General features: G+C 35.0%; 106 protein-coding genes and 1 other RNA gene (1 of these 107 only partly in view). 55 read left to right on the top strand and 52 right to left on the bottom strand.

The features are described from left to right. Positions 1-206: 206 nt before the first annotated feature. Positions 207-662 carry a 2-dehydro-3-deoxyphosphooctonate aldolase gene (locus NAT50_RS06065; protein ID WP_250592321.1) on the bottom strand — a complete coding sequence of 152 codons (456 nt, stop codon included), beginning with the start codon at positions 660-662 and terminating at the stop codon, positions 207-209. A gap of 81 nt (positions 663-743) precedes the next feature. Here NAT50_RS06065 and NAT50_RS06060 point away from each other — a divergent pair, with 81 nt between their 5' ends. Both NAT50_RS06060 and NAT50_RS06055 read left to right on the top strand, forming a co-directional pair. After that, the gene (locus tag NAT50_RS06060; protein WP_250592320.1) at positions 744-1301 is read left to right on the top strand and encodes a YeeE/YedE family protein; all 558 of its coding nucleotides are present in this window, start codon (positions 744-746) and stop codon (positions 1299-1301) included. Positions 1302-1305: 4 nt separating this feature from the next. Further along, a complete protein-coding gene (locus NAT50_RS06055; RefSeq protein WP_250592319.1) occupies positions 1306-1719 on the top strand; it encodes a DUF6691 family protein in 414 nt (137 codons plus the stop codon). A gap of 53 nt (positions 1720-1772) precedes the next feature. On the opposite strand, the gene NAT50_RS06050 is transcribed toward NAT50_RS06055, so the two are convergent. Genes NAT50_RS06050 through NAT50_RS06030 form a run of 5 tightly spaced genes read right to left on the bottom strand, consistent with a single transcriptional unit; the run spans position 1773 to position 5464 of the window. Further along, positions 1773-2441, bottom strand: a complete 669-nt coding sequence (locus NAT50_RS06050) for a lysoplasmalogenase (RefSeq protein ID WP_250592318.1) — start codon at positions 2439-2441, stop codon at positions 1773-1775. Continuing rightward, entirely contained in the window at positions 2434-3708 is a 1275-nt protein-coding gene (locus tag NAT50_RS06045) for a sterol desaturase family protein (protein WP_250592317.1), read from the bottom strand. The genes NAT50_RS06050 and NAT50_RS06045 overlap by 8 nt, the downstream gene beginning before the upstream one ends. A gap of 58 nt (positions 3709-3766) precedes the next feature. Then, positions 3767-4042 carry an ATP-dependent Clp protease adaptor ClpS gene (locus tag NAT50_RS06040; RefSeq protein ID WP_250592316.1) on the bottom strand — a complete coding sequence of 92 codons (276 nt, stop codon included), beginning with the start codon at positions 4040-4042 and terminating at the stop codon, positions 3767-3769. 43 nt (positions 4043-4085) lie between these two features. Next, complete coding sequence (gene prmA / locus NAT50_RS06035; RefSeq protein WP_250592315.1) at positions 4086-4922, bottom strand: 50S ribosomal protein L11 methyltransferase; 837 nt, start codon at positions 4920-4922, stop codon at positions 4086-4088. Positions 4923-4966: 44 nt separating this feature from the next. Next, the gene (locus NAT50_RS06030) at positions 4967-5464 is read right to left on the bottom strand and encodes a GNAT family N-acetyltransferase (RefSeq protein ID WP_250592314.1); all 498 of its coding nucleotides are present in this window, start codon (positions 5462-5464) and stop codon (positions 4967-4969) included. Between the two features lie 38 nt (positions 5465-5502). Between NAT50_RS06030 and NAT50_RS06025 the strand changes: the two genes are divergently transcribed. From NAT50_RS06025 to NAT50_RS05985, 9 genes are all read left to right on the top strand, one after another. Then, a complete protein-coding gene (locus NAT50_RS06025; RefSeq protein WP_250592313.1) occupies positions 5503-6195 on the top strand; it encodes a hypothetical protein in 693 nt (230 codons plus the stop codon). Positions 6196-6220: 25 nt separating this feature from the next. Continuing rightward, positions 6221-7873 (top strand): 2-succinyl-5-enolpyruvyl-6-hydroxy-3-cyclohexene-1-carboxylic-acid synthase, encoded by a 1653-nt coding sequence (gene menD, locus NAT50_RS06020; RefSeq protein ID WP_250592312.1) that lies wholly within the window; start codon positions 6221-6223, stop codon positions 7871-7873. A 112-nt stretch (positions 7874-7985) separates the two neighbouring features. After that, positions 7986-8819, top strand: coding sequence for a CvfB family protein (locus NAT50_RS06015; protein ID WP_250592311.1), 834 nt, complete (start codon positions 7986-7988; stop codon positions 8817-8819). 784 nt (positions 8820-9603) lie between these two features. Continuing rightward, a complete protein-coding gene (locus NAT50_RS06010) occupies positions 9604-10443 on the top strand; it encodes a 1,4-dihydroxy-2-naphthoyl-CoA synthase (protein ID WP_250592310.1) in 840 nt (279 codons plus the stop codon). A 69-nt stretch (positions 10444-10512) separates the two neighbouring features. After that, the gene (gene menA / locus NAT50_RS06005) at positions 10513-11442 is read left to right on the top strand and encodes a 1,4-dihydroxy-2-naphthoate octaprenyltransferase (protein WP_250592309.1); all 930 of its coding nucleotides are present in this window, start codon (positions 10513-10515) and stop codon (positions 11440-11442) included. Positions 11443-11454: 12 nt separating this feature from the next. Then, entirely contained in the window at positions 11455-12132 is a 678-nt protein-coding gene (locus NAT50_RS06000) for a metal-dependent hydrolase (protein ID WP_250592308.1), read from the top strand. A 113-nt stretch (positions 12133-12245) separates the two neighbouring features. Further along, on the top strand, positions 12246-13460 hold the full coding sequence (locus NAT50_RS05995) for a tetratricopeptide repeat protein (RefSeq protein ID WP_250592307.1): 1215 nt from the start codon (positions 12246-12248) through the stop codon (positions 13458-13460). A 72-nt stretch (positions 13461-13532) separates the two neighbouring features. Then, on the top strand, positions 13533-14567 hold the full coding sequence (locus NAT50_RS05990) for an o-succinylbenzoate synthase (RefSeq protein ID WP_250592306.1): 1035 nt from the start codon (positions 13533-13535) through the stop codon (positions 14565-14567). Between the two features lie 207 nt (positions 14568-14774). Beyond that, a complete protein-coding gene (locus tag NAT50_RS05985) occupies positions 14775-17765 on the top strand; it encodes a M4 family metallopeptidase (protein ID WP_250592305.1) in 2991 nt (996 codons plus the stop codon). 233 nt (positions 17766-17998) lie between these two features. Here NAT50_RS05985 and NAT50_RS05980 read toward each other — a convergent pair whose 3' ends face one another. Then, entirely contained in the window at positions 17999-18889 is an 891-nt protein-coding gene (locus NAT50_RS05980; RefSeq protein ID WP_250592304.1) for an alpha/beta hydrolase, read from the bottom strand. A gap of 194 nt (positions 18890-19083) precedes the next feature. On the opposite strand from NAT50_RS05980, the gene NAT50_RS05975 reads away from it, so the two are divergent. The 8 genes from NAT50_RS05975 to NAT50_RS05940 are packed head-to-tail and all read left to right on the top strand — an operon-like array spanning position 19084 to position 26161. Continuing rightward, complete coding sequence (locus tag NAT50_RS05975; protein ID WP_250592303.1) at positions 19084-19677, top strand: TetR/AcrR family transcriptional regulator; 594 nt, start codon at positions 19084-19086, stop codon at positions 19675-19677. After that, complete coding sequence (locus tag NAT50_RS05970) at positions 19677-20930, top strand: TolC family protein (protein WP_250592302.1); 1254 nt, start codon at positions 19677-19679, stop codon at positions 20928-20930. Before NAT50_RS05975 ends, NAT50_RS05970 begins: the two co-directional genes overlap by 1 nt. A 10-nt stretch (positions 20931-20940) precedes the next feature. Beyond that, on the top strand, positions 20941-21819 hold the full coding sequence (locus NAT50_RS05965) for an HlyD family secretion protein (RefSeq protein WP_250592301.1): 879 nt from the start codon (positions 20941-20943) through the stop codon (positions 21817-21819). A 7-nt stretch (positions 21820-21826) separates the two neighbouring features. After that, the gene (locus NAT50_RS05960) at positions 21827-22195 is read left to right on the top strand and encodes a cupin domain-containing protein (protein WP_250592300.1); all 369 of its coding nucleotides are present in this window, start codon (positions 21827-21829) and stop codon (positions 22193-22195) included. 42 nt (positions 22196-22237) lie between these two features. Continuing rightward, on the top strand, positions 22238-23134 hold the full coding sequence (locus NAT50_RS05955) for an ABC transporter ATP-binding protein (RefSeq protein WP_250592299.1): 897 nt from the start codon (positions 22238-22240) through the stop codon (positions 23132-23134). 12 nt (positions 23135-23146) lie between these two features. Continuing rightward, complete coding sequence (locus tag NAT50_RS05950) at positions 23147-23887, top strand: ABC transporter ATP-binding protein (RefSeq protein ID WP_250592298.1); 741 nt, start codon at positions 23147-23149, stop codon at positions 23885-23887. A gap of 38 nt (positions 23888-23925) precedes the next feature. Further along, positions 23926-25029: an ABC transporter permease gene (locus NAT50_RS05945; protein ID WP_250592297.1), complete on the top strand. Its 1104-nt coding sequence runs from the start codon at positions 23926-23928 to the stop codon at positions 25027-25029. A gap of 10 nt (positions 25030-25039) precedes the next feature. Next, positions 25040-26161 (top strand): ABC transporter permease, encoded by a 1122-nt coding sequence (locus NAT50_RS05940; protein WP_250592296.1) that lies wholly within the window; start codon positions 25040-25042, stop codon positions 26159-26161. Positions 26162-26255: 94 nt separating this feature from the next. Here NAT50_RS05940 and NAT50_RS05935 read toward each other — a convergent pair whose 3' ends face one another. From NAT50_RS05935 to NAT50_RS05925, 3 genes are all read right to left on the bottom strand, one after another. Then, positions 26256-27251, bottom strand: a complete 996-nt coding sequence (locus NAT50_RS05935) for a metal-dependent hydrolase (RefSeq protein ID WP_250592295.1) — start codon at positions 27249-27251, stop codon at positions 26256-26258. A gap of 118 nt (positions 27252-27369) precedes the next feature. Continuing rightward, positions 27370-28866, bottom strand: coding sequence for a T9SS type A sorting domain-containing protein (locus NAT50_RS05930; RefSeq protein ID WP_250592294.1), 1497 nt, complete (start codon positions 28864-28866; stop codon positions 27370-27372). An 859-nt stretch (positions 28867-29725) separates the two neighbouring features. Beyond that, on the bottom strand, positions 29726-31180 hold the full coding sequence (locus NAT50_RS05925; RefSeq protein ID WP_250592293.1) for a T9SS type A sorting domain-containing protein: 1455 nt from the start codon (positions 31178-31180) through the stop codon (positions 29726-29728). An 878-nt stretch (positions 31181-32058) separates the two neighbouring features. On the opposite strand from NAT50_RS05925, the gene NAT50_RS05920 reads away from it, so the two are divergent. From NAT50_RS05920 to NAT50_RS12340, 6 genes are all read left to right on the top strand, one after another. Then, complete coding sequence (locus NAT50_RS05920; RefSeq protein ID WP_250592292.1) at positions 32059-33039, top strand: c-type heme family protein; 981 nt, start codon at positions 32059-32061, stop codon at positions 33037-33039. A 424-nt stretch (positions 33040-33463) separates the two neighbouring features. Further along, positions 33464-34066, top strand: coding sequence for a DUF2202 domain-containing protein (locus tag NAT50_RS05915; protein ID WP_250592291.1), 603 nt, complete (start codon positions 33464-33466; stop codon positions 34064-34066). After that, positions 34050-34544, top strand: a complete 495-nt coding sequence (locus NAT50_RS05910; RefSeq protein WP_250592290.1) for a DUF2202 domain-containing protein — start codon at positions 34050-34052, stop codon at positions 34542-34544. The genes NAT50_RS05915 and NAT50_RS05910 overlap by 17 nt, the downstream gene beginning before the upstream one ends. Before the next feature lie 77 nt (positions 34545-34621). Then, the gene (locus tag NAT50_RS12370) at positions 34622-35182 is read left to right on the top strand and encodes an FAD/NAD(P)-binding oxidoreductase (RefSeq protein WP_317236673.1); all 561 of its coding nucleotides are present in this window, start codon (positions 34622-34624) and stop codon (positions 35180-35182) included. 25 nt (positions 35183-35207) lie between these two features. Then, the gene (locus tag NAT50_RS12365; RefSeq protein WP_317236672.1) at positions 35208-36083 is read left to right on the top strand and encodes an NAD(P)/FAD-dependent oxidoreductase; all 876 of its coding nucleotides are present in this window, start codon (positions 35208-35210) and stop codon (positions 36081-36083) included. Positions 36084-36123: 40 nt separating this feature from the next. Beyond that, positions 36124-36252, top strand: a complete 129-nt coding sequence (locus NAT50_RS12340) for a hypothetical protein (protein ID WP_262918607.1) — start codon at positions 36124-36126, stop codon at positions 36250-36252. A gap of 307 nt (positions 36253-36559) precedes the next feature. On the opposite strand, the gene ssrA is transcribed toward NAT50_RS12340, so the two are convergent. Both ssrA and NAT50_RS05895 read right to left on the bottom strand, forming a co-directional pair. Beyond that, positions 36560-36956: a transfer-messenger RNA gene (gene ssrA, locus NAT50_RS05900) on the bottom strand. A 37-nt stretch (positions 36957-36993) separates the two neighbouring features. Next, complete coding sequence (locus NAT50_RS05895; protein WP_250592289.1) at positions 36994-38121, bottom strand: serine hydrolase domain-containing protein; 1128 nt, start codon at positions 38119-38121, stop codon at positions 36994-36996. Positions 38122-38373: 252 nt separating this feature from the next. Here NAT50_RS05895 and NAT50_RS05890 point away from each other — a divergent pair, with 252 nt between their 5' ends. Beyond that, positions 38374-39576, top strand: a complete 1203-nt coding sequence (locus NAT50_RS05890) for an NAD(P)-dependent oxidoreductase (protein WP_250592288.1) — start codon at positions 38374-38376, stop codon at positions 39574-39576. Positions 39577-39641: 65 nt separating this feature from the next. After that, on the top strand, positions 39642-41006 hold the full coding sequence (locus NAT50_RS05885; protein ID WP_250592287.1) for a M28 family peptidase: 1365 nt from the start codon (positions 39642-39644) through the stop codon (positions 41004-41006). A gap of 37 nt (positions 41007-41043) precedes the next feature. Here NAT50_RS05885 and creD read toward each other — a convergent pair whose 3' ends face one another. From creD to NAT50_RS05795, 18 genes are all read right to left on the bottom strand, one after another. Beyond that, a complete protein-coding gene (gene creD, locus NAT50_RS05880) occupies positions 41044-42387 on the bottom strand; it encodes a cell envelope integrity protein CreD (RefSeq protein ID WP_250592286.1) in 1344 nt (447 codons plus the stop codon). A gap of 11 nt (positions 42388-42398) precedes the next feature. Then, positions 42399-42707: a hypothetical protein gene (locus tag NAT50_RS05875; protein ID WP_250592285.1), complete on the bottom strand. Its 309-nt coding sequence runs from the start codon at positions 42705-42707 to the stop codon at positions 42399-42401. A 46-nt stretch (positions 42708-42753) separates the two neighbouring features. Next, positions 42754-43050, bottom strand: coding sequence for a winged helix-turn-helix domain-containing protein (locus NAT50_RS05870; protein WP_250592284.1), 297 nt, complete (start codon positions 43048-43050; stop codon positions 42754-42756). Continuing rightward, the gene (locus NAT50_RS05865; protein WP_250592283.1) at positions 43013-43417 is read right to left on the bottom strand and encodes a hypothetical protein; all 405 of its coding nucleotides are present in this window, start codon (positions 43415-43417) and stop codon (positions 43013-43015) included. Before NAT50_RS05865 ends, NAT50_RS05870 begins: the two co-directional genes overlap by 38 nt. Beyond that, positions 43417-44031, bottom strand: a complete 615-nt coding sequence (locus NAT50_RS05860) for a hypothetical protein (RefSeq protein ID WP_250592282.1) — start codon at positions 44029-44031, stop codon at positions 43417-43419. Before NAT50_RS05860 ends, NAT50_RS05865 begins: the two co-directional genes overlap by 1 nt. Before the next feature lie 31 nt (positions 44032-44062). Continuing rightward, positions 44063-44347 carry a hypothetical protein gene (locus NAT50_RS05855; RefSeq protein WP_250592281.1) on the bottom strand — a complete coding sequence of 95 codons (285 nt, stop codon included), beginning with the start codon at positions 44345-44347 and terminating at the stop codon, positions 44063-44065. A 189-nt stretch (positions 44348-44536) separates the two neighbouring features. Next, a complete protein-coding gene (locus NAT50_RS05850; protein ID WP_250592280.1) occupies positions 44537-45385 on the bottom strand; it encodes a hypothetical protein in 849 nt (282 codons plus the stop codon). A gap of 32 nt (positions 45386-45417) precedes the next feature. Further along, a complete protein-coding gene (gene kdsA / locus NAT50_RS05845) occupies positions 45418-46236 on the bottom strand; it encodes a 3-deoxy-8-phosphooctulonate synthase (RefSeq protein WP_250592279.1) in 819 nt (272 codons plus the stop codon). A 44-nt stretch (positions 46237-46280) separates the two neighbouring features. Continuing rightward, positions 46281-47045 carry a tryptophan synthase subunit alpha gene (gene trpA / locus NAT50_RS05840; protein ID WP_250592278.1) on the bottom strand — a complete coding sequence of 255 codons (765 nt, stop codon included), beginning with the start codon at positions 47043-47045 and terminating at the stop codon, positions 46281-46283. Positions 47046-47166: 121 nt separating this feature from the next. Further along, positions 47167-48348: a tryptophan synthase subunit beta gene (trpB, locus tag NAT50_RS05835; RefSeq protein ID WP_250592277.1), complete on the bottom strand. Its 1182-nt coding sequence runs from the start codon at positions 48346-48348 to the stop codon at positions 47167-47169. Beyond that, a complete protein-coding gene (locus tag NAT50_RS05830; RefSeq protein WP_250592276.1) occupies positions 48332-48958 on the bottom strand; it encodes a phosphoribosylanthranilate isomerase in 627 nt (208 codons plus the stop codon). Before NAT50_RS05830 ends, trpB begins: the two co-directional genes overlap by 17 nt. Further along, a complete protein-coding gene (gene trpC / locus NAT50_RS05825) occupies positions 48955-49746 on the bottom strand; it encodes an indole-3-glycerol phosphate synthase TrpC (RefSeq protein WP_250592275.1) in 792 nt (263 codons plus the stop codon). Before trpC ends, NAT50_RS05830 begins: the two co-directional genes overlap by 4 nt. A 2-nt stretch (positions 49747-49748) precedes the next feature. After that, entirely contained in the window at positions 49749-50741 is a 993-nt protein-coding gene (gene trpD, locus NAT50_RS05820; protein ID WP_250592274.1) for an anthranilate phosphoribosyltransferase, read from the bottom strand. 120 nt (positions 50742-50861) lie between these two features. After that, positions 50862-51431, bottom strand: a complete 570-nt coding sequence (locus NAT50_RS05815; protein ID WP_250592273.1) for an anthranilate synthase component II — start codon at positions 51429-51431, stop codon at positions 50862-50864. Between the two features lie 15 nt (positions 51432-51446). Further along, positions 51447-52847: an anthranilate synthase component I family protein gene (locus NAT50_RS05810; RefSeq protein ID WP_250592272.1), complete on the bottom strand. Its 1401-nt coding sequence runs from the start codon at positions 52845-52847 to the stop codon at positions 51447-51449. A gap of 268 nt (positions 52848-53115) precedes the next feature. After that, the gene (locus tag NAT50_RS05805) at positions 53116-53682 is read right to left on the bottom strand and encodes a YceI family protein (protein ID WP_250592271.1); all 567 of its coding nucleotides are present in this window, start codon (positions 53680-53682) and stop codon (positions 53116-53118) included. A gap of 28 nt (positions 53683-53710) precedes the next feature. Then, positions 53711-54343, bottom strand: coding sequence for an NAD(P)H-dependent oxidoreductase (locus NAT50_RS05800; protein ID WP_250592270.1), 633 nt, complete (start codon positions 54341-54343; stop codon positions 53711-53713). Between the two features lies 1 nt (position 54344). After that, the gene (locus NAT50_RS05795) at positions 54345-54797 is read right to left on the bottom strand and encodes a MarR family winged helix-turn-helix transcriptional regulator (protein ID WP_250592269.1); all 453 of its coding nucleotides are present in this window, start codon (positions 54795-54797) and stop codon (positions 54345-54347) included. 270 nt (positions 54798-55067) lie between these two features. Between NAT50_RS05795 and NAT50_RS05790 the strand changes: the two genes are divergently transcribed. Next, positions 55068-55379 carry a rhodanese-like domain-containing protein gene (locus NAT50_RS05790; protein WP_250592268.1) on the top strand — a complete coding sequence of 104 codons (312 nt, stop codon included), beginning with the start codon at positions 55068-55070 and terminating at the stop codon, positions 55377-55379. An 86-nt stretch (positions 55380-55465) separates the two neighbouring features. On the opposite strand, the gene NAT50_RS05785 is transcribed toward NAT50_RS05790, so the two are convergent. Continuing rightward, positions 55466-56146 (bottom strand): Crp/Fnr family transcriptional regulator, encoded by a 681-nt coding sequence (locus NAT50_RS05785; protein WP_250592406.1) that lies wholly within the window; start codon positions 56144-56146, stop codon positions 55466-55468. A gap of 107 nt (positions 56147-56253) precedes the next feature. Between NAT50_RS05785 and NAT50_RS05780 the strand changes: the two genes are divergently transcribed. The 9 genes from NAT50_RS05780 (at position 56254) to NAT50_RS05740 (ending at position 65339) form a co-directional block, all read left to right on the top strand. After that, on the top strand, positions 56254-58626 hold the full coding sequence (locus tag NAT50_RS05780) for a heavy metal translocating P-type ATPase (RefSeq protein ID WP_250592267.1): 2373 nt from the start codon (positions 56254-56256) through the stop codon (positions 58624-58626). A 108-nt stretch (positions 58627-58734) separates the two neighbouring features. After that, entirely contained in the window at positions 58735-58929 is a 195-nt protein-coding gene (gene ccoS, locus NAT50_RS05775) for a cbb3-type cytochrome oxidase assembly protein CcoS (RefSeq protein ID WP_250592266.1), read from the top strand. A gap of 2 nt (positions 58930-58931) precedes the next feature. Next, positions 58932-61118, top strand: coding sequence for a cytochrome-c oxidase, cbb3-type subunit I (gene ccoN, locus NAT50_RS05770; RefSeq protein ID WP_250592265.1), 2187 nt, complete (start codon positions 58932-58934; stop codon positions 61116-61118). 7 nt (positions 61119-61125) lie between these two features. Next, positions 61126-61293 (top strand): CcoQ/FixQ family Cbb3-type cytochrome c oxidase assembly chaperone, encoded by a 168-nt coding sequence (locus tag NAT50_RS05765; RefSeq protein ID WP_250592264.1) that lies wholly within the window; start codon positions 61126-61128, stop codon positions 61291-61293. Between the two features lie 20 nt (positions 61294-61313). Further along, positions 61314-62252: a cbb3-type cytochrome c oxidase N-terminal domain-containing protein gene (locus NAT50_RS05760; RefSeq protein ID WP_250592263.1), complete on the top strand. Its 939-nt coding sequence runs from the start codon at positions 61314-61316 to the stop codon at positions 62250-62252. 54 nt (positions 62253-62306) lie between these two features. Then, positions 62307-63728, top strand: coding sequence for a cytochrome c oxidase accessory protein CcoG (ccoG, locus tag NAT50_RS05755; protein WP_250592262.1), 1422 nt, complete (start codon positions 62307-62309; stop codon positions 63726-63728). A gap of 101 nt (positions 63729-63829) precedes the next feature. Then, on the top strand, positions 63830-64276 hold the full coding sequence (locus NAT50_RS05750) for a FixH family protein (RefSeq protein ID WP_250592261.1): 447 nt from the start codon (positions 63830-63832) through the stop codon (positions 64274-64276). A gap of 81 nt (positions 64277-64357) precedes the next feature. Then, complete coding sequence (locus NAT50_RS05745) at positions 64358-65065, top strand: sulfite exporter TauE/SafE family protein (protein WP_250592260.1); 708 nt, start codon at positions 64358-64360, stop codon at positions 65063-65065. A 43-nt stretch (positions 65066-65108) separates the two neighbouring features. After that, positions 65109-65339 (top strand): YdcH family protein, encoded by a 231-nt coding sequence (locus NAT50_RS05740; protein WP_250592259.1) that lies wholly within the window; start codon positions 65109-65111, stop codon positions 65337-65339. Between the two features lie 212 nt (positions 65340-65551). On the opposite strand, the gene hemN is transcribed toward NAT50_RS05740, so the two are convergent. After that, positions 65552-66916, bottom strand: coding sequence for an oxygen-independent coproporphyrinogen III oxidase (gene hemN, locus NAT50_RS05735; RefSeq protein ID WP_250592258.1), 1365 nt, complete (start codon positions 66914-66916; stop codon positions 65552-65554). Positions 66917-67022: 106 nt separating this feature from the next. Continuing rightward, positions 67023-67706 carry a cell division ATP-binding protein FtsE gene (locus NAT50_RS05730; protein WP_250592257.1) on the bottom strand — a complete coding sequence of 228 codons (684 nt, stop codon included), beginning with the start codon at positions 67704-67706 and terminating at the stop codon, positions 67023-67025. Between the two features lie 149 nt (positions 67707-67855). Between NAT50_RS05730 and NAT50_RS05725 the strand changes: the two genes are divergently transcribed. From NAT50_RS05725 to NAT50_RS05685, 9 genes are all read left to right on the top strand, one after another. Continuing rightward, complete coding sequence (locus tag NAT50_RS05725) at positions 67856-70867, top strand: tetratricopeptide repeat protein (RefSeq protein WP_250592256.1); 3012 nt, start codon at positions 67856-67858, stop codon at positions 70865-70867. Between the two features lie 53 nt (positions 70868-70920). Further along, positions 70921-72696 carry a TonB-dependent receptor gene (locus tag NAT50_RS05720; protein WP_250592255.1) on the top strand — a complete coding sequence of 592 codons (1776 nt, stop codon included), beginning with the start codon at positions 70921-70923 and terminating at the stop codon, positions 72694-72696. Between the two features lie 66 nt (positions 72697-72762). After that, positions 72763-73212: a GreA/GreB family elongation factor gene (locus NAT50_RS05715; RefSeq protein WP_250592254.1), complete on the top strand. Its 450-nt coding sequence runs from the start codon at positions 72763-72765 to the stop codon at positions 73210-73212. Position 73213: 1 nt separating this feature from the next. Next, the gene (locus NAT50_RS05710) at positions 73214-74836 is read left to right on the top strand and encodes an amidohydrolase (protein ID WP_250592253.1); all 1623 of its coding nucleotides are present in this window, start codon (positions 73214-73216) and stop codon (positions 74834-74836) included. Between the two features lie 247 nt (positions 74837-75083). Continuing rightward, positions 75084-76697: an asparagine synthase B gene (gene asnB / locus NAT50_RS05705; RefSeq protein ID WP_250592252.1), complete on the top strand. Its 1614-nt coding sequence runs from the start codon at positions 75084-75086 to the stop codon at positions 76695-76697. A gap of 202 nt (positions 76698-76899) precedes the next feature. Further along, a complete protein-coding gene (gene gyrB / locus NAT50_RS05700; protein WP_250592251.1) occupies positions 76900-78840 on the top strand; it encodes a DNA topoisomerase (ATP-hydrolyzing) subunit B in 1941 nt (646 codons plus the stop codon). Positions 78841-78923: 83 nt separating this feature from the next. Beyond that, positions 78924-79859, top strand: a complete 936-nt coding sequence (gene mdh / locus NAT50_RS05695; RefSeq protein WP_250592249.1) for a malate dehydrogenase — start codon at positions 78924-78926, stop codon at positions 79857-79859. Between the two features lie 193 nt (positions 79860-80052). Beyond that, entirely contained in the window at positions 80053-83007 is a 2955-nt protein-coding gene (secDF, locus tag NAT50_RS05690; protein WP_250592247.1) for a protein translocase subunit SecDF, read from the top strand. A 65-nt stretch (positions 83008-83072) separates the two neighbouring features. Further along, positions 83073-83411 (top strand): tRNA-binding protein, encoded by a 339-nt coding sequence (locus tag NAT50_RS05685; protein WP_250592245.1) that lies wholly within the window; start codon positions 83073-83075, stop codon positions 83409-83411. Positions 83412-83463: 52 nt separating this feature from the next. Here the strand turns inward: NAT50_RS05685 and NAT50_RS05680 are convergent, their stop codons facing one another. Further along, complete coding sequence (locus NAT50_RS05680) at positions 83464-83841, bottom strand: PUR family DNA/RNA-binding protein (protein ID WP_250592243.1); 378 nt, start codon at positions 83839-83841, stop codon at positions 83464-83466. Between the two features lie 71 nt (positions 83842-83912). Beyond that, the gene (locus NAT50_RS05675; RefSeq protein WP_250592241.1) at positions 83913-85670 is read right to left on the bottom strand and encodes an ABC transporter ATP-binding protein; all 1758 of its coding nucleotides are present in this window, start codon (positions 85668-85670) and stop codon (positions 83913-83915) included. A 195-nt stretch (positions 85671-85865) separates the two neighbouring features. Here NAT50_RS05675 and NAT50_RS05670 point away from each other — a divergent pair, with 195 nt between their 5' ends. From NAT50_RS05670 to yajC, 4 genes are all read left to right on the top strand, one after another. After that, positions 85866-86969 carry a Glu/Leu/Phe/Val family dehydrogenase gene (locus tag NAT50_RS05670; RefSeq protein ID WP_250592239.1) on the top strand — a complete coding sequence of 368 codons (1104 nt, stop codon included), beginning with the start codon at positions 85866-85868 and terminating at the stop codon, positions 86967-86969. 179 nt (positions 86970-87148) lie between these two features. Beyond that, positions 87149-88060 (top strand): transcription antitermination factor NusB, encoded by a 912-nt coding sequence (gene nusB, locus NAT50_RS05665; RefSeq protein ID WP_250592405.1) that lies wholly within the window; start codon positions 87149-87151, stop codon positions 88058-88060. Positions 88061-88071: 11 nt separating this feature from the next. Continuing rightward, positions 88072-88572, top strand: a complete 501-nt coding sequence (locus NAT50_RS05660; RefSeq protein ID WP_250592237.1) for a DUF1573 domain-containing protein — start codon at positions 88072-88074, stop codon at positions 88570-88572. Positions 88573-88574: 2 nt separating this feature from the next. Further along, a complete protein-coding gene (gene yajC / locus NAT50_RS05655; RefSeq protein ID WP_250592236.1) occupies positions 88575-88838 on the top strand; it encodes a preprotein translocase subunit YajC in 264 nt (87 codons plus the stop codon). A 48-nt stretch (positions 88839-88886) separates the two neighbouring features. On the opposite strand, the gene NAT50_RS05650 is transcribed toward yajC, so the two are convergent. The 3 genes from NAT50_RS05650 to NAT50_RS05640 all read right to left on the bottom strand — a co-directional run bounded on the left by NAT50_RS05650 (position 88887) and on the right by NAT50_RS05640 (position 91268). Continuing rightward, positions 88887-89462: a YdeI/OmpD-associated family protein gene (locus NAT50_RS05650; RefSeq protein ID WP_250592235.1), complete on the bottom strand. Its 576-nt coding sequence runs from the start codon at positions 89460-89462 to the stop codon at positions 88887-88889. 134 nt (positions 89463-89596) lie between these two features. Next, positions 89597-90841, bottom strand: a complete 1245-nt coding sequence (gene pepT, locus NAT50_RS05645; protein ID WP_250592234.1) for a peptidase T — start codon at positions 90839-90841, stop codon at positions 89597-89599. 109 nt (positions 90842-90950) lie between these two features. After that, complete coding sequence (locus tag NAT50_RS05640; RefSeq protein WP_250592233.1) at positions 90951-91268, bottom strand: hypothetical protein; 318 nt, start codon at positions 91266-91268, stop codon at positions 90951-90953. Positions 91269-91376: 108 nt separating this feature from the next. Between NAT50_RS05640 and NAT50_RS05635 the strand changes: the two genes are divergently transcribed. Both NAT50_RS05635 and NAT50_RS05630 read left to right on the top strand, forming a co-directional pair. After that, positions 91377-92396: a quinone-dependent dihydroorotate dehydrogenase gene (locus tag NAT50_RS05635; protein ID WP_250592232.1), complete on the top strand. Its 1020-nt coding sequence runs from the start codon at positions 91377-91379 to the stop codon at positions 92394-92396. 21 nt (positions 92397-92417) lie between these two features. After that, positions 92418-93287: a hydroxymethylglutaryl-CoA lyase gene (locus NAT50_RS05630; protein ID WP_250592231.1), complete on the top strand. Its 870-nt coding sequence runs from the start codon at positions 92418-92420 to the stop codon at positions 93285-93287. Positions 93288-93358: 71 nt separating this feature from the next. Here NAT50_RS05630 and NAT50_RS05625 read toward each other — a convergent pair whose 3' ends face one another. Continuing rightward, on the bottom strand, positions 93359-95578 hold the full coding sequence (locus NAT50_RS05625) for a TonB-dependent receptor family protein (RefSeq protein ID WP_250592230.1): 2220 nt from the start codon (positions 95576-95578) through the stop codon (positions 93359-93361). Positions 95579-95698: 120 nt separating this feature from the next. Then, positions 95699-96454, bottom strand: a complete 756-nt coding sequence (locus NAT50_RS05620; protein WP_250592228.1) for a hypothetical protein — start codon at positions 96452-96454, stop codon at positions 95699-95701. Between the two features lie 91 nt (positions 96455-96545). Here NAT50_RS05620 and guaB point away from each other — a divergent pair, with 91 nt between their 5' ends. Beyond that, positions 96546-98018, top strand: a complete 1473-nt coding sequence (gene guaB, locus NAT50_RS05615; protein WP_250592226.1) for an IMP dehydrogenase — start codon at positions 96546-96548, stop codon at positions 98016-98018. A gap of 78 nt (positions 98019-98096) precedes the next feature. Here the strand turns inward: guaB and NAT50_RS05610 are convergent, their stop codons facing one another. From NAT50_RS05610 to NAT50_RS05590, 5 genes are all read right to left on the bottom strand, one after another. Beyond that, positions 98097-100337, bottom strand: coding sequence for a cation:proton antiporter domain-containing protein (locus NAT50_RS05610; RefSeq protein ID WP_250592224.1), 2241 nt, complete (start codon positions 100335-100337; stop codon positions 98097-98099). 212 nt (positions 100338-100549) lie between these two features. Further along, positions 100550-101893, bottom strand: a complete 1344-nt coding sequence (gene purB / locus NAT50_RS05605) for an adenylosuccinate lyase (protein ID WP_250592221.1) — start codon at positions 101891-101893, stop codon at positions 100550-100552. A gap of 83 nt (positions 101894-101976) precedes the next feature. After that, positions 101977-102525: a DinB family protein gene (locus NAT50_RS05600; RefSeq protein WP_250592219.1), complete on the bottom strand. Its 549-nt coding sequence runs from the start codon at positions 102523-102525 to the stop codon at positions 101977-101979. Positions 102526-102548: 23 nt separating this feature from the next. Then, entirely contained in the window at positions 102549-103112 is a 564-nt protein-coding gene (locus NAT50_RS05595) for a Crp/Fnr family transcriptional regulator (RefSeq protein ID WP_250592217.1), read from the bottom strand. 3 nt (positions 103113-103115) lie between these two features. Further along, on the bottom strand, positions 103116-103796 hold the full coding sequence (locus tag NAT50_RS05590) for an SIR2 family NAD-dependent protein deacylase (protein ID WP_250592215.1): 681 nt from the start codon (positions 103794-103796) through the stop codon (positions 103116-103118). Between the two features lie 81 nt (positions 103797-103877). Between NAT50_RS05590 and NAT50_RS05585 the strand changes: the two genes are divergently transcribed. Then, positions 103878-104555 carry a TrmH family RNA methyltransferase gene (locus NAT50_RS05585; RefSeq protein WP_250592214.1) on the top strand — a complete coding sequence of 226 codons (678 nt, stop codon included), beginning with the start codon at positions 103878-103880 and terminating at the stop codon, positions 104553-104555. Here NAT50_RS05585 and NAT50_RS05580 read toward each other — a convergent pair. The 6 genes from NAT50_RS05580 to NAT50_RS05555 all read right to left on the bottom strand — a co-directional run bounded on the left by NAT50_RS05580 (position 104548) and on the right by NAT50_RS05555 (position 111174). After that, positions 104548-105543 carry an alpha/beta fold hydrolase gene (locus tag NAT50_RS05580; protein WP_250592213.1) on the bottom strand — a complete coding sequence of 332 codons (996 nt, stop codon included), beginning with the start codon at positions 105541-105543 and terminating at the stop codon, positions 104548-104550. The two genes, NAT50_RS05585 and NAT50_RS05580, sit on opposite strands and share 8 nt — an antisense overlap. A 39-nt stretch (positions 105544-105582) precedes the next feature. After that, on the bottom strand, positions 105583-106338 hold the full coding sequence (locus NAT50_RS05575; protein ID WP_250592212.1) for a carboxypeptidase-like regulatory domain-containing protein: 756 nt from the start codon (positions 106336-106338) through the stop codon (positions 105583-105585). Positions 106339-106424: 86 nt separating this feature from the next. Further along, the gene (locus NAT50_RS05570; RefSeq protein ID WP_250592211.1) at positions 106425-108287 is read right to left on the bottom strand and encodes a DEAD/DEAH box helicase; all 1863 of its coding nucleotides are present in this window, start codon (positions 108285-108287) and stop codon (positions 106425-106427) included. Between the two features lie 162 nt (positions 108288-108449). Continuing rightward, entirely contained in the window at positions 108450-109022 is a 573-nt protein-coding gene (locus NAT50_RS05565; RefSeq protein WP_250592210.1) for a non-canonical purine NTP diphosphatase, read from the bottom strand. Positions 109023-109328: 306 nt separating this feature from the next. Beyond that, complete coding sequence (locus NAT50_RS05560; protein WP_250592209.1) at positions 109329-109901, bottom strand: GDYXXLXY domain-containing protein; 573 nt, start codon at positions 109899-109901, stop codon at positions 109329-109331. Next, entirely contained in the window at positions 109891-111174 is a 1284-nt protein-coding gene (locus NAT50_RS05555; protein ID WP_250592208.1) for a DUF2157 domain-containing protein, read from the bottom strand. Before NAT50_RS05555 ends, NAT50_RS05560 begins: the two co-directional genes overlap by 11 nt. Before the next feature lie 120 nt (positions 111175-111294). Here NAT50_RS05555 and NAT50_RS05550 point away from each other — a divergent pair, with 120 nt between their 5' ends. Next, positions 111295-112554, top strand: coding sequence for an aminotransferase class I/II-fold pyridoxal phosphate-dependent enzyme (locus tag NAT50_RS05550; protein ID WP_250592207.1), 1260 nt, complete (start codon positions 111295-111297; stop codon positions 112552-112554). 212 nt (positions 112555-112766) lie between these two features. On the opposite strand, the gene NAT50_RS05545 is transcribed toward NAT50_RS05550, so the two are convergent. Then, positions 112767-115343: the 3' portion of a TonB-dependent receptor gene (locus NAT50_RS05545; RefSeq protein WP_250592206.1), read on the bottom strand. 21 nt of this gene lie beyond the right edge of the window; only the last 2577 of its 2598 coding nucleotides appear in the window; the start codon falls outside the window, past its right edge; its stop codon occupies positions 112767-112769.

The following is a 115343-nucleotide window of genomic DNA, read 5'->3' as shown; positions in this document are numbered from 1 at the left end:
GCGGTGTTGATTAGGATACCACAAAATTACTCAAAAAAAGAATAGGATAGTGGCGTCTAACACCAAATCAAGTCAATAATAAGAACAGTTTTAAGATTTAAAATATGTGACAATATTTGTACTAAGACAATATAAAGCAAACAGCCTCTTCTGGTATAAAGGACGTATTAAATCTAAGCGAAACTTTGGAAAGGATTTATCGAAAACTATAAGCGTGCTGTAAATCCCATGGGAATCATTAAAACACCTTTTTCAAATTTGTTTAAATACAAAATAACCGGTTTAGGGTTGCCTTCCCAAGTGATTTCATACACATCAAGCGTGCCGGCTCCCATTTCACTCTTCTTCGTGGGAAAAGGACAACAGGATTCCTTTTTTTCGTACGTGATTTTTTCACCTTTGGGTCCAGCCAAAGCATTTAAAAAACGAATTTCGTTTTGCGTACCATCTGCTAAAGAGGTAAACCCAACATTCACGGGATAATCCTCATCATAACCGTACTTCTTATTCGTGGCTTTTTGAGTGATAATAAAGCTGTTGTATTTTTCATTCAATGCGGGGCCTACCACACTGTCATCAATATTTTTGATGGTAGATTTGGTACTGATGCAAGAACTAACCGCAAGAGAAAATGCAAGTAGGGGTACAATGATCGTTTTCATACAAATTTTGTTTATTACTTTTTCCATAGAAGTAGAACAAATATAGTGACAAACTTATATTTTTGTAAAAAATATTTTTAAATGGAGTTTATTACAAATACATGGCATTGGTCAATTGCAGGTTTATTGATCGGTGTCGTAATGTTATTATTGACATATTTTGGGAAAACCTTCGGAATGTCTTCTAATCTGAGAACCATTTGTTCTATGTCCGGAGGCAATAAATGTGCTTCGTATTTCGATTTCGATTGGAAAGAACAAAAATGGAATCTAGCGATTGTTTTGGGCTCTATCGTTGGCGGCTTCATTGCGTATCACTTTCTATGGAATCCTGAAAATGTGACGTTAAACCCTAAAACAATTAAACAATTGGAAGTCATTGGAATAGACGCTCCTAACGGGAAATTAGTGCCGGATGCTATTTTTGGAGCAGAAGCGATGAGTAGTGCAAAAGGGTTGCTACTATTACTTTTGGGTGGTTTCTTAATTGGTTTTGGAACACCTTATGCCGGTGGCTGTACTTCTGGACACGCTATCACTGGATTAAGTAATTTGCAGGTACCTTCGTTAATTGCCGTAATCGGTTTTTTCTTAGGTGGATTGGTAATGGCACATTTTTTAATACCCCTAATTTTTTAAGAAAATGAAATTATTTCGATTTTTTGCAGTAGGAGTTTTGTTTGGGATTACCCTAACCAAAGCAGAAGCACTTTCTTGGTATCGTGTGTACGAAATGTTTATGTTCCAATCGTTTCACATGTACGGTATGATTGGGGTGGCTATTTTGGTAGGAGTTTGTGGAATCAAAATCATCAAGAAAAAGGAAATCAAAGACTACAAAGGTCAGCCTATTGAAATCGTAGACAAAGAGAAAAAGTTTGTACGTTATATTGTTGGAGGTTTTATGTTCGGATTAGGTTGGGCGCTTGTAGGCGCTTGTCCTGGACCTGTTTTTATTTTATTGGGGACAGGAATACCGGCCGCAGTAGTGGTGCTTTTCGGAGCTCTTCTGGGAACTTTCAGTTATGGCTTATTGAAAGACAAATTGCCGCATTAAGACAAGACATAAAAAAAATAAAAAAACTCTCGATTTGTCGAGAGTTTTTTTTATTAACGTTGATTCAATCGCTGTATGCCAAAGCAAATCAGATATTGTGCAATCAGATACGTAGCCATAATCAATAAACTGCTATTGGGTAAAGGCGCATAGAATTTATCGATAGCCAGTAGGCTGTCAGAAACAATAAAAGCAACAGCACCATTAAGAATCAGAAGGTTAAGAGGAGCTTTCCAAGTTAAATAACCACGAATAGCCATAATTAACATAAAGGAAATGACAAAGGCATAAACCGAAACCGGGATAAGCAGTCCTCCTACAGAAGGCAATAAGAGCGTAAGCATGGCATATAAGTAACCTGAAACCAGAAGTATGCCAATAATAAACCAAAACAACTTCGGAGATTTGACGGTAGATTGCTTCGTAAACAGTACAATATACAAAAGATGGGCTATAAGAAAAGCAACCAATCCAAACACAAAGAATAGTTCGTGATAAGGTGAAAACATCAGAATCACATCCCCCAACCAAGAAAACACTAAGGCAAAAAGCAACCATTTTTTAGTGGGAAATTCCAGAGATTCATTCGTAGCCAAAATCAGACCGGGTAGTAATAAAGGTTTGAAAAACCAGGCGATTTCTTCTTTTTTTATAATTATCAATAAAAGATAAAACAGACTGATGGCTACAAATAGGTTGAGGTATTTGGATGATTTAGACATTGAGAGTGATAGGATTAAGATTTTTTTTAAATGAAATAAAAGAAAAGTAAAGACTTACCGCGAACGATAGGCTCAAATAGCCCAAGACAATATACGTCCCGTTAGGAATCTGTTCGTCTAGACCAAACCAATTTCCATGGATAACAATCAGCGAAGTCGCATAAAAAAAACGGATCGCTTCCCAAACAAAGGCGAATTGGTTTTTATCCATGAGTTCGGTATAACTGTAGACGGTTACAAAAACAAAAATGCCATAGAGGATGAGCTCCGTAAAAGTCAGTGCGCCGATATTGTCAAAGAAATAAGTGATGAACAATAAAGTAATTAGTAATTGTGCAACGGACCAGCCAATAAGGGCTTTTGGATTTTCGGTGCCGTATTTTTGAAAATCATAAACAGCATCAATTTTTCGTAACGGATACTTTTCGTCAAAACCTTCTGGACGCCATCCAGTAGGCATAAACCATATTTTTAATTTATCGATGAAGTGCTCAGCATGCCAAGCATCTCGGATAAGTACTCCCAAGTGCTGAAAATTGATTTTGATGGGATTCCAAGTGGCAGCGGGGCGGGTAATGCCAAAAACAGGAGGGACATCCGGTAATTCTTCTTGAAAAGTGCCAAATAGTTTATCCCAAATGATAAAAATTTGGGAATGATTTTTATCTAAATATTCCGGATTAATGGCATGATGTACTCGATGATGCGAGGGAGTAACAATAATTTTTTCTAAAATTCCAAGCTTGTTAATATAACGGGTATGGTACCAAAATTGTAAAAAGAAATGCAACGGAAGGGTGATACTAATCACCGTAGCGGGTACACCCAAGAGAGCGGCAGGGAGCAATAGGAACGTGAACAAATTCACAAATGAGGAAACCGATTGTCGAAGCGCGCACGACAAATTAAACTCCTCGCTACTGTGGTGTATCGCATGTTTGTTCCAGAAAAGATTGATTTGGTGAGACCATCGGTGTGTCCAATAGCCCTGAAAATCAATTACAATAAAAGCAATACAATAGGCTAAAACAGAGGCTTGCACATGAAATACAGCCATGTGGGAAACCATCCATTCATAGCTCAAAATGGAAAAACTGATTCCTAAAATGTCTTTTGTAGCATTCGTAATCCCAGAGCTGATACTGGAAACACTATCCATAAGCGGGGCGTAGTGAACCCCTTTGAAATAACCATACAGCTTTTCTATGATAATCAAAAGTAAAAAGCAAGGCATGGCAATAAGTAATATCTTTCCGTAATTTTCCATTAAAACAATAGGTTTAAAACGGAAAGATAAAAATATTTAACTATTTAAGCAAAAAATGTTAAATTAATTCAGCACTTAATCCTGCTTCCAACAAAGCGGTGCATTGTGGTTTTAATTCGTCTAAAGCGCCTGTTTTTACTGTGCATTTACCGGCATAATGAACTAAAATAGCGCATTGCTCAGCCTGTAAATCATCATGATCACAAACACGAATTAAGGTTTCAATAACGTGATCAAAAGTATTGACATCGTCATTGTATAAAATAATTTCATGGTTAGGAGCGACCAATTCCAAAACATCTAATTTTTCTTGAATTTTTTCAATTGTTGCCATTGGTGTTATAGACTTGAACGTTAAACGATTAATGCAATGATTCTTATGATTTTTGATACTTCAAAGATACCCAATTGTTGCGTTGAATTTTAGAAAGAAATGTTAAACCTTTCTCCGTACAAGAAGCATCGATATGAGGAATGTCTTGTTCGTAAAAACCACTGAATAAAATAATACCTCCAGGGTTCAGACACTCCACATAGGTTGCCATATCATTTAGCAATATGTTTCGGTTAATATTAGCAATAATCAGGTCGTATTTTTTACCTTCCAATATCGAAGCGTCTCCTTCGTAAACGCTAATGTGCTGACAGTGATTTCTTTCAGCGTTTTCAATGGAATTCAGGTAGCACCAATTGTCAATATCGATAGCATCAATAGGTTTTGCGCCTTTCATTTCAGCCAAAATGGCCAAAATTGCAGTCCCGCATCCCATATCTAGCGTTTTCATTCCTTCCACATTCATGTCCAACAAATATTGAATCATCATGTGGGTAGTTTCGTGATGCCCTGTACCAAAACTCATCTTAGGTTCAATAACGATGTCATAAGGAGCATCGGTCTTTGGGTGAAAAGGAGCACGAACATGACACAAACCATCGACATCAATAGGGTCGAAATTTTTTTCCCAAACCTCGTTCCAGTTTTGTTGCTCGATTTCTTCGGTCGTATAACTAATAGAAAAGTCGGGGTTGTTTAAAAGGTAAATATCTTCAAGAAGATCCTCTGACCATAGCGACTTAGGGATAAAGGCAGAGAATCCGTCTTCAGTTTCAATGAAACTATCAAAAGGTTTTTCGCCTAATTCAGCAATTAAAATTTCAGTTCCCAATTCTTTAGGGCTAACCGTAAAATGATAACCGATATAGATGTTTGACATGTTTGATTTTTTTGCAAAGGTACAAATTACAAGAAGAAAAGAAACTAGTCTAAAAGCAACTGCATGAAAATAGAATCCAGCCATCGGTCAAACTTGTAACCGGTTTCTTTTAAATGCCCTGCTTTCTGGAAACCTAATTTCTCGTGAAAGGTAATACTTCCAAGATTTTCAGAGTCAATAACTCCTATCATCGTGTGTAGTTGCTGTTCTTTGGCAATAAGAATTAACTCTTTCATCAATAAAGCACCGATGCCCAAACCTTGAAACCCTTGGCGGACATATACAGAATGTTCTACAGTGAATCGATAGCCTACTTTGAATCGAAAGGTTCCGTAAGTCCCAAAACCGACAATCATACCGTCTTTTTCAGCCACGAGAAAAGGTTGGTTTTTTTCTTCTTTTTCTTTGAAAATGGCAGTTTGTTGCGATAGGCTTCGAACGTCATAATCCCAAATAGCAGTGCTGCTTAGAATTTCATGATTTACAATTTCTAGTACAAAAGGTAGGTCGTCTTCGTTTGCTTTTCGGATAATAATCGACATAGTCATTGTGTTTCTGTAAAAATAAGTATATTTAACGTATGAGTTTGCAAAATTTTTCAAAAGTAGTCGTTTGGCTGTACTTCCTAAATCTGGGAATGTATAGTGTGACTTCCTTGTTCAATATAGAGGAGCCAGAAACATACTTTTGGTTTGTTAGAATTCCCATTTTAATGTTTTTGTATTACAAGACTTCAGTGACGCGAAGTTCCCTATATTTTGTTGGATTGTTGTTGTATCAAATAGCTTCGGTACTTTTTTTTACGGGAGATTCGGTTTTGTTCATTATGGGAAGTGTTTCTTCGGTCTTATTTAAATTTTGTTTGACTCTTTTGATCATCAACGATATTGAAAAACAAAACAGAGGAGCAGTGCTCATGGCCATGATTCCTTTTTTTGTATTGTACCTTTACATCATTAATTTTGTATTGCTTGCTCTAGGAGACGCGTATTGGATATGGATTATCAATGCTTTGCTTACTTCGTTCATGGGTGGGGTAGCCATCATTAATTATTTGAACAATGCCGATGCAAAAGGGTATTGGCTACTGATTAGCGCCATTTTATTTATTGTACAGATTGCCGCTTTCTTTATCAATAAATTTTACATCAAAAGCGAAGCAATTTATCAGATAGTTATTTTGTCCTATGGTTTTGCACATTTTACATTTTACCGCTTTTTAATTTTAAAAGAGAAGGAAGAAATCGGTCTAAAAGATATTTCAACTTCGTAACTTTGTGGTATCGAAAATTTGTAAAATGATCTACCCAAAAATACCCTTAGCACAAAGTGTCATTGAAATTTGTAAAGCGAAAGGGCTCCAACATATAGTGATTTCTCCAGGCTCCCGTAACGCTCCTCTAACCATTGGTTTTACAAATCATGAGGCGTTTACTTGTTACAGTGTGGCAGACGAGCGCAGTGCGGCTTTTTTTGCCTTGGGAATAGCCCAGCAAATTCAAAAACCGGTAGCCGTGGTTTGTACTTCGGGTTCTGCTTTGTTGAATTATTATCCTGCGGTGGCAGAAGCTTTCTACAGTCAGATTCCATTAGTAGTAATATCTGCCGATAGACCGCATGATAAAATAGATATTGGTGACGGACAAACTATACGTCAAGCCAATGTATATGCCAATCACAGTTTGTTCAACGCTAATTTGACCGAAGAAGCTTCTGAAGCGAATGACCTAAAAATACAAGAAGCGTTGTTCATTGCGGCCAGTCAAAAAGGACCGGTACACATTAACGTGCCTTTCGAAGAACCACTTTATGAAACAGTGTCCAGTCCTTCGGTAAAGCCAGTGATGGTCGAATTATACGAAGACCCAAAACCCGAATTAGAGTTGACGGAATACAGTACCATTTGGAACGAATCACCTAAAAAAATAATCCTTTTAGGAGCCAATGATCCAGGCGCTATCGCACAGGAATACTTAGACCATTTGGGAAATGACGCTGCTGTGGTAGTAATGACAGAAGTGACTTCGAATGTGTATCATCCCAATTTTATTACCAATATCGATACCATCATTACGCCTTTTACGGAAGAGGATTTTATAAATTTTCAACCCGATATTTTGGTGACGACTGGTGGAATGATAGTGTCCAAAAGAATCAAAGCTTTTTTACGCAAATACAAACCCAAACACCATTGGCATATCGATGAGTTAAGGGCTTACGATACCTTTAAGGCATTGACAAAACATTTTGAAACCAATCCGAATACCTTCTTTAGTGCTTTTTTACCGCAAACGAAGGAAGTCAATAGTAGCTACCAACGCCAAATTTTAGAAATTAGAGAAAACCGATTGCATAAACATCAAGAATACGCAAAAGGAATTCCTTTTTCAGATTTTAAAGTGTTTGAAACCGTGTTGACCCATTTGCCTCAGGATTGCCAGTTACAAATCAGTAACAGTTCAGCCATTCGTTACGCACAGTTGTTTCCGATACATCCTAGTATAGAAGTGTTTTGTAATCGAGGAACCAGTGGTATCGATGGAAGTACGTCTACAGCGGTTGGAGCGGCAGTGGTGAATCATAAAAAGACGTTTTGCATTACCGGAGATATTAGTTTCTTTTATGATAGCAACGCACTTTGGAACAACTACATTCCCAATGATTTTAAAATTATTCTAATCAATAACAGAGGGGGCGGTATTTTTAGAATCCTTCCTGGTCATCAGGAAACAGAAACCTTTAATACGTTTTTTGAAACCTCGCACCAGTTAACGGCAGAGCATTTGGCTAAAATGTATGGTTTCGATTATAGGATGGCCACTTCGGAAGAAGAAATTAAACAACAATGGGATGATTTCGAAAAAAATACAAAACCGGTGATTTTAGAGATTTTTACCCCGGAAAAATTGAACAATAAAATTTTGTTAGAGTATTTTAAAAAATTGACATAAAACGCAAAATTTGGTTAAGAACCAGATAGACAACTATACCTTGGATAGACAATACAGGCAATAGTCGTTTTTTTACTTAAACTTTGTACATTTGCACTTTGATACTGACAAGATGATTCAAATAGGAAAATTCAATACCCTTACTATAGCACGCGATACCAAGATTGGCTTATATCTTACCGATGGTGAAAAAGATATTTTACTGCCGAACAAATACGTTCCCGAACATTTCGAAATAGGAGAGGAAATAGAAGTATTTGTATACCTTGATCAGGAAGAGCGTCCGGTCGCGACGACTTTGGAACCCTACATTTATTGTTATGAATTTGCGTTATTACGCGTGAATTATATCAATCAATTTGGGGCTTTCATGGATATGGGGCTAGAAAAGGATCTTTTTGTGCCCTTCAAGGAGCAGGCTCGTCCTATGGAACAAGGAAAACGCTATCTAATCTACATGTACTTAGATGAAAAAACCAATCGTTTAGTAGGTTCTAGTAAAACGAATCAGTTTTTAGACAACAAAGAAATCACAGTGGAGAAAGGAGAAGAAGTCGATTTGATCGTTTCTCATATTACGGATGCAGGAATTAATGTAATCATTAATGAAAAGCACAAAGGATTATTGTATAAAAATGAAGTTTTTGAAGATTTGCGTACCGGTGACCGAATCATTGGATACATAAAAAACATTCGTCCTGATGGAAAAATTGATGTTTCCCGTCAACCCTTTGGTTTAGAACGAATAGATGCTTCAGGACAGGTAATCCTTGACGAATTAAAAGCCAGTCGTGGTTTTTTACGATTAAATGATAATTCGCATCCAGAGGATATTAAGACCGTACTTAAAATGAGCAAAAAGACTTTTAAGAAGGCTATAGGAACATTGTACAAACAAAAACGTATAGAAATCAAAGAAGACGGAATTTATTTGATCCAAGAATAGTTTTTTAATCACATATTATCTGTTTTAAAAATAAAAAATGCCAATCGGTGAGGATTGGCATTTTTCTCAATGGATCTCGAAGTACTCCGTCGGAATCGATGTCAAACTTCGAGACAATCGAAAGCACGTAAAGCAAATCAAGGCTTTACGGTCAAAAAAAGAAATAAACTTTCAGAAATAATTTGGTCCAACCAAGGTTGCAAAAAAAATCATACGTTTTATTGCAGTCATTTTGGTTTCTTTCTTGTTAAATCAATAGAAAAGTCCTTGTCCAAATTCCCATATTCACTTTATAGCCTGTAGATTCGTTATTGCGTATACAGAGTGTAACGTAATAATTCGCTAACCGTCTCTGTCAGTTCATCCACAGGGGCTACTCATGGGGTTAGGCTTTAGGTGTTTCAAAAACAGTACGTCTAAAGGCATTGCTTTACAGATAAACGATGACCGTTTTTAAGCATTTAACTAAAGAAAGAGCAACAAATTAACAATTTCTGGAAAGATTATCTTAAATCAATAACGTAATGAACTATTCTTTTTTTTGAATGATAATGTATTATTTTTCAATAGATTAAATTTAGTAAAAAATAAAATATAATGGACTAAAAAATTTAATTTTTTTAAAATTAAAAAAGAAGCTATAGGAATGTAAGATTTCTTTTCATAACACCTTTTTCAGTTTGCTGGAAATGGAGTATTTTTACCAGAATAAAATAAAAAAAGCGAGTGCCTGCAGGAAAAAGAAATCCTAAAGCACAGGTGAACAATACAAATAATAAAAAAGATGAGTAAAATAGAGTGGAAAACGGTACGTGAGTTCGAAGACATTACCTATAAAAAATGCAATGGGGTGGCGAGAATTGCGTTCAATCGTCCGGACGTGCGAAACGCATTTCGTCCTAAAACAACAGCCGAATTATTACAGGCATTTCATGATGCCCAAGAAGATACTTCTATCGGAGTAGTATTGCTATCTGCCGAAGGCCCTTCATCAAAAGATGGTGTATGGTCTTTTTGTAGCGGTGGAGATCAGAAAGCTCGTGGACACCAAGGATATGTAGGAGACGATGGATACCATCGATTGAATATCTTGGAGGTACAGCGTTTAATTCGTTTCATGCCTAAAGCGGTAATCTGTGTGGTGCCGGGTTGGGCAGTAGGGGGTGGACATTCTTTACACGTGGTTTGCGATATGACCTTGGCCAGCAAGGAACATGCTATTTTCAAACAAACAGATGCTGATGTAACGAGCTTCGACGGAGGTTACGGTTCAGCCTATCTCGCTAAAATGGTGGGACAGAAAAAAGCCCGCGAAATATTCTTCTTGGGAAGAAACTACTCGGCTCAAGAGGCTTTCGATATGGGAATGGTCAATGCAGTGGTTCCGCATGACGAGTTAGAAGATACAGCCTACGAATGGGCACAAGAAATTTTGGCAAAATCGCCAACCTCCATCAAAATGCTAAAATTCGCAATGAATTTAACCGACGACGGAATGGTAGGACAACAAGTTTTTGCCGGAGAAGCCACACGCTTGGCTTACATGACCGAAGAAGCTAAAGAAGGTCGCGATGCCTTTCTAGAAAAACGCAAGCCTAACTTTGAGAAAAAATGGTTGCCATAATAGGGTATCCAATACTTTTTCAGAAATTTTGAACAAAAATAAACGGTATAATATTTTAAATTCTCAAGGATGAAACATTGGATTGAAGCAGCTCGCTTAAGAACTTTGCCGCTCTCGGTTTCCGGAATTTTAGTTGGAAGTGTTTATGCGCTCAATAATCCAACCAGTACAGTCTACACTCCTACAGAGGTATTCAACTGGGAGATCTTAGCCTTGGCACTACTGACCACTATTGGTTTTCAGGTGCTGTCTAATTTCGCGAACGATTATGGAGATGGAGTCAAAGGAACGGATAATGAAGACAGAGTGGGACCGGAACGAGCCATTCAAAGTGGGGTAATCACACCTCAGGCAATGAAAAAAGCAATGATCATCACAGGATTATTAACTTTTCTATGCGCTGTTCTATTGATATATGTTTCTTTTCATGATGAATATTTGTGGTATTCCTTATTCTTCTTGCTCTTAGGGATAGCCGCAATAGCTGCTGCCGTTAAATATACAGTGGGGAAATCGGCCTACGGATATAGAGGCTTGGGCGATGTGTTTGTCTTTGTGTTCTTTGGGTTGGTAAGCACGCTCGGCGTTAATTTCTTATACTCCAAAGAGTTTTCATGGCAACTAGTCTTACCGGCTTGCGCCATAGGAATGTTGAGCGTTGGTGTGTTGAACCTGAACAACATGCGCGATGAATTGTCCGACAGGAAATCTGGAAAAAATACGTTGGTAGTGCTCATCGGAGGTCAAAAGGCCAAAATATACCATTATTTTTTGGTCGGTGGAGCAATGCTATTGGTTTTACTTTTTGCATTCAACTACAACGGTTACGGTTTCCGAATCGATCAGTATGCTTTTTTGGTGGCCTATTTTCCACTACTAAGTCATTTAAGAACGGTATATCGCTGTGAAGATAACCGAAGATTGGATCCTCAATTAAAAAAATTAGCAATCAGTACATTTTTACTATCATTAATCTTAGCAATGGTACTAATATTTTAAAAAAATTATAGTATGAAAATTACATTTTATGGACATGCATGTCTAGGAATAGAAATAGACGGAAAACATATTTTAGTAGATCCTTTTATAACAGGAAATCCTAAAGCGGCGCATATTGACATCAACACGATAAAAGCGGATTATATTTTAGTGACTCATGCACACAACGATCATACCCTTGATGTTGAAGCCGTGGCTAAAAGAACGGGTGCAGTGGTGGTCTCTAATTATGAAATTGCAGTGCACTATGCTGGCAAAGGGCTTCAATACCATCCAATGAATCACGGAGGAAGTTGGAAATTCGATTTTGGAACGGTGAAATACGTGAACGCGATACATACCAGTTCATTCGAAGATGGAAAATATGGTGGGCAACCAGGAGGTTTTGTCATCCAAGGAGAGCATAAAAATATTTACATCGCAGGAGATACGGCTCTAACTACCGATATGAAACTGATTCCGATGCGAACAAAATTAGATTTGGCTGTTTTGCCAATAGGAAGTAATTTCACAATGGACGTGGAAGATGCTGTCATTGCCTCTGATTTTTTAGAGTGTAACAAGATCTTAGGGTACCACTATGATACGTTTGGGTTTATTGAAATCAACCACGAACAAGCCAAAAACAAGTTTGTCGAAGCGAATAAAGAGTTATTGTTATTAGAAATAGGGGCAAGTATCGAACTGTAAACCCTCGAATAGACCCAAAGAAATAGCCGATGCTCTCAGAAGTGAAGCAAGTTTCTTTGGGTTTTTTAATGATGAAAAAAATCTTGGATAGGAGTAATAGTCAAAACGAAATAATGAAATCGATCATCGTATCACTGCTGTTGTGGTTCAGTACAATGGGGTTACAGGCACAGGGAACAAATGGGTATTGGGACAACCAACGAATGACCAATAAAGAAATTAAACTGGCTGCAGGAGAAAAAATAATAGTAAAATCGGAAGATTTCCCTGTGGGGACTACCGAATTTGTCTACCGAATCACATTATTAGATGAAAATCAGAAAATGGTCAACGATTTGGCTTCCGTGCTAAAAGCCATTCCCGATCCCTACTACATTGGAAAAGGGGCTGGAAGTGCGATTTCATTGGTTTCAAATATTTCGGGAAATGATAAATGTACTTATGCTATTTTTCAGAATCAAACCAACGCAATAACCTTTGTAGGGGATGAAAAGTTTGAAAAAGCATGTGTGTACCAAAAAAATCCGGTAAGTAAAGACGCAAAAGTAATTTCATTGTCTAAAAATATTTGTCTGGAAGATGACGCCACCAATATTTGGTTTGTATTTAAAAATACCAATTGGATGATGAAAGCAAAAATCGTTCTAGAAATTGTTCCTTGGGTCGATGCAAAAGCCAGTCGAGGATGGAATGCTAATACAACTAAAAAACTAACCGAAGAGTTAACGACACTATTTCCTTTGGATTTTCTTAAAGAGAATGAAATCAGAAAAAAGTTTTACGTAAAACTGGCTGAAAAAATGAAAGAAGAATATCGTTTTAACGATTATCAGTTCTTGACTTCAGAGGAAAAAATGCTTTTTGTTGAAAAACATCAGGAAAATACTTTTGTAGAAATTGGTTTGCCAAACGGCTATGGTGATGCCATGACGATAAAAGCCAAGCAACTGTTTCAAAAGGGAAATCCGGAGGCTGCCATTACGCTGATGAAAGGCAAGGTGGTTTCCAAATCCAAAGCAACTGCACTGCAATGGAATGTCTTGGGAGAAATGTACCTAAACACCAAACAGTTTGAAAAAGCATTGCAAACGTTCAAGACGGCAGAAAAAATAGATGCTGGAGAGTTAAACGTTCAAATGAATCTGGCACACGTCTACATGTTTTTGGATGAGTTTTCCAAAGCAAAGGAAATTCACAAGCGCTATAAAGACCAAAATATTTCAGCCACTCAATCTTGGAAAGACAAAGCCATGCTTGATTTAGAGAACTTTTTAAATACAACACTTCCTCAAGAAAATATTGAAAAAGTGAAGAAACTTTTGGAGTAAAATACAATTGGATTCGAACACATTGAAGGGATAGCATACAGCAAAAACCTCGGATATTAATGCGGTAAAATAATGAAAGCAACTTATAAGAAATACCTTCTCGATTTTAAACAACCTTCGGGAACTTCTAGAGGAATTTTAACCCAAAAAGAAACTTGGTTTTTACAAGTTGAAGATAATGGCAAAATAGGCATAGGGGAATGTGGTCTTTTGAGAGGATTATCGGCGGACGATAGACCGGATTATGAAGAAAAGTTGCAATGGGTTTGCCAAAATATCCATTTAGGAAAAGAGGCACTTTGGGAAGCTCTTTCGGAGTTTCCGTCCATTCAAATGGGAGTAGAAATGGCTTTCTTATCGTTAGCTTCCAAAAATCCGTATGACTTATTTCCGTCAGAATTCACTCGTGGAGAAAAATCAATACCCATCAATGGACTCATTTGGATGGGGGATGAGGGGTTTATGAAACAACAAATCGAAGAAAAAATCGAGCAAGGTTTCACCTGTATAAAATTAAAAATTGGAGCAATCGATTTTGAAAAAGAATTGCAATTGCTGCATTTAATCAGACAACATTTTACCCCAGAACAAATAGAAATTAGGGTCGATGCCAATGGTGCTTTTACTCCCGAGGAAGCAGAACAAAAATTGAAACGGTTGGCCGAATTTTCTTTACAAAGCATTGAACAACCCATCCGACAAGGGCAAGCGGAAGTCATGGCCCAATTGTGTCAAAATACCTCCTTGCCAATCGCCTTGGATGAAGAACTCATTGGTGTTTTCGATAAAAAGGAAAAAGAAAAGGTGTTGATAAAGATTCAACCGCAATACATTATTTTAAAACCTAGTTTTATAGGTGGATTTCGAGGTACAGACGAATGGATAGCCTTAGCAGAAAAATACCAGATAGGATGGTGGATTACCTCGGCACTAGAATCCAATATAGGATTAAATGCAATTGCACAATATACCTATACCAAACAAAATACGATGCCTCAGGGACTAGGAACGGGTGGACTTTATGTGAATAATTTTCCCGCGCCGCTAGAAGTCCGAAAAGGGCAATTGTTTTACAATCCTCATGAGCGATGGGAAGTGAATTTTTAAAAAGAAGTACACAGAGCATAGGGGATAATAGTAGATTCAAACTATTGTACGATCGAGTACTTGTAGAGAGATAATTTAGATTACTCAATATTTAGACACCAATAATAGTATAAATATTTTTTGTTTTTAAAGGTATATTTGTTTTTAAAGGTATATTTGTTTTTTTAACACTTTATTTGGTATTTTTGAAAAATCTAAAATAATCTTATGAGGAAAAAATACCTTTTATGTTTGTCTACTATCGTTTTGGTGTCTTTCGGGATAAGGGCTCAGGACAATAGAATCTACAATCCAAAAGAAGCGTACCAAAGAAGTATGCGATTAGAAACTCCTTCCTCAAGAGAGTCAGTGCTAAAACAATTTGGTAAGGCGTATGGATTAGATGCTAAAAATACTTTTGAACTTCAATCGGAAACTTCCGATTTTTCAGGGCTTTCACATCAGAAACATCAACAATTTTACAAGGGATTGAAAGTGGAATTTGCGACAGTAATTACGCATGCCCGAAATGGAAATGTGGAGATGGTTAATGGAGAGTTGTACAATCCTCAAAATTTAAATCTTACTCCTAAGTTGTCCAAACAAGAAGCATTTGCCATTGCAGAAAAGTCTGTAGAAGCTAAAAAATATTTATGGGAAGATTTTACTGCTTCTCAGGCAATGGATTACCAAAAGCCTAAGGGTGAATTGTTGATATTTCCTTTAGTAAAAACAGCTGAGGTGCGTTTAGCCTATAAATATGATATTTATGCGGTGGAGCCAATTTCTAGAATGGAAATTTATGTAGATGCACATTCAGGTGAGATATTATACCAAAATCCAGTCATTAAACACGCCAATCGTATAATTTCGAACGAAGAAATTAAAAGTAATGCAAAAAAAGTTGAAGAGGCAGTTCTTGGACCTTTATTTGCGACTGGAACAGCGGCAACGCGATACAGTGGGACAAGAAATATAGAGACTTCTTATGATATTAGTCTAGGAAAATATGTTTTAAATGATGCTACTAGAGGAGATGGAATAGTAACCTATAATTCTAATTATGCTCCTTCTTATAATTTGATCCATTTTACGGATACAGATAATGTTTGGAATGATGGTAATTATGCTTCAACTTCTTCAACGAAAGACAACGCAGCCTTAGATGCACACTGGGGAGCAATGAAAACCTACGATTTTTTTAAAGATATTTTCAATAGAAATAGCTACGATGACAAGGGGGCGCAAATCAAGAGTTTTGTTCATTATGATGATAGTACGACTCCACCTAACAGAGGTTATGATAATGCGTTTTGGAATGGAAGTGTGATGACCTATGGGGATGGATATACTGTTTTTAAAGGCCCATTGACTTCAGTGGATGTTTGTGGCCATGAAATTGGTCATGCGGTGTGTACGTACACGGCGAATTTGGCCTATCAAAATCAATCGGGAGCTTTGAATGAAGGCTTTTCGGATATTTGGGGAGCTTGTATAGAACAATACGCGAAGTTTGGTAATTTAAATGCTCCGGCAGATACTGCATCGCCGGGAACAGCTGCAGTGTGGAAAATTGGGGAAGAAATTACGAGTGCTGCTTACGGGGGGTACTTGCGTTCTATGAGTTATCCTAAGTCAGCTTCTCAACCCGATACTTTTCTAGGTGCTAACTATATTACAACTGCTGATGATGGGGCTTGTACACCAACAAAAGCAAATGATTGGTGTGGGGTACATACTAATAGTGGAGTCCTTAACCACTGGTTTTACATTGTAACAGCAGGCAAATCAGGAACGAATGATGCGCCGGTTCCAGATACGTATAATGTGACTGGTATTGGTATGACAAAGTCATCTCAAATTGCCTATTTGGCAGAAAGAGATTATTTAACCCCTAATGCGACTTTCATGGATGCTAGAAATGCAACGATAGCGGTGGCAAGTGCCTTATATTGTACAACAAGTCCTGAAGTAGAAGCGGTAACTAATGCGTGGTATGCGGTTAACGTTGGGGATGCTTTTACTAGTCCGACAATCGATGTTGCACTTAAGGCAATATCGGGAGGAAATGCTGATGTTTCGTGTAATGCGGTATTTAGCCCTACTATCGTTATTGAAAACGGAGGAACTTCACCGTTGACGGCTGTGACGATTAGCTATAATGTAGATGGCGGTGCTAATACAACAATAAATTGGACTGGAAATTTGAGTAATTGTTCACAAGTAGTGCAAAATATTCCGGTTTCAGGATTGACTCGCGGCATTCATACGTTGAATGTTTCGACCACCACAACTAGTGATGCGAATGCGTCAAATAATTCAAAATCAGTAGTGTTAGTGGTTAATGATAATGGTACTATAGGAACGGTGAGTACTTTTGAAACACCGGCTGATGTTTTGGTAGCCATTGATTCCAACGGTAAATCAAACACAGTTTGGGAAAGAGGAGCTATTAATAAAACAAAAATAACCGCTGCAGTAACGGGTAATTCTTCGGGGTATGCAACGAAATTAGTCGGAGATTATCCGAATAAGACAACTTCTTATCTGGTGTCCCAATGTTATAATTTGGCTACGGTGTCAAATCCTACGGTAAGTTTTGATATGGCTTTTGACTTGGAGTCTAACTGGGATCTTATGTATTTTGAGTATTCAACAGATTCAGGAGCTACATGGAAAGTTTTAGGTACAATGAATGACCCTAATTGGTACAATAGTTCTAGACTGCCAGATGGAAACGATTGTTTCAATTGTATAGGAAAACAATGGACCGGTGATTATGCTACGGCCCCAACGGAAGGAAACGGAATGAATGGAGAAAAAAGAAAATACACCCATTCTTTAACAGAATTAGGAGCACCATCTAATGCTATTTTTAGATTTACCTTTGTGTCTGATGATGCAGTAGGGGGTAATGGTGTATTCATCGATAATTTTGTGATTCAAGGTACCCTAAGCCAAAAAGAAAATGCTTTTGAAAAGTTTGCAGTGTATCCTAATCCTTCCAACGGTACTTTCAATGTGGTGCTATCGTCTTCGGATGAAGTGACTATTAAGGTATTTGATTTGAGAGGTCGTTCAGTATACAATCAAGTTTTCGCTGGTCAAGGATCAATTTTTAACAAAGAAATCAATCTGAACGCACTAGGCTCAGGAGTTTATATCTTGAACGTTGAAAGCGATGGGAAAAGAGAAGCAAAACGAATAATGGTAGAATAATCTTCATACTAATGTGCTTCAAGTACAGAAAATTAAAAAGAGCCTGATCGACCATCAGGCTCTTTTTTTTAGGTTGGTGTGAAGGAATTCATGGATCCATAAAGTAGGAGTGAAAGAAAGGGTAAATGCCTACGATTTAGAATAGAAAGTAAAAAAATCCAGTCATGCCTTATGTATAAAGAAAAAAGGCAAGGCAACAGAATTTCTCCCTGTGTGGGTTTTATGAGGAGATATTAGGTATTGATAATACTAATGATTTGTTGAAGTGCTTGTTTAGCTTCCTTCATAACAGGTAATAAAGGCCAAATATGAGGCATTTCTTTTCCGGTGATAACCGTATGCCTAACACCGGCACGTTCAAGTTTTTCACAGAATAAAAGCTGATCCGGATAAGTGATATCATGGGTTGCGATAAATAAATAGGTAGTAGGAAAGCCTTCGAAAAGTCCATGTATTGGTGACAGGGCAAGTGTTGCAAGAGTGTCACCATCATTAAGGCACATTTCTTTAGCGCTTACAACCCCTTTTTTGCTGAGCATAGGATCTTTTGGATCAATTGCTTCTATAGCTTGGTTTTCAAAAGAAGAATTCAAAACGGGAGAAAGTAAGATCAGTTTTGATGGTAAACGATGGGTTTGTGACACCAATCGTTGGGTTAGTCCTATCGCCAAGGTTCCACCTGCCGAATCTCCCATAATAGTAATGTTCTCCGGGGCATAGTGCTCAAGGGCAGAGTGGTAAACAGCGTCAATATTGTCAGAGATTTGATGTATTTTATACTCAGGTGCTTTCGGGTACGTACACATCCAAACTGTGTGATTAGTGTGTTGGATTATTTTTTCTAAACTATCCCAATGATGTTGTGAAGGTCCAGATATAAAAGCACCTCCGTGAATATACAGCAGGAGTTTTTGGGAGGAGGGCTCTTTTTTTATTTCGGTAATCTTGGTTTCACCAATCGTATAGGTTTTGGGAGCTAAAGATTGGAAATAGGAGCTCTGAGGATCGTGAACATCGTTCTTACGTATGGAGATATAATCAATCGGATCTTGACGGAAAGCTTTTTTTATTCCCTTCATTCGGATGACGAATAGCGTGAGATAGTAAGTAATACTTTTTGACATACTTTTTAAAGGCTTTAGAACTAATAGTTATTTTTTTTAAAGATAGTATTTTATTTTTTGCTGGGTAATACGATTCAATAAGAGTTTTTAGGTAAATTTATTATTGAAAATCAATTTTTTATATAAAATAATCGAAATTGTAAATAATATAATTATCTTTGTTAACCAAATGGTTAAACTTAATAGTTAGTATAATGTCCACCGAAGAAAAAATATTTGAAGCCGCCTTTAAAGTCTTTCAAAGTAAAGGTTTTACTGGAGCTAGAATGCAAGAAATAGCTGATGAAGCCGGAATCAATAAAGCGATGTTGCATTACTTTTTCAGAAGTAAGGAGAAACTATTTGAAGCGGTGTTCATGAATGCTTTTGGGAAATTAGCGCCACAAATCAATCAAATTTTCAACTCTGATGACGTTTTGTTTGAAAAAATAGAAAAGTTTATTCACAGCTATATTTCTTTTGTGATGGAGTATCCTTTTCTTCCACAGTTCATTATTCAGGAAATGAACAACAATCCTGAATTTGTGGCAAAGTTTCTAAAAGACAAAAAACGTCCCAATCCCGAGAAATTATTGAAACAAATTGAAAAGGAAATCGAATTAGGTAGTATCAAACCGATTCCCCCTAAACAATTGGTATTGGATATTTTTTCGATGACAGCCTTTCCTTTTGCAGCTCAAACATTAGTAAAAGGAATTATTAATATTTCCAATGAAGAGTTTTTTCGATTGATGGAAGAGCGAAAAAAACACATTGCAACGCAAATTATCAACGCAATTAAGAAATAATGAAAAAGTTTGTTTACATAGCGTTATGCTTCGCTTCCAATGCTTTTTGGGCCCAAGAAAAACTAACGCTCGAAAAATGTTATGAGTTGGTGGAAAAGAATTATCCTTTGGCCAAACAAAACAATCTGTTACAAAGTCAAGCCGAATTGCAAACCAAAATTCTGGAAAAGGATAAATTACCAAAAATTGCATTAAACGCCCAAGCCACATACCAATCGGAAGTAACGCAAGTGCCTTTTTCCATCCCCAATGCCACGATTGAACCTCTAAGCAAAGACCAATATAGAGCCACTTTAGATGTCAATCAGTTGATTTATAGCGGAGGTGCCATCAAAGCACAAACCCAACTCAAATCGTCTCAAATAAAGGCGCAACAACAAGTGGTGGAAGTCAATTTGTATCAATTGAAAAGCCAAATTAATCAATATTTTTTCGGACTTTTATTGGGACAAGAAAAACAGGAATTGTTATTGGCGAAACGAACGTTACTATTAGAGAAAAGTAAAGAAATTCAAGCTGCAGTTAAATTTGGAGCGGTTTTACCGGCATCGGAACAAGTGATTGAAGCAGAAATCATCAAAATCAACCAACAATTAAATGAGGTAAAATACGACCAACTGAAACTTTGGCAACATTTGGAAGCACTTTCAGGAACTACCTTCAATACCAATGCAAAACTAGCCATTCCGAAGCATTTCACTTCAGAAGCGAATGCCATTCGGCCTGAATTAGAACTATTTGCATTGCAAAACCAACAAATTGAAGCGTCTCAGAAAGTAATCGCTACTACCAATGCACCCAAACTAAACGCTTTTTTACAAGGCGGTTACGGAAATCCTGCTTTGAACATGTTAAATAATTCTTTTGAGACTTTTTACATGACAGGAATCCGATTGAATTGGACGCTTTTCGATTGGAATAAAACTAAAAAGGAAAAAGAAGTTCTGGAAATTTCTAAACAACTCATTGCCTCCGAAAAGGAAACGTTTGAAGTGAATCAAAAAAGACAATTACAAGAAATCAATTTTGAAATTGGAAAAATAGAAGACCAACTGAAATCGGATGCAGAAATTATTCAATTACGAGAAAAAATTGTACGCTCAGCAGATGCTCAAATGAAAAACGGCGTTATAACTTCTTCCGAGTATTTAAACGAAGTGACCCAACTTTTCGAGTCGAAAATTACCGAACAAACCCATCGCATTCAGTTGTTTTTAGCCAAAGCGAATCATCAAATTATCAAAGGAATTTAAAGTATACGTTATGAAAAAAATATTGATTCTTCTTACCGCATCTATTATAATATTCAGTTGCAATAAAAACAACGAAAAAGCCGATGCTTACGGAAACTTTGAAGCCACAGAAATCACCGTTTCCTCCGAATCCAACGGAAAAATTGAGTTTTTGAATGTGGAAGAAGGCGCGCAAATCAAAAAAGGAACATTAGTAGGTTTGATTGACACGTTGCAATTGCATTATAACAGAGAACAACTCAAAGCCTCGATTGAAACGGTTCAGTCAAAATCGGCATCGGTATTGTCGCAAATTCAGGTTTTAAACGAACAATTGAAAACGGCCAAAATTGAGCAAAATCGTATCAAAAATATGTTTGCTGAAAATGCAGCTACGAAACGACAAGTGGATGAAATTGAGGGAAAAGTAAAAGTCATCGAAAAACAAATCAGTAGTGTGCAAACGCAAAATGCACCGATTTTAAACGAAATCAAATCGATTGCCGTTCAAATTGAAAAGTTAAACGATCAGATAAAAAAATCGAAAATCACGAACCCAATGGACGGAACCGTTTTAATCAAATACGCTGAACCTTCTGAAATAACCGCTTTTGGAAAACCTTTGTACAAAATTGCCAATTTGAACGAAATGGAATTACGTGTGTACGTAACCGAAACGCAATTGGCTCAAATTAAAATCGGACAAAAAGTTACGGTGGCGATTGATTCGGAAAACGATACTAAAAAATACGAAGGCCACATCACTTGGATTAGTGCGCAAGCGGAATTTACCCCAAAAGTCATCCAAACCAAAGAAGAAAGAGCCAATTTGGTGTACGCCGTTAAAGTGGCAGTGAAAAACGAAGGAAGCTTAAAAATAGGAATGCCGGCAGAAGTTTGGCTAAAATAAGAATAGAATGAAAAAAAGTATAGGAATTGCCGTCTTGATGATGGTAGCAGGTTGTAAATCGTTGTCTAACTCACAAAATTCTAAAACAATGAACTTAGAAAATCTTCACACTGAACAAAAAGCGGTTCAAACGCAATTGCTATTTGAACCCACAGCAGCTAAAGTAGTGGCGCTACGAATTGCTAAAAATGAACAATTGAAAGAGCACGTTACCAAGGTGCCGGCACTCTTAGTGTGCGTTACGGGCGAGGCTACGTATAACGATGAGAAAGGTGAAAAAATCCATCTAAAATCAGGAGATTATGTAAAAATTCCAGTTGATGTAAAACATTGGGTAGACGCACATGAAACCAGTAATTTTCTATTAATCAAATAAGAATTCGGTTTATCATTCACCATTCACCATTCACCAGCACAGATGAGTATTTCGGTTCAAAATATTTCTAAAAAATATAAAAACGTCCAGGCACTTCAAAACATTACGTTTGAAGTGCAGGAAGGCGAACTTTTTGGCTTAATTGGTCCTGATGGTGCTGGTAAAACTACGCTTTTTCGTTTGTTAACCACTTTATTACTTCCTAACGAAGGAAGCGCCTCAGTAGCGAATTATGACATAGTAAAACAAGTGAAAGAAATACGAAATTCCGTGGGTTATATGCCGGGGAAATTCTCGTTATATCAGGATTTGACGATTGAAGAAAACTTAACGTTTTTCGCGACTATTTTCGGAACAACCATTGAAGAAAATTACGATTTGATTGAAGACATTTACGTCCAAATCGAACCATTTAAAAACCGAAGAGCCGGTGCTTTATCGGGTGGAATGAAGCAAAAATTAGCTTTGTGTTGCGCTTTAATTCACAAACCGAAAGTATTGTTTTTAGACGAACCAACCACAGGTGTTGATCCAGTTTCGAGAAAAGAATTTTGGGAAATGCTGAAACGCTTGAAACAGAAAGGCATTACCATTTTGGTTTCCACGCCGTATATGGACGAAGCGAGTTTGTGCGACCGAATTGCGCTCATTCAAAAAGGAAAAATTCTCAAAATTGATACGCCTGATACTATTGTAAAGGCTTACGATAAAACCATTTACGAAGTAGCTTCAAATCAAATGCACCAATTGATTTTGGATTTAAAACATTTTTCATCTCAGTATAGTGTGTTTGCTTTTGGCGAATTTATACACTACATCGACAAAAACGATACTTTTGATACAGCAGCTTTGCGAACGTATTTGCAAGAAAAAGGACATCAAAACATAAGCATTCAAAAAACGACCGCAACCATAGAGGATGTTTTCATGGATTTATAAAAGGAAAGGCAAATGGAAAGTGTACAAGAGAAAATCATCATCGTAGAGAATTTAACCAAACAGTTTGGCGACTTCACTGCTGTAAAAGGCATTAGTTTTGACGTGCATAAAGGTGAAATCTTCGGATTCTTAGGCGCAAACGGTGCTGGAAAAACGACGGCAATGAAAATGTTGATTGGAATTTCCCATCCTACCAGCGGTCAAGCAAATGTGGCTGGTTTTGATGTGCAGAACCAAAGCGAAGAAGTCAAACGCAACATTGGCTACATGAGTCAGAAATTTTCCATGTATGATGATTTAACGGTGGAGGAAAACATTACTTTTTTTGGTGGGATTTACGGTTTATCGCGAAAGCAAATTAAGATAAAAACCAATCAACTGATTGAAGAATTGCAATTGGGCAACATTGCCAAAACAAAAGTGGGTGATTTACCTTTGGGTTGGAAACAAAAATTGGCTTTTTCAGTAGCCTTATTACACGAACCTAAAATTGTTTTTTTAGACGAACCTACTGGTGGTGTCGACCCCATAACCCGAAGACAATTTTGGGAATTAATTTATGCCGAAGCCCACAAAGGTACTACGATTTTTGTCACCACGCATTACATGGACGAAGCCGAATATTGCAACCGTGTTTCGATTATGGTCGACGGTGTAATTGAAGCTTTGGATACCCCAAAAAAATTAAAAGAACAATTTCAGGTCAATTCTATGAATGAAGTCTTTCTGAAATTGGCTCGAAATATTGAGTAACAATAACTTGAAACCTGAAACTTGAAACAAAAAAATAAATGAAACGATTTATAGGTTTTATCCGAAAGGAGTTCTATCATATTTTTAGAGATAAACGCTCGTTGTTTATCCTTTTCGGTATGCCTATTGCCCAAATTTTGCTGTTCGGATTTGCAATTACCAATGAAATTAACAACGTAGAAATTGCGATTTTAGATTATGCAAAAGATAGTGAATCGCAAAAAATCATTCAAAAGATAAAAGCATCACCGTATTTTCATATAGAGAATGAAATTTTTAGTGATAAAGCCATTGAAAGCGAATTCAAAAAAGGAAAAGTAAAAGCCGTTCTATTGTTTGAAAAAGATTTCGCCAAGAAATTACAAACAGAAAGAAAAGCTACCGTTCAAGTAATCACCGATGCTACCGAACCCAACGTTGCTAATACAATTTCGAATTACACCCAATCGATCATTCAAAACTACCAAAACCAAAAAAATACAGTTCAAAAAAGCAATGGTGTTGTCATTCAAAGTCGCATGTTGTACAATCCGGAATTAAAAAGCGTTTTCAATTTTGTTCCGGGTGTAATGACTGTAATTTTAATGTTGGTTTCTGCGATGATGACCTCAATTTCAATCACCAGAGAAAAAGAATTGGGTACAATGGAAATCTTACTAGTCTCACCTTTAAAACCGTTTCAGGTGATTTTAGGAAAAGTATTTCCTTATGTTTTTCTGTCGATTATTAATGCGATAGTGATAGTTTCCATGGGGTATTTCATCTTCGGAATGCCGATAAATGGTAGTATTTTCTTGTTGGCCTTCGAAAGTATTTTATTCATTATTACCGCACTTTCATTGGGAATTTTGATTTCCACGGTTTCCAATACGCAACAAACCGCCATGATGATTTCGTTAATGGGATTAATGCTTCCGGTAATTATCCTTTCGGGTTTTATTTTTCCGATTGCTTCCATGCCGTTGCCGATGCAGGTGATTAGTAACATCATTCCGGCCAAGTGGTTTATCATCATTGTAAAATCGATTATGCTGAAAGGCGTTGGATTGGAATATATTTTCAAAGAAACCTTGATTTTATTGGGGATGACACTTCTTTTTATTGGGTTGAGCATCAAAAAATATAAAACCCGTTTGGAATAAATTAGCACACATGAAAACGATTTTATTCATCATACAAAAGGAGTTCAAGCAAATTTTTAGAGATAAAAGCATGCTTCGCTTAATTTTTATTTTGCCTATCATTCAGCTTTTAGTACTTTCCAACGCGGCTACTTTTGATGTTAAAAACATCAGAGTTACCATTGCCGATTACAACAATTCCTCCTCATCAAGGGCTCTTATCGAAAAATTTAAGGCCAATCCTTATTTTTCAGAAGTTGAAAACGTATCGCACACTCAGGAAGGTATCGAACGATTGAACAAAGGGAAAACAGATGTAGTCATCGAAATTCCGAACCAATTTGAAAAGCAATTGCAAAACGATACTACCACACAAATTCAAGTCTTAATTAATGCCATTGATGGCGCCACGGCGGGTGTTCAAAATGTGTACATAACTCAAATTGTGCAATTGTTCAATCAGAACATTCGGGTAGAAAATCAACAAGTGAGCAATGAGCAACTCGTTCCAAATCGGATTGAAACCATTCCGTCATTTTGGTATAACAATACACTCAATTACAAAACGTTTATGGTACCTGGAATTTTAGTGTTATTGGTTACCATGTTGACATTATTTCTTTCGGCTATGAACATCGTAAGGGAGAAGGAATTGGGCACTTTAGAGCAAATTAATGTGACTCCCATCAAAAAACATCAATTTATCATTGGAAAATTATTTCCTTTTTGGGTTCTGGGATTGGTAATTTTAACTGTGGGATTGTTCATTGCAAAAGTCGTTTTTAGTGTTCCGATGTTGGGTAATATTGCTTTGGTTTACCTTTTCACTTCCGTTTATCTTTTACTGATTTTAGGTTTTGGATTGTTTATTTCCAATCATACCGAAACGCAACAACAAGCGATGTTTATTGCGTGGTTTTTCATGGTTATCTTCCTCTTAATGAGCGGCTTATTTACCCCAATTGAAAGCATGCCGAAATGGGCACAGAACATTACGCTATTGAATCCGATTCGCTATTTTGTGGAATTCATTCGCATGGTTTTACTCAAAGGCGCCGGACTTCAGGAAGTGTTACCTAATTTGGGCATTATTGCTTTTTTTGCTTTTGTTGTTAACGGATTGTCGGTTTGGAGTTATAAGAAAACGAATTAACTAAATATTACAAATTTAATAATCCAACTTTCCCTTCTTCCAAGAGGGGTGCCCGCAGGGCGGGGTGTTTTTCTACAGAAGAATCTCTTTAAAATCAATTACCTTGTAAACGTGTAAAAATCTTTTGAAGTAAAGCCTTACCATCCCTTTTAGCTTTAGGGACTTCTATCGCTTTCAATCCTTGTGGTGTGGTAACAAATTGGTAGCTAAATGCAAATTGTGGGTTTTTAGAATCATCGTTCAGAAGGCCAAATCGGAGATCATTACAATACAATTTTCCGGATTTTTGACTAAGCAAGTACCAGCCCTCACTGATAATCTGAAGCTTTTTAAAATCGGGATTGTGTTGCAAACGTTTGGCTAAAGTTTCATTCTTAGGGTAAGTAGTAAAGCGAATAGGTTGCGTATCGAAAAGCGAATAATCCCCCAATAGATAGCCTTTTTCGGTAGCCACATTGGCATTCCAAAGAATGAGATTAAAAGCAGTAGGTTTAACAATAAGCTTTTCATAAAGAACTTTCTGAGCAGTTAAAGCCTTTTCAAATTGTGCGACAGCATATAATTTAATCCCACAAGACAGCAGTAGATACAAACTACTGAAATACAAACTGCGACGGGCATATTGGGCTCTTAAGATAGCGTTTGGGGTACGCCAAATCATGACCAAACCAATCAGTAGCGGAAGGGTATACAGCGGATCTATAACAAAGATGGTCTTTAAAGCCAAACGATCGGGAAACGGCCAAAAAAGCTGTGTACCCCAGGAAGTAAACAGATCCAACAACACATGAGTAAACAAACACCAAAAAACCACAAGAGAAGCGGCTCGGAAACCAATAACTCCTTTCTCGATACGGCTGATACACCAACCTAAAATAGGAGAGAGCAGTAGGAAAAGGAGTAAAGAATGACTGATGCCTCGGTGAAGTAGTACACCGTCGACAGGGTCAAAAAATTTCCCAATGAGAACATCAAGATCTGGGAGAGTACCCAATACTGCCCCATAGAGAAAAACACGTTGTCGTAGTGCTTTTCCAGCACTAACTTCGGCAACAACAATTCCTAAAACGATTTGGGTCAATGAATCCATTACACAAAAGTAATAGGAAATCAGATATTTTACTACTCTTTATAAAACCAAAAAAACAAAAATTATAGAGGCGGTCTCCTCAAGAAACCGCCTCTATATAATAGGATACTGTAAATTCTTATTTCACGACAGCACGAGTCGCTTTTCCTTGATTGGTATGCACCTCAAAATAATACGTTCCTTTGGCCAAAGTCGAAATATTGATAGTATGTTGAGAATCGGTTTTTACCAATTGTCCTAAAGAATTATAAATGTTAACACGTTCTAAGGTCAAATTGTCTTGTAATTGAATCGTCACAAAATCGATAGCCGGATTAGGGTAAACAGCAAAGCGTTCCAGTACAAAATCATCCGAACCCAAAGCAGTAGTCAGATCATAAACGCGTACAAGTCCGTTATTCGATGTACTGGTATCATAAATAGGAGAACCGATAGCAATTGTATTAGCATCTCCGGAGAGGGAAACACTAAAACCACAACGTGAATCATTAGCTCCATAGATATCTTTTCCTATTTGGCTCCAAGTCCCTGCAATGTTTTTATATAATCGAACTTTTCCAGAATCAGATCCTTTATCATCGTTGCCATAAGCTCCAATAGCGACGATATTGGCATCATCGGAGAGAGAAAGACTGTAACCAAAACCATCAAGATCTTTTTCTCCTTTAATATCACTTCCAATTTGTGTCCAGCTTCCCAATTGATCTTCAAAGATACGTACACGGCCTGGTTTTATTCCATTTGTTACGTAATTACTAGCTCCAATGGCTAGGGTCTTACCATCAGCAGATAAAGAAATACTCACGCCGTTAGCCTCATCACCCGCAGCTCCATTGATAGCTTCTCCTATTGGTTTCCAAATACCTGATTGGTTTTCATATACTACTACATAACCAGATTTTTTTCCATCAATACCAGCACCGGTAGCTCCAATGGCGATTCTATTTTCGTTTGAAGAGAATGAAAGACTATTACCAAAAATAGCACTTGCATAAGCTCCTTCAATCCTATTAACAAATTTCCAACGATTAACCAAAGTCGCATTGTATTCATATATGTCGACATAACCTTTATAATCTGTACTATTTGGTATGTTATAAGTTGCAACAGGAGCACCTACGGCAAGAAATTTTCCACTAGCGGAGAGGGCTACTTTTCCACCGAATCTATTTCCCATGTATCCACCATAAATTACACCTCTAGGCAACCAATTAGTTGGGTTAGCGGGATCTCTTTCGTAGGTGACTACCATACCATTATCTGTAAAACCGGAATCGATATTTTGAACTCCAATTGCGACAATATTCCCATCGGCTGATAGCGATACGGTTTGACCATAATTATCATTTTTAAAGCCTGAATTAAAATCTCCAATTTTAACCCAATTACCGGATTGGTTCTCATATATGCGCACATTTCCACAATTTGTCATTGATGAGTTACAATCATAAAAAGGGGTTCCAATCGCGACTACTTTTCCATTGTTAGATAAAGCGACAGTATAACCTAATTGGTCCCCCCCTTGATCTCCAATAATATCATTTCCAATTTGAACTTGTCCGTAGGTGAGTAACGAAACAAAAAACAGAAAGAATAAAAAATAATTTTTTTTCATAAGGATTAATTTTAAGTATGTTAATAGTAATTAATATTCCATTTTTTAATCAGAACAAAGAGTAAGAGAGAGGGCACAAACAACCTCCAATAATATAATAGGTGAATACGATTTTTATAAACCCCAAGGCTTTACAATAAGAGTAAAGGACTACCTATAATTGTTGTTCTTTAGGTCTCAAAATTAAAGGGGAAATCTAAAAAAATCATAGGGGATAGGGGGGACAAATTAGAGTAAAAAGGGGACAAATTAAAAGGAGTTATAGTGTTGTTTTTCATGGTTTTAGTTTTGAAATAACAGAAAAATCTTAAAAAAACATCCAAAGACTACGTCAATTTTTCCTCCTGAAATAACAATTCATAATCCGCAATCCTTCCCCTCTTTTCAAGAGGGGTGCCCGTAGGGCGGGGTGTTTATTAAATAGTTCCTCATGATAATAATAATCCAATTGATCAAGAACCATTTGTCTTTTGTCTATTAGATTATTTCTCGTTAGAGACTATATCGCAAACATGAAAAATGAACATTCAACCGAGCCTCAAAACCTAATTAATTTTATTATTCAAGAAACAATCAAATTGACATTGTCGATAAGGGCATGATAAAGAGGGTTTAAAAAGTTTTTTCTTCCGAAAAAAAAGAAAATTCTGAAAGATGGATTAGATTATGGTATTTTCTTAGGAGTCGAATTTTTTCAGATTAACTTTAAGTAAAAAATGAAGTGTATTTTTAAGTGATTGAAATATTATGTTTTACTTTATTGAAGTCCTATTCACTAATTTTTTGCAAAGCCAAAACACAAAAATAAAAGAGGTGGTCTCCTCAAGAAACCGCCTCTATAATAGGATATTGTAAATTTTTATTTCACGACAGCACGAGTCGCTTTTCCTTGATTGGTATGCACCTCAAAATAATATGTTCCTTTGGCCAAAGCAGAAATATTGATAGTATGTTGAGAATCGGTTTTAACCAATTGTCCTAAAGAATTATAAATATTAACACGTTCTAAGGTTAAATTGTCTTGTAATTGAATAGTCACAAAATCGATAGCTGGATTCGGGTAAACAGCAAAACGTTCTAGCACAAAATCATCTGAACCCAAAGTAGCAAGATCATAGACACGTACATGTCCAGCGGCATTACCTGGAGCACCAACAGCAATTGTATTAGCATCTCCTGAGAGAGCAACATGACCGCTAAAGTCATTAGATACTTTTCCTTTAATATCTACACCAATTTTGGTCCAAACACCACCCTTATTCTGATAGATGCGTACGTGACCGGAATCCGTTCCATTTCCATCGTTGCCTTCGGCTCCAATAGCAACCGTGGTACCGTCATTGGAGAGTGATACGCTATAGCCAAATTGATCTCCTGCTGCTTCTCCAATAATATCAGATCCAATCTTAGTCCAAACATTCGAAACGTTTTGATACACGCTTACTTTCCCATTAGAAGAACTGTCATTTGTAGCCCCAATAGCAACAGTGTTTCCATCGGCTGATAGAGAAACACTAGTGCCGAAACTCTCATTTGGTTGTCCAGTTATTTGACTATTAACTAGAGTCCATGCACTATTTATGTATTTGTAGACTTTTACAGCATTATTGGTACCGAAGGACGTCGGGTTTCCTGGGTACCCGACAGCAACTGTACTTCCATCAGCAGATAGTGAAACACTATAACCTGTGAAATCAGATTGATTTACACCATTAATACTGCTTCCCATTTTAACCCAAGATTTCCTAATGGCGCTTTGTGTTTTGTATTTGTATTCGTAAATATCTACGTAACCTTGTTGAATGAATTGGGAATTAGCAAAAGGGGCTCCGATCGCAATTTTGTCACCATTATCAGATAATGAAACACTCCAGCCAAAATAATTACCGGCATTACCACCTATAATATCAGTGCTCATTTGTGTCCAAGTACCTAATTTATTTTCATAAACACGCACAATACCTGTATTACTACCTCTTGCAGGAGTTTGAGTTGCTCCAATGGCAAGTATGTTACCATCTTTAGATAGCGAAACACTAAAACCAAAAGATATGTCGCTAGTTGTCGCTATAATATCTGCTCCAATTTGAGTCCATGTACCTGAAGTGTTTTTATATACTCGCACAACACCTTTACCAGTATCAATGTTATATGGAGAACCAATTGCGACTATTTTACCGTCATCGGATAAAGAAACGCTATAGCCACTTCTTTCACCGTTAATTTTTCCATTAATATCGCTTCCAATTTGAACTTGTCCGAACGAGAGTAACGAAACAAAAAACAGAAAGAATAAAAAATAATTTTTTTTCATAAAGATTAATTTTAAGTATGTTAATTATAATTAATATTCCATTTTTTTATCAGAACAAAGAGTAAGAGAGTAGAGCACAAACAACCTCCAATTGATACAATCGGAGAATACAATTTTTATAAACCCACAACTTTACAATAAGCTTAAAGAACTATCTATAATCTTTATTCTTCAAACCTTCAAAATTAAAAGGGAAAACCAAAAAAATCCAAGGGGACAAGGGGGACAAATTAGAGTAAAAAGGGGACAAATGAAAAGGGGTTATAGTGTTGTTTTTTAGTGTTTTAGGTTTAAGATGACAGAAAAATCGTAAAAAAAACCTAAAGACTAGGTCAATTTTTCCTCCTGAAATTACAATTCATAATCCGTTATTCTTCCCTGCTTTCCAAGAGAGGTGCCTGCAGGGCGGGGTGTTTTTTTTTTCAACTCCAACAAACCCCGATAAATTCATGTCTTACAGCACGAATAACAAATGACATTTGGAATTGGTAGATGTACCAAACAGCACCTATATTTTGTTACATCCTGCCAATTATGCTCAAAAAAGAATTGGGAGGCTAAATTACTTCTGTTACGAAACTTTCTGGTTCTTGATATGGGGTTTATGTCTTGAAAGGCTTTTAAGAGGTTGAAAGGCTTGGTTTATAAAGCTTTGGACAACCATGAAGTGTAGAATTGATGGTAGAATCCTAATTTTTGTAAAGATGAATGTAGTAGAACGTGGTAAGGCACCCACTCCATACATATTTAAATTGTAACATGAATTACAACTGATGTTTCCTTCTTTTGATTATTCTTTCATAGGGATAATTAATGTGTGATAATTGTTACAATTTTTCATTCGAACTTTCGTTATTTTTGATTAAAAATCATAATTTATGAAAAATATCTTTATATTATTTTCATTTTTAGGACTTGTAGGTTGCAAAAATGATAAAAATGAAATTCAGCCTATACCTATTGCGGAAACTACTAATGAGGTAAAAAATGAACACGAAGGTAAAAAACTAATGGAAACCCATTGTTATTTGTGTCATAGTCCTAATGCTGGAGAAAATGAAGGAAGAATTGCTCCACCAATGGTAGCCATTAAAGCTCGATATATAGATAAAGAGGGCTTTAACAAGGAGGAATTTATAGCTGCTATGACATCCTTTGTGAAAAATCCAACGGAAGATAAAGCGTTGATGTATGGAGCGGTTAAAAAGCATGGATTAATGCCCAAACAAGTATTTCCTGAAGGAAGCGTAGAAAAAATAGCTGATTTTATGTATGAGTACCAAATTGAAGCTCCAGAATGGTTTGCCGAACATTGGAAAGGCCATGGAAATAAAAATTGGAAACAATCTGGTAAACCTTATGAAGTGACTGAGAAAGAAAAAACCTATGCTGATATAGGTTTAGAATATGCCTTAGGAACTAAAAAAGTATTGGGCAAAAATTTAATGGAATCGATTCAAAAAAAAGAAACTTTGGAAGCTTTAGCTTTTTGCAATCATCAAGCAATCCCTTTAACAGATAGTATGTCAACTAAATATAACGCCACCATAAAGCGTGTTTCTGACAAAAATAGAAATCCAAAGAATAAAGCCAATAGTGAAGAATTAGAATACATCGCTCAATTTAAAAAGGAATTGGCAGAAAAAAAAGAAATCAAACCCGTTGTAATAGAAAAAGAAAATCAAGTCCAATTTTATTACCCGATTGAAACCAATACGATGTGTTTGCAATGTCATGGAACACAAATTAAACCTGAAGTACAAAAACAAATTAAGAAATTATATCCCAAAGATTTAGCGGTTGGGTATAAAGAGAATGAAGTACGCGGTATTTGGAGTATCACTTTTAATAAAAAATAATATGACTAGAGGAGCATACCCTCTACCGAAAGAAATTTCTAATGTTTTGTGATTTGGTAAATAGAATTAATTTTTTTAACTTAGATATGCCTCATTTTGAAGTTGTTATAAAATAATTTAAACTTAAATCTTATTTTTTTTAGGCTTTACTTACCACTGTAATTTACAAAAATTTAGCCGTATCGTCTAAAGATGAGTTGATACAAATGCTAAATACACGGAATGAAAAGCAATATAAATTAAATTACAATAGTAGCCGATAACTTTTTATTTCTTTATAAAACATTCAACGGAAAAGTGAAACTTGAAACACAAGTTATACATGACCTGATTGATATGTGTGATGGAAACCATTGTAACAAATGTAAATTGTTTGTTCAATTATAAGAGGTATTATTTAATAGTTTTATTTAAAAGTATACAAATGAAAATTAAATTTTTTATTATAAAAGCTATCATGATTGTGTTATTTACAGTTTCCTGTAGTGACAATGAAGATAATACAAAAAATGTAGTATTAACGCCAAAAGAAAAAGAGGGGGTATTGTTCATGCTTGAAGAAGAAAAATTAGCAAGGGATACTTACAACTACATGAATAATTTATGGGGCTTAAGCCTGTTTAATAATATTAAAAATAGTGAGCAAAGTCATATGGATGCTATTGTTACTATTTTAGAGCAACATAATATAGAATATACAATTCTTCCTGAAGGGCAATTTTCGAATCAAAATTTACAAAATTTCTACAATCAATTCATTATTGATGGTCAGGTAAGTAGTGTTGAAGCATTAAAAATAGGAGCAACGATAGAAGATTTAGATATTGTTGATTTAGAAAACTATATTAATGAATCGACTAACAAATCACTAATATTAGCATATCAAAACTTACAATGTGGTTCAAGAAATCATTTGAGAAGTTTTGTTTCAACTTTAGATAATTTAGGAGTTACCTATAATCCTCAATTTTTAACAACAGTAGTGTTTAATTCAATTATAACTTCAAGTCATGAACAATGTAATTAAAATAGTATTGATAGTGGTACTTTTTGGTACACAAATGAGTAAAGCACAAGAAAATTCTACCATTGATTATCGTTATTTGTGGGAAGAAGAAAAATTAGCACATGATATTTACGATACTTTAGGAAAAAAATGGGATTTACGTGTCTTTCATAACATTAAACAAAGCGAAAGGCGTCACATGGAAAGTGTAGAAATTATAATTAAAGAAAAAGCAATTTCGTTTGAATTATTTGCAGAAAAAGGAAAATTTCATAGTGTAGTACTCCAAAACTTATACAATAAACTTTTAGCAAAAGGTTTACAATCGCCTAAAAGTGCTCTTGAAGTGGGACGTATAATAGAAAAAACGGATATTTCAGATTTAGAAATAGTATTAACGAAAAAGATACCTCTAAGCGAAAAGCAAATTTTAGAATCGCTTCTTTTTGCATCTAAAAGACATTTAGCTGCATTTGAACGAAAAATGAGCCAGCTTTAATTTAGTTCTCAATCTAACAAAAGCGACTGAATTACAGGTTCTTAATTTATAGATTTGAATTATTAAACGAATCAAACATGGCAAAAATAGTTGTTTTAGGTGCAGGTATTGCAGGACATACGGCAGCCGCACATTTAAGAAGAAAACTTTCTAAAGATCACGAAGTATTAGTCGTTTCACCTAATAGAAATTACCAATGGGTGCCTTCCAATATTTGGGTGGGAATTGGAAGAATGCAACCTAAAGACGTGATCTTCCCATTGGAACCTTTATATAAAAGAAAGGGTATTGGTTACAAACAAGCCAAAGCCGTATCTTTTCATCCAGAAGGCGATAGTTCTGAAGCAAAACCCTATATTTTAGTAGAAGGTGTTTTTGGAGATAACATAGGAAAACAAGAAAAAGTGACCTACGATTATCTAATTAATGCTACTGGTCCAAAACTTGCTTTTGATATGACTGAAGGCTTAGTGCCTGAAAGGAACAAAGTATATTCCGTTTGTACTTATGATCATGCTGAAAAAGCTTCAGAGGCACTTCATAAATTAATTGACCAACTAAAAAAATCCGATAAAAAAAGCGAAAATTTTAATTGGAACCGGACATGCAAAAGCGACTTGTCAGGGTGCTGCATTTGAATATATTTTAAATGTTGAAAACGAATTGCAAAAATTTGGTGTTCGTGACAAAGCAGAAATTACTTGGATTTCCAATGAATACGAATTAGGTGATTTTGGAATGGGCGGTATGCTTTTGGATTACAATGGATTTAATATGAAATCCAAAGACATGCTTGAAATGATTTTTGAAGACAGAGGCATCAAATGGATTTTAGGAGCGGGTGTTACAAAAGTTGAAGATGGATTAGTACACTATGAAAATTTAGAGGGTGAATTTAAAACAGAAACTTTCGATTTTGGGATGCTGATTCCTGCTTTCTCGGGTCACGGCTTTCAAGCGTATGACAAAGAAGGGCAAAATATAACCGAAAAATTATTTAGAGGTTTCATGGTGGTAGATGCTGATTATACCCCAAAACCATACGAAGAATGGAAGGTTCAAGATTGGCCCGAAACCTATCAGAATCCAAGTTATAAAAATATATTTGCTCCAGGGATTGCATTTGCTCCTCCTCACCCTATTTCAAAACCACGAAAAAGTAAAAACGGAACCGAAATTTTTCCATCACCACCACGAACTGGTATGCCATCTGGAATTACTGCCAAATTAGTAGCTGACAATATTATAGATTCTATAAAAGCAGGAAAAGAATCGTTACATCACAAAGGCTCATTACGTAACATGGGGGCAGCTTGTATTGCATCTGCAGGTTATGGTTTGACTCACGGAAGCGGTGTTAGTTTTACCACTTTTCCTATTGTACCTGATTATAAAAAATATCCTGACACTGGAGGAAGAGACATCAAAAAAACTTTTGGTGATATAGGGTTAGCTGGGCATTGGGTAAAATTAGCGTTGCATTATGCTTTTATCTACAAAGCCAAAATGAAACCTTTTTGGTGGTTAATTCCGGAATAATTTAGTGATAAGTGCTTAGTAACGAGTAAAAATTAAAGACATGACACAAAGAATATCAAATTCTCAAAAGAGAAAAATGCAAAACCTTATCATTCAATTATTTAAATTCTTCTATTTAAACATCAGGATTTTAAAAATTGTTGCTGGAGGACATGGGGGAACTCGATAATGATTTCCTTCCTATTAAAAGAAATTGGTATATCCTAATTACCAATCAATTTCCATAATCTTATAGTTTTAGTTAATTTGGTAAAAGAGATTTTGTCTTAATGATAAAGTCTCTTTTTTAGTTAATGGATTACTTTTATTAAGTTCAAAAAATACAAAACATTCAAATAATTATATTTTTCCAAATATATATTGATTGGAAAATACAAAGAATAGGAATGAAAAAAGTGATATTGAATAAGAGAGAAAAACAAAAAAGCCTGTAAATCATACGATTTACAGGCTTTTGCTTCAAAATGAAATTGTTTTAGTGGAGTCGCCGAGAATCGAACTCGGGTCCAAACAAGCAATCAAAAAGCTTTCTACATGTTTAGTTCTTGCTTAGTTTTTCGACTTAAAGCGACGCCAAGAACAGCAACTTTAAGCTTAGCTTGATCAGTGTCAGGAAGGATTTAAAGCATTACCTTCCCTAGGTTTATTTTTACGGTTCCCCTTATCCAACCGCCACAAACCAAGGCTTTTGAGGAGAATCTAGCTTTCCCACCTTGTGAGAACTAGGCAAATCGTACTAAACTTCGGATTAAGCAGCTAAAGCGTAATTATTTTCGCCGTGTAAAAGTTCGAGACATTATATTAATGAGCAACACCTCAATGCTCAACATGCTTACTGATTAATTCCACTCGCTGTCAAAACCAGTCGACCCCTTAATCTTTTGCAAAAATACTAAATTAATATCAAATATCATTCCAAAATTTCGTCCCCTTTCTTTTTGATATGAAAGGGATAATCGCCAAATAATCCGGTGGCTAATTTTAAATAGTAGGTTTTTCGAGTATACTTATTCGATAAACAAAGTAAAGTGGCTTTTTCTTTTCGTAAATGAATGTAAGCCGAAGTATTGCCGTGCCACCAACCGTTATGATAAAAGAGTTGTTTGCCGTCTTTCCATTCTAACAAGCGGATTCCTAGACCGTAGTTTCGAATTCCTTTACTTTCATAACTGTACCCTTTGTAGATTTCTTGTCGTAATTTCTCATTCAAATAGGACGAATGATAAGTTGCCATGTCAAATTTTAATAAATCTCTGACAGTAGAATAAATATTTTTGTCCCCGTAGATGTCATCCAAATGATTCAGCGGGTATTGAATTTTGTTTCCTTTGTAAGAATGACTCGTCGTATCGCCATGTTTTTTCATGTCAAAAACATAGGTATCTTTCATTTTTAAAGGCTCGAAAATCAGTTTTTTCATCGCTGTACGATAATCCATTTGCGTCTCTTTTTCGATAATCAGTGCTAATAGAGCATAATTGGTATTGCAATAACTAAAACGAGAATCGGGTCTAAATTCCAAATCGATATTGTGCTTTCGGATTAATGGAATGATATCACTGTTTCGTAACGTATCTCTTTTGTTCCAAACCTCTTTTTTGTCGGTAAAATAACTGTAATTCCTTAAACCACTTCGGTGATTTAACAACAAACGCAGCGTAATGTCTTCGTAAGGAAAATCCTTTAAAATAGTATTGACTTTTTGGTCTAGACTTATTTTTTTAGAATCAACCAACAACATCGTGGCGGTCGCTGTAAGCACTTTACTCACAGAAGCAATATGCAGTGGAGTATTCGATGTAATAGGTTGTTGCTTCTTGAAATCTCGCATGCCACTGTAGTGTTCATAAAGGATTTCTCCGTTTTGAGCCACTAAGAGACTACCTGAAAAATCATTGGTAAAGAACTCTTTATTGTATAAATATTGAAGGCTGTCTCGTATTTGTTGCTTTCTTTCTGGACTCAGGTTTGAGTTGTTTTCGGTGTAAGGCTGTAGCGTATAAACTCCGTTAATCTTAGTTTCTTCTTTTGTAATCACCGGTTTCTTTTTTTCTGATTTACAAGAGAATAAAAGCAAAGAACTTAAAGCAAGCGTAATATATTTAGTATGAAATAGACGAATCATTGGTATTAAAAATAGGAAAGCAAATATAACCAAAGATATCTTTTTAGCCGAATGGTTTTTATAGATTAATTCTACTTGATTTCTATTTGATAAAAGTTATATTTGCAACAAAATCATTCGTAAAAGTGATTATTTGTTTAGTTATTCAATTGAAATACCCAATAAATGAAATTCGGAATTATTAAAGAAAGAAAAAATCCGCCAGACAGACGTGTGGTTTTTTCACCAGATGAATTGGTGCAGTTAAAAGAAAAGTTCCCACAGGCAAATATTAAAGTTGAGTCTTCAGATATTAGAGTATTCCCAGACGAGGCCTACGCAAAGTTAGGTTTCGAAGTGAGTCAGGATCTTACCGATTGTGATGTTCTTATTGGAGTTAAAGAAGTACCTGTAGAACATTTGATTCCCAACAAAAAGTATTTCTTTTTTTCCCATACGATAAAAAAGCAGCCCCACAACCAAAAGTTATTGGTGGCTTGTCTAGAAAAAAACATCCAGCTTATAGATCATGAAACGATTGTCAATGCGGCTAATAATCGGTTGATTGGTTTTGGACGTTATGCGGGAATTGTAGGGGCTTACAATGCTTTTAGAGCGTTTGGTATTAAATACGATTTATTCAATTTGCCTAAAGCAGAGACCTTAGCCGATAAAGAAGCTTTAGTAGAACGTTTACGTCGCCCGATGTTACCGCCGGTGAAGATTGTACTGACAGGACACGGTAAAGTGGGTATGGGAGCCAAAGAGATCCTAGATGCAATGAAGATCAAACAAGTGACTCCAGAGGATTTTTTAACAAAAACCTATACACAACCCGTTTATACTCAAATTGATGTGTTAGACTATAACAGACGCAAAGACGGACAAATTCTAAATAATTCAGATTTTTATAATAATCCTCAGGATTATGTTTCCGATTTCGAGCGTTTTACGAAAGTGTCCGACATTTACATTGCCGGTCATTTTTACGGAAATGGAGCGCCGGTAATTCTAACCCGTGAAATGTTGAATGCTCCTGATAATAAAATTAAAGTGGTTGCAGATGTTTCCTGCGATGTAGACGGTCCAGTGGCTTGTACTCTAAGAGCATCTACCATTGCAGATCCTATTTATGGTTATTATCCAAGAGAGCACAAAGAGGTTCATTACGATCATCCGGGAGCCATTGTGGTAATGGCAGTGGATAATTTACCTTGTGAGTTGCCTAAAGATGCTAGTGAAGGCTTCGGGGAAATGTTTTTACAGCATGTCATTCCGGCTTTCTATAATGATGATGCCGATGGAATTCTAGAAAGAGCGACCATTTGTAAAGATGGAAAATTAACAAAACGATTCCATTATCTGCAGGACTACGTAGATGGAAAATAAATTAAGATCCCGATTTTGTCGGGATTTTTTTATTTCGTTAATTTATATTCCCAAATACTTATAAAATGAAAAAATGGATACTATTATTGGCTTTTGCTACTGGATTTGCTCAAAAGTCAGATGAAGAACAACTCAAAGCAATTTATCATCAAGCTTTGACTAATTCCAAAAGTTATACTTGGTTAGAATATCTGTCTAATTCGATAGGCCCTCGATTGTCAGGATCAGAAGGAGCTCAAAAAGCAGTTGAATACACTAAAGCACAGATGGAAGCTTTGGGAGTGTTTGATAAAGTGTATTTGCAGGAAGTTATGGTGCCCAAATGGGTGAGAGGAGAAAAAGAAGAAGCATACTTCAAAGATGGAAATAAAAAAGTAAGCGTTCCTATTTGTGCTTTAGGAGGTTCTGTAGCAACATCCAAAAAAGGAATTAGCGCAGAAGTAGTAGAAGTTCAATCCTTAAAAGAATTGGAAGTTTTAGGTGTTGAAAAATTGAAAGGAAAAATAGTCTTTTTCAACCGTTCGATGGATCACAGTCAGATTGAAGCTTTCAGAGCTTATTCGGGAGCTGGAGATCAGCGTAGAGCCGGAGCTAAAGAGGCTTCAAAATATGGAGCTATTGGTGTAATTGTACGTTCTTTAAACTTCAGATTAGACGACCTTCCTCATGCTGGGAACACTAGTTATGGAGATTTACCGGTAGAACAACGCATTCCTGCTTGTGCCATTAGTACAAATGGTGCGGAATTGTTGAGTAAAAAACTAAAAGCCAATCCTAAACTTATGTTTTATTTCAAACAGTCTTGTTTTCAAGAGGAAGATGTATTGTCTTATAATGTAGTAGGGGAAATTAAAGGGAGTGAAACACCCGAAAACATAATGGTAGTAGGCGGTCATCTCGATTCATGGGATTTGGCAGACGGTTCTCATGACGATGGTGCGGGTTGCGTACAAAGTATGGATGTAGCGTATATTTTTAAAAATTTAGGATACAAACCAAAAAATACGTTACGTGTGGTTTTGTTCATGAATGAGGAAAATGGAGGCCGTGGCGGTGATAAATATGAAGAGTTGTCTTTGAAAAACAAAGAAAATCACATTTTTGCCATGGAGAGCGATTCGGGAGGCTTTACCCCGAGAGGTTTTTCTTTCGAAGCCGATGATGCTAGTTTTGAAAAAATTGTGCAGTGGAAATCGCTTTTTGAGCCTTATTTGATTCACTATTTTACTAGAGGATACAGTGGAGCCGATATTCAGGATCTAACGTCCAAACGTATTGTAAAAGCGGGCTTGCGACCAGATTCACAACGTTATTTTGATCATCATCATGCTTCTAATGATACTTTTGAAGCGATTAATAAACGCGAATTAGAATTGGGTGCAGCCACAATGACCTCTTTAATTTATTTAATTGATAAATATGGGATATAAGAAAAGCGCCATTTGGCGCTTTTCTTTTTTATGAAAATTATTTCCATTCAATTTTTCGAGAGAAATACATTACTGCTCCAAGAATTGCGAATAATCCAATGCTTCCAACTAATAATGCATAGCTTTCTAATTGAATAATGACATAAATAAACGTATACAAGCCTGTTAAAGCTACCGCGATAAATCCAGCAAATTTTTTATTCAGTATCGATTTTGAATATAAGCTAATCATCGTTACTACTGATATACCTGCAATTAAATAAGCTAGTTTAAAACTCGAATGCTCAGTAATAGAAATCAATAAAGTATAAAACATAATTAGTGCTAAACCTATCATACTGTATTGGAAGATATGAATAGTAATTTTGCTAATTGATTGGATGAGAAAGAACACCAAGAAAGTTAATCCAATTACTAAGAAACCATATTTTGATGCACGTTCGTTTTGTTGATATTCATCTACAGTTTCGATTAATTTAGCTCCAAAAGCATAATCGTTCAGGTTCGGAATTTTTTCTATGTGTTGTTGCGAAAAAGATCTGTTGATATCAAGAATTTTCCAATCGGCGTGAAAGCCTTTTTTGTTTATTTTTTTTGTCGTGTCGTTTGCTGCAAAAGCTCCTTCAAAACTCGGCGATTCCCAATCAGAATCTAAACTCACAATACTTTTTTTACCAATAGGTATAAACTTAATACTGTTGCTTCCGTTGTATTCCATATTAAATTTGAAATCTATTCTTTGGCTTTTTGCCAAAGTTGAATAATCAAACTTGTCTGATTTTAAAGTGCCATAGAAATTATCTTCATCCGATTTTGATTCGAAATTCAGTTTTTGATTGTTCAAAGCAATATTTAAATCACTTTTTATGCTCTTTAGATTTGTTGTTTTGACCACTATTGAAGCTTGATTCCATAATAAATCTTCTGATTTTATACCTAACTTTTCAAAATTAAGTTTACCAAAATTCCCTTGAAAATCCATGTTTGCTGTAAATACCACATTGTTATAAATACCACGTTTTAATGAAGTATTCTTTTTAGCATCTGTTTTACTATTAAAGTTTTCAGGAAAGAAAAAAGCATTTTTTATTGTGACTTTCTTCTCAATAGTTATTGCTCCAGTTCTAGGATTAGTGATGTTGTATTCTTCATATGATTTATAGGGAATTTTTAGAATTGGCCCATAAAAATAAATGTCTTTTCCCCAAAGATTTGATACTTCCTCTACAACTTCCTTTTTGCGATTTGAACGTTCAGAAATCAAATCTTTTACAAATTCTAGAGGTATAAGTAGGATTAAGGTTAAAAAACCCACCATGGCCATTTTTACTGTTGTTGATTGAAAAAAGCTGTTTTTTGGTTGATTGAATTGTGTTTCCATTGTTATTTGATTTAAAAGGGTTGTAAACTGTTGAATTTATTCTCGACTATTATAAAATAGAAGTAAGCGATAGGTATGTTACTAATTAGAATTAGTATTCTGATTACAGTATCTTCTTTATTTGTCTTTGCAAAAAGTTGGTATATTAGATAAAGAAGTACAAAAGAATTTAGAATTACTGCCAGGTAAGTGTAGAAGAATCCTATCAAAACTAATTCTCGATTGGAAGTAATCATATAAGAAAGAAATAATAATGTGCCAATGCCAAAGCTTACTAAGGCAATGGCTGTTGAAATGGGAATTTTTTTAAGTGTTTTCATTTTTAAAAGAACTTTGAAATTCAAAGTTAATATGTAAAAAAATAGATTATGTTTTAGATAATAGTTTTTCAAGTGCTTCAATATGCTCTTGAAATGCTTTGCGTCCTTCTTTTGTAACTTTATAGCTCGTGTTTGGTTTTTTTCCAATAAATTGTTTTTCAACAACAATATAATTTTCACCTTCCAATGCTTTTGCATGGCTGGCTAAATTTCCATCAGTAACACCTAGTAATTCTTTTAAGGTAGTAAAGTCGGCACTTTCGTTAACCATAAGTACAGACATGATTCCTAAACGAATTCGGTGATCAAAGGCTTTGTTGATATTTTGAATTATGTTTTTCAATGATTGTTTTTATTGTAATATAAAAATATTGACCTATCAAAAGGAATATAAAATAGATTATACTATAGAATATTCCAGTAATTGGAGCGAGATTTCTTCCTAAATCAGAAGTTACTTCTCTCATTAGTCTTTGTTGTTCAATTGTTTGTTCTACAGGAGAAAAAAATCCATCATGATCTAAATCTAAAGCATCCAACTCATTTTTAAGATAAATATTTGTTCCAAATGCCCAAATTACTGCTAAGACATAAAATACTAAAGAACATATGACTGATTGATTAAATGTTGAATATTTATTTCCGTAATAATACTTAACAAGTGTAAATACAACAATATTAATTGTTAAGAAAAGAATAAATGATATCATTATTTTCTATCGTATTTAAAATGCATCATTCCACCATATACAATATGACATAATCCAAATCCAATGGCCCAAAAGTACAAACCAAATCCTGAAAATTCAACAGCTAATAAGCCTAAAATAATTTCGGTAATTCCTAAATATCTAACATCACGTAAAGTATACTTACTAGCGTTCAAGCAAGCCAAACCATAAAACAACAAAGTTATTGGAGCAACTAAACCATAATAGCCATGACGAAGTAGGAGCAAAGCGAAAATTCCTCCAGTTACTAATGGAATTAAAAAATTAATTAATAGTCTTCTTGAAGATGGATTCCAAACGTTTTCCTCCATTTTCTTAGCTTTTCTAACAGTCATTACATAAGCAGTCATTAGTGATGCCACTAGAACAACTAATGCTGTAATTATTATTTTCTTAAAGGTTTCGCTTTCAAGAGTCATGTAGGTTTTCTCATAACTTAAATTTAGAATCAAGCTATTTGCATAAATTGCACCTATAATGGCATAAATACCCGCTAAAACTCCCGATAAACCACTTAGAGAGATAAATTGTGACGATTGTGACATCATTTGTTTAATGTCCTTTATGTCTTGTAAATAATTGTTAGAATCCATTTTAAAGAAATTTATTTCCAGATTATTTAGCTTACGAACCAGCAAATGGTGAGTTAAAAACACCTACAGCCAGTTCAATCCAAATTAGCAAAAATACAATTACTAGTGATGCAATTAGAGTTAATTTATAAGCTTTGTTGGAAATTCTTCTAAAAACAAATTCACAAATAAATCCTAATCCTGATAGTAAGATACCCATAACGATAAAGTCACCAAGACTCCAGTTAATTTCACTTGTAAATAGCATTCCAATTAATGGAATAAGTAATAAGAGACATGTGCCTCCTAAAACAAATAGTTGATTTTTGTTTAACATAGTTTTAATTTTAAAAGAACTTTGAAAAACAAAGTAAAATAAAAAAAAGGAAACTCACAAATAAATTGTAATGATTTAAATGAAGAAAACGAAGAACTGATGAAATCTTTTAGTTTATACGTAATATTTTGAACAATAAATAATTACGCGATTAACATAAAAAAAGCCCTGCAATTGCAGGGCTTAAGCTTATAATTTGAAAATTCCTCCAACAGCAATAACGCTCTGAGCAAACCAAAAATCTTGACTCGCTCTGTCAGCAGGATCGTGAGTGGTTCTGATATCGTTCATGTTGATGTAACCACCTTTTAATTCCGTTTGGATGAAATAATGTTTGAAGAAAGTGAAGTTCAATCCAACTTTGGCAGATAATCCGTAACCGGCAATATGAAAATCATCATGTCTTTGTTTACCTAATAATTTTGAATTGGTTTTTGGGTATAAAAATCCAACACCGATTCCTTCGGTCACATTAATTTGGAATTTATCACTATTCCATGTTTTAAACAGTTTAGAAGAAATATCGTCTACTCTTGAAAATTCGGTATTGATGTAATTCAAACCATCGGTATGTTCAAAAGTCAAGAAATCTTCTGTTAATAAAACTTGTCCGTTAGCAACCGCTTCACCATAAATACCACGGTCAGGATAATTTCCTGTATAGTTTACAACTTTGTCTTGAAGCATCACATACTTCATGTGATCTACACCAATAGAGATGTTGTATTTGTCTGTAATGAAATAACCGATTCTAAAATTAGTTTGAGGAATCGTCATTCGTGAAGGGTTAAAGTAGTCAAGATGCCAGCCTTTTGGTTTGTCTACGGCTTGAACATTATGCAGTGTGAAATTATAATCGGCTCCTCTAAATTCAATATCAGAGTCAGAATATTTTTCACGGTTTCCTCCCCAGTAAATGTAAAATTTACCTTTGTTACTAGAGGTGTATTTACCATTAGTTTGAGCATCGATTTCTTGAGCAAAACTTTTTGAACCTAAGGCACAAAAAGATAATGCTACAATAAGTAGGCTTCTCATTTTTAAATTAAGATTTGGGGTTATTATTGTAGTTAAAAGTTATTTACAGTCTGTCTTATAGCAACTAATTTTTTCATTAATCCTTCAAAATGATCTAAATGAAGCATATTGGCACCGTCGCTTTTTGCGTTAGCAGGGTCAAAATGCGTTTCAATAAAGATTCCGTCTACACCAACAGCAATACCTGCTTTGGCAATAGTTTCAATCATGTCCGGACGACCACCAGTTACACCAACCGTTTGGTTTGGTTGTTGTAGTGAATGAGTCACGTCTAAAACCGTTGTGGCATATTGTTGCATGGTTGGAATACCACGAAAATCAACAATCATATCCTGATAGCCAAACATTGTACCACGATCGGTTACCATTACATTTTCGTTTTGGCAATCCAATACTTTTTGTACGGCATGTTTCATACTTTCTGGACTCATGAATTGTCCTTTTTTTAGGTTTACCGTTTTTCCAGTGTTGGCAGCAGCAACTACTAAATCTGTTTGACGAACTAAAAATGCTGGAATTTGCAATACATCTACATATTCTGCAGCCATTGGAGCGTCTTCGTTAGTATGTATATCGGTTACAGTAGGCACTCCGAATTCCTTTGCTACTTTTTGTAATATTTTTAAAGCTTTTTCATCACCAATGCCAGAAAAACTATCAATTCTTGAACGGTTGGCTTTTTTGAATGATCCTTTAAAAACGTAAGGAATTTTTAGATTGTCAGTAATGCCAACCAACTTTTCGGCGATGCGCATGGCCATTTCTTCACCTTCAATGGCACAAGGGCCTGCTAGTATAAAAAAGTTCCCGCTATCTAAATGCTTGATGTTAGGAATGTTGTGTAAGTTCATGTGCTTTTAATTTTTTGCAAATATACTACAAAACAATGCCAAAATTAACATAAAATTTTCGCTACGAAGTCTGGAATGGTCTCGATTTTATTTTGATTTAAATGTTGAATGAATGCACTTCCTATAATTCCTCCTTTTTGTTGTTTGGTGGCTTGAGAAAAGGTTTCCTGATTAGAAATACCAAATCCTATGATTTGAGGGTTTTTTAATTGCATTTGAGTAATTCTATTGAAATAGTTTTGTTGCGATTCACCAAAAGAACTTTGCCCTCCAGTGGTACTAGAACTACTTACCATATAAATAAAACTGTCCGATAAGGCATCTATTTTTCGGATACGCTCCTCTGAAGTCTGTGGTGTGATTAAGCGAATGTTTTTGAGATTGTATTTTTCAAAGAGCGATTGGTATTGCTGTTCGAAAATTTCCAATGGAAGATCTGGGATGATTAGCCCATCGATGCCAATTTGTGCGCACTGTTCACAAAATTTTTCCATTCCAAACTGAAGAATAGGGTTGAAATAGCCCATAATGATTAAAGGAATTTGAACAGTTTCACGGATGTGTGCTAGTTGTTCAAAAAGTAATTTTGTGGTCATTCCATTTTCTAAAGCTTTGGAGGAACTTTCCTGAATGGTGGGACCGTCTGCTAGTGGATCACTAAATGGCAGTCCAATTTCGATCATGTCTACACCACTTTTCTCAAGTTTTTGAATAATAGAAACAGTATCGTTCAAATTTGGATATCCTGCGGTGAAGTAGATGGATAGAATTTTTTTGTCTTCTTGTAATTTTATATTGATTCGGTTCATTTTTTATGTTTTATTTTTGCGTTAGGGATGGAAGTGGCATCCTTTTCATGCTCGTTGACTTTGTCGAAAGACTATGAAAAGATATAGCGTACAGCCTGTTCGCCGTGGTGAAAACGCTCTGTTAAAAATTAAAATAATCGATGTATGTATTTAAATCTTTGTCGCCACGACCTGAAAGATTGATGACCACAATATCGTTACGATCAAACTGTTTTTGATCTAAAACAGCTAAAGCATGCGCACTTTCGATAGCCGGAATAATACCCTCCATTTTGCATAATTGTAAACCAGCTTTCATGGCTTCTTCATCCGTAATAGCAATGAATTCGGCTCTTTTGGATGCAAATAAATGGGCATGTAGTGGACCAATTCCAGGATAATCTAAACCGGCAGAAATTGAATAAGGTTCTGTAATTTGACCATCCTCCGACTGCATTAAAAGAGTTTTACTTCCGTGAATAACACCTGTTTTTCCCAATATAGAGGTAGCGGCACTTTCACCAGAATATATTCCTTTTCCTGCTGCTTCCGCCGCGATAAGAGCAACGTTTTCGTTTTCTAGGAAATGATAAAATGCTCCGGCAGCATTACTTCCACCACCTACACAAGCAATAACATAATCTGGATTTTCTTTGCCTTCTTTTTCTAATAGTTGCGATTGAATCTCTTTAGAAATGACACTTTGAAATTGAGCTACTAAATCGGGATAAGGATGAGGTCCGACTACTGATCCGATGATGTAAAACGTATCTATTGGATTGTTGATCCAATCTCTAATAGCTTCGTTTGTAGCGTCTTTCAAGGTTTTAGAACCCGATGTGGCTGGGCGTACTTCAGCACCTAACATTTTCATACGGGCTACATTGGGAGCTTGACGTTGAATATCGATTTCGCCCATGTAAACAATACATTGTAATCCCATTAAAGCACAAACGGTTGCCGTTGCCACGCCGTGTTGTCCCGCACCGGTTTCCGCAATAATTCTGGTTTTTCCCAATTCTTTGGCTAGTAATATTTGACCAATAGTATTGTTGATTTTATGAGCACCAGTATGACATAAATCTTCTCTTTTCAGGTAGATTTTTGTTTGATATTTATCGGAAAGTCTTTCGGCAAAATAGAGTGGAGTAGGACGACCTACATAGTCTTTCAAGAGTTGTTGAAATTCGTTTTGAAAACTCTCCGTTGCAATGATTTTACCATAGATTTGGCGTAATTCTTCTACATTTGGGTATAGCATTTCAGGGATAAAGGCACCTCCGAAATCGCCATAGAATCCTTGTTCGTTAACGTGATAGTTCATGTTGTAATTTTTTTAAAAGTTGTATGTTTTTATTTCCTGGTTTTGTTTCGAATTTGCTATTAACATCGATGGCATATATAGGTAATTTGAGTTGTTTTAAAGATTCTGTTTTATCCAATCCAATGCCGCCACTCAGAAAAAAGGGCTTTGTTAAAGAATAATCTTTTAAAACCTGCCAGTCGAAACTAGTTCCGTTGCCACCGGGATTTTCTCCTTTGGTATCAAATAAGAAAAAGTCGCAGGTTGTTTCGTAAGGCTTACAGTTGTTGAAATCAAAGAAATCATTAACCGGAAATGCTTTAATGATTTTTACCGTTTCTTTTTTTTGATGGTCAAGTTCTGTTTTTAAGTCCGTGCAAAATTGTGGAGTTTCATTACCGTGAAGTTGCACCAAATCTAATTCATACTGTAACGTTTTGGTTATGATTTCTTCGAGAGTTGCATTAACAAATACGCCTACTTTTTGAATGGAATTCGGTATTGTTGGGATTTCTCCATTAAAAAAACGGGGCGATTTTTTATAGAAAATAAATCCCATATAATCGGGAAGTATTGCTGCTACTTCCTGAATGTTTTCAGGATATTTCATGCCACAAATTTTTAATTTCATGATTTTACTAGTAAAGAGTTAAGAAATGAAGCAGCGGCAGCGCCAGGATTATCGGTCTTCATGAAATGTTCTCCAATTAAAAAACCTTGATATCCTTGTGGTTGTAGTTTTTGGATCGCTTCAACCGAACTGATGCCGCTTTCGGATACTTTTATAAACTCATTCGGAATATGTTGCGCTAGTTCAGTGCTATATTCCAAGCTGACTTCGAAGTTTTTTAGATTGCGATTGTTCACACCAATCATATCTAAACTAGGTAAGATGGATTTTTCGAGTTCTTCGAGATTGTGAACTTCTAGAAGTACTTCTAAGCCTAAAGATTGTGCGAATTCGGAGAGATTTTTGATTTCATTTCGAGTTAAAACTGCAGCAATCAATAAGATGGCATCGGCTCCATGCGCTTTCGCTTCTAGTATTTGGTACTCATCAATAATGAACTCCTTGCGTAACAAAGGAATGTTTACGGATGCTTTGGCTAAAAGAAGATCCTCTAACGATCCTCCGAAATATTGACCGTCGGTTAATACAGAAATCCCACAAGCTCCTGCATTTTGGTAACCTATAACTACTTCTTCTACCGGAAAACTGTGATTGATTACCGATTTAGAAGGAGATCTTCTTTTGTGTTCTGCGATAATTCCTACTGGAGCATTGCGAAGCATTTTGCTCAGAGAATAGGTTTTGGTATTAAACAAAACGGAATATTCCAGTTGCGCAGCGGGAATAAGCTGCTTTTTGAGTGTTACTTCTCTTTTCTTACTAGCTATGATTTGATCTAAAATGGTCATGATTATCGACTTAGTTGTTGTAGTTTTTTTAATTTTTCTAATGCTTTTCCACTAAATAAGCTTTCTTTGGCTAACTCGAAGGCTTCTTTGGGGTCTATATTTTTGACCGTTGCAATGGCCATACCTGCATTGGCACATACGACGTTGTTTTGAGCTTCAGTACCATTTCCTGATAAGATATTTAGGAATATTTCGGCTGATTTTTCGACAGTGGTACCGCCCTGAATTTCAATTTCTTGTAATTTTTTTAATTGAAAATCTTCAGGTTTTAAAATCTGTTCGTAGTTTTTAGAAATAATTTTGGTATTTCCGGTGAGCGAGATTTCATCGTAACCATCTAAACTATGTAAAATGGTAAAATTAATCTCGGTGTTTTGATACAAATAGGCATACATTCGAGCTAATTCTAAATTAAAAACACCTACCAATTGATGTTTTGGAGCACTCGGATTTACCATAGGACCTAACACATTGAAAAAAGTTTTTACTGCCAAATCTTTTCGAATGGCCGCCACGTTTTTCATAGCAGGGTGGAAGAGCGGGGCGTGTAAGATACAAATACCCGCTTCTTCGATAGATTTTTTTAAGAAAGCTTCTTCATTACTGAACTTTATGCCTAGAGTTTCCATGACATTACTAGAACCAGAGATAGAAGAGACTCCATAGTTTCCGTGTTTAGCCACTTGAATTCCGGCTCCTGCTGCTATAAAAGAGGCGAGAGTGGAAATATTGAAAGTGTTTTTTCCGTCACCTCCGGTTCCGCATAAATCAATGGTGTTGTAATCAGACAAATCAACGGGTAAACAAAGTTCTAGCAAAGCTTCTCTGAAACCAGCCAATTCATCTACTGTAATGCTTCGCATCATGTAGACAGTCAAGAAACTGGCAATTTGTGTTGTATTGTAACTTCCTTCAGAGATGTTTTTGAGTACTGTTTTTGCTTCTTCTTTACCCAATGTTTCGTGTTGTATGAGTCGGTTTAATATTGTTTTCATTTTGATGATTTTGAGTTTTATTGTATTTAAATCTGGAAATAGAATCTCTTGGGTTAGTAAAACTTACTATCCTAAATTCAGGTTTTAAAATGTTGATTTTTATGTTTTTACCTCTAGTTTTTAGTTGTTTACCCAGTTTTCTAGAATTTTTTTTCCGTTGGGTGTTAATACACTTTCAGGATGATATTGGACACCGCGTACATCGAAGGTTTTATGGCGCAACGACATGATTTCTCCTTTTTCATCAATAGAAGTAATATCTAAAACCTCAGGGAAATTATTTTTGGATACTACCCAAGAGTGGTAACGCCCGACTTCAATTTCATCCTCTAAATCTTTAAAAAGTATTTCGTCGGTTACGGTGATTTTAACAAGGGTAGCCACTCCATGATAGACTTTTTCAAGATTCGTCAGTGTTCCACCAAAAACTTCTCCGATAGCTTGCTGTCCTAAACAAACGCCAAGAATACTTTTTGTAGACGCATAGGTTTTGATGACTTCTTTCAATAAACCGGCTTCGTCAGGAACTCCAGGACCTGGAGAAAGTAGAATTTTATTGAAGGGTTTTAATTCGTCCAAATGGAATTCATCGTTTCTGAAAACGGTTACTTCGCAATTCAAATCTTCTAAATAGTGCACTAAATTATAAGTGAAGCTATCATAATTGTCTATAACTACTATTTTTTTCATGGTATTCGGTTTATTTTAGATAGATTCTGCTAAATCTAAAGCGTTGTGTAAAGCTCTTAATTTGTTGTATACTTCCTGCATTTCATTTTCTTCGTCAGATCCTGCTACAATTCCGGCGCCTGCTTGATAATGGAGTTGATGATTTTTACTGAAAAAAGTTCTAATCATGATCGCGTGGTTAAAATTTCCTTCAAAATCCATAAAACCTATGGCACCGCCGTAGAAATTTCGATTGGTATTTTCGATACTTTCGATAAGTTGTAAGGCTTTGTGTTTTGGAGCTCCTGAAAGTGTTCCTGCAGGAAAAGTATCGGCAACGACTTGCATCGTTGAAGCAGTTTCATGTAATCGTCCGCTTACTTTTGAAACTAGATGAATGACATGAGAGAAAAATTGTACTTCGCGATATTTTTCAACGGTTACTTCTGAGCAATTACGGCTTAAATCGTTTCGTGCTAAATCAACTAACATTACGTGTTCACTATTTTCCTTTGGATCTTCGGAAAGTTTTTTCGCTAAAATCGCGTCTTCTTCATCATTACCGGTACGTTTGAATGTACCTGCAATCGGATGAATTTCTGCTTTTTTATCTTTGATGATCAATTGTGCTTCAGGCGAAGAACCCATGATTTTGAAATTTCCATAATCGAAAAAGAATAGGTAAGGCGATGGGTTGATACTTCGTAACGCTCTGTACACATTAAATTCGTCTCCTTTGAAACTTTGTGTAAATCTTCGAGATAGAACCAACTGAAAAACATCTCCTCTATGGCAATGTTTTTTAGCTAATGCCACATGGTTTTTGAATTCGCTGTCTGATAAATTAGATATCGTATCACCTTCTTTGGTGAAGGAGTAAGAGGCGAAATTTTTAGTTTGAATTAACTGCTCTATTTCGCTTACATTGTTCGTATCAGTAATGCTATGGCAGAAAATATAAGCTTCATTTTTAAAGTGATTGATAGCAATGATGTTTTGATAAACCGCATAATAAATATCTGGAATTTGCAAGTCCGTCACTCTTTTTTGAATCGTAATTTTTTCGAAATAGCGAACAGCATCATAACTCGTAAAACCGAATAATCCGTTGGTAATGAATTTAAAATTAGAATTTTCAGATTCAAATCGTGAAGCAAAATGTTGAATGGCTCCTATTACTTGATTGGGCTTTTCGATGGATTGATTGGTAACGCTACCGTCAGGAAAGGTTGTGCTTATGATTTCATTTTCTACCTTAATGTTGGCGATCGGGTTGCAACAGATGTAAGAAAAACTATTGTCATTACTGTGATAATCGTTACTTTCTAGTAAAATACTATTAGGAAATTTATCTCGAATTTTCAGGTAAATACTCACCGGAGTAATGGTATCGGCTAGGATTTTTTTGTAGTTAGTATGTAGTTTATATTTTATCATGGTATAGGTTGTTGGATTTTGACAATAAAAAAAGGCTTGTCGTGATTGACAAGCCTTGATATCTAATTTTTAAAAATACAGATAGGAGGATTCGCTCACGACGTTCGACGTAAGTTACTCCACCACCAAGTATTATTTAAAATGTTGTTCATTTTCTAAATTTTGAATAGTACAAATGTATAGAATTTTATTTTACAAAAACAAATTTTTTAAAATAAAAAAACTCCGATTATCTCGGAGTTTCATTTTTTTTGAAATGTAAGTTTAATTAGTATTTTAATTGAACTTTTAATTCGAACTCATCATCAATAGCTTTGTCAGCTAAAGCACCAAAGTTTTTAGAACCGTATTTTACATCATATTTAGTTCTGTCTACTAATAATTTAGCGTTAGCTACACCTTTGTTTACAACGATGTCAAAAGTTACTGGAGCAGTGATTCCTTTGATAGTTAAGTCAGCAGTTACTGTGTAAGTGTTAGCTGATTTTACACCGATTTGTTTGAAAACTAAAGTAGCAGTTTGGAATTTTTCAACAGAAAAGAAGTCTTCACTTTTTAAGTGACCGTCTAATTTTCCTTTGTATTCACCTTGTAAATCTGTAGTGTTGATTGTAGTCATATCAACTGTAAAGTTACCACCAGCTAATTTTTTTCCTTTGAAAACTAAGTTTCCATCTTTAAGAGCTACATCACCATTGTGTTGTCCACCTACTTTTTTAGCTAACCAAAGTACTTTACTTTTTGCTGCATCTACTTTTTTAGTAGTTTGAGCCGTAGCTGATAATGTTCCTAAAGCAATTACTAATGCTAAAGCGATTGATTTTAAATTTCTCATGATTTTAAATTGGATTAAATAATTATAGTTATAAATTGATAAATAATTCGTTTTTCGGTTTTCTAACTTTTTTCAAATGTTGTGATGGATCCTCTTGATGACGATAACCTATTGTTGCTACTAATGAAGCATTTAAGTTAAGATCTTTAAGATTCAATATTTCGTTATATTTTTCCGGTTCGAAACCTTCCATAGGAGTTGCGTCTATTTTTAGTTCAGCCGCAGCATTTAAAAGATTTCCTAACGCTAGATAGGTTTGTTTTGAAGTCCAAGTAGCTTGTTTTTCTTCTGATAAAGCAAATATTTTAGATTTCATGAAATCTTTATATCCTTGTAAGTCTGCAATATCTAAATTTCTAGTTTCAGCAATGTTAGCAAAAAAATCATCGATTACTCGATCGTCAATTTTTGTATAATTTGCAAAAACGATTACATGTGATGCATCAACAATTTGAGATTGATTCCAGCTTGCCGGTAACAATTGTTCTTTAATTGCTTGATCTTCGATAATCAACACTTTGTAAGGCTGCAAACCGTAAGAAGAAGTGCTTAATTGAATAGCTTCTTTTAAGGTTTCTAAATCTTCAGCACTTACTTTTTTTGCAGGATCAAATTTTTTGGTTGCGTAACGCCAGTTTTGGTTTTGAATAAATGGGGCCATTTTAATTTCTGTATTTTTCTAATAGGTTATTTAATATTCCTAGTTCTTCACTAGTTAGTTTTTGGGCAAAATTATTTTCGTGATCATCAATTTTAGGATCTAAATCTTCTAAAATTTTTAATCCTTTTTCGGTTATTGTCACTTCTATTTTTCTTCTGTTTTCAGGGCAAACATTTCGAGTTACAAATTCTTTCAGTAATAATTTATCAACCAATCGGGTAGTATTACTAGTCTTTGCAATCATTCGTTCTTGAATGATACACATATTGGCAGGTTTCCCTTTTTGTCCTCGAAGAATTCGTAATACATTATATTGTTCTGGTGAAAGGTCATAAGGTTTCAGTACTTCGTTTAAGTTTTCGTTAATAAGCATTTCGGTATGTATTATATTTAATACCACTTTCTTTGCGTCACTTAACGAGACTGTTGATTTTATTACCTCTTCAATTTTCATATTTGTAAGTACAAAATTTGTATGTACAAATGTATGAATGTTTTTTATTTGTATATACAAATGTGTATTAAATCTTTGTTAATTTTTTTTAATGCTTGTGTTCCAACAATGATGCAGAGAAAGTATTTAATTTCGAATATTTATTTCAATTATTCAGATAATTCAGCGGAAAATTGAGGTGTTGATGATTAAAAGCGCAATTAAAATCAATAAATAGTATTGGATGTTCGATTAAATCATAGTATTTTTGATAGATAAAACAAAATCACAATGAATTTAATACAAGAAGATTGGTGGGCTCAGGCTCAGGCTGATGATAATGCAGTTATTCTTGATGTAAGAACCGAAGAGGAGTGTTTAGACGGAATTATTCCGGGAGCTTTGAATATTGATATATATAAAGGTCAAGGTTTTATTTATCAAGTAGACGAATTGGATAAATCTAAAAATTATTATGTGTATTGCAAAGCAGGCGGAAGAAGCGCCCAAGCTTGCCATATTATGAATCAGATGGGATTTGCCCATACGTATAATTTAATGGGTGGTTTTTCAGAATGGGAGGGACCTATTGAGGAAAAATAAAGAAGCAAACTTGCTTATTTATTTGTATTTGATACTTATCAATATTACTTAGGTTTGGATTATTCGTAAATAAAAACAAGAAAGAATTATTCGGAGAGTTTCCTTAATTCTTTCTTGTTTTTAATAATTATCTTTTTACCGCTTATAGCAATCAGTTCCGATTTATTAAAGTCGGACAACAAACGAATACAGCTTTCCGTGGCTGTACCAATAATTCCTGCCAGTTCTTCTCTGGATAATTGTATGCGTAAACTTCCGTCTTCATTGTTTCCAAAAGTGTCTTCCAAATAGATCAAGGTTTGGGCTAAACGTTCTTTAACGCTTTTTTGAGCCATTGAAACCATCTGATCATCCGCCTCTTTTAAATCGCCACAAATTGTTCTCATGATGTTCAAGGAAAATTGGTTATTTTGATTAAAAAACTGCATGATTTCAGCCTTCGGTACAAAACAAACTTCCATGTCCTCTAGCGCAATAGCACTAAGATTGGCAGGTTCTTCGCTAATCATAGAGCGTTGGCCTAACATTTCTCCAGATTTAACCAATTTTACAATTTGGTCTTTACCGTTGGCGCTTAATTTGGTCATTTTGCAAACCCCTTCTTTAATACAATAAACACCATTGGTAACTTCTCCTTCTTCAAAAATAGGCTCTCCTTTTTTAATGGTGTAAGAAGTTTTGCAATTCGCCATGCGTAAAAGTTCATCCTTTGTTAAAGCCTTTAACGAACTAAATTGTCTCACAATACATTGTTCACATTTACTAATACTCATGGTCAACTTTTTTAGAACCACAAATATATTTAAAGTATGATAAAAATCATATTCTAAATAAGCTTATATTTAGAATTTTGCATAAGGTAAATGAGCAAATTATGAATGTACAAAATTGTTTCCATTGTGGTAATGATATTGTAAAGCAGGAAGAGATAATTTTCGACGAAAAATCGTTTTGTTGTGTAGGATGCAAAACGGTTTACGAAATATTTAGTCAGAATGATTTAACCTGTTATTACGATTTTGAAAACGCACCAGGTGCTACACCACAGGATATAAAAGGTAAATATGATTTTTTAGAAAATGAAGACATTGTCACCAAATTACTCGATTTCCAAGAAGATTCAACACATATCGTTTCATTGTATATACCTCATATACATTGTAGCTCGTGCATTTGGATTTTGGAAAATCTACAAAAACTCCAATCAGGGGTAAGTACTTCTCAGGTAAATTTTCACGAAAAAAAGGTTAGGATTACGTATGATCCCAAAAAGACCAATCTAAAAGAAATGGTTCTTCTTTTAAGTGCTATTGGCTATGAACCTTATATTAGTTTAGAAAATTACGAAAATAAAAAGCAAGAGGTAGACCGAACCTTATTCTATAAAATTGGGGTTGCTTTCTTTTCCTTTGGAAATATTATGTTGCTTTCTTTTCCCGAATATTTTGAAGTAGGGGAATTTTGGATTGAACAGTACAAAGTTTTTTTCCGTTGGTTAATTTTTGCTTTGTCATTACCGCCTTTCTTTTACTCGGCTTCAGGATATTATGTTTCGGCTTGGAAAAGTATTAAATCGGGTTTATTAAATATCGATATTCCTATTGCTCTAGGGATTGTTGTGATGTTTGTTAGAAGTACTATTGACATAGTTTTTGACTATGGACAGGGCTTTTTCGATAGTATGTGTGGACTGATTTTCTTCATGTTATTAGGAAAATTATTTCAGCAGAAAACTTATAACTTCTTGTCTTTCGAACGCGATTACAAATCGTACTTTCCTATAGCGATTACTAAAATTTTAGCCAACGGAACCGAAGAACCTGTTCAGGTTTATGATATTGAAAAAGGGGATCGATTGTTAATCAGAAACCAAGAATTAATCCCAGTAGATGGAATTTTAATTTCGCCTGAAGCTTCTATAGACTATAGTTTTGTTACCGGAGAGGCGGTTCCTATAATTAAAAAATCAGGTGATAAAGTCTATGCCGGAGGAAAACAGATAGGGAAAGTAATCGAAATGGAGGTACTGCATTCGGTTTCTCAAAGTTACCTGACGCAGTTGTGGAGTAATGATGTTTTTCAGAAAAAAGTGGATCAGAAGTACAAAACAATTACCGATACTATTAGCCGTTATTTCACTCCCGCTTTATTGTTGTTGGCTTTTGTCTCCTTCGGATTTTGGGTGTTTAGAGATGTTAGTACAGCCTTTAATGTTTTCACTGCGATTTTAATTGTGGCCTGCCCTTGTGCACTAGCTTTAACGGCCCCGTTTACGTTGGGAAATGTGCTTCGTATTATGGGAAATCGAAAATTATATTTAAAAAATGCGACGGTAATTGAACAATTAGCCAAAGTAGATACTATCGTTTTTGATAAAACAGGCACCATCACCACCAACAAAAAGACTTCCATTACTTATGAAGGAGAACCGTTGAATGAATCGGAATTAAAACTGTTGAAAAATGCTTTAAGAGGATCCAACCACCCTTTAAGTAGAAGATTGTATGATTTTATTCCACATCAAGAGAAAATAGAAACAACCGCTTTTGAAGAAATTATAGGAAAAGGAATTTTCGCAACCTTTGGAGAACAAAAAGTAAAGTTAGGCTCTTCGCAGTTTTTACAGCACATGAGCGAAAACACACACAAGAAAACAAAAGTTCATGTGGAAATTAATGGTATTTACAAAGGAAGTTATGTTTTTAACAATCAATACCGAGAAGGGTTGGAACAATTGTTCGAAAATCTGGAGAAACAATATAATTTGGTGGTGCTTTCAGGAGATAATGATGGGGAAAGAAAAATTTTAGAAAAAATGCTGCCAGACAGCACTACTTTAGTTTTCAATCAAAAACCGGAGCAAAAACTACAATACATAGAACAGCTTCAAAAACAAGGACGTAACGTTATGATGGTTGGTGATGGTTTAAACGATGCTGGAGCATTGGCGCAAAGTAATGTAGGGATTTCTATTTCAGAAAATGTAAATGTTTTCTCACCGGCCTGTGACGGAATCTTGGATGCCGTACAGTTTTCTAAGATCAATTACTTTATGCGACTTTCAAAAAATGCAATGAAAACCATTATGATGAGTTTCGGATTATCGCTTTTATATAATTTAATTGGATTGAGTTATGCGGTTACCGGAAACCTGCTTCCTATTGTTGCTGCTATCATTATGCCGCTAAGTACTATAACCATAGTGAGTTTTGTAACACTGATGAGTAATTTTTACGCAAGAAAATAATTGTTAGTCCAAAAAATAATCGTAATTTTTTAACGTTTTTTTTAGATATGATAAAAGTCATGTTTTAAGACTTGGGTTAACGGTAACTTTGAAATATAAAATTTAGGTATGAGTGTCATTTATTTATTAATCTGCATTAGTATCGTCTTAGCTGCTACTTTCCTGTATATTTTTATAAGGGCAGTACGAAGTGGTCAGTTTGATGATGACTATACGCCATCCGTTCGAATGTTGTTCGAAGATGAGCTAAAGAAAAAAGGGAATAATCCAAAAACAAAAATAAAAACAGAAAATCAAGACTAATTATGGAAATGCAACAATTTTATTACGACAACAAAATTGTAAACAAGTTCCTCTATGCCACAATCATTTTTGGTGTAGTAGGAATGTTGGTCGGGCTCTTGTTAGCCACTATGTATCTGTTTCCTAACCTTACTGATGGTATATCGTGGTTAAGTTACGGACGTTTAAGACCTTTACATACCAATGCCGTTATTTTCGCTTTTGTGGGTAACGCTTTTTTTGCTGGATATTATTATTCTATTCAGCGTTTATTAAAAACCAGAATGTTTAGCGATGCGCTCAGTAACTTTAATTTCTGGGGATGGCAGTTAGTTATAGTAGCTGCTGCTATTTCATTGCCATTAGGATATACTACTTCAAAAGAATATGCAGAACTAGAATGGCCTATAGATATTGCAATTGCTGTGGTTTGGGTAGTATTTGGAGTGAACATGATTATGACTATTCTAAGAAGAAGAGAGCGTCATTTGTATGTTGCTATCTGGTTCTACATTGCTACTTTTGTAACCGTAGCGGTATTACATATTTTCAACAGTTTGGCATTGCCGGTTAATGGATTGAAATCATATTCTGTGTATGCAGGAGTTCAAGATGCATTAGTGCAATGGTGGTATGGTCACAATGCTGTAGCCTTTTTCTTGACTACACCATTTTTAGGTTTAATGTACTATTATATGCCAAAAGCAGCTAATCGTCCTGTATATTCATATCGATTATCAATCATTCACTTTTGGTCATTAATTTTCTTATATATCTGGGCTGGACCTCACCACTTATTATATTCGGCTTTACCGGATTGGGCACAAAATTTAGGAGTTGTATTCTCTGTAATGTTAATTGCACCTTCTTGGGGAGGTATGATTAATGGATTGTTGACTTTACGCGGTGTATGGGATAAAGTTAGAACAGATGTGGTATTAAAATTCTTTGTGGTGGCTATTACAGGTTATGGTATGGCTACGTTTGAAGGACCAATGCTTTCTTTGAAAAATGTTAATGCTATCGCACACTTTACCGATTGGATTGTAGCGCACGTTCACGTTGGTGCTTTAGCTTGGAATGGTTTCATGACTTTTGGTATTATCTATTGGTTATTACCTAGATTGACTAAAACAGAATTATATTCTCAAAAATTAGCCAACTTCCACTTTTGGATTGCAACGTTAGGAATCATTTTATATGCATTACCTATGTATGTAGCTGGTTTTGTTCAGGCTCAAATGTGGAAACAGTTCAACCCTGATGGTTCTTTGGTGTACGGAAATTTCTTAGAAACAGTAACCCAAATTATGCCGATGTATGCTATGCGTGCGATTGGAGGTACCTTGTATTTGGTTGGATTATTAATCTTGGTATACAACGTGGTGAAAACGATCCAAATAGGATCAGCAGTAGAAGACGAATTAGCAGAAGCTCCTGCTTTGGCTAAAATTGCTCCTTATCGTTTGAAAAATGAAAAATTCCATGGATGGTTAGAAAGAAAACCTATTCAGTTGACAATCTTAGCTACTATTGCTATTCTGATCGGTGGAATTGTTCAAATAGTTCCTACGCTAGTAGTAAAATCTAATATTCCAACAATTTCTAGTGTAAAACCTTATACACCACTAGAATTAGAAGGTCGTGATTTATACATCCGTGAAGGTTGTGTGGGATGTCACTCTCAAATGATTCGTCCGTTCCGTTCTGAAGTTGCTCGTTATGGGGAATATTCAAAATCAGGAGAATATGTATATGACCATCCTTTCTTATGGGGTTCAAAACGTACTGGACCGGATTTAATGAGAGTTGGTGGTAAATACAACGATAACTGGCATTTCAATCACATGTGGGATCCACAAAGTACTTCTGCAGGATCAATCATGCCAGCTTACAAATGGTTATTCGATAATGAACCAATGGATTATTCTCAAATAGAGAAGAAAATGAGTGTGATGCAAACTTTAGGTGTTCCTTATACAGAAGAAGATATCAAAAATGCGAAAGCTTCAATTGCTGCTCAATCGGCTAAAATTGAAGAAAATCTTAAGCAAGATCCTGACTTCGTGAAGAGTTACACTGAAAGTGAGAAAAATGCTAAAATACGTGGAGAGAAATTCGTCCCTATGAAAGACAGAGAAATCGTTGCATTAATTGCTTATTTACAGCGTTTAGGTACCGATATTAAAGTAAAAGAAACTCAAAACTAATTAAGTCATGTTAAAGTTTATTAAACACAATATGGAAACCATCTCAGGAATAGAGATTTATCCAGTGATATCATTACTGATTTTTTTCCTATTCTTCGTAGGATTGTATGTTTGGGTTTTTACCTATAAAAAAGAGAAAATTACAGAAATGAGTAATATTCCCTTTAACGAATAAGTAATTTAAATGCTTTAAAAATGAAAAAGATTTTTCCAATATATGTTAGAATTCCCGTTTTGTTTGCTTTGTTTTTCTTGGCAATGGAATTCTTTATCGACTCAGGGGATAGACCTGCTTTTATTAAGTATCCCATATTAAATGTAGTATTATTGATTTTCTTATTAATTCTAGTGGCTATGGAATTAATATTAAACGCTACAGATAATATTTTAGATACTTTGTTAACAGAAGAACAACGTAAAGAAAAAGAAATCGAAGAAAATCTTCCTTTCACAGAATCAAAGTTCTACAAAGGGTTAATGCAAAAATTAACACGTTCAAGAAAAGTAGAGGAAGAAGGAGAACTGATTTTGCATCACAATTATGATGGAATCCAGGAATTAGACAACGTATTACCGCCATGGTGGGTGTATTTGTTCTACATTACAATTATTTTTTCTGGAATTTATTTAGTTCGTTTCCATATTCTAGGTCATGATGACCAAACAGCCGAATATGAAAAAGCAATGGCTGAAGCTAGAATTCAGGTAGAAGAATACAAAAAAACGGCACCTGATTTAATGGATAAAGAAAAAGTAACTTTATTAACAGATGCCTCTAGTCTTGAAGCGGGAAAAGCATTATTCCAGACTAATTGTGTGGCGTGTCATAAAGCAGATGGTGGAGGATCAATTGGTCCTAACTTAACCGATAATCACTGGATTTTAGGTGGAGGTATCAAAAATGTTTTCAACACGATCATGGAAGGTGGACGTTCAGGAAAAGGTATGGTGCCTTGGAAAGAAACAATCAAGCCATCTGATATTCAGAAAATTGCAAGTTATGTTTTGAGCTTACAAGGCTCTAATCCTAAAGATGGAAAAGCACCTGAAGGAGATATTTGGGTAGAAGAAGGAGCTGCAAGTCCAGCAGCAACTGCAACAGATTCAACTAAAGTAGCTGCACCAGCAAAATAATAATAAATACTGCGAGATACCTAGTTATCTCGCAGTATTAAAAAAAACTAAATTATGGCTTCTAATTTACCGGATGAAAGTTTTAGAGATAGTATCGCAACTATCGATAAAGAAGGGAAAAGAGCTTGGATATTTCCAAAAATTCCCAAAGGGAAGTTATATGAAAAACGAAAATTGTTAAGTTACTTTTTGTTAGCTTTCTTATTTTCGGCTCCGTTTGTTAAAATCAACGGAAATCAATTTTTATTGTTTAACATCTTAGAACGTAAATTTTCAATTTTCGGAAATCCGTTTTGGCCTCAAGACTTTCACTTAGTCGTGATCACTATGATTATTGGAGTGGTAGGCTTGGCATTATTTACCGTTGCTTTCGGTCGTATTTTTTGCGGATGGTTTTGTCCTCAGACGATATTTATGGAGATGGTTTTTCGTCGAATAGAGTTTTGGATTGAAGGGGATCGTGGTGCACAAATCAAACTGTCTAAACAAGAATGGAATGCGGAAAAAATCAGAAAAAAAGTGACTAAATGGGTAATCTTTTTTATCATTTCTTTTCTAATTGCTAATGTATTCCTCGCATATTTAGTGGGTAGTGATCATGTGTTGGATATGGTTCGTCAAGGTCCTTTTCACAACACCAGCACCCTGATTGCTTTAATCATTTTTACCTGTGTCTTTTATTTTATCTATGCATGGTTTCGTGAACAAGTTTGTATCATCGCTTGTCCTTATGGAAGAATGCAGGGAGTTTTATTAGACAATAAATCAATCAATGTGGCGTACGATCACGTGAGAGGTGAGGGAACACAAGGAAGAGCTAAATTCAAAAAAGGAGAAGATCGAGTTGCAGCCGGAAAAGGCGATTGTATCGATTGTCATCAATGTGTGAATGTATGTCCAACGGGAATCGATATTCGTAACGGAACTCAGTTAGAATGTGTCAATTGTACGGCTTGTATCGATGAATGTAATTCAATCATGCAAAGCGTTAATTTACCGATAAATCTAATTCGTTACGCTAGTGAAGATGAAATTGTAAAGAAAGAAAAATTCGTTTTTACTACTCGTATGAAGGGGTATGCGACAGTATTGGTTATCTTAACTGGGGTGTTCTTTGGAATGTTGTTTTTGCGAAATGATGTCGAAGCCACTGTTTTACGTTTGCCTGGACAATTATACGAGCACAAAGGGGATAACATCAGTAATGTATTTACATACAAAATTGTAAATAAAACGATGGAAGATTTTGATCATATTCACTTTAAGTTAGTAGAACCTAAGGGAACCATTACACTGGTAGGAAATCAAGAAGTTAAGGTGAAAAAAGATAGTTTAACGCAAGGAACACTATTTATAGAAATTCATCCTGCTTTTCTTACAGGTGATAAAACTGAATTAAAGTTAGAAATCTATAATAAACATCAGTTGTTAGAAACCACTACGACTAATTTTTTAGGTCCAAGAAGTTTTAATTAGTTACAATAAATAATAGTTAATAATCAGACTCAAATTTGTCTCTGGGCACTCTTTAAAATATTAGAAGAGGAGATAAATAGAGTCATCAAAAAAATAGAAAAATGAGAGCAAATTGGGGTACCGGAATAGTGATTGCATTCGCATTGTTTATCACTTTCATTTTATACTTTGTTTTTAAAGTTCAAGGAGATTCTAGATATGACCATGAAATGGTTACAGAAGAATATTATAAAAAAGAAATGGGTTATCAAGAACAATTGGATAAGCAACAAAATGCTCAGGATTTACCCCAAAAAGTAATTGTAGATATAAAAAGTGAAGGATTAGTGATTCGTTTTCCAGAATCTTTCGACTATACTAAAATAAATGGAAAAGTGTCCCTGTACAGACCGTCTAACCAGAAATTAGATTTCGATATGCCCATATCGTTATCTTCTTCCAATTTGCTCATACCTAAAACAAAGTTGGTAGGCGGTCGTTGGGACATTATTATTGATTGGAATTACGAAGGTAAAGGTTTTTTAAATAATGAAAAAGTGAATTTGTAGTTTTACTATAGCCTTAATTGTTTCACTTATCTTCAATTTAAAAGTTTATTTTCCATTTATTTCCATTATAAGCTAAAAGAAATGTTATTCTCAGGTTTTATATTCGGTTTGATCAGTAGTTTGCATTGCGTAGGAATGTGCGGTCCTATTGCGATGATGTTGCCTGTCGATCGAAATAATCCTGCAAAAAAAGTAATGCAAATAATGCTTTACCATTTAGGTAGGCTTACCGCATATTCCTTGTTAGGGTTGGTTTTTGGTATATTGGGTAAAGGACTTTTTCTGGCCGGATTTCAACAAAAATTATCGGTTGTTTTAGGACTTATGATGATTATAGTTGTCCTGGTTCCAGAAAGAGTTTTTGCTCAATATAATTTCTCGAAACCGGTTTATAGCTTGATTGCTAAAGTTAAATCGAAGCTAGGAGCACAATTCAAAAAGAAAAGCTTTGGTTCTTTGTTTACCATTGGATTTTTAAATGGTTTTTTGCCTTGCGGATTAGTATATGTAGCGCTTTTTGGTGCTATAGCAATGCAAAATTTATCATTGAGTGTTCTTTACATGGCCTTGTATGGTATAGGAACTATTCCCATGATGAGCGCGGTAGTTTATGTCTCTAATTTATTAACCTTACCAGTGCGTCATAAAATTCAAAAAGTCATTCCTATTGTTGCAGTAGGTATAGGTGTACTTTTTATCCTACGCGGATTAGGATTAGATATTCCGTTCGTATCGCCTAGTACAATGCAATTATTTGTACAAAGCACCCCTAACTGCAAAGTGCATTAGGATAAAATAATGAAACAAAAACAAATTAAATTATAAAGTTATTATGGAAAGACACGATTTATTACATGAGTTCCCAGAGTTTAGAGATAAAATTCATGATTTAAAAACGACCGACAATCATTTTAGAAAATTATTCGATGAATATCACGAAGTAGAACACGAAATTCACAAGTACAATTCAGGTACTGAAAATACTACTGACGAACATATGCATGAATTAAAAGGAAAGTTATTGTTTTTGAAAGATGAGATTTTCGCAATGCTTAAGAACTAATTCAAAGAGGAAGTTATAAAAAAAGCTGTTTCAAAAAATGAAACAGCTTTTTTTGTGATAGTAATTTTGTTTTCTGCTATCTGAATTTTACTAAAACAGAATAAAAAACACCTACAAATGAAGAAATAAATACTATCATCTGTAGGTGTGGGCAAACAACGTGTCAATTAAAAAAAAATGGTAAGAACCCTTTTTATGAGTTTAAATAGGTTTTATACGGTCATAGAAAATAGTTGCGTTTGAGGAGCTTTACGTTGTAAGCGTAAATCAAAAGCCATACAAATATTACGAACAAAAGGTTTTCCTTTTTCTGTTACAATGATGGCATTATCCTGAATTACTAAAAGGCCATCATTTTCCATCTCACGAAGTTCCTCGATGACTTTCGGTAATTCTTGAAAATATAAATCGTTTTCATCCCAAGAAGTAGCAAATTGACACATAATATTCAAGATGTGACGTCGGATAATCAGGTCTTCTTCGCTTAACAAGTGTCCTTTGAAAACAGGTAGTTCGTTTTGTTCTAATCGGGCATAATAATCCTCAATACTTTTTTCGTTTTGAGCAAAACTATACCAACTATCGCTAATAGAGGAGGCTCCCAAACCGATCATCAACTGTGTTTTGGATGCAGTATAGCCCATGAAATTTCGATGTAAATTTCCTTCTTCAAAAGCAGTGTACATACTGTCTTTTTTTAAAGCAAAGTGATCCATTCCAATCTCGTGGTATCCTTTTTTAGCTAATAAATTTTTTCCTATTTCGTACAATTTACGCTTTTCGTCATCTTTTGGAACATCTTCATCTCTAAAACCGCGTTGTCCGTTACCTTTAATCCAAGGCACATGCGCGTAACTATAAAAAGCCAATCGATCCGGAGAAAGAGACTTGGTTTTTTCGATTGTGTCAATGATGTTTTCAATCCCTTGAAATGGTAAACCAAAAACCAAGTCATGAGAAATCGAGGTATAACCAATTTCTCTCGCCCAAAAAGTTACTTTGGCCACATTGTGAAAAGGTTGGATACGGTGAATGGCTTTTTGTACTTTTTCACTGTAATCTTGAACGCCAAAACTCACACGACGGAAACCTAAATCAAATAGTGTTTGTAGATGATCTCGGGTTGTATTATTGGGGTGGCCTTCAAAACTAAATTCATGTTCAGAAGCTATTTCAGCTTTAGATAGAATTCCATTGATTAAGCATGTTAAGTTTTCTGTAGAAAAGAAAGTGGGCGTTCCTCCGCCTAAGTGAATTTCCTTGATTATTGGTTTTTCTGGAAATAACTCGCAATACAATTGCCATTCTTTCAAAACCGCCTCTATGTAAGGATGTTCAACGTCATGGCGTTTAGTGATTCGCTTATGGCAGCCACAAAAGGTGCATAAACTTTCACAAAAAGGCAAGTGGATATAAAGACTGATGCCTTCTTTTTGGTTACTTTCTTGAAATGATTTGATAAAAGTCTGTTTCCAGATATCGTTAGTAAATCCTTCTTCTTCCCAATAAGGAACGGTTGGATAACTCGTATATCTTGGCCCTGGAACGTTATACTTTTGAATTAATGAAATTGTCATACCTAATAACTTTTACAATATCAAAAGTAAAACAGGAAGTTGTAGTACCAAATGATAATTGTCATAAAACAAAAAAAAGAAGCTGTAAGCCTCTTTTCTTTCATTTTTATACTACTTTTTGAACAACTTCAAAAAGTGCACCATCTTCACATTTCAATGTTTTAGAAGGGTATTTCATTAATAAAGCATAATCGTGTGTCGCCATAATCACGGTTTTACCGTTTTGGTTTACTTTACGCAATACTTCCATTACTTCTATACTCGTTTGCGGATCAAGATTTCCGGTAGGCTCATCGGCAAGAATTAGCTCAGGATCATTTAACATAGCACGAGCAATGGCTACGCGTTGTTGTTCTCCTCCAGATAATTGGTGAGGCATTTTTCCGGCTTTACCCGCCATGCCTACTTTCTCTAATACTTCATCTATTTTTTCTTGCATTTCAGTTTCATTCTCCCATCCAGTAGCTCTTAAAACAAAAAGCATATTGGCATTCACGGTACGATCGGGTAACAATTTAAAATCCTGAAACACAATTCCAATTTTTCTTCTCAAAAAAGGAATATTATCATCCACCAAACCGTTTAAATCGTAATCTACAATAGTTCCTTCTCCGTGTGTTAACGGTAAATCAGCATAAAGCGTTTTCATAAAACTACTTTTCCCAGAGCCGGTTTTACCAATTATATAAATGAATTCTCCTTTTTCAACTTTAAGGTTAACGTCAGATAAAATAGCATTGTTTTCTTGGTATATGGTAACGTTTCGTAACGATAAAATGGTTTGTGACATAATAGCTTGTAATTTATTTCGTAAAAGTAATAAGTAAACGTTCTAATGCAAAATAAATTTTGGTATTATGAATAATTTAAGATACTAAACATTTTTTTTAGACGTTAAAAACATAGGAATATTTTATATTTGGTAACAAATTAGATCTTATGAAGAAATTATTCAGTACAGTTGTCTTCACTTTTATATTAAGTTGCGGAACTACTTTTGCACAACAATCAGAAATTTACACTAATAATACTTTAGAATACAATCGAGCATTGACTTTGTATAAAAACAAACAATATCAATCGGCTCAAATCATTTTCGATGCTATCAAGCAAAATGGAAACACTGACTTGGAAGCGGATTGTACTTATTATAGTGCAAATTGTGCCTTAAAACTGAATCAGGCAAATGCAGATGAGAAAATAGAAGGATTTATTAGAGATTATCCAACGAGTACAAAGCAGAATTTGGCTTATGTAGATGCTGCTACATATTATTTTGAACAGGGAAATTATACCAAATCGTTAGAAATGTTCGATCAGGTAGATGAAAATAGTCTTACGCAAGAAGAGTTGGACCGTTATCGTTTTTACAAAGCGTATAGTTTTTTTAATTCGGGGAAGAGAAAAGAAGCTGCGAATTATTTCTATAAAGTGGTTAACTCTCTCGAATTTGGTTCTCAAGCCAAATATTATTTAGGATTCATAGCTTACGAAGGAGACAAATACGAAGAAGCTAACCAATATTTTGATGCCGTTTCCGAAGAAGAAAAATACAAAGAAAAACTATCGTATTTTCAAGCAGATATGAGTTTTAAATCTGGAAAATTCGAAAAAGCCATTCAATTAGGGCAAGCCGCCATGCCGAAATCTTCACCGGCTGAGAAATCAGAATTAAACAAAATTATTGGAGAAAGTTACTTCAATCTGAAACAATACGACAAAGCAATTCCTTTTTTAAAACAATATCAAGGGAAAAAAGGAAAATGGAGTAATACTGATTATTATCAGTTAGGTTATGCTTATTACAAACAAAATGATTTTGAAAATGCTATAGCGCAGTTCAATAAAATTATTGATGGTAACGATAAAGTAGCGCAAAACGCATATTATCATTTAGGAGAAAGTTATTTGAAAACCGATAAAAAGCAACAATCTTTGAATGCTTTTAAAAATGCTTCGGAAATGGATTTCGATCTTAAAATTCAAGAAGATGCGGCTTTAAATTATGCGAGATTGAGTTATGATATTGGTAACTCTTACCAAAGTGTTCCTCAAGTGCTCAATGGATTCATAACAAAATATCCGAATAACCCAAATAATCCTGAAATAGAGAGATTGTTGGTGAATTCTTATATAACTTCTAAAAATTACAAAGAAGCCATAGTGCTGTTAGAAAAAAACAAAACTCTTGGGGCTAAAGGAGCGTATCAGAAAGTAACGTTTTACAGAGGGTTGGAACTATTCACCGATGGAGCTTACGCTGAAGCTTTGAAGATGTTCAAAAAATCGATAGCGGAACAAAAAGAACCCAAATTTTCTGCTCGGGCAACGTTTTGGAAAGCAGAAACCGAATATGTTCTAGAAGATTTTCAAAACGCATTAATTACTTTCAAACAATTTATTGCATATCCGGAGGCAAAAGAGGTACCGGAGTTCAAAAATGCAAACTATAATATAGCTTATGCTCATTTTAAATTAAAAGAATACGAGCAAGCTGCCACATTTTTTGCAAAATATACGGATACTCCTCAAGAGGACAAAAATCGATTAGTAGATGCATACTTACGTTTGGCCGATTGCCGTTTTGTAACAACAAAATATACTGGAGCTATTGAAGCTTATGACAAAGCAATTGCTTTAAAAGGTGTTGATACTGATTATGCCGCTTTTCAAAAAGCACTGTCGTATGGTTTGGCAGGCAAAAACGATAAAAAAGTGATTGAGTTAACCACTTTTGTTAAGACTTATAAGGATTCCCAACTCAGAGACGATGCTTTGTTTGAGTTAGCGAATACTTATACTTCCATGAATGAAACTGCTTCTGCCATCAAAACCTATGACCAGTTGATTAGCGAATACAAGAATGGAAGTTACTCGGCTAGAGCTATTTTGCGTCAAGGATTGATCTATTATAACGGAGACAAAGACGATTTGGCTTTAGCTAAATTTAAAAAAGTGGCTACCGAATACCCAAGAACCGAAGAAGCTCTAGAAGCGGTAAAAACGGCTCGATTGATTTATGTTGACAAAGGAAGAGTGGAAGAATATGCGGTATGGGTTAGAACCTTAGATTATGTAGAAGTAACCGATATAGAATTGGATAACGATTCATGGGAAGCTGCCGAAAAGCAGTACATGGAAGGAAATTCTGCAAAAGCTATTGAAAATTTGTCGGGATATATCAAAAATTTTCCAAACGGACTGCATGCTCTCAAAGCTAATTTTTATCTAGCAGAATCGTTATACAAAACAGGGGCTACAGAAAAATCAATTGTGAATTACGAACGCGTAATCGCTTTGCCCCGCAATGAGTTTACGGAACAGTCATTGTCGCGTCTTAGTGAAATTTTTGTGAAGAAATCGGATTATACAAAAGCAATTCCGGTATTGGAACGTCTAGAAAATGAAGCTGATTTTCCTCAGAATAAAACGTATGCGCAAGCTAATTTGATGAAAGCTTTTTATGATACGAAAGACTATAGCAAGGCAGTGGTTTATGCTGAAAAAGTACTTTCGAATCCAAAATCAGATAATAGAATCAAAAGTGATGCGCAAATCATTGTAGCCCGTTCGGCTATAAAAGTTGGTGACGAAGCAAAAGCAAAAGAGGCTTACGCTAAATTGCAAAAAATAGCCAAAGGAGAACTGGCAGCGGAAGCATTGTTTTATGATGCTTATTTTAAAAACAAAGAAGCAAAATACGAACTTTCCAACACAGTCGTTCAAAAGTTAGCCAAGGAATATTCAGGTTATAAATATTTTGGTGCGAAAGGATTGGTGGTAATGGCTAAGAATTTTTATGGATTGAAAGATAGTTTCCAGGCTACTTATATTTTAGAAAGCGTTATTAAAAATTTTCAGGAATATGAAGATGTGATTGCTGAAGCGCAGTCGGAATTAACGAAAATTAAAACAGAAGAAGCAAAAACAAATTCTTCCATAGGAAAATAAATCTAGCCCATACACAAGAAAGAAGTAAAACTCTGGTTTAAGAAAATTGTAATATGAATAAGATTAAAATATACAGCTATTTACTATTGGTTTTAGGTACAATTCAATTTGTAAATGCTCAAAAAAAAGATGAAAACATTGGAACGGAAGTTGTAAATGTGGTTAAACCCTACACACCAACTATTTCCGATGCTTATAAAGTAAAAGAAACGCCAAACATCGAAGATTCCGAAACCACCCAAAAGGAAGAGGTTAAATATCAAATTTTTTCTTTTCCGGTAGCTTCCACTTTTGTTCCGGCAAAAGGAAAAGCAGCGGCAGTGGATAAGGCGAAGCAAGAAAAACTGTATCAAAATTATGTGACCCTTGGTTTTGGAAATTACAAAACCGCTTTGGGAGAATTGTTCGTAACACATGAATTGGATAAGTATCAATATGCAGGTGGGATGTTCCGTCATCAATCTTCTCAAGGAGGTATTGATGGTGTAGCTCTCGATGATGCTTTTGGAGAAACTTCAATTCAGGCATTATACGGTTACAATCGTAATGAAACCAGTTTTAAAGTTGATTTAGGATATAAAAATGAAGCCTACAATTGGTATGGACTGCCTTTGGAGAATCCCAATTACAATCCAATCAATGCATCGGGTATCAATCCTAAACATCAGTACAATACTTTTACCGTAGGTTCAGAATTGGCTATTTCTAAAAGTTTTTTCGATAAATTAAACTTCAATTATGTAGGTTTTTCAGATAATTATGGTTCCAAAGAAAATCGTTTCATAATCCGACCGGCTTTTAATCTTGAATTGGGCGACACATCTGTAAAAACCAAATTGGGTGTCGATTATATGAATTCTAGCTTTGAAACTATTTATAATCTCCAAACTCCAGATCCAGCGGTTGCCACAAACATCGAAAAGTCAAATTTGATTTTTTCAGCGAATCCTAGTTTCATGATTTTAAAAGATGATTTGTCAGTAGAAGTGGGAGCAGAAGTAGCTTATTTTTCAAGAATGAAAGATATTTATAATGGAGTGAAAACGGATTTAGACAATGAATTTTTTATTTTCCCAAAAGTTAAAGCTTCCTATAATGTTGTCAGAGAAATCATGATCTTGTTTGCTGGTGCCGAAGGAGGATTAAAGCAAAATTCTTATAGAGATTTTGTAAGTCAAAATAAGTTTTTGTCGCCAACTTTATTCCTCGAACCCACGAACAATCAATTTAACATCTATGCCGGATTGAAAGGAAAATTAATGAATACTTTGGCATATAACTTAAAAGCAGGTTATGATGTTTCGGAAAACGTACCACTTTTCAAATCGAATCCGTATTTGTCTGATCCATCCGAAAATTATAGTTATGGCAATTCGTATGCGGTGGTTTATGATAACGTGAAAACGCTTTCGTTCTTCGCAGAATTAAAAGCAGATGTGAATAAGGATATTGCTTTAGGGGTTAATGTTCAAGCCAATAGCTTTAATACAAAATACCAAGAAGAAGCATGGAATTTACCAACCTTAAAAGCAGGATTTACATCAGATTTTAATATTGGCAAGAAATGGTACGCAGGAACACAATTGTTTTATGTTGGAGAACGTTTCGATGCGTATAACAATTATCAAGGATTTGCTAATCCGGATGCTAAAATTAAATTGGAAAGTTATTTTGATATTAATGCACACATCGGATACAAATACAATGAGAGACTTACAGCATTTATCAAAGGAAATAATCTAGCCAATCAGAATTATCAAAGATGGTTAAATTATCCTGTACAAGGTGCTCAGGTAATTTTGGGAGCCAGCTATAAGTTTGATTTTTAAATGAAGTTACAGATTTATTAGAAATTTAGGTACCTTTGGATGGTCTGAGAAGTCTAAAAATCAAATATGTCACTTAAAAAAAATATACACCAATTATATCTTCAAATTCTTCAAGATAAGATAGATGTTTTTCAAGATATGATTACTTCTCTCGCCGAAGATTCCTTGAATGATGCTAAAGGTTCCGCTGGAGATAAGCACGAAACGGCATTATCTATGATGCACTTGGAGCAAGAAAAATTATCGGCAAAATTGAGAGAAACTTTAGAATACAAAACTGTTTTAGATCAAATAGATACTTCCGTGATTCATACGAAAGTAACTTTAGGCAGTTTGGTAAAAACGAATCATCTTACAGTGTATATTGCTGCGGCCTTACCCAAAATTGATGTAGAAGGGCAAAATGTTTTTGGAATTTCCGCGCAATCTCCTTTAGGAATAAGTTTATTGGGAAAAGAAACAGGATATTCTTTTCAATTAAATAATGTTAATTATCAAATACTATCGGTTGAATAATATGAAAAAAAGGCTACTTTTAGGTTTATTAATGTCTGTGCAATTCATGTTTGCACAAAAAACCTCCGCAGATTTACTCATAACGAATGCTACTATTTATACGGTAAATCAGAATTTTGATACTGCCGAAGCTATGGCGGTTAAATCAGGAAAAATCATTGCTGTAGGAAAAACTGCTGATCTGGTTAAGAAATACAAAGCTACCAAAACGATTAACGCCGAAGGTAAATTCGTTTATCCGGGATTTTACGATGCTCATGCCCATTTTTATAGTTATGGAATGAACTTACAAACGGTGAATTTGAGAGGAACACAAAGTTATCAGGAAGTTTTAGATAAGGTAGTTGCTTTTCAAAAAGAAAAAAAATCGAATTTCATACAAGGTCGCGGTTGGGATCAAAATGATTGGGAAGTTAAAGAGTTTCCCACAAGAAAAGAGTTAGACAACTTATTTCCGGACACACCGGTGGTTTTAACTCGAATAGACGGACACGCACTATTAGCCAATAGCAAAGCTTTAGCATTGGCAGGTATTACCAAAGATACCAAAGTTGAAGGGGGTCAGATAGAAGTTAAAAATGGAGAACTTACAGGTATTTTGGTAGATAATCCGATGGAATTAGTGTATCAAATTATTCCGAAGCCAACAAAAGAAATTCAAACTCAAGCGTTGAAAGATGCTCAAAAAGTGATGTTCGATTATGGTTTAACAACTATTAACGAAGCTGGATTAGATAGAGATATTATAGAGTTGATAGATACTTTACAACAAAGAAATGAGCTTGATATCAATATCTATGCGATGGTTACTGCTACTCAAGATAATGTTGATTTGTTTACACAATTAGGCGTTTACTCGACTGATAAACTTAACGTTCGTTCATTTAAATTTATGGGAGATGGAGCTTTAGGATCTAGAGGAGCTTGTCTTCACAAAGAATATTCCGATATGCCAAAACATTTCGGAGCGTTGTTATCGCCTATTGCTGATATAAAAAAATTAGCCAAACAAATTGCCGATTCTGATTACCAAATGAATGCCCATGCTATTGGAGATTCTACTAACACGGTTTTATTGAATATTTACAAAGAAGTTTTAAAAGATAAACCTAATCGTCGTTGGAAAATAGAACATGCTCAAATTATGCAAGAACAAGATTTTGACGCCTTCAGTTCTAATATTATTCCTTCTGTTCAACCTACTCATGCTACTTCGGATATGTATTGGGCTGAACAACGCGTGGGTAAAGAGCGTATTAAAAATTCGTATGCCTATAAAAAGATGCTGGATAAAGCAGGAATAATAGCTCTAGGAACCGATTTTCCTATAGAAGAAGTAAATCCTATGTATACTTTTTATGCGGCTGTAGCCCGAAAAGATTTGAAAAATTTTCCAGAAGGTGGTTTTCAGTCTGAAAATGCCTTAACGAGAGAGCAAGCGCTGAAAGGAATGACTATTTGGGCAGCTTATTCAAATTTTGAGGAAAACGAAAAAGGAAGTTTAGAAGTAGGGAAATGGGCCGATTTTACCATTTTCGACAATGACTTACTAACGGAAGATATTGATGCAATTCCTTATGTTAAAGCGGCCAATACCTTTATAAAAGGAAAACAAGTGAAATAAATTTTTATCAATAATTTTAAAAAGCCTGATAGTGTAAAAACAATCAGGCTTTTTTTATGATACGTATCAAAATTACATTCTTTAACTTTTCTTAGTAAATCTACAGGTGTTTTGTTTCAATTTTATTGTTTTTAAATCTTAAATGTGTTATTTTGTAATTAAAAAGTGTTTTTTAATTTAAAAATTAAACTTTAATACTCAATTTTGTTTCAGAAATAAAGTATAATTTAATAGAAACAAAAATAGTATGTGTGGGATTTTAGCCATTATAGGAAAAGGAAAAGAGGTAGAGTTGGTAAAAACTATTTCTAAGCGAATGTCGCATCGTGGTCCAGATGAAAGTGATATCTACGTTACTGATAAAGGACATATTTTAAGTCACGAACGATTGTCTATTATAGATTTACATTCAGGTCGTCAGCCTATTCAAGGAACTTCTTCGGCGTATATGGTCCATAATGGAGAAATATACAACCATCAAGAATTAAGAGAGACGATTCTAAAAGAGCACAATTTCAGAACTAAATCAGATTCGGAAGTCATAGTACATTTGTATGAAGAATTGGGCTACGATTTTGTACATTTATTAGATGGCGATTTTGCTTTCGTGGTTGTGGATGGAGATGATTTTATTGCAGGTCGTGACCCACTAGGTGTAAAACCATTATACTATGGAATTGATGATAGAGGAAGATATTTTTTTGCTTCAGAAATGAAAACAATTGCCGACCAATGTAAAACATTCTCCACTTTTCCACCGGGACATTACTACACACCACAAACTGGATTTGTTAAATATTATTCCCCGGCATACGAAGACCACACAAAAGCTGATCAAGAGTTAGAGTTAGCTTTAATCAGGGAGTCGCTAACCGAAGCTACCCGCAAACGATTAATGAGCGATGTACCAATTGGCGTTTTATTATCAGGAGGCTTAGATTCTTCTTTAACTTCTGCTATAGCAGCTAGATTGTTGGAAGGTATCGGAAAAAAATTACATTCCTTTTCGATTGGGTTAGATGCTGAAGCTCCAGATGCCGTAGCAGCAAGAAAAGTGGCTGAATTTTTAGGTACGGAACATCACGAAGTTCATTTTACAATCGAACAAGGTATAGAAGTATTAGAAAAATTGATTTGGCATTTAGAAACGTACGATGTGACCTCGGTAAGAGCAAGTACGCCTATGTATTTCTTATCAAAAGCCATTGCAGATATGGGAATCAAAGTGGTGCTGTCTGGTGAAGGTTCTGATGAGGTTTTTGGTGGCTATTTGTACTTCAGAAATGCACCTTCTGTGACCGATTTTCAAAAAGAATGTATCGAAAGAGTTCAGAAATTATTTACGGCCGATTTGCTTCGTGCGGATAAATCAACTATGGCTCACGGATTGGAAGCGCGTGTCCCGTTTTTAGACAAAGATTTTCTAGATGTGGCTATGCGAATCAAAGCAGAAGAGAAGCTTCCTAAAACTTATGAGGGCATCGAAAAATATATTCTCAGAAAGGCCTTCGATACTCCAGAACAACCGTATTTACCTCAGGAAGTTTTATGGCGTCAAAAAGAACAGTTTTCAGATGGAGTAGGCTACAGTTGGATTGATACACTTATAGATTATTGTGCCTCTCAGGTAACAGATGAGCAGTTGCAGAAAGCGGTAGATCTTTTTCCTTACAACACTCCAACAACCAAAGAAGCGTATTATTACCGCTCTATATTTCATAAGTTTTATCCGCAGGAAAGTGCTGCGCAAACTGTTCGTAAATGGATTCCAAAATGGCAAGCCAATACTGATCCTAGTGGAAGAGCCAATGCAGCGCATGTTCAAGCCGCTACGGAAATAGCAAAGGAAGAGGCGATTTAGATTTCAAATGAATTTTTAAATCATCTATATTGAAATTATTTAGCCTCAGTTATAATCTGTAATTGAGGCTTTTTATTTCTATAATTTGTTTACATTTTGTTGATAACTTCGACCGTTTTTAGGCTTATTTTGTGATAAAACTACCTCTATTTTTATATATTTGCGTGTTATACAAAAAAAATACAATTTCGAAAAAGATATTATGAGTGAAGAATTAAAAAAGGGTAGTTACTCGGCCGATAGTATTCAGGCGCTTGAAGGAATGGAGCACGTTCGTATGCGTCCATCGATGTATATTGGAGATACTGGTGTTAGAGGTTTACATCACTTGGTTTACGAGGTAGTTGATAACTCTATTGATGAGGCTTTAGCGGGTCATTGTGATACTATTTTTGTAACAATTAATGAAGATAATTCGATCACGGTTGAAGATAATGGTCGTGGTATTCCTGTAGATATTCACAAGAAAGAAGGAGTTTCGGCTTTAGAAGTTGTAATGACTAAAATTGGAGCTGGAGGTAAATTCGATAAAGATTCTTACAAAGTTTCCGGTGGTCTTCACGGGGTTGGAGTTTCTTGTGTTAATGCCTTATCAGATCATTTGCGTGCTACGGTTCATCGCGAAGGTAAAATTTACGAGCAAGAATACGAAAGAGGAAAAGCTTTGTATCCTGTAAAGCAAATCGGTACAACGGAGAAAAGAGGTACTATTGTAACTTTTAAACCGGATGGAACTATTTTCCAACAAACTCTAGAGTATTCTTATGATACTTTGGCGGCTCGTATGCGTGAGTTGTCTTTCTTGAATAAAGGAATTACAATTACCCTTACTGATGCAAGAGATATTGATGATAAAGGGCAAGTTAGAAAGGAAACGTTCCATTCTAAAGAAGGATTAAAAGAGTTTGTAAAATTTTTGGATGGAAACCGAATTCCAATCATTGGGCATGTTATTTCCATGGAAAATGACAAAGGTGAAATTCCTGTAGAAGTAGCCTTAATTTACAACGAAAGTTATTCTGAAAATATTTTTTCTTACGTAAATAATATCAATACACACGAAGGAGGTACTCATTTGCAAGGGTTCCGTATGGGGTTAACTCGTACGCTTAAAAAGTATGCAGATGCCTCTGGGTTGTTAGATAAATTAAAATTTGAAATTTCCGGAGATGATTTCCGTGAAGGTTTAACAGCTATTATTTCGGTAAAAGTTGCAGAACCTCAATTTGAAGGTCAGACCAAAACTAAATTAGGAAATAGAGAAGTGGTTTCTCCTGTATCTCAAGCGGTTGCAGAGATGTTGGAGAATTATTTGGAAGAAAATCCTAATGATGCCAAAATTATTGTTCAAAAAGTAATTTTAGCAGCTCAAGCGCGTCACGCAGCTAAAAAAGCGCGTGAAATGGTGCAACGTAAAACCGTAATGGGAGGCGGAGGATTGCCAGGTAAATTATCAGATTGTTCTGAACAAGATCCTGAAAAATGTGAAATTTTCTTCGTAGAGGGAGACTCGGCGGGTGGAACAGCTAAACAAGGTCGTGATCGAAATTTCCAAGCGATTATGCCTTTGCGTGGTAAGATTCTAAACGTGGAAAAAGCCATGAATCACAAGGTTTTTGAAAATGAGGAAATCCGAAATATTTTTACAGCACTAGGAGTAACTGTGGGTACGGCCGAGGACAGTAAAGCGCTTAACCTTGAAAAATTGCGTTACCACAAAGTAGTAATCATGTGTGATGCTGATATTGATGGTTCTCACATTGCTACACTTATTTTAACGTTCTTCTTCCGTTATATGCGTGAATTGATTGAGAACGGATATGTTTACATTGCTACGCCACCATTATATTTAGTGAAAAAAGGTAACAAAAAGGAATATGCTTGGGATGACAAGCAGCGCGATGAAATTGTCGAGAAAATGGGTGGAGGCGCTACAATCCAACGCTATAAAGGTCTTGGAGAAATGAACGCGGAACAATTATGGGAAACCACATTGAATCCGGAATTTAGAACCTTGCGTAAAATCAATATTGATAGTTTGACAGAGGCAGATAGAATTTTTTCTATGTTAATGGGTGATGAGGTGCCACCTCGTAGAGAATTTATCGAAAAGAACGCGGTTTACGCTAACATTGATGCTTAATTTTCTTTGATTTTTATATAACTAATCAGGAATTTTAAAGCATAGCTGATCAAAATATTTTAAATAACCTAAAACTATAAAAAATGAAAGTTACAATAGTTGGAGCTGGAAATGTTGGTGCTACATGCGCGGACGTTATGGCTTACAGAGGAATTGCAAGTGAAATCGTTTTACTTGATATTAGAGAAGGTTTCGCAGAAGGTAAAGCATTAGATATTACTCAATGTGCCACTAATACAGGTTTCAATACAAAAGTAACGGGTGTAACTAACGATTATGCCAAAACCGCGGGAAGTAACGTAGTGGTTATTACTTCTGGTATTCCTAGAAAACCGGGAATGACTAGAGAAGAATTAATTGGTATTAATGCAGGTATCGTGAAATCTGTAGCCGAAAACTTATTGAAACATTCACCAGAAGCTATATTTGTGATCGTATCTAATCCTATGGATACTATGACTTATTTAGCATATAAATCATTAGGCTTACCTAAAAATAGAATTATAGGTATGGGAGGAGCTTTAGATAGTTCTCGTTTCAGAACTTATTTGTCTTTGGCTTTAGATAAACCAGCTAATGATATTTCTGCTATGGTAATTGGAGGTCATGGTGATACAACTATGATTCCGTTAACACGTTTAGCTTCTTACAATGGTATTCCGGTATCTCAGTTTTTATCACAAGAACAATTAGATAAGGTTGCCGCTGATACAATGGTTGGAGGAGCAACTCTTACCGCTTTATTAGGAACTTCCGCTTGGTATGCTCCAGGAGCTTCTGTGGCTTATTTAGTAGATTCAATACTTAACGATCAAAAGAAAATGATTGCTTGTTCAGTATATCTAGAAGGAGAATATGGTCAAAATGATATTTGTGTAGGAGTACCTTGTATCATAGGAAAAAATGGAGTAGAAGAAATCATCGATATCCAACTTAATGAAGCTGAAAAGGCATTGTTTTCTAAATCTTCAGACGCGGTGCGTAGCATGAATGACGCATTGTCTGGAATTTTAGGATAATCCATTCAAAATAAAATCCAAAGACTGCTTTTTTGCAGTCTTTTTTTTGATATTAATCATAAATAAATTGGTTAATCACATTCAGAATTATATATTTGCACGTTTTCTAAAAATGGGGAGGTGTTTTCATTGCTCATTTTTAGTTGAATCAACCAAAAAACCAAATAAAAGAATTAATTAATTTTTACAAAGAATGCAGAATAGAGGACTAATTAAATTTTTTGCAATTTTATTTGCTATCGTAAGTATTTATCAGCTTACATTCACCTTTGTAGCTAGTAAAGTGAAAAATGATGCAAAAGCTTTTGCAAATGGAGATCAGGAGAAAGAAATAAAATATCTTGATTCAATTGGTAAAGAGAAGGTGTTTTTAAACTACTTTACCTACAATGAAGTAGCCGATAAACAAATTAATAAAGGTCTTGACTTAGAAGGGGGAATCAACGTGACTCTTCAAATTTCAGTTAAAGATGTATTGAAAGGTTTGGCTAACAATTCAGCAAACCCGGTTTTCAATAAAGCTTTAGCCGATGCTAAGAAAAACCAAAAAGGAAACCAATCTTTTTTAGATGCTTTTTATGAAGCATTTGACGCGGCTTCTGCAGGAACAGGTACAAAATTAGCTTCTCCAGATGTTTTTGGTAACAGAAACTTATCTGACGAAATTAAATTCGATATGTCTGATAGCAAAGTGAAAGCTATCATCAATAAAAAAGTTGACGAATCTGTAGAAAGTGCTTTTGGCGTTTTACGTGAGCGTATCGACAAATTTGGTGTTACACAGCCAAACATCGTTAAATTAGGAAATACAGGTCGTATCCTAGTGGAGTTGCCAGGTGCAAAAGATGTGGATCGTGCTAAGAAATTATTATCATCTACGGCTCAATTAGAGTTCTGGGAAACTTTTAAAGTAGAAGAAGTAGGAAACTATTTGTTAGCTGTTAATGAAGCGTTGAAGAAAACTGAAAAAGCTCCAGTAGCAAAATCTGTTAAAGCGACTTCTAAAATTGACTCTCTTTTAGTGAATAAAGCTGCTAACGATTCTGTTGGTGCAGCAAAAGGAAATAATCCTTTGTTTGATAAATTAATGCCTATTCAAGCTGGTGGACCAATCTTAGGAATGGTTGCTATTAAAGATACTGCGGCAGTTAATGCTTTCTTGAAAAGACCAGATATCAAATCATTGTTACCGTCTGAATTAGCGGATGCGAAATTCGTTTATGGTAAACCAAAAAATGACGAGGCTGAAGTAGTTGAAATGTACGCTTTAAAAGGTAATAGAACTAACACTCCTCCAATGAGTGGTAGCGTACTAGTTGATGCAAAAGATTCATTTGACCAAATGGGTAAACCATCGGTTACAATGCAAATGAATGGTAAAGGTGCAAAAATATGGGAAGAGTTAACAGGAAGAGCTTATACACAACAAAGTAATATTGCTATTGTTTTAGATAACATTGTTTACTCTGCTCCAGGTGTGTCTAGTGGTCCTATTGCAGGTGGACGTTCTGAAATTTCAGGTGCTTTCACAGTAGAAGAAACTAAAGACTTAGCTAACGTTTTACGTGCTGGTAAATTACCTGCAGCTGCTGAGATTGTTCAGTCAGAAGTAGTTGGTCCATCATTAGGACAAAAAGCAATCGATAATGGTACAACTTCTGCTTTAGTAGGTTTATTATTGGTGTCTTTATGGATGATGGTTTATTACGGTAAAGCAGGTTGGTATGCTAACGTGGCTTTAATTGTGAACTTATTATTCTTATTTGGTATTTTAGCAAGTATTGGTGCTGTATTAACATTGCCTGGTATTGCTGGTATCGTATTGACACTTGGTACAGCAGTTGATGCTAATATTATTATATATGAAAGAGCAAAAGAGGAATTATTACATGGTTTAACTCTTGAAGAAGCGATTAAAAAATCGTTCTCTTGGACTGGAGCAATGCGTTCTATTATTGATGCGAACGTTACACACGTATTAACTGGAGCTATTTTATATGTTTTCGGAACAGGACCTATCAAAGGTTTCGCTACAACTTTATTGATTGGTATTTTTACCTCTTTATTTACTTCTATTTTTATTACTAGAATGTTATTAGATAGAGCAGCATCAAAAGGTGAAAAATTATCATTCCACACAAACTTGTCTAAAAATTGGTTCCAAGGATTCAACTATGATTTCTTGAAAGTGAAGAAATTTGCTTACGGATTCTCTCTTGTTGTAATCATTGTAAGTGTTGGTTCAATCATGATTAATGGATTGGATGAAGGTGTAGATTTCGTTGGAGGTAGAACATTCCAAGTGAAATTTGAAAAACCAGTTGAGCCTTCAGTAATTTCAGAAGAATTATCTGCAATTTACGGTGTTCCAGCTGAAGCAAAAGTGTTCGGTAATTCTGATCAGTTAAGAATCACAACCAAATATAAAATCGAAGAAGACGGTGTTGCTATTGATGAAGAAGTGAATAAAATGTTATACCAAGGATTGTCTAAACATTTCCCTGGAATGACTTATGAAAAATTCATCACTCTTTATGAAGGAAAAACAGTAGGATTGTTATCAGGTTCAAAAGTAGGAGCGTCAATCTCTAACGATATTAAAACGAACTCTTTCTGGGCTGTAATTGGAGCGATGATTGTAGTAGGATTGTATTTGGTAGTTTCTTTTAGAAAATTAGGATACTCTTTAGGAGCTATTGCTGCAGTAGCACACGACGTAATCTTTGTTTTAGGCCTTTATTCATTATTATATAAAGTGATGCCTTTCCACATGGAGATGGATCAACACTTTATCGCAGCGATCTTGACTGTAATTGGTTACTCTATGAACGATACGGTAATTGTATTCGACAGGGTTCGTGAGTTCTTAGATGGTAAACTAAAAGGAAACTTCAACAAGATCGTTAATGACTCTATTAATACAACATTATCAAGAACTATCAATACTTCATTAACGATGATTATTGTTTTATTGATCATGTTTATCTTTGGTGGAGAATCGATTAGAGGTTTCGTATTTGCTATGTTGGTAGGTATTGGAGTAGGAACCTATTCTTCATTATTTATCGCAACACCAGTATTAGTGGATACATTATCTAAAAAAGATAAAGAAGAAATCGAAAGAAGACATGCTGAATTAAACAGTTAATCTTTAAAAAGATTTTATTATATTAAAAGTCCCGAATTTTCGGGACTTTTTTAATTTGATTTAATATGAAAACAATTGCTTGGAATGAATTCGAAAATGTAGAAATGAGAGTTGGTACCATTATAGAGGTTAATGATTTTCCTGAAGCTAAGAAACCGGCCTATCAACTGATTATTGATTTTGGTACCGAATTAGGGTTAAAAAAATCATCGGCACAACTAACCAAACGTTATGCTCCCTCTGATTTGTTAGGGAAGCAAATTGTGGCTGTAGTCAATTTTCCCAAAAAGCAAATAGGCCCTTTTATGAGCGAATGTTTGGTTTTGGGTTCGTTAGGGGAGGATAGTGATATAGTGTTGCTTACAAGTGATATGAAGGTCGCAAACGGTTTGAGAATTGGGTAATAAAAAATCCCAAAATCTAATTTAGATTTTGGGATTTTATCTTTATTACTTATTAAATATCGTCGAAATCGATATCTGTAAAATTAGTTCTTGGTTCTTCTTGTGCTTTTTCAGAGAAATACTCCTTTTTGAAATCTTTCTGATGTCTTTCGGAAATGACTTCTTCTCCTTTTTGTTTTAGAACAAAATCAGTCATTTCATCTAAAATATCTCTGAAAGCAGCAAAATCTTCTTTGTAAAGATAAATTTTGTGTTTTTTGAAATGAAAAGATCCGTCTTCTTCAGTGAATTTTTTACTTTCAGTAATGGTAATGTAGTAGTCATCTGCTTTAGTAGAGCGAACATCAAAAAAATACGTTCTTCTTCCAGCTCTTAATACCTTAGAAAAGATTTCTTCTTTTTCTAACATGTCATTTTCGTTCCTATTCATTCTATCAAAAAATAATTGAGTTGTATATTTCTTCAAATTTGTAAAAAAAAACAAAATAAAACAACATTTTATTACATTTCTTTTTCGGTAATTTGTTTTAAATATAACTCTTTATAATAGCCTTCTTCGTTTATTAGTTGATTATGAGTGCCTTGTTGTGCAATTTTTCCGTGCTCTAATACAATGATTTTTTGAGCATTTTTTGCAGAAGACACTCTGTGACTCACAATTATAGTCGTTTTATTTGCACAAATACGATTTAGGTTATTTAATATTTCCTCTTCTGTTTCTGTGTCCACTGCCGATAAACAGTCGTCTAAAAGTAATATTGCTGGATCTTTGATTAACGCTCTAGCAATGGATACTCGTTGTTTTTGACCGCCGGATAAAGTGATTCCTCTTTCTCCTAAAACAGTTTCGTATTGGTCTTTAAAATTAATGATGTTCTGGTGTACTGCGGCATTTTTTGCTGCTTCAATCACCTCTTCATAGCTAGCATTTTCTTTCCCGAATTTAATGTTGTTTATAATGCTGTCTGAAAATAAAAACGCATCTTGAGGAACGGTGCCAATGGCGTTTCGGAGTGCATTTAAGTTCACTTTTTTGATATCCATGCCATTAACTTCGATAGATCCTTCGGTGGGATCATACAAGCGACTTATTAAAGACAGAATAGAAGATTTTCCGGAACCTGTTCGGCCAATAATAGCAAGTGTTTCTCCTTTTTTAATGTCAAAACTAATACCATCAAGTGCTTTGATGTGTGTATCTTCGTATACCAAAGAAACATTTTTAAAACTGATATTGCCTTCAAAATCCATAGGAGTTTGGTTTTCATTGGTTATTTCAGGCGTTATACTTAAAAATTCATTCAGACGCTTTTGCGAAGCTTCGGCTTCTTGTATTAAAGAGGAAACCCAACCTATCGAAGTAACAGGCCACACGAGCATGTTGATGTAAATTATAAATTCGGCAATAACGGCAATATTCGCGATGCTGCCATTAATGTACATAAATCCTCCTAAGGCAATTACCAACAAGTTACTGATACCAATTAACAGTAACATTAGTGGTCCAAAAAAGGCTTGTACTTTGGCTAATTCTAAGCTTTTTTGATTGCTCTCATTGGATAAATTTGAAAATTCAGTTTGTTTGAAGTTTTCTATATGATATGATTTAATCACTCTAATCCCTGAGAAAAATTCCTGTGTGAAACTAGATAGCGTTGAAAGGTTTTTTTGAAACGACAAACTTCTTTTGTTGATTTCGGTGCTTAATTTGAAAATAAAATAAGCTAAAATAGGTAAAGGAAGTAGGGTGAGGACGGTGAGTTTTGGGGAAACTTCCAACATGAAAATAATTACTACCGTAAATCGAATGATTGTGTTAATGGTGTACATTACCGCTGGTCCTACATACATTCTTACGCGGCCCACATCTTCGCTGATACGGTTCATTAAATCTCCCGTTCGATTTTTTTTATAAAAGTTTTGAGTTAAAACTTCATAATGTTTGAAGACGACATTTTTTAAATCAAACTCAATATGTCGCGACATGACAATAAGGGTTTGTCTCATCATAAAGGTCAATACACCTGAAGCTAATACTGCAAAAGTCATCCAAATGATATTCTCAATCAGTAAACTCTTGATTACTTCGGGATTACTATTTCCTTTTTTGAGGTAATCTTCTATAGAAGCAATCGATTGACTGATTAATTTAGGTGAAACTAATGAAAAAATTTGGGCTGCTATAGTTGCGAAAATTCCGCCAAAGAAATGATATTTATATTTTAAAAAATAAGGGTTAAGATATCTTAATTCTTTCATTTATAGTTAAATAATTTTATTTTTATTGTTTATAATTTAAAAAAAATACTAAAATAACCTACATTATTGATGATAATAAAATTATATAATTCATAATTGAGCGTTAAATTTTGTATTAAAATTGCAAACGTTTGAATTAAAAGCGTAATTTTGCATCGACTTTTAAAAAAGTCTACAACTAAAAAAACATTCTATATGATTACTGAATCTTTAAAAGCTAGTGAACTTCATAAAATTGACCCTGTTTTTGGTCAAGTTTCTTTTGATAATCACGAACAAATTGTTTTTTGTAACGACAAAGATACTGGTTTAAAAGCAATAATCGGTATCCATAACACAGTTTTAGGACCTGCATTAGGAGGTACTAGAATGTGGAAATACGCTAACGAATGGGAAGCATTAAACGATGTTTTGCGTTTGTCTCGCGGAATGACGTACAAATCTGCAATTTCAGGTTTAAATTTAGGTGGTGGTAAAGCGGTTATCATGGGTGATTCTAAGATAGATAAGACTCCTGAGATGATTGCTAAATTTGGTGACTATGTAAATTCATTAAGTGGAAAGTATATTACTGCTGAAGACGTAGGAACAACCACAGCGGATATGGATTTAATTCACACTCGTACTGCTCACGTTACTGGAATTTCAGAATCTTTGGGTGGTTCAGGAAATCCTTCTCCAGTTACTGCTTATGGTGTTTACATGGGTATGAAAGCGGCTGCTAAATATAAATTTGGTACCGATAATTTAGAAGGAAAAAGAATTTTAGTTCAAGGAATTGGACACGTTGGAGAGACATTAGTTGATTATATTACTGCTGAAGGTGCTAAAGTTATTATCACAGATATTAATGAAGCACGTTTACAAGAAATTGGTCAAAAATACGGTGCGCAAATATTCAACGGAGAAGATTTGTACAGTGCTGACGTAGATATTTATGCGCCTTGTGCTTTAGGAGCAACTATTAATGATGAAACCATCAATAAAATTAAAGCTCACGTAATTGCGGGAGCTGCTAACAATCAGTTGGCTAACGAAATCAAACACGGACAAATGTTGAAAGATAGAGGTATTTTATACGCTCCGGATTTCTTAATCAATGCAGGTGGTATTATTAACGTATATGCTGAAATCGTTAAGTACGACAAAGCAGAAGCAATGCGTAAAACTGAAAATATCTATAACACCACGTTAGAAATTTTCGACTTTGCCGATGCTAACAACATCACGACTCATGAAGCTGCATTCAGAATTGCTCAAAACCGTATCGATTTGAGAAAAAAAGAATTGGCTCAATAACTATTAACCGATTGTAAAGCTACAGGGTTTTAAAATGATTTTTTATCCTTAGTTTTTATATCTTTTAATGGTAATAAAAAAATAATTGTATTTTTGTGAAGCGAAAGAGATTCTTTCGCTTCTTTAATTTTAAAAGTTCTTATCCAGTGTTAAACAGAAGACATATTCGAGTAAAAGTGATGCAATCCTTATATTCTATGCATCAAAACCATTCTGATAGTATCGAAAAACAAGAAAAGTTTTTGTTTCAAAGTATTGAAAACGTACAAGATTTGTACTTAATTATGATTTCAACTTTGATTGAAATTAGAGCGAAAGAAGAAGCTTTTATCGAAATTTCTCGTAAAAAACACCTGGCGACTAAAGAAGAAAAGAACCCTAATTTGAAGTTCGTTCAAAACAAAGTACTCAACATCCTTTCGGAAAACAATTCTCTTTCTATAGCTCTAGAAAATCGCAAAATCAATAATTGGCAGGTTCATGACGAGTACATTCAGATTTTAATCAATGAGATTAAAGCTAGTGAAATGTATAAGAATTACATGAATCAACCAGGCTCTTCATTTGAAGAAGACAAAGCGTTGGTAGTGGCTATTTTTACGGATATTATTGCTCCCAATGTTAAATTGTATGAATATCTAGAAGATCACAAATTAACTTGGATTGATGATGTACCTTTGGTAAACACTTTAATTCTTAAGCAATTAAAAGCCATCACGGATACTGAAGATGGAGGATTTAGAGTTCCTAAACTGTATAACGATTCAGATGATAAAGAATTTGTTTCTCAGTTGTTCAGAAAAACACTCCTAAATGAAGAAACTCTTGCTAAGGAATATGCGGACAAAACCCCTAACTGGGAAGCTGAGCGTATTGCAGAAATTGACAATATTATTTTACGAATGGCGATTTGTGAATTCTTGAAATTTCCATCAATCCCAGTGAAAGTAACAATTAACGAATATTTAGAATTAGCAAAAGAATATTCTACACCAAAAAGTTCTATATTTATCAACGGAATTTTAGATAATTTAGTAAAAGATTTTACCGCAGCTGATAAACTAAAAAAAGTAGGTCGCGGATTAATGTAAAATTAAATTTTATGATTAAAAATGCAACAAAATGGACTGTTTTAGTCTTGCTATTTGGAATGATTTCGTGTAAAGATCGTTCTGATTATGAGGGAGTTAAAACAGATTCTAAAAACATGGTAGTGCCTCAAGAGATACTTCCTGAGAGTGAAATGGCCGATGAACACCAACATGCCAACATTGCAGACTATCCGGTTTTGACGGTAGAAGGTATTGGGGAGCACGATTTCGGAACCATTAACGAAGGCGATAAAGTAGCGCATACCTTTGTAGTAAAGAATACAGGAAAAACGGATCTATTGATTGTTCATGCGCAACCAAGTTGTGGTTGTACAGTACCAGAATGGACCAAAGAACCTATAAAACCAGGTCAGACAGGTGAATTGAAAATAGTTTTTGATTCCACAGGAAAACCAGGACAACAAAACAAACAAATTACTTTACAAACTAACACAGCATCTGGCCATGAGGTTATAAGATTCAAGGCTAATGTAACACCAAAAGCAAAATAATTATGCAACAGTTTTTACCATTTTTGTTAATGTTTGTGGTTATGATCGTTTTTATGATTGTGCCTCAACAAAGAAAACTTAAAAAAGAAAAAGATTTTCAAAGTGCCCTTAAAATAGGTGACAAAGTGATTACCATTGGTGGTATTCACGGAAAAGTTTCAGAAGTTTCTGAGGCAACCTTGATTATCGAGACGATGTCAGGAAAACTTAAAATTGATCGTTCGGCAGTTTCTGTTGAGAAAAGTGTAGCTTTAAAAGCGAAATAATTTTTTGTAATCATAGAGCAATAAAAAAATCCCAATATTGGGATTTTTTTATTTTCTGTATTTGTCATTAAGGCCAATTCCTTCTAAAATCATCGGCGTAATTTTTTCTAACCGACTAAGTTTTGTTTTTTCTTGTTTTGCCGTATCGATAAACTCAACAAATTCTTTCTTTTTGGTTAGAGTAAAGGCTTCAAATGCCGATTTTACCTCAGGATGATCATTCAGAAAAGTCTCAAAAAAGGATGAAAGGACTAAAGGTGTTTTTTCGGCTTTGTGAACTTTTCCTTGTTCTTCAAGTTGTATCGCTTCGTTAATATAATTTAGAATCAGCGTTTCGTCAATTTCTTCTATAGATTGAAAACGTATTTGACGTTGTGCTTTCGTAGCTTCGTTCCCGCTAACTAGAACCGCTGCGGTATCTTTTAGAAAAGCGCCATTGAAAAACCATAGTCCAAAATAGGATTTGAATCCACCAATACCTACTATATTTTTATTTTTGTAGGTGTAAACAATACCTCCCCATTTGGTAGTTTCTAACAATGGAGTTTTGGAAATAATCGATTTTAAACAATCGATTTCCTCAGCCCAAAGATCATTGTTTTGCCAGGATTTTTTTTCTTGCATATAAAGTCAATATAGAATTTTCAAGAAGGCCTTAAGATGGCACTTTAGCCCCGATGGCAGTGGTATCCTTTTTTGTAAAAAAAGATAAAACGAACAGCGGGAAATACCATTGCTGATATTTCCCGAACGATTCGCTACTTTTTGATTTCAGCAGTAATTTTGGCAATTTCAATAATTACCTCTACTGCTTTTTGCATGCTTTCTACGGGAACGTATTCGTATTTTCCGTGGAAATTATGTCCACCCGCAAAAATATTAGGACAAGGAAGTCCCATGTATGATAATCTGGAACCGTCTGTACCTCCTCTAATAGGCTTGATGATTGGTTTAATTCCAAGGTTTTTCATTGCTTTTTCGGCAATTGAAACAATATGCATAACTGGTTCTACCTTTTCACGCATGTTGTAATATTGGTCCTTGATTTGGATTTCTACGATATCGCCTCCGAATTGTTTTTCGTACTTTTTGTTGATTTTATCAGCGATTTTTTGAGCAAATTTTTTGCGCTTTTCGAATTTTTTACGGTCGTGATCGCGTATAATTAACTCTACATTTGTTTCTTCGATGCTACCATCAAAATGCACTACGTGGAAAAAACCTTCGTAATCTTGGGTTCTTTCGGGAACTTGTTTTTTTGGTAGTTTAGAAATGTATTTGTTGGCTAACAACATAGAGTTGATCATTTTTCCTTTAGCGTAGCCAGGATGCACACTTTTTCCTTTGAATTTAAGTTTTACACCAGCAGCATTGAAATTTTCGAATTCTAATTCGCCAATTTGACTTCCATCCATAGTGTAAGCCCAATCACAACCAAATTTCTCTACATCAAAAAAGTCAGCGCCTCGACCAATTTCCTCGTCTGGAGTAAATCCAACCTTGATAGTTCCGTGTTTGATTTCGGGATGTTGGATTAAATATTCCATAGCAGTCACGATCTCGGTGATTCCTGCTTTATCATCGGCACCAAGAAGAGTAGTTCCATCGGTAGTAATTAACGTTTGCCCTTTGTATAACAGTAAATCTTCAAAATAGGACGGTGATAAAACTACATTTTGTTCTTTGTTTAATACGATATCACCTCCGTCGTAATTGTGAACAATTTGTGGTTTTACATTAGCACCTGTAAAATCAGGAGTAGTGTCAAAATGAGAGACAAACCCAATGGTAGGCACCTCTCTGTCGATATTGCTAGGTAAAGTTGCTTGAATGTACGCTTTGTCGTCTATGGTTACATCTTGTAAACCGATGTTTTTTAGTTCTTCTACTAGTTTATTGGCTAAATCCCATTGTTTTGCTGAGCTGGGAGTTGTATTTGAATTTGGATCAGCTTCTGTATCGATAGTTACGTAGCTGATAAAACGGTCAATAATATGTTGCATTTGTAGTGATTTTTTTGAGTAACAAATGTAAGGAAATTGTTTGGTTTTTTTAAGAGAACAGATGGGGTTTGGAAGTGAAATTACTTTTATAGTAACGATGAATAATGTGTTATTTCTCGATCATTTGTTCTATTTTTTCTTTCCATTCCCTACGATTGTTCAGGATGAAGTCTTCTTGGTTTCCGTCTCGAGTTATAATGCTCAAGCCATTCGGAATAATGAGTAGCGTCGTAAAACTTTTAACTTCTTTTATTTCATAAAGACCAATTCGTGTTGTGTCGTTTTTAAAATGAAATCCATCCGATTGAAACACTAACTCATCGGGAAGCAAAAATAACTTACCACTTCTGTACTTACTATTACGGCTGTGTTTGGCACTTCCGGAAAAAATAACCGGTTTGTTGCCTAAAAGAGTAGCTTCTGACATTGTAAAGTTTATTACTTTGTTCTCTACGAAGTTAAGAAAAAATGCAATAGAGTATTCATTTTAAATTTCGGCTTCTTATTCTTACTTTTGTGCCACAACACAACTATTATGTATAAAAGTATTATTCGTCCTATTCTTTTCGGGTTTGATCCTGAAAAAGTGCATTATTTTTCTTTTTCTGTTATTCGATTAATCAACAAGATTCCCGGTGTTTCGGCTTTAATTCGTTCTTTGTTTGAAATAAAGGACTCCCGATTAGAGCGTGAAGTTTTTGGATTAAAATTTAAAAATCCGGTGGGATTGGCTGCAGGTTTTGATAAAGATGCGAAACTATTTCAGGAATTGTCAAATTTTGGTTTCGGATTTATCGAAATAGGAACTTTAACTCCAAAACCTCAAGAAGGCAATCCAAAAAAGCGTTTGTTTCGTCTGTTGGAAGATTCAGCCATAATTAATCGTATGGGTTTTAATAACGGAGGCGTATTGGAAGCAGTACAGCGCTTAAAAAAGAACCAAGGGGTTTTAATAGGAGGGAATATTGGTAAGAACAAAATTACACCAAATGAACGTGCGGTAGAAGATTACACTTTTTGTTTTGAAGCTCTATTTGACCATGTTGATTATTTTGTGGTTAATGTGAGTTCTCCTAATACTCCAGGACTTCGTGAATTACAGGAAAAAGAACCATTAATACATTTACTCCAAACATTGCAGGATTTGAATCATAAAAAGACGAATCCTAAACCTATTTTATTAAAGATAGCTCCAGATTTGACCAACGATCAGTTGTTAGATATTATTGAAATTGTTACTACAACCCAAATAGCTGGAGTAATCGCAACAAATACTACCATAGCTAGAGAAGGTTTGAAATCGGTTAATAAAATTGAAATAGGAGGATTATCTGGAAAACCATTAACACAACGTTCCACCGAAGTTATTCGTTTCTTGTCTGAAAACAGTAACCGAAGTTTTCCTATAATAGGAGTGGGAGGAATTCATTCGCCTGAAGATGCTATTGAGAAACTCAAGGCTGGAGCGAGTTTAGTGCAACTGTACACCGGATTTATTTATGAAGGTCCTGCGTTAATTAAGGCGATTAATAAAAAGATTTTAGAAACTGCTTAAATAATTATATTTTTGATGTCTATGAATGCCAACAAAATTAAAATTATTGAGTGTCCTCGCGATGCCATGCAGGGAATTAAGGACTTTATTCCTACCGATAAAAAAGTGCAATACATTCAGTCTTTATTGCGCGTTGGTTTCGATACTATAGATTTTGGTAGTTTTGTTTCAGCAAAAGCCATTCCGCAAATGCAGGATACGGCAGAGGTCTTAGCAAAACTCGATTTATCGCAAACAGAAAGTAAACTACTCGCTATAATTGCCAATACTCAAGGAGCAGAAAGTGCTTCAAAACATCCTGAAATTCAGTATTTAGGATTTCCGTTTTCGATTTCAGAAAATTTTCAAATGCGTAATACGCACAAGACAATTGCGGAATCCTTGGTTACTTTACAGGAAATTTTAGACATAGCGGACAAATCGAATAAAGAAGTAGTGACTTATATTTCAATGGGTTTTGGAAATCCTTATGGTGATCCTTGGAATGTAGAAATAGTAGGGGAGTGGACAGAAAGACTAGCCAATATGGGGGGTAAAATTTTATCTCTTTCGGACACTGTAGGAAGTTCAACTCCGGAGGTCATTGATTATTTATTTTCGAATTTAATTCCGAAATATCCTCAGATCGAATTTGGAGCTCATTTGCATACTACACCAGATAAATGGTTTGAAAAAGTAGATGCAGCATACAAAGCAGGTTGCCGCAGATTTGATGGTGCCATTCAAGGTTTTGGTGGTTGCCCTATGGCTAAGGACGATTTGACGGGGAATATGCCCACCGAAAAAATGCTATCTTATTTTACGAGTCAAAAAGCAGATCATAATTTAAAATCAATGAGTTTTGAAAGTGCGTACAATGAAGCTTTGAAAATTTTTACGGTATATCATTAAATACTCAAAAAGATTCATAAAAAAAGGAGCCCTAACATAACGATAGGGCTCCTTTTTGTTATAAAATATTTTTATAATAAATTCAAGATCATTCCACCGCTGAAACTGAATGGCATTCCTGGACGTAACCCCGCTGGTGTTCTAGAAACAAGATAGGTCTTATCTAATAAATTGTTGATGGTTGCAGTAAAGCTAATCCATTGATTAAGGTGATATCTTGAACCAAGGTCTAGAATAAAGTTATCTCCTACTTTTAAATTATTTGGTATACTACCTTTTCCTGCTTTGGTTCTGAAAGCACCATTATATTTTGCAGAAAAAGAGATATCAAATTTTTTGTGTTCTAGGGCAATCGACCCATTGGCTTGATGTTTTGAAATATAAGGCAATTCATCACCTTTAGTCACAATTCCCCAAAGTTCATCAGAACTTCCGAAACTACTTAAAAATTCGGTATCTGTATAGGTGTAGCCTAAAGTAACGGGTAACACTAAATTATTTTCTGCAGATAGTAAATTATAGTTTAAAAGGAATTCTAAACCTTTTACATTTACTTTTCCTGCATTAAACTGATCTAAACTTCCTGTTCCTCCATTCGCGGCTAAATCGCTACCTAGCATATTCGAATAGTCATTGTAAAATAGGATAAGTTCACCGCTTAATTGGTTGTGATTAAATCGTGATCCTACTTCAATATTTACGCTACTTTCAGCAATTTGGCCTTTTTTGTTAGTGGGTGGCGCAAAGCCTTTGTGTACTCCTCCAAAAAATGAGATATTTTCAGAAAATTTATAATTAGCACCTATTCCCGGTAACCAAACTCTAACAAAATTGTCATCCGTTTTTAAATTATTGCCTGATCGAGTAGGATCTGTCTTTCCGAAGTCTTCGTTATAAAGATCAATTGTTTCAAGACGTACCCCAGGTGTTATTGTTAGTTTATTGTATTTTAATTTATACATCGCGTGTGCCGAAAATGCCTTAGCCGATGCTATTTTGTTAGTATCACTTCCGCCAATACCACTATTTGTTAAATTCATGGAACCGTTAAGAATATTGTAACCATCTACCCATTGAAAACGATCTTCTTCGTCGTAATGGTAGCGAGCTCCAATTTCGATATCATGAATAAGTTCATCAGTCGAGAAATGATAATCAAATTTGGTTTGGATCCCTTTAGAAAGGTAATTTCTATTGTTTGCTTTTACTGACAGCGCATTATCAGCCGAATTAACTGATCCGTTGATGATTGCAAAGTGGTTGTTGTATAGGGAAGGATTAATCAAGATATCATTAATCCCTAAATTTTGTGTCCCGAATTTTACCTTATCTAATTTGTACCAATTTCTAGCAAATTTGTTTTGATACGCTGTTGTAGTGATACGCATGAAATTACCTATTTTCAGCGTATGTGTAGCGGTAAATTGCAAATGATCGTTAGTCATTTTATCTTTTTCAGAGGAAGCATAGCGTAGGAATGCGTTCTTATTAAAGTCTTCTTCAGTTAGTCCTAAATAAGTTTCGTTAGAGACTTCGTCAGCATATTGTAGTTTTAAATCTAAACTATTAACTATTTTTTTGTCTTTATTGGTTGTAAGATGAAGTTTTGCTACCAAATCGTTTTTGTCAAATCCTGTATTTCCCCCTTTAGCTAGTTCTTTGAAACCTTTAGAACCAAAATTCATATATTGAATCACAAAACCTGCATTTTTAGCTTTTACACCTGCTTCACTGAAAATACGTCTAGATTCAAAACTACCATAGTTAGCTTGAAAAGTACCATAATTTTTTGTTGGAGTTGGTACTGAAAGAAAGTTTATCGCTCCTCCAGTTGTAAATGGACCGTATTGAATTTGACTACTTCCTTTTAAAATTTCAACAGCATTCATTCTTGCGATTGAAGGAAAATAATAGGCTGCAGGTGCCGAATACGGTGCCGGTGCAATGAGTACACCATCTTCCATCAAGGTAATCTTAGAACTTCTTTCGCCAGAAGTACCTCTTAAACTGATGTTTGGTCTTAAACCAAATCCGTCTTCTTCATAAATATTTACACCAGGAACGTTTTTTAAAACGCGATTGATGTCGGTATGTCCAAATTTTTTAAGTTCTTGAGGAGTTATAAATGTAGCAGATCCTGTTCTGTTTTTAGCTTCAAATTTACTGCCTAGTAAGGAATTGGCGCTGATTATAACTTCATTTAGAGTTTTTGTAGTATCTTTTTGTTTTTGCTGAGCATTTGTATTAAAACTAAAAACGATCAAACAAGAAAATAAAAGTGTTGGCCTCATGTGTTATTTAGACTAATTAAAAATATAGTGCAAAAATAAAACCCGAGTTTCTAATTAACAAATTTATTTAGACTTATTTTAAATAAAAATTATGACCTGTTTTATAATAGGTAATTAGACCTAGTCTTTGTTTTCATTGAAAGTGAAAATCTTTATAATTTCAATACTAGAAGATACACTGTTTTTCATCGACATTTTTTTGGTGATCCGTAGATAGGAAAATAGTAATATCGAAAAAATAGAGGCGAATAAAACTTTTCCAATGATGCTTGATAAAACCAAATTGGCATTATCATTTACTAAAAAGTAGTTTAGGTTATAAAAAATAATGGAATCAAAAATAGAAATAAACACTAAAGTGATTAAAATTCGAAGGAACAGAAAGCGTTGTTTTAATATAAAATCTAAAAACGCATAAATAAACAACATGATAAAACAGTCCAAATACAAAAGAAACGTACCTACTAGGAATAATGTAGTGTTATCGTTCAATAAATTGGATAGAAAGTCTGCTTGTATAGTGTAATTGTCTGTTTTAATTTGTTCATAAGTAATAAAAGAGATAATAGTAATTAGTACATTGGAAATAATGAGTCCAAATATTAGAGATCTAGTCTTAGAGATTTTCTCAGTATGAAACAATAATAGTATTGTAAAAAGAGCCGCATTAAATAGAACAGAGGATCCAGGGGAGAGTACTACTTCTCCGAAAATATTATTATAGACATTAGAAGCTAAAATTGTTTGAAAAAACTGTAAAGACCCAATGAAGACATACAATATTTCTAGTCCAATGATTTTTTTGAAATGATAGAGTAATAATATACAGAGACCAATAAATATTGCTTCAAAAAGTATGAGATTCAAGGCTTCCATTTAAAGTTTTTGAAAATTTTTTATAGAGAATAAGATTGATTTAAATAAACTAAAGTCGTATATTTGCGTGCAATTTAATTACAAATTGCAAATGAACGCACACACAACTAAAATTATCGGCGAAGGGTTAACTTATGACGATGTATTGCTCGTTCCCAACTACTCAGAAGTACTTCCACGCGAAGTAAGCATCAAAACAAAATTCACAAAAAACATTACTCTTAACACTCCTATCGTTTCGGCAGCTATGGATACCGTTACCGAGAGTGCTATGGCTATTGCTATGGCTCAAGAAGGAGGAATAGGGGTATTGCACAAGAATATGTCTATTAAAAAGCAGGCAGCGGAAGTACGTAAAGTAAAACGAGCAGAGAGCGGTATGATTATCGATCCTGTAACTTTACCGTTAACAGCTACTGTAGGAGATGCCAAAAATGTTATGCGTGAATACAGCATTGGAGGAATTCCTGTAGTCGATGAAAATCAGATATTAAAAGGGATTGTCACTAACAGAGATTTACGCTTTGAAAAAGAAAATGAACGATTGATTACTGAGGTAATGACATCTCAAAATCTAGTGACGGCACCCGAAGGGACTACTTTAGTTCAAGCAGAAGAAATTTTGCAAGGCAATAAAATTGAAAAGCTTCCAGTTGTAGATTCTGATTATAGATTAGTAGGATTAATTACTTTTAGAGATATTACAAAGTTGACTCAAAAACCCAACGCGAATAAAGATAAGTTCGGCCGTTTGAGAGTAGCAGCCGCTCTAGGAGTAACTGCAGATGCCGTTCAAAGAGCAGAAGCTTTGGTAGGAGCAGGTGTAGATGCAGTAATTATTGATACAGCTCACGGACATACCAAAGGTGTTGTAGAAGTTTTAAAACAAGTAAAAGAAAAATTCCCTGAATTAGATGTGGTAGTAGGAAATATTGCTACCCCTGAAGCAGCACTTTACTTGGTAGCAAACGGTGCTGATGCTGTAAAAGTGGGGATTGGTCCTGGATCTATTTGTACGACTCGTGTTGTGGCAGGAGTTGGATTTCCTCAGTTTTCAGCGGTATTAGAAGTAGCTGCTGCATTACGTGGTACAGGTGTGCCGGTTATTGCTGATGGAGGTATTCGTTATACTGGAGACATTCCTAAAGCTATTGCTGCTGGTGCCGATTGCGTTATGTTGGGATCTCTTTTAGCAGGAACAAAAGAATCGCCGGGCGAAACTATTATTTTTGAAGGAAGAAAATTCAAATCGTACCGCGGTATGGGTTCAGTGGAAGCCATGAAAGAAGGTTCTAAAGATCGTTATTTTCAAGATGTAGAAGACGATGTAAAAAAATTAGTACCAGAAGGTATTGTAGGACGTGTGCCTTATAAAGGAGAATTGAACGAAAGTATGTTACAATTCATAGGAGGTCTTCGTGCTGGTATGGGATATTGCGGAGCTAAAGACATTCCAACTTTACAGGAAACAGGTCGTTTTGTAAGGATTACTGCCAGTGGAATCGGAGAAAGTCATCCACACAATGTAACGATTACGAAAGAAGCTCCGAATTATTCGCGATAGTATAAAAACATATTGTAAGAGATATAAAAAGGCATAAGTTTTAACTTATGCCTTTTGTTGTTCATAAATTACAATAATTTAATTTTTAATAAGTTGAGCGATTAGTTTTCGTTCACCTACAATCCACAAAATATCTCCTTCTTCAAGAATAATATCAGATTCAGGATTTAGGATACGTTTACCATTTCGTTCAATTCCTACAACCATACCTTGTGTGCGTTCTCGTATTTTCGAGTTTCGGATGCTTTTGCCAATACAACTTTCTGTTTTTAATTCCATTTGTTGTAAAACAATGTCGGCTTCGGCAACTTCTGGGGAAACTTCAATTTCATTTTTATCCAAGTAATTTTTAAAATCTTTTACTTGAGCATCGGTCCCAATGACACATATTTCATCACCGGGAAATAGACGTTCTTGTCGGGTGGGAATATTAATGATAATCTCTCCTCTTTTGATAGAAGCCACATTGATACCAATATTTTCTCTCATTTTAAGTTCTTCAAGAGTTTTTCCAGCAATGTTGGATTCCTTAGCTATTTCAAAACTTGCCATGTGTCCGTCCCAAGGAGAAAGATTCGCAGGTCTTTTTTTATTTATAGAAATTTCTCTGTCATTTAGGTTTTTTAAAAAATGAGCTTCAATTTTGTTATAAAAGGCATGTAATTGTTTCGGGAAAAATAAATAGGCACCAATCGCAACAATTAAAGCAATTAAGGCAAATCCTGGTGAGAAAAAGTTATTTAAAAAGAACCCAATGAAAAATAGAGTCAATAACATTCTCATAAAGATCATCACTATAATAGGCCCACGGTATTTTCGTTCTTCAAACAGAAGTTGTACTTCTTTAACAGCCACTCTTCGAAGCGATAAGGCCCATAAAAATGGCGATAATACTACCAGTGTGATTAAGGCTGCTAAAATATTCCCGAATCTCGAATTTTCTACGATTGGCAATAAATAGCGTGTTGATAAAGTGATAATCGCCACAATAATCGTGGAGTGTATGATGATTTGAGTAAGGTACGCACGTATTACCACTTGCCAATTACTAACTGATTTTATGGCTTGCGCATTGGCACTGTAACGTTCTATGTTTTTAACCCATTTTCGGGGTAATTTTTTCTCAAGAAAATTAGAAAACGGAGTCGACCATTTTACCATGAAAGGTGTAGTAAATGTTGTTACAGCCGAAACGGCAACTACAATAGGGTATAAAAAGTCGCTCGTAACTCCTAAAGTCATTCCCAATGTGGCAATAATAAAAGAAAATTCTCCAATCTGTGATAAACTCATTCCTGTCTGGACAGATTGTTTCAGGGGTTGCCCCGATAATAGCGTTCCAATGGTCGCACTAAAGGATTGTCCAAATAATGTAACAAGAGTTAAAATAGCTACTGGAACCGCGTATTCAACCAAAGTATTAGGGTTAATCAACATACCTACTGATACAAAGAAAACGGCTCCAAATAAGTCTTTTACTGGTTTTACTAGGTGTTCTATATGTTCTGCTTGCGTGGTTTCTGCAATAATAGACCCCATGATGAAGGCGCCTAACGCAGGAGAGAAACCTACTTTTGCAGCAAAAATCACCATCATCAAACATAATGCAATCGAAATAATAAGCATCATTTCATCGGTTAACAAATGCTTCGCTTTTTTTAATAATGTTGGGATAAAAAAGATTCCTGCAACAAACCAAATGGTTAAGAAAAACATCAGTTTTAATACCGACTGAAATAATTCGCCTCCTGAGAATTGTTGACTAACGGCTATAGTAGAAAGTAATACCATCATTAAAATTGCGATGATGTCCTGAACAATAAGTACCCCAATTACGTTTCCGGCAAATTTTTGCGATTTTACCCCTAACTCATCAAAGGCTTTCAAAATGATCGTTGTAGAAGATATAGAAAGAATAACTCCTAAGAAAATACTGTTCATTTTTCCCCAATCTAGCCATTGACCGACCAAATAACCCAGAAGGACCATAAATACAATTTGAGTAATTGCAGTAATTGAGGCTGTACCACCCACTTTCATCAGTTTTTTAAAACTAAATTCTAGTCCCAAACTGAAAAGTAAAAAAATAACCCCTATTTCAGCCCAAACTTCAACACTATGCATGTCTTTAACAGAAGGGAAAAAATCGAAATGATTTCCAGCTAAAAAACCTGCAATCAGGTATCCTAGCACTAAGGGTTGTTTTAATTTTCGGAATAAAAGAACAGCAACTCCGGCAGTGAGTAATATTAATCCTAGATCACTAATTAATGGTTCTAAGTGTAAAGCGGTTTGTGCAGTCGCAGTAGATAAAATCATAGGCGTGTAAGTAATTTATTATGTTTAAAATTGAATATGGCGTAAAATACAAAAAAAAGCCCTTTTTTTAAACTTTATATCGATGAATTAGGGTTTTTTTAAGATTAAATTATGAAAATATTCTAAATTTAACATGTCTTTATTGTTTTGATAAAACAAAAAATCCGCTAAAAAGATTCTAGCGGATGGATATGAAATTTATTTTGATAGGATTAAATCCCTAAATAATTGCTTGGGGTTATCGACTTGAGTTCTTTTTTTATGGTCTCCGATACGTTTAACGTTTCAATAAAAGCGTGAATAGATTCTTTGTTGATTACTGAATTGGTTCTAGTCAAATCTTTTAATGCTTCGTATGGATTAGGATAATTTTCTCGACGCAAGATAGTTTGAATTGCCTCGGCTACAACAGCCCAATTTTTTTCTAGGTCTTCAGCAAATTTGTCAGCATTCAGAAGTAATTTGTTTAATCCTTTTAAAGTAGCTTCAAATGCAATTAAAGTATGTCCCATAGGAACTCCAATATTGCGTAAAACGGTACTATCCGTCAAATCGCGTTGCAATCTTGAAACAGGCAATTTAGCCGATAAATGTTCAAAAATTGCATTGGCAATTCCTAAGTTTCCTTCGCTATTTTCGAAGTCAATAGGATTTACTTTGTGTGGCATTGCCGATGAACCTATTTCTCCAGCTTTTATCTTTTGTTTGAAATAATCCATAGAAACATACGTCCATATATCTCGATCTAAATCAATCAAAATAGTGTTAATACGTTTTAAAGCATCAAAAAAAGCAGCAAAATGGTCGTAATGTTCAATTTGTGTTGTTGGATACGAATGGTGTAATCCCAAAATTTCTTCCACAAAATTAGTACCGAAAGCCTTCCAATCGATGTTAGGATAGGCAATTTTATGCGCGTTGTAATTTCCAGTGGCACCACCGAATTTGGCAGCAAACGGGATGTTATACAACAATCGCATTTGCTCTTCCAAGCGTTCAACGAAAACTAAAATTTCTTTCCCGAGTCGCGTAGGAGAGGCAGGCTGCCCATGCGTACGTGCTAACATAGGAATGTCTTTCCATTCTATACTAAGTTCTTTTAACTTGGCAATTAAAGCTATTAAACTCGGTAAATATACTTTTTCAAAAGCTTCTTTGGTAGAAAGTGGAATAGCCGTATTGTTGATGTCTTGTGACGTTAATCCGAAATGAATGAACTCTTTGTACGACTGTAGTCCTAGTGCATCGAATTTCGATTTGATGAAATATTCAACTGCTTTAACGTCGTGATTGGTAGTTTTTTCTGTTTCTTTAATCCAAAGGGCATCTTCGGTATTAAAATTCTCGTATAATTTTCTAAGTTCAGAATATACTTTTTTATCTATTCCGGCTAGTTGAGGTAAATTCGCTTCACACAAAGCGATAAAATATTCTATTTCAATTAAAACGCGGTACTTGATTAAGGCTTCTTCGGAAAAAAAAGCCGCTAAGGAAACAGTTTTATTTCTATAACGTCCATCAATAGGCGATATAGCATTCAGTTCAGTTAATTGCATTGTTGTGTTGTGTTTAAGAAAGCGCAAAAATAAGTATAAGTTGTGAGTTATAAATTATCTAGCGAAACTTTTTTAAGACAACCTTATCCTTTGCTTTTTTGAATGGCTTTTTTGGCTTGTAACAAATGCCTTTGGTTATGAAAAATTACAAATCGAAAAGTATCTCCTAATTTCAATTTAAGAAGAGAGGAAAGCGTAGTGGGAATTTTAATGGTGTTTAAATTTACATTTTTGGCAATCTCTAACAAATTCAATAATTCGTATTGCTGTTTAACGAATGTTGTTAATGTTTCTTTAGTCAGTACACTTCCATTAGGATTTTTGCTGGCAAATGTTTTCATTTTTTTGCTATTTTCCTTTGGCAACATACTTTCAGCGAAGAAATTTCCCAACCAACCAGGATTAAAATTTGCTGTAGGTTCAGAGAGATTTTGTTTGATATTTTCTGTGATTTTAGCATTATAAAAGTTGCCGTATCGATTTAGATGCTCAATACACTCTAAGGCACTCCAATCTTGTTCCGAAGCTTTGTGTTTCAGTAATTCAAGTGGTTCTTCTTTAAGGCTTTCAATTTCAATGATTATCGCTTGGGTTCTTGAAATAAGATCTGATAGTAATGCGGTTGTCTCCATAATTTTTTTTGCAAAATTCGAAATTAGATTTCGTCTAAACCTTGATTCAAATCAAGATTTTTTAGTCGGGACAATGTTTCAGGACTCATTCTTAAATAATTGGCTATATGTGTATTAGGGATTTCTTGAAAAAGTTTTGGACTCCTTTTCAAAACTCTTTTGTAGCGTTCTTTTGGGGATTGAATCAAGATGTCTTTTTCTCTTTCCAACTGATCAAACAATAAGGCTTCGAGCAGTTCTAGCCAAATTTTTAAATAAATTTCGTTAGAATGAAGAAAATCCATGAACTGGGTTTTACTTATATATTTTACGGTAGTTTTTTTTAGCGTTTGAATATAAAAATCGGTTTTACCTCCGGTAAGAAATGAATCTAAAAAAGTAATTAAATTGTTTTGGTATCCGAAGCGTATGATATGTTCTTCATCATTATTTAAAAAAAATATCTTAACACTGCCACTTTCTATGAAATAGATATTCGTTTCAAAACCAACATGATGGTTTAAAAGGGCATTGCGTTTGAGATCTAATGTCCCGTTGTACAGATCTTTTGCATTGAGCTCTGAGGTTAAAAATTCAATGGGATTCATACTTTACAACATCGATTTCAATTTTTCCATTCCTTCACTAGCACTCATTTTGAATACTTCCAACGGATTTGCTAACTCATAAATTGTAGCGGGTTTAGGGTCAATATAATATACAGGAACTTTTGGAGAGGCGTAATGCATTAAACCTGCAGCAGGATATACTTGCAACGAAGTACCAATAATCACAACAATATCGGCCTTTTCTATTATAGTTACTGCTTTTTCTATAGCAGGAACGGCTTCACCAAACCATACGATGTGTGGTCTTAATTGATTGCCCTTGTCATCAGTATCGCCCCAGTTTAGATCTTCTGTCCATTCGAGGATAAAATTTTCATTTGCAATACTTCGAACCTTAGTTAGTTCACCATGTAAATGCAACACAGAAGAACTTCCGGCTCTTTCGTGAAGATTATCTACATTTTGGGTGATAATATGAACGTCAAATAGTTGTTCTAATTCGGCTAAAATTTCATGACCGCGATTAGGTTTTACTTCTTTGAGTTGTGCTCTTCGTTTGTTGTAAAAATCAAGAACCAATTTAGGATTGTTTTTCCAACCTTCTGGCGAAGCAACTTCCATGATATCATGGTTTTCCCATAATCCATTACTGTCTCTAAAAGTATTAATTCCACTTTCAGCACTCATGCCGGCTCCAGTTAGGGCAACTATTTTTAATTTCATTAGGTTTTGGTGTATTAACTTCGTGTTTGGTAAAGCACACTTTGTGTTATCTTTGTCGAAAATACTGAAAAATCAATCCAAATGCAATTGTTATTTCAAGACGAAAATTACTTAGCTTACTTAGAAGAGTTTATTACAGAGAGTAGAAAGGAAGGTTTTAAAAGGGTTTTAGCAAACAGAACCAAACATTTTACTGTGGTTTGTGAAGATGTGTATCAGTTGCACAATACTAGTGCGGTAATGCGTAGTTGTGAAGTTTTTGGGATTCAAGAACTGAATGTGGTAGAACAGCGTTTTGGAAAAAAAATAGATAAAGAAATTGCTTTAGGAGCCGAAAAATGGGTCGATATTCGACGTTTTTCCAATAATCAGGATTGTATAGATGATTTAAAATCAAAAGGATATCAAATTATTGCCACAACTCCTCATGAAAATGATTGTTTTCTGGAAGATTTTGACATCAGTAAACCATCAGCTATTTTTTTTGGTACAGAACGTCATGGACTTTCAGAAGAAGTGATTCAGCAAGCCGATGGTTTCTTGAAGATTCCTATGGTAGGTTTTACTGAAAGTTTAAATATTTCGGTATCGGCAGCCATTATTTTGCAGAATATTTCTACAAGATTACGTCATTCTAATATAGATTGGCAACTTACAGAAGCTGATTTATTAGAAAAACGTATTGATTGGACTAGAAAATCAATAAAAGATATCGATTTTATTACCCAGAAATACCTTGAAAAACAACAAGTTATTTAAGTAAAAATTCTTTCAAAGGATTGATAAATCGGTCGAAAACTTCTATGTGAGGCAAATGACCTACATTGTCTAATTCAACCAATTGAGCATTTGGTATTTTGGCTTGGGTTTTTTTACCCAATTCTTCATACAATCCCATAGTTTTTTGAATTTCGGATGGCGCCAATCCTTTGCCAATAGCTGTTTTATCTCTTGTTCCTATGATAAGTAGTGTTGGGATATTGATGTTGTCAAATTCATAACATACGGGTTGAGTAAAGATCATATCGGTTGTTTGGGCATTATTCCAAGCAATGAGTGGATAATCTTTGTGTAGCGTCCAACCAGCTAATACATTTAACCAAACGTCATATTCCGGTTTCCATTGGTTATCATAATAAAATTTTAATTGATAGGCTTTATGCGACTCATAGTTTTGTTTGAGTTCGGTAGCGTACCATTTATCAATGGTTTGATAAGGAACCATAGTTTTGTAATCTTCTAATCCGATTGGATTTTCTAAGATTAGTTTTTCTGTGAATGAAGGATACATCAAAGCAAAACGAGTAGCTAGCATTCCTCCCATAGAGTGGCCCAAAACGCTTGCTTTGGTGATTTTTAAATGATCTAAGATTTTTTTGGTGTTGCTGGCTAGCTGATGAAAACTGTATTGATAGCCTTTCGGTTTGCTAGATTTCCCAAAACCAATTTGATCTGGAACAATGACTCTGTAACCCTCATTGTTCAACTCTTCTATTGTGGTTTTCCAATAAGAACCGTTAAAGTTTTTACCATGTAGTAAAACAATATTTTTACCGTTATAATTTTCTGGTACAATATCCATGTAAGCCATTTTTAGATCTTGTTGTTGATCTTTTAAATTTATAAAATGAACTGGATAAGGATATTGATATCCGTTAAGATTTTTATCTAATGCTTTTAAAGGAAATTGTGCCTTAACAATTACTGAAATTAATAATAAAGACAGTAAAAAAAGATTTTTTTTCATTTAACGAATATTACGAAATTGCTTAAACGATAAAGTAAATTAATTTTTCTTTAGAATTTTGTACTCTTCATAACAACCGCTAACAGCATCAAGGATTTGAAGGTCATTAGCACTTTTCATGAAGGATTCCGAATAATTACAACGTTCTAAAATTTCAATCAATTCTTTCTCATTAATTCCCAACATGGCATAAATTGTTTGTCGGTCGTAACGTGTTTGTAGAATATTACGAAGATTGTCGTCTTTTTTCAGTTCTCTAAGTTTTTTCAACTCTTTCGGTTTTTTACCAAAAAAGTTGTACAAAGCATCGGCAGGATTGAATAAAGAACCCATAACACGAGAAAAAGCATTAGGAGAGTTTTCTCCGCCTTCATATCGCTTGGTCAAACCCGCAATAGAATACCAGTAATTTTCTCTTTCAGGAATTAATTTTGAATCGACTTCCAGATAACCCGTTAAAGTGTAGGGAGGGATCACAATCTCTTCTAAAGCATACGCTTTTTCGGTTAATTTAATACGAGACGTACGGTTTTTAATCCAGTCATTAGTCACTCTAACTTCAATAGATTGATAGCCTAAACAGGAAATCAATAAGACATCATTGACTTCGGCATTGATTTCAAAGTTTCCGTTGGCGTCTGAAATAGCTCCTCTGACTTTACTAGTGTTTACAATGTTTGCATTCCAAATGGGAAGAAAATTGTTGTCATTAACAATGACTCCTTTAACGGTATTTTCTTGTGCAAATACTGTTGTAGAAAATAGGTATAATAAAAAAACTGTAAAATATCTCATAGTTCAATTTGAAAAGCTAAATTAACTATTCAATACGAGATATTTTACAGTTTTTATGGAATTATAAGAAAATTAACAAAAAAATGTTAGCTTCTTCTAGGTCTTCTTTCTCTAGAAGCTCCGGAAGTCTCTGTACGTCTAGGAGCCGAACTAGAACGTCTTTCGTTTCTAGGTGCTCTATCGGTAGCATCGCTTCTTCTTTCTGAATTTCTAGAACCTTCACGTCTTCCGCCTTCTCTTCTGTCACCACGAGGTGCTCTGTCACGGTCTCTTCCGCCTCCAAAACCTCTTCTTTCACCACCGCGACCATTGTGGTCACGACGACTTGAATTACTACCTCCGTCGTTTTTAGAGATTTCTACGTTGATTCTGCGTCCATTTAGTTCGTATCCGTTTAATACTTCCATTACTTTGGCAGTATGCTCTCCGTCGGTGTTAAAGAAAGAGAATCCTTCTTTTACATCTACTTTGAAAACATCGTCACGTCCTAAATCTAGAGTTTCTTTTAAGAAGTCTTTCAACTGCATCCAATCGAAATCGTCTCTAGCGCCAATGTTGATGAAATAACGAACCGGATCTCCTGCTCTAATTTCTCTTGGTTCCGAACTTCTTTCTCTGTCGCCAGCTTGACTTGATAAATCACGTTTGGATTTGTAGTACGATAAGAAACGATTGAATTCTACTGAAACCATTCGTTTGATCAATTCTTCCTTAGATAAATCTTGGAAAACCTCATAGATTGCCGGTAGGTAGCTGTCGATTTCGCGATCCACTTCTGTATCGTGAATTTTATTTGCTAAATGCAATAGCTGAATTTCGCAAATTTCAATTCCAGAAGGAATGGTTTTTTCTTCAAATTTCTGTTTGATGATTCTTTCGATAGCCGAAATTTTACGCAATTCACTCTTCGTTACGATTACAATAGAGGTTCCTAATTTACCAGCACGACCAGTACGGCCAGAACGGTGGTTGTAGGTTTCAATTTCATCCGGTAACTGATAGTTTACTACGTGGGTTACGTTGTCTACGTCGATTCCACGAGCTGCTACGTCTGTGGCTACCAACATTTGAACCTGACGACCACGGAACGCTTTCATTACTCCGTCACGTTGTGCTTGAGATAAATCACCGTGTAACGCTGCAGCGTTGTATCCGTCTTCAATTAATTTTTCGGCAACTGCCTGAGTGTCTCTTTTTGTACGACAGAAAACTACCGAGAAAATATCTGGGTTTGCATCTGCCAAACGTTTTAAAGCTTCGTAACGGTCACGAGCATTTACAATGTAAAATTCGTGTGAAACCGTTGCCGAACCTGAGTTTTTATGTCCTACGGTAATTTCTACCGGGTTAGACATGAATTGTTTTCCGATGCGCGCTACTTCAGCAGGCATGGTAGCCGAGAATAACCAAGTGTTTTTCTCTTCTGGTGTGTCCGATAATATGGAACAAATGTCGTCGTAGAATCCCATGTTTAACATCTCATCTGCTTCATCCAAGATACAGAAATCGATGTTTTTAATGTTAACAAGACCTCTGTTAATCATGTCTTGCATTCTACCGGGTGTAGCCACAATAATCTGTGCGCCACGTTTTACCTCTCTAGCTTGTTCTGTAATGCTTGCACCACCATAAACAGCCACAGTATGTAACCCCTTTATGTACTTTGAGTATAATTTAATCTCGTTGGTGATTTGTAAGCATAACTCACGTGTTGGCGACAAAATTAACGCCTGAGTATTTCTGTTCTCAGCATCAATTTTCTGAATTAGCGGAAAACCAAAAGCAGCGGTTTTCCCTGTACCTGTTTGCGCTAGGGCAACTAAATCTGTGTTTTGTTCCAATAGTACTGGAATCGCTTTTTCTTGCACTTCTGACGGATTCTCAAATCCTAGATCTTTAATCGCCAGCAGTAGCGACTCATTCAATCCTAATTGTTCAAATTTATTCATAAAATATTTTAAATTGGGTGCAAAGGTACAGCTAATATGTGAGATTAGCTAATTAATTTAATTATTTGATTTTTAATCACTTAATAAACCAATTAAAATGATTTTTTGTAAGGTATTTGGTGTTTTATTTTAAATCGAAAAAAAGTAACATAGGTAAAAGAATTATTTTTGTAAGAAATCTACGAGTTGTTTTACCGCTTTTCCTCGATGGCTAATGGCAGATTTTTCTTCCATTGAAAGTTCTGCAAAAGTTTGAGTGTAGCCGTCAGCGATGAAAATAGGGTCGTAACCAAAACCGTTTGTTCCTTTTTTCTCGGTCGTTAGTTTTCCTTTTATTATTCCGGTAAATAGGTGTTGCTCGCCGTTGATGTTAAGGCAAATGACAGTTTTGAAATTAGCGTTACGATTCGATTCGTTTTTAAGGACGGATAATAGTTTGTCGATGTTTTTGTTGTCATCTTTAGGTTCACCGGCATATCGAGCAGAGTATACCCCAGGGGCACCATTAAGTTGATCGACTTCTAACCCGCTATCATCAGCGAAACATGCATATCCGTAATTCTGGGTTACGTAATTGGCTTTTAAAATTGCATTACCTTCGATAGTATCTGCGGTTTCTGGAATATCGGTATCACATCCGATGTCTTTTAGACTTAAAATTTTTATGTCTGAAGGAACTAATTGTTGAATCTCTTTGATTTTATTCTGATTGTTGGAGGCGAAAACTAGTTGCATAATCTATTTTTTTGGCAAAGGTAAAATTTTAACAAATGATGAGGAAAAACCGTAATCGGAATTATTAAGACTTCTATAATTTTGTCTATGAAGTTTTAATTGAATAAACAAACTGGGTCTAAAACTAAAAGAACAATAACAAATTGAATACAGATTACTTTTTAGAATAAAATTAGTAGATAGGGGGACAAAATTCGAACGTTTTATAAAGTAAATTCTATAACTGTTTTCATTATTTTTTCAAATTTGCAACTACATAACTATTGTTCTTTGGTTTTAGAAAATTAATTAGGGGATAAGCCACTTTTATAGTGGCTTATTGTTTTTTTGTAGATATTCATTTATGGAAATATCGTCTATCATAACATCCTTGATGATTCCTTCTCCGTTTTTTATAGCAATAACAGCGTAAGTGTTAGAAGATTGATTTCTAGAACTTTCATTGTATGCTTTTTCTGCTTCTGAAGCCTTGTATTCGTTCATGTAGAAACGTTCAAAAGGAAATTCTATCCAAATTTGGTGTTCGTTACCATACTCATTAATTGAAAGGGCTTTAACTTTTAGGAATTCCTCTGTTTTGGGTTCCGTATTACTGATTTTTACAATTCTTGCAAATCCTTTTTTGTCATTAGCTATAATGGCATAGAGGTCTTTGTTTATGTCGATTTTTCGTTTTAAAACAAGATGATTTTCTTTAAAATACAATCGGATGAATTTTCCTCTGAATGGATCGTGTGGATCTATGGGTTCAGTTTTAAATTTGTATATTTTACCAGTTTTAAGCACATCATTATTGTGTAGAATCATCCGTAATGGCACTGCTAATTGTGCTATAACAACTAAGAAAAAGGCTAATAGAAGTATGTTTTTAGTTTTCATGTTGTTTGCGTTTTTTTAGTAAATAATAATTCAAGAGGAAGAATCCCAATCCGATACTTATAAATAACAATCCTCGAATAATAAAGCTCATCTCGGTATCAAAGAAGCGACAAAGAATTAAAAAAGAAATAACAATTAGCCCGAAATTCAATTTGTATAAACTATAGGTCTCGGCTCCATTTTTAATTTCGTAAGTACCAATAAGTAAAACTATAAAATTAGTGATGGTAATGAGGACAAAAGCTTCGGTTTCTGAACTTAAAAAAAATAAGATCGAAAATAAGATAAAAACAAAGTGAATGGGATTGGTTTTTAAAATTGTCCTTTTTTTAAGCGTTTTAAATAGAAGGATTAAGCCTACAAGAAATAAGGTGAGATATACTAAGGAGTCTATTTGTAAATAGTCTTTTTTCTGTCTTTGTAATTCTAACCAAGGGTCCTTAAATGTGAAGATAAAAGTTAAGACTAAGGTTCCTATTTTTCCCACTAGCCAAAAAGCATTACGCGGTTGATCTAAACCTGAGAAAAAATCGGATTTGCCAATAAAATAAAAAATAGACAATACCGAAATGAATCCGATGAGTAATACCGGATTATTTAAAGGAGAAATACTGGGCAAGCAAATAAGTAAGCCCACTGCCCAAAACCAATGATGAAATCTGGTAAAATTTGTTTTAGGATATGTCTTGAGAAGTGAAATGTAATATGGCAGTAAAATAAGGAATAGCAACCAATGCAAGAATTGTGCTGATTGACGATATTCATAATTGCTAACCGAACAATACCAAGTAATTCCGGCAATGCACAATAACGAAACAAAGGAAGAACGCATGATGTACACCAACGGAATGGATAATAAAATCCAAGTCAGTAAAAAACCTTTAAAATTTTCCGGCAAATTGTATACTTGAGCAATCAATGAAATAGTGGCTGCAACGGCAAATAGTAAAAAAGTGGCGCTACTTTCTCTCCAAGCGCTCGACTCTGGTTTTTTTTGTAATGAAAAAAAGCAGAAAGCTTGACTTAGAATGGTAGGAATAAAGGAGATAATGGTTTTGGTTAAAATCGAAAAATTATCCCAATTATGCGCTAAGATCAGAATAATACCTAGTCCGCCAAGAAGCGCACCTAAAATTCCGAAAATGGTAAAAAGTTTATTTGGGTTGTTTTCAGGTTTTTTCTGATAATAATTTATAATATTTTCTGCAATGTCTTTCGTAATGACGTTGTTAGAAACCAATTCAGGAAGTTCCTTTAAAATTGAATTCGACATATAGTTGTTTTTATTTGACAAACCAAATTAGTCATTTTTTTGAAAATATATCTCTGTAATCATGATTATTAATCTATTTAAAATTCCTATTTTTGCCACGTTTTAAAAATCAATTTTGAAATGGTAAAAGATTTATTCGAAAGAATTCAAAACAATAAAGGACCTTTAGGAAAATGGGCTTCTCAAGCAGAAGGTTACTACGTTTTCCCTAAATTAGAAGGAGAATTAGGACCAAGAATGATGTTTCACGGAAAAGAAATATTAAACTGGTCAATTAATGATTATTTAGGTTTAGCTAATCACCCGGAAGTTAGAAAAGCAGATATTGAAGCCGCACAACAATACGGTGCAGCTTACCCAATGGGAGCTCGTATGATGTCAGGGCACACAAAATTTCACGAACAATTAGAAAATGAGTTAGCCGAATTTGTAATGAAAGAAGCGGCTTACTTATTAAACTTCGGTTATCAAGGAATGGTATCTATCATTGATGCATTGGTAACTAAAAACGATGTAATTGTTTATGATGTTGATGCTCATGCTTGTATCATTGATGGTGTACGTTTGCACATGGGAAAACGTTTTACCTACAAGCACAACGACATCGAGAGTATGGAGAAAAACTTACAACGTGCGACTAAGTTGGCAGAAGAAACAGGAGGTGGTATTTTATTTATTACCGAAGGTGTTTTCGGAATGCGTGGTCAGCAAGGTAAGTTGAAAGAAATTGTAGAAATGAAAAAGAGATACAATTTCCGTCTTTTGGTTGATGATGCTCATGGATTTGGTACTCTTGGTAAAACAGGAGCTGGAGCAGGAGAAGAGCAAGGTTGTCAAGATGGAATTGATGTGTATTTCTCAACTTTTGCAAAATCAATGGCTAACATTGGCGCTTTCGTAGCTGCTGATAAAGATATTATTGATTATTTGAAATATAATTTACGTTCACAAATGTTTGCAAAAGCATTGCCAATGATTCAAACTATTGGTTCTTTAAAACGTTTAGAACTATTACGTAAATCTTCTGAACTTAAAGACAAACTTTGGGAAAATGTTAATGCATTACAAAATGGATTAAAAGAAAGAGGATTCAACATTGGAGATACTAACACTTGTGTAACTCCAGTTTACCTTGAAGGTTCTATTCCAGAAGCAATGGTTATGGTAAATGACTTACGTGAAAACTATGGTATATTCCTTTCAATCGTTGTGTATCCGGTAATTCCTAAAGGTATTATCTTGTTGAGAATGATTCCAACGGCATCACACTCTTTAAAAGATATCGAAGAAACTTTAGCAGCTTTCGAAGCGATTCGTGAGAAACTAGTTAACGGTACTTACAAGGCAATTGCTGAAGCTAATGTTGAGAATGTTTCTTAATATGAAATAGGAAATAATCTAATGTATATAATAAAAGCCATCAAAGAAATTTGATGGCTTTTATGTTTTTTAACCGTACAATATTAAAAAGGGAATTAGTGTCTATTTGCTGAAAAGTAAAGTTATTAAATGATAAAAACCAGTTACGTGAATTAAAGTAACTGGTTTTTTGTTGGTAATGTAAATAGATGACTATCTACAGATTTTTAGTTTTAAAATTTAACTCCCAATCGAACAAAACCATAAGCTCCGTTAGACCCCATTTGAACAGAATCGAAGTTCCCACCAGTTTCTGTTTCAGTGTCTTGGATGTCTGGGTAAACGTTTAGAAGATTGTTTACACCTAATGTGATGTTAAAGTTTTTATTGATTTTTTGGTTTATAGATAAATCGGTAACAATTTTATTTCCATAGTAATCGATGGTATCTAACCAATCTATTAATTCTACTTCGCCAAAACGGGTAAATCTTAAACTAGCATTGAATTTTTTGTTGTAATTATAGTTAAAGTTCAATCCTAATTTGCTTTTAGGAGCCGAAGCTAATAAGAAATATTGCTCTCTTTTTCCAAACAAAGTTTCAGGATCTAAACCAGTTCCTTCTCCAATTTTGCCAATGCTCATCTTATTTAAGTTTCCAATGAAAGAAGTGCTTAGGGTACTGTTGCCAAATTTTTCGTCGTAAGTTAATACAAAATCAACTCCTGTAGTTTGCGTATCTAAAGCATTGGCGAAAAACTGAACATTAGATACATTTAATCCTGCCAAACCACTACCATCAAATTGTCCAGTCAGTACAATACGATCTTTAATATCAACAAAGTAACCATCAATAGTTCCGGTGATTTTTCCTTTTTTGTAAGTAAAGCCTAAACTCGCGTTAAATGCTTTCTCTTCTTTAAGTTGTCCAATTCCGAAAGCTTTGGTAATCGGATCGTCGTTTCCGGCTAGTAATGTTTCAGAGGCATTTCCGCTAATGTAATCTGTAAATTTAAGATTGTAATATTTTTGAGTTAATGAAGGGGCTCTAAAACCGGTACTCATGGAGTATCGCATCGCAAGATCTTTAGTGAATTTGATGCGTTGAGCAATTTTTGCATTTAAAGTAGAACCAAAATCACTGTAATTTTCATATCGAACGGCTACAGCTAGATTCACATTGTCATCAAAATCGATTTCAGTATCAATGTAACCAGCAACATTCGTTCTTGTTTTGTTCACTTCATTTTCGGGACTGTACCCTGGAAATCCTTGAGAGCCTCCTGGTCTTGGGTCTCCGTTTCCGTCATAAACATAATCTCCAGGATCCGTATTTTCTGTTACGATGTCTCCGTTAATGTCGTATAACGCATAAGAAGCTTCTTCACCACCAAAAATTTTAAACATTTCTCTTCGAAATTCTGAACCGAATGCAATGTTCATTCCGTTTAATATTTTGTCGAAATTTTTAGTAAAATGTAGACCAACGGTATTTTGTGATAACGAATGTCCTCCAGCATCAAAAGAAGTTGGTGAATTATTTTGTAGGGAAGCGTTTAGCGTATTGTGAATGTCATATTTGAAATGATTCGTCCCAAAAGTGTTGTTAAGATCCATTTCCCATTCACCAAGTTTGGTTTTAAATCCTACCGAAACAGAACCATCGGTAATTTTAGTTCCAATAATAGGATCAAAACCATTCGGATAAATAGACGGAATATTTCTTGGGCTATCCGCTGATCTGGTGAATGCATAAGCATCAGAATCTCTTAAGCTTAAACCTCCAAAAGCATAAACCTGAGATTTCTCTCCAACATCAATTGATCCGTTTAAAAATAGGCTTCCATTTTTGGCTGCAGCATCTCCAAACTGATTTCTGTAGATGTCGTATTTGTTAGGATTTGCTGGGCGATTGGTGTGGTCTTTTTGAGATACATCTAAAGTGGCATTCAAAAATCCTTTATCGCCTAATTTAAACCCGTAATTTCCGTTCACTTGTATAGTTTGTCCATCGGTGCCGCTCGATTGAATGTCGTCTCCATAAGGTGTTTTAGCATAATATGTTCCGTAACTCACATTTCCGTTAAATTCTTCAACATTGTCTTTTAATACGATGTTAATTACCCCAGCAATAGCATCTGATCCGTATTGAGCAGAGGCTCCATCACGTAAAATCTCTATACGCTTGATAGCAGCTGCAGGTATAGCATTCATATCAGTACCGGTATTACCACGGCCTCTAGATCCAAATAAATTGACTAATGAAGATTGATGTCTTCTTTTTCCGTTGATGAGCACTAAAGTTTGGTCAGGACCTAATCCTCTCAGAGTAGCTGGGTCGATATGGTCAGCTCCGTCCGACCCCGATTGTTTACTAGCATTGAAGGAAGGTGCCAAATATTGCAACAATGCATTGACCTCTATTTGTCCTGTTTTACTCACGACCTCCTGCATGTTAATGATGTCGACAGCTACCGGAGAATCGATAATGGTTCTTTTGGTGTTTCTGGAACCAACGGCTTGAACAGCAACTTCATCCAATAATACACCGTCTTCTTCAAGCGAAACTATAATTGGACTTTGACTGGCGCTGACTTCTGTTTTTTTGTATCCTAAAGATGAGATAACGATGGTTGCGTTAGTATTGGATACTGTCATTTTGAATTTGCCTTCAAAATCTGTGGTAGTTCCTGACGAGGTGCCTTTTTCAGTAACATTGGCGCCTACAATGGGTTGACCTTTGTTGTCATTTACAGTTCCAGTAATAGTTTTTTGAGAATAACCGAGGTTAATCCCTAAAAAAATCAAAAT

The sequence above is a fragment of the Flavobacterium luminosum genome (assembly GCF_023635005.1).
In the GTDB taxonomy this organism is placed as follows: domain Bacteria; phylum Bacteroidota; class Bacteroidia; order Flavobacteriales; family Flavobacteriaceae; genus Flavobacterium; species Flavobacterium luminosum.
The sequence above is the reverse complement of the archived record's forward strand: the minus strand, read 5'-3'. Positions and strand labels throughout refer to the sequence as shown.

Bases quoted from the DNA above. Each gene is read 5' to 3' on its own strand.
- NAT50_RS05920 (WP_250592292.1), top strand. From the start codon at position 32,059: ATGAAAAATATCTTTATATTATTTTCATTTTTAGGACTTGTAGGTTGC.
- NAT50_RS05570 (WP_250592211.1), bottom strand. From the start codon at position 108,287: ATGAATAAATTTGAACAATTAGGATTGAATGAGTCGCTACTGCTGGCG.
- NAT50_RS05980 (WP_250592304.1), bottom strand. From the start codon at position 18,889: ATGTCAAAAAGTATTACTTACTATCTCACGCTATTCGTCATCCGAATG.
- NAT50_RS05860 (WP_250592282.1), bottom strand. From the start codon at position 44,031: ATGGATTCTAACAATTATTTACAAGACATAAAGGACATTAAACAAATG.
- NAT50_RS05585 (WP_250592214.1), top strand. From the start codon at position 103,878: ATGCAATTGTTATTTCAAGACGAAAATTACTTAGCTTACTTAGAAGAG.
- NAT50_RS05620 (WP_250592228.1), bottom strand. From the start codon at position 96,454: ATGGAAGCCTTGAATCTCATACTTTTTGAAGCAATATTTATTGGTCTC.
- NAT50_RS05960 (WP_250592300.1), top strand. From the start codon at position 21,827: ATGAAAAAAAGTATAGGAATTGCCGTCTTGATGATGGTAGCAGGTTGT.
- NAT50_RS05830 (WP_250592276.1), bottom strand. From the start codon at position 48,958: ATGAAATTAAAAATTTGTGGCATGAAATATCCTGAAAACATTCAGGAA.
- NAT50_RS05790 (WP_250592268.1), top strand. From the start codon at position 55,068: ATGAATTTAATACAAGAAGATTGGTGGGCTCAGGCTCAGGCTGATGAT.
- NAT50_RS05780 (WP_250592267.1), top strand. From the start codon at position 56,254: ATGAATGTACAAAATTGTTTCCATTGTGGTAATGATATTGTAAAGCAG.
- NAT50_RS06025 (WP_250592313.1), top strand. From the start codon at position 5,503: ATGAGTTTGCAAAATTTTTCAAAAGTAGTCGTTTGGCTGTACTTCCTA.
- NAT50_RS05575 (WP_250592212.1), bottom strand. From the start codon at position 106,338: ATGAGATATTTTACAGTTTTTTTATTATACCTATTTTCTACAACAGTA.
- NAT50_RS05930 (WP_250592294.1), bottom strand. From the start codon at position 28,866: ATGAAAAAAAATTATTTTTTATTCTTTCTGTTTTTTGTTTCGTTACTC.
- NAT50_RS06055 (WP_250592319.1), top strand. From the start codon at position 1,306: ATGAAATTATTTCGATTTTTTGCAGTAGGAGTTTTGTTTGGGATTACC.
- NAT50_RS05810 (WP_250592272.1), bottom strand. From the start codon at position 52,847: ATGATAAAATATAAACTACATACTAACTACAAAAAAATCCTAGCCGAT.
- ccoS (WP_250592266.1), top strand. From the start codon at position 58,735: ATGAGTGTCATTTATTTATTAATCTGCATTAGTATCGTCTTAGCTGCT.
- NAT50_RS05660 (WP_250592237.1), top strand. From the start codon at position 88,072: ATGATTAAAAATGCAACAAAATGGACTGTTTTAGTCTTGCTATTTGGA.
- NAT50_RS05710 (WP_250592253.1), top strand. From the start codon at position 73,214: ATGAAAAAAAGGCTACTTTTAGGTTTATTAATGTCTGTGCAATTCATG.
- NAT50_RS05815 (WP_250592273.1), bottom strand. From the start codon at position 51,431: ATGAAAAAAATAGTAGTTATAGACAATTATGATAGCTTCACTTATAAT.
- asnB (WP_250592252.1), top strand. From the start codon at position 75,084: ATGTGTGGGATTTTAGCCATTATAGGAAAAGGAAAAGAGGTAGAGTTG.
- NAT50_RS06000 (WP_250592308.1), top strand. From the start codon at position 11,455: ATGAAAATTACATTTTATGGACATGCATGTCTAGGAATAGAAATAGAC.
- NAT50_RS05590 (WP_250592215.1), bottom strand. From the start codon at position 103,796: ATGAAATTAAAAATAGTTGCCCTAACTGGAGCCGGCATGAGTGCTGAA.
- NAT50_RS06010 (WP_250592310.1), top strand. From the start codon at position 9,604: ATGAGTAAAATAGAGTGGAAAACGGTACGTGAGTTCGAAGACATTACC.
- NAT50_RS05635 (WP_250592232.1), top strand. From the start codon at position 91,377: ATGTATAAAAGTATTATTCGTCCTATTCTTTTCGGGTTTGATCCTGAA.
- pepT (WP_250592234.1), bottom strand. From the start codon at position 90,841: ATGCAACATATTATTGACCGTTTTATCAGCTACGTAACTATCGATACA.
- NAT50_RS05970 (WP_250592302.1), top strand. From the start codon at position 19,677: ATGAAAAAGTTTGTTTACATAGCGTTATGCTTCGCTTCCAATGCTTTT.
- NAT50_RS05580 (WP_250592213.1), bottom strand. From the start codon at position 105,543: ATGAAAAAAAATCTTTTTTTACTGTCTTTATTATTAATTTCAGTAATT.
- NAT50_RS05855 (WP_250592281.1), bottom strand. From the start codon at position 44,347: ATGTTAAACAAAAATCAACTATTTGTTTTAGGAGGCACATGTCTCTTA.
- NAT50_RS05955 (WP_250592299.1), top strand. From the start codon at position 22,238: ATGAGTATTTCGGTTCAAAATATTTCTAAAAAATATAAAAACGTCCAG.
- NAT50_RS05670 (WP_250592239.1), top strand. From the start codon at position 85,866: ATGATTACTGAATCTTTAAAAGCTAGTGAACTTCATAAAATTGACCCT.
- NAT50_RS05800 (WP_250592270.1), bottom strand. From the start codon at position 54,343: ATGGCCCCATTTATTCAAAACCAAAACTGGCGTTACGCAACCAAAAAA.
- NAT50_RS05675 (WP_250592241.1), bottom strand. From the start codon at position 85,670: ATGAAAGAATTAAGATATCTTAACCCTTATTTTTTAAAATATAAATAT.
- NAT50_RS05990 (WP_250592306.1), top strand. From the start codon at position 13,533: ATGAAAGCAACTTATAAGAAATACCTTCTCGATTTTAAACAACCTTCG.
- prmA (WP_250592315.1), bottom strand. From the start codon at position 4,922: ATGTCAAACATCTATATCGGTTATCATTTTACGGTTAGCCCTAAAGAA.
- guaB (WP_250592226.1), top strand. From the start codon at position 96,546: ATGAACGCACACACAACTAAAATTATCGGCGAAGGGTTAACTTATGAC.
- NAT50_RS05560 (WP_250592209.1), bottom strand. From the start codon at position 109,901: ATGAAAACTAAAAACATACTTCTATTAGCCTTTTTCTTAGTTGTTATA.
- NAT50_RS05805 (WP_250592271.1), bottom strand. From the start codon at position 53,682: ATGAGAAATTTAAAATCAATCGCTTTAGCATTAGTAATTGCTTTAGGA.
- NAT50_RS05550 (WP_250592207.1), top strand. From the start codon at position 111,295: ATGGTAAAAGATTTATTCGAAAGAATTCAAAACAATAAAGGACCTTTA.
- NAT50_RS05565 (WP_250592210.1), bottom strand. From the start codon at position 109,022: ATGCAACTAGTTTTCGCCTCCAACAATCAGAATAAAATCAAAGAGATT.
- secDF (WP_250592247.1), top strand. From the start codon at position 80,053: ATGCAGAATAGAGGACTAATTAAATTTTTTGCAATTTTATTTGCTATC.
- purB (WP_250592221.1), bottom strand. From the start codon at position 101,893: ATGCAATTAACTGAACTGAATGCTATATCGCCTATTGATGGACGTTAT.
- hemN (WP_250592258.1), bottom strand. From the start codon at position 66,916: ATGACAATTTCATTAATTCAAAAGTATAACGTTCCAGGGCCAAGATAT.
- NAT50_RS05555 (WP_250592208.1), bottom strand. From the start codon at position 111,174: ATGTCGAATTCAATTTTAAAGGAACTTCCTGAATTGGTTTCTAACAAC.
- kdsA (WP_250592279.1), bottom strand. From the start codon at position 46,236: ATGAACTTACACAACATTCCTAACATCAAGCATTTAGATAGCGGGAAC.
- NAT50_RS06060 (WP_250592320.1), top strand. From the start codon at position 744: ATGGAGTTTATTACAAATACATGGCATTGGTCAATTGCAGGTTTATTG.
- NAT50_RS05935 (WP_250592295.1), bottom strand. From the start codon at position 27,251: ATGGATTCATTGACCCAAATCGTTTTAGGAATTGTTGTTGCCGAAGTT.
- NAT50_RS05725 (WP_250592256.1), top strand. From the start codon at position 67,856: ATGAAGAAATTATTCAGTACAGTTGTCTTCACTTTTATATTAAGTTGC.
- NAT50_RS05865 (WP_250592283.1), bottom strand. From the start codon at position 43,417: ATGATATCATTTATTCTTTTCTTAACAATTAATATTGTTGTATTTACA.
- NAT50_RS05595 (WP_250592217.1), bottom strand. From the start codon at position 103,112: ATGAATCCCATTGAATTTTTAACCTCAGAGCTCAATGCAAAAGATCTG.
- NAT50_RS05915 (WP_250592291.1), top strand. From the start codon at position 33,464: ATGAAAATTAAATTTTTTATTATAAAAGCTATCATGATTGTGTTATTT.
- NAT50_RS05730 (WP_250592257.1), bottom strand. From the start codon at position 67,706: ATGTCACAAACCATTTTATCGTTACGAAACGTTACCATATACCAAGAA.
- ccoG (WP_250592262.1), top strand. From the start codon at position 62,307: ATGGCTTCTAATTTACCGGATGAAAGTTTTAGAGATAGTATCGCAACT.
- NAT50_RS05925 (WP_250592293.1), bottom strand. From the start codon at position 31,180: ATGAAAAAAAATTATTTTTTATTCTTTCTGTTTTTTGTTTCGTTACTC.
- NAT50_RS05640 (WP_250592233.1), bottom strand. From the start codon at position 91,268: ATGTCAGAAGCTACTCTTTTAGGCAACAAACCGGTTATTTTTTCCGGA.
- NAT50_RS05685 (WP_250592245.1), top strand. From the start codon at position 83,073: ATGAAAACAATTGCTTGGAATGAATTCGAAAATGTAGAAATGAGAGTT.
- NAT50_RS05910 (WP_250592290.1), top strand. From the start codon at position 34,050: ATGAACAATGTAATTAAAATAGTATTGATAGTGGTACTTTTTGGTACA.
- NAT50_RS05720 (WP_250592255.1), top strand. From the start codon at position 70,921: ATGAATAAGATTAAAATATACAGCTATTTACTATTGGTTTTAGGTACA.
- NAT50_RS06050 (WP_250592318.1), bottom strand. From the start codon at position 2,441: ATGTCTAAATCATCCAAATACCTCAACCTATTTGTAGCCATCAGTCTG.
- trpD (WP_250592274.1), bottom strand. From the start codon at position 50,741: ATGAAAACAATATTAAACCGACTCATACAACACGAAACATTGGGTAAA.
- NAT50_RS05965 (WP_250592301.1), top strand. From the start codon at position 20,941: ATGAAAAAAATATTGATTCTTCTTACCGCATCTATTATAATATTCAGT.
- creD (WP_250592286.1), bottom strand. From the start codon at position 42,387: ATGGAAACACAATTCAATCAACCAAAAAACAGCTTTTTTCAATCAACA.
- trpB (WP_250592277.1), bottom strand. From the start codon at position 48,348: ATGAACTATCACGTTAACGAACAAGGATTCTATGGCGATTTCGGAGGT.
- NAT50_RS06040 (WP_250592316.1), bottom strand. From the start codon at position 4,042: ATGGCAACAATTGAAAAAATTCAAGAAAAATTAGATGTTTTGGAATTG.
- NAT50_RS05630 (WP_250592231.1), top strand. From the start codon at position 92,418: ATGAATGCCAACAAAATTAAAATTATTGAGTGTCCTCGCGATGCCATG.
- NAT50_RS05745 (WP_250592260.1), top strand. From the start codon at position 64,358: ATGTTATTCTCAGGTTTTATATTCGGTTTGATCAGTAGTTTGCATTGC.
- NAT50_RS05945 (WP_250592297.1), top strand. From the start codon at position 23,926: ATGAAACGATTTATAGGTTTTATCCGAAAGGAGTTCTATCATATTTTT.
- gyrB (WP_250592251.1), top strand. From the start codon at position 76,900: ATGAGTGAAGAATTAAAAAAGGGTAGTTACTCGGCCGATAGTATTCAG.
- NAT50_RS05740 (WP_250592259.1), top strand. From the start codon at position 65,109: ATGGAAAGACACGATTTATTACATGAGTTCCCAGAGTTTAGAGATAAA.
- yajC (WP_250592236.1), top strand. From the start codon at position 88,575: ATGCAACAGTTTTTACCATTTTTGTTAATGTTTGTGGTTATGATCGTT.
- NAT50_RS05995 (WP_250592307.1), top strand. From the start codon at position 12,246: ATGAAATCGATCATCGTATCACTGCTGTTGTGGTTCAGTACAATGGGG.
- menA (WP_250592309.1), top strand. From the start codon at position 10,513: ATGAAACATTGGATTGAAGCAGCTCGCTTAAGAACTTTGCCGCTCTCG.
- NAT50_RS05750 (WP_250592261.1), top strand. From the start codon at position 63,830: ATGAGAGCAAATTGGGGTACCGGAATAGTGATTGCATTCGCATTGTTT.
- NAT50_RS12340 (WP_262918607.1), top strand. From the start codon at position 36,124: ATGACACAAAGAATATCAAATTCTCAAAAGAGAAAAATGCAAAACCTT.
- NAT50_RS05765 (WP_250592264.1), top strand. From the start codon at position 61,126: ATGTTAAAGTTTATTAAACACAATATGGAAACCATCTCAGGAATAGAG.
- NAT50_RS05890 (WP_250592288.1), top strand. From the start codon at position 38,374: ATGAAATTCGGAATTATTAAAGAAAGAAAAAATCCGCCAGACAGACGT.
- NAT50_RS05850 (WP_250592280.1), bottom strand. From the start codon at position 45,385: ATGAGAAGCCTACTTATTGTAGCATTATCTTTTTGTGCCTTAGGTTCA.
- ccoN (WP_250592265.1), top strand. From the start codon at position 58,932: ATGGAAATGCAACAATTTTATTACGACAACAAAATTGTAAACAAGTTC.
- NAT50_RS05600 (WP_250592219.1), bottom strand. From the start codon at position 102,525: ATGGAGACAACCGCATTACTATCAGATCTTATTTCAAGAACCCAAGCG.
- NAT50_RS05975 (WP_250592303.1), top strand. From the start codon at position 19,084: ATGTCCACCGAAGAAAAAATATTTGAAGCCGCCTTTAAAGTCTTTCAA.
- NAT50_RS05680 (WP_250592243.1), bottom strand. From the start codon at position 83,841: ATGAATAGGAACGAAAATGACATGTTAGAAAAAGAAGAAATCTTTTCT.
- menD (WP_250592312.1), top strand. From the start codon at position 6,221: ATGATCTACCCAAAAATACCCTTAGCACAAAGTGTCATTGAAATTTGT.
- NAT50_RS05940 (WP_250592296.1), top strand. From the start codon at position 25,040: ATGAAAACGATTTTATTCATCATACAAAAGGAGTTCAAGCAAATTTTT.
- NAT50_RS06045 (WP_250592317.1), bottom strand. From the start codon at position 3,708: ATGGAAAATTACGGAAAGATATTACTTATTGCCATGCCTTGCTTTTTA.
- NAT50_RS05715 (WP_250592254.1), top strand. From the start codon at position 72,763: ATGTCACTTAAAAAAAATATACACCAATTATATCTTCAAATTCTTCAA.
- NAT50_RS06015 (WP_250592311.1), top strand. From the start codon at position 7,986: ATGATTCAAATAGGAAAATTCAATACCCTTACTATAGCACGCGATACC.
- NAT50_RS05885 (WP_250592287.1), top strand. From the start codon at position 39,642: ATGAAAAAATGGATACTATTATTGGCTTTTGCTACTGGATTTGCTCAA.
- nusB (WP_250592405.1), top strand. From the start codon at position 87,149: ATGCAATCCTTATATTCTATGCATCAAAACCATTCTGATAGTATCGAA.
- NAT50_RS05795 (WP_250592269.1), bottom strand. From the start codon at position 54,797: ATGAAAATTGAAGAGGTAATAAAATCAACAGTCTCGTTAAGTGACGCA.
- NAT50_RS06030 (WP_250592314.1), bottom strand. From the start codon at position 5,464: ATGTCGATTATTATCCGAAAAGCAAACGAAGACGACCTACCTTTTGTA.
- trpC (WP_250592275.1), bottom strand. From the start codon at position 49,746: ATGACCATTTTAGATCAAATCATAGCTAGTAAGAAAAGAGAAGTAACA.
- NAT50_RS05650 (WP_250592235.1), bottom strand. From the start codon at position 89,462: ATGCAAGAAAAAAAATCCTGGCAAAACAATGATCTTTGGGCTGAGGAA.
- trpA (WP_250592278.1), bottom strand. From the start codon at position 47,045: ATGAACCGAATCAATATAAAATTACAAGAAGACAAAAAAATTCTATCC.
- NAT50_RS05985 (WP_250592305.1), top strand. From the start codon at position 14,775: ATGAGGAAAAAATACCTTTTATGTTTGTCTACTATCGTTTTGGTGTCT.
- NAT50_RS06065 (WP_250592321.1), bottom strand. From the start codon at position 662: ATGAAAACGATCATTGTACCCCTACTTGCATTTTCTCTTGCGGTTAGT.
- NAT50_RS05875 (WP_250592285.1), bottom strand. From the start codon at position 42,707: ATGAAAACACTTAAAAAAATTCCCATTTCAACAGCCATTGCCTTAGTA.
- NAT50_RS05950 (WP_250592298.1), top strand. From the start codon at position 23,147: ATGGAAAGTGTACAAGAGAAAATCATCATCGTAGAGAATTTAACCAAA.
- NAT50_RS05760 (WP_250592263.1), top strand. From the start codon at position 61,314: ATGAAAAAGATTTTTCCAATATATGTTAGAATTCCCGTTTTGTTTGCT.
- NAT50_RS12370 (WP_317236673.1), top strand. From the start codon at position 34,622: ATGGCAAAAATAGTTGTTTTAGGTGCAGGTATTGCAGGACATACGGCA.
- mdh (WP_250592249.1), top strand. From the start codon at position 78,924: ATGAAAGTTACAATAGTTGGAGCTGGAAATGTTGGTGCTACATGCGCG.
- NAT50_RS05625 (WP_250592230.1), bottom strand. From the start codon at position 95,578: ATGAGGCCAACACTTTTATTTTCTTGTTTGATCGTTTTTAGTTTTAAT.
- NAT50_RS05610 (WP_250592224.1), bottom strand. From the start codon at position 100,337: ATGATTTTATCTACTGCGACTGCACAAACCGCTTTACACTTAGAACCA.